Here is a 94,286-nt window from a genome sequence, read left to right as displayed (position 1 = left end):
TGAGCAGGCGTAGTCGGGCTCTGGGATTGCGCTCAGTCTTTGAGTGTTTGCCAAAGTCATGGTCTTCTAGGTTATGTATTGGTATAGTCATAAGTGGATGATACTATATATTTTGGGTTTGGTATAATAAAGGAAATCATCATGCGTAGCCTAAAGCCGTTTATATCACTAAGCCTAGTAAAGGTAAGTCATTACAGCAATTACGAGAAATTGCCTTAAGTTCAACACCAATCCACGCAAGCACTCAAGAAAAAATTCAGTCTATTCAAAACCGTAGTACAGCAATTAAGCTGTATGCTAAAAAAAGAGCTAATGGTTTATGCGAGGGATGTAATGGGACAGCGCCATTTGAAACTAAATCTGGACCTTATCTGGAAGTTCATCATCTAACTAGATTGGCAGATGGTGGTGCGGACTTACCTCAAAACGTTATTGCGTTATGTCCTACCTGTCATCGAAAAGCTCACTACTCTTTAGGCCATTTAGAATTTAATAATAAGTTAATAAACAAAGTTGCTGCTATCGAAGCAAAACTTATCGAGTAAAACTTTTATGTTTAAAACAAAAAACACCCAACCAAGTTGAGTGTTTTAACTAAAGAGAAGTGCCGCTAAATCAAATTATTTTTTCTTCTTTTTCTCAGCACGTTTTTTCTCAATCAGGGTTTGAGCGGTAGTATTTTCTTCCCACCAATCGCCCATATCTTGCCAGTAGAGATAAGCCTGCTCTTTACCACCAATTTCGATACCATAACTATTGATACCCATACCGCGTGGTCTAGGATGACGCTTTTTAAGAATTTCATGCGCCACTTCAGGCAAGTTATCTTTTGCGATATCCCACTCTTTTTCAGCCTTATCTAATTTATCTTGATAACAGTAAGCCAGCACCTTACCGAAAGCGATATTTGCAAGCATATCCTCTGGATAGTTGCCGCAAATTCGAATTATTTTCTGATACTCTTCGGTAAACATGTACCATTCTATCAGCGCTTCACGCATACCTAGGTTATCATTAGGGCAAACTTGTAGCAGCCTTTCTCCTTGCTCGCAGGCTTCATCAAAGCTCATATTGTCAGCATAGACATTTGCCAGCTGAAACAGCGCTCGCAAAAAGGGACGGTTCTCCATGATGCCCCATGGCAGCTTACTTTTTTGCCAATTAAAGTTTTTGGGGAAATACTCTAAGTATAGGCGCATACATTCGCGGCTACTCAATAGTGCTAAAAAGCTGTCATCATGCTGCTCACACAAAAATGCTAAGTTAAAGTAAGCATCAGGGTCATTCATATTCTCTAATACTAAAAACTGAGCAATATCACGAGCCACTTCATAACCTTCTTTCTCCAGCGTCATCTGTATCACTTGGAATGAGGTTGGCGGCTGCTCATCAAAGTCTTGCACAATTTCATGCTGAAATTTGGTCATGACTTCATTCATAATATCGTTGATATCACGACCTCTTTTTACCTCGGCATCTACAAAGGCTTTTATTTTAAGATTAAGCGCTCTACCAGCGCCAAGCGCATTTGATCTATTGTCAGCCAACTTATCGCTAACGTCATCTTCAAACATCCACTCGTTTTGTCCCACATGAACCAGTTTCATAGTCCATCACTCCTTTGCGTTGATATTACAATCATAGCATATGAATAATTATTCCCACTCAATCGTCGCCGGCGGCTTACTCGACACATCATAAGTCACGCGAGATACTTCCGCGATTTCATTCATGATGCGGTTCGATACCGTTTCAATCAAATCATACGGCAGATGCGCAAAGCGAGCCGTCATAAAGTCTACGGTCTCAACGGCACGTAGCGCGATCACCCACGCATAGCGGCGACCATCACCGACCACACCGACAGATTTGATTGGTTGGAATACCGCAAATGCTTGCGCCGTCTTGTCATACCAGCCTGAACGCTCAAGCTCTTGCATAAAGATGGCATCTGCCAAACGCAAGATATCCGCGTATTCTTTTTTGACTTCGCCAAGAATACGCACGCCTAAGCCTGGACCTGGGAATGGATGACGATAGATCATTTTCTCTGGTAGGCCAAGGGTGATACCAAGTTTACGCACTTCATCTTTAAACAAATCGCGTAATGGCTCGACCAACTCAAACGCTAAATCATCTGGCAGACCGCCAACGTTATGATGGCTCTTAATAACGTGCGCTTTGCCTTGGTGCGATTTTGCTGATTCGATGACATCAGGGTAAATCGTCCCTTGTGCCAAAAACTCAATGACTTTGCCATCGCTTTGCGCGCTGATTTCACGGGCGCTATTGGCGAACACATCGATAAAGGTTTTGCCGATGATTTTACGTTTGGCTTCGGGATCAGACTCGCCTGCTAAGGCGTTTAAGAATAAATCTTCGGCATCGACACGGATGACTTTGACACCCATGTTTTCAGCGAACACTTGCATCACCTGATCGCCTTCGTGCAAACGCAAGAGACCATTATCAACGAACACACAGGTCAGCTGATCGCCAATGGCTTTATGCAATAGCGCGGCAACCACTGAGCTATCGACACCGCCGGATAAACCGAGCAATACTTGTTTGTCACCGATTTGCTCTTTGAGCTGCGCCACGCGCATATCGATAATATTGTCAGGCGTCCAATCGCCGGCGCAGTCGCAAATCTGATGGACAAAACGACCCAATAACGCTTGACCTTGTAGGGTATGCGTCACTTCAGGATGGAACTGTAGACCATAGTACTGTTTGGCATCATCGGCCATAATCGCAATCGGACAGCTTGGCGTACTGGCGATAATATCGAAACCTTGTGGCGCTTCAATGACCTTATCGCCATGACTCATCCACACATCTAGCTTGGCGGTGTTGCTGTCCGTCACGCTATCTTCAATACCATCAGTGAGCTGCGACTGACCATTAACTTCAATCGTCGCGGCACCAAATTCATGGATATCACTGGCATGAACTTTACCACCGAAACGATCCGCCATCGCCTGCATGCCGTAGCAAATGCCCAATACTGGCACACCAAGCTCAAACACGGCGTCATTGATACGCGGGCTATTTTCCGCATGCACGCTCTCAGGGCCGCCCGATAGGATGACACCTTTGGCGCCAAAGTCCGTGATGCGCTGGGTGTCGATATCATAAGGGAACATCTCACAAAAAACGCCAGAGTCGCGTACACGGCGAGCAATCAGTTGGCTATATTGCGAGCCAAAATCAAGAATAAGAATACGATCTTCTTTGATAGTAGGGATAGCAGCGGCAGTGGTCATAAATCGATGTCCATCAAGAAAAAATTAGTGCCCTATTTTAACAAGTTTGCGCCTATTAATGGCTATTAGATGGTGAATTATTGACGATTTTTGCGAGATATTACGCCTTGATAAGAATAATACGCCAGCGCGAACCCCAATAATGCCGCTACTAAATAAAAGTCATAAATTTTTATTATACAAAAGCCGAGTATATATGAAATATTTGTTTATATTGTGCTATGCTCAAACGATAAATATGTTTGCTTTAGGATTGGTGATTGGCATCAGCGCTTAATATCGTATGATTTTTACGATAACCCTGAGCCTAATCATTCATCTATGCTGAGTAGAAAAACTGAATCAGCTTTAACCGAATTCTTTAGTATAAAACTGTGATAACGAATCGACAGGTATGTCCCTATGAGCAAAATCAAATCTCTTATTCGTAAAACCACCAACTTTCCTGCTACCAAAAACACTGATAATAATTTAGAACCTATCCAAAAAAATAATACGGCTACTAATTCGACTGCCAATACGCCTATTGAGCAGACGCGCTGGAACGGTTGGGGCAATGTCAGTATCAATAAAACTGTCTCGCCGCATGGTGCAAAATTAATAAAATCACATATCGGTAAAACCAAAAAACTGTCCTCTGTGAGCTTACAACAGGTACTCAAAACCGTACCAAAATCACGCCTGCCTGCTGCGCTCACCGACCTTGATATCGTCTCAACTGATAAAGAAGTGCGGCTCAGACATGCGCGCGGTCAAAGCTTCCCTGATTGGATAGCGATGCATGGCGGCGACTTTGAAGTATTTCCTGATGGAGTCGCTTTTCCTGAATCGACCGCTGATGTCGAGACTTTATTAACGCTCGCAAATGAGCATGACTTAATTGTCATTCCTTTTGGTGGCGGCACCTCCGTGGTCGGTCATATCAACCCACAAAAGGGTTCACGTCCAGTCCTTACCATCGCCATGAGCAAGATGGATCAGCTGCTTGACTTAGATTTTGAGAGCCAAATTGCAACCTTTGGCGCGGGTACACAAGGACCAACTGTCGAAGCGCAATTGGACGCGCACGGTTACCGCCTAGGACATTATCCGCAGTCTTGGGAGCTATCAACGCTTGGTGGTTGGATTGCCGCGCGCTCTAGCGGTCAGCAGTCATTGGGCTACGGACGCATCGAGCAGCTATTTGCCGGTGGTACATTAGTCACTCCGCAAGGTGTGCTCAATATCGCCGATATTCCAGCGTCATCAGCAGGACCTGATTTGCGTGAGATAATGATGGGCACTGAGGGTCGTGCTGGTATTTTTACGACAGTCAAAATGCGTGTACAACCGCAGCCTGAGGAAGAACTGTTTAAAGTGGCTTTCCTGCCTAATTGGGAAGCAGGTAAAGAAGTCCTTAGACAAGCGGTGCAAAAAAATGTTCGTTTATCTATGTTACGTCTCAGTAATGCCGTCGAAACTGATGCGCATCTGCATTTAGGCACGTCACCGAGCCAATTTTTAGCCATTAGCACCTATCTAAAAGCCCGTGGACTAAGCTCAGATAAGGTTATGCTCACTTACGGCGTATCAGGCGATAAAGCGCAGAATAAATTGGCGCTGACACAGTTTAATAAGCTGTTAAAGCAGCACGGTAGTGTCACGGGTAAAATCACTGATATCATGGGCAGTGTTTGGGCGCATGGGCGCTTTAAATTCCCTTATTTGCGTGGCACTTTATGGGACAAAGGCATCATGGTCGATACCTTTGAAACTGCTACTAATTGGAATAATATCGACGAGCAGATGCAGCAGATGCAAGAAGCGGTGAGAACCTCTTTAACAGAGGAAAGCGAGGAGGTCATGGCCTTTACCCATATCTCACACGTCTATAAGCAAGGTGCGAGCCTTTATACCACCTACTTTTTCCGCGCGGCAAAAGACCATGCGACTACCTTACAGCGCTGGCAAAAAATTAAACAGGCCGCGAGTACTAGTTTAGCTAATGGTAAAGCGACCATCTCGCATCAACACGGCGTTGGCCGTGATCATGCGCCGTACCTTGCCGCTGAAAAAGGTAGGCTTGGCATGCAAGTAACCCATGATATGCTCAAAAGCTTAGACCCTGAACAGCGTATGAACCCAGGTGTATTGCTTGAGAAGTAATAAACCAATTAAGAAGAGTGAGATATGACTCAAACCAAGCAACGCCAACAAGCATTAGCGCCTTTATCTTGTGGCTCGTCTCAAGTAAAACCTTGGGACATGCTTATCATCGGTGGCGGCATTACTGGCGCTGGGATTGCGCGCGAAGCGGCACGGCGCGGCTTAGCAGTATTGTTAATCGAACAAAAAGACTTTGCTTGGGGCACCTCCAGCCGTTCAAGCAAGATGGTACATGGCGGATTGCGCTACATTGCCTCGGGTGATTATAAAACCACCTTGCTGAGCGTGCGCGAGCGTGAGCGTATGCTCAGTGAAGCAAGCGGCCTTGTGAATGAAATGCACTACATCATGCCGCATTATAAAGGCAAGTTTCCGCCGCCATGGATATTTAAAATTTTATTACGCGTTTACGATGGACTGGCGGGCAAGCGCTACTCTAAGTACTTTAAAAAAGATGCCTTTCTTAGCCTGAACCCAAATATCAAACAAGACAAATTTTTGGGTGCCAGTCAATTTAGCGATGCGGTGACCGATGACTCGCGGCTGGTGATGCGCGTCCTTGCTGAGGCGATTCACGACGGCGCGCAGGCGATTAATTACCTAAAGGCCGAAACGTTGATTACCAATGAACAAGGCTCGGTGGTTGGTGCAACGCTCAAAGACACTTCTTCTGAGGACAGTGCTCAAAACAATGTTCAAAGCAATGTTGAAAGTTACGATGTTTACGCAAAAGTGGTGGTCAGTGCCACAGGCGCCTGGGCGGATACCTTAAGGATGCAAGCCAGTAAGCAGACTGAGCATAGTTTTCATAAGCAAATCCGTCCGTCACGCGGCAGTCATTTGGTCGTGAGCAAAGAGCGTTTGCCGATCGAGCAAGCCTATACCTTTTTGCATCCTGTCGATAAAAGAGCGGTATTTGTCTTTCCGTGGGAAAATCGTACGGTACTTGGCACCACTGATTTGGATCATCCACCTTTGGACGATAGCGAGGTCGGCATCACGAATGAAGAGGTCGATTATCTATTAACGGCGACTAACGAGCTGTTTAATGATGCCAAGCTTAACCGAAAAGATGTCATCAGTACGTGGGCAGGCGTGCGTCCGCTGATATCAGAAGGCGGTGATGGTAAGCGCGTAAGCCCCAGTAAAGAAAAGCGCGACCACAGCGTGTGGCTCGACAATAACCTCGTCACCGTTAGCGGCGGCAAGCTAACAACCTTTCGCCTTATTGCTTTAGATGTCCTTGAAAAGTGTCAAGAAGTGCTCACCCTTGATAAGTCTGTCATTCAAAAGCAAACCTTAAATGATGATCACGTTTTTAGCAATACCGCGCCAACCAATCCTAAATTTTTTACTTTACCAAAAGCTCTACAACAACGCTTACAAGGGTTTTACGGTCGCCAGCTTGATACTTTACTTGAGCTTGCGCATGAAGATGATTTGGCTTATGTCACCAACAGCAATACCATTTGGGCAGAGATCCGTTTTGCCGCGCGCCATGAGCAAGTCATGCATTTAGATGATTTATTACTGCGGCGTACGCGCTTGGGTTTAATCCTACCGAATGGGGCAATGACGCCGTTAATTAGCGCTAGACTGAAGCAGATATGTCAGCAAGAGCTCGGCTGGAATGAGCAAAAATGGCAGCAAGAAGCCCAGCGCTATCAAAATTTATGGCAACGCTATTATCATTTGCCTGCGGCTTAGCGCTTTTCTATTATATTAATAGCCATTGCTACTGGTATAACTTTTTCTTGCTCGCTGTGCCTACGCAGACAGAGGCTGCGGAAAATTTACACCAGTAGCAAGCGATAATCATAGTGTGTTTTTATTTTGCGCTACCTATCTATTTTTACATAGTTAAGGACGACTATGGCCACTACCTTTGATGCACCTATTTATTTCTTAGCCATCGATAATGGCACCCAAAGTGTCAGAGCACTTATCTTTGATCAGTTTGGCACTGAGATTGCTAAAGCGCGCGTTCCTATCGAGCCTTATTTTTCTACTGAGCCTAATTTTGCTGAGCAGCATGCCAACTATTATTGGCAAAAGCTAAGCAAGGCTTGTCAGCAATTGTGGCAAAGCTGCGATATTAAACCTGAGCAAATCGTAGGCGTCAGTCTCGCCACCCAGCGCTATACCATGATTTGCCTCGATAAAGATAAGCAGCCACTGCGCCCCGCTATTGTATGGATGGATTTGCGCCGCGGCGAAACCAACGATATTGGTTTTTTAAGCCCACTAACCAAAATTATTGGCATGGGCGAACTGGTACAAGAGGCACAGCAAAAAGCCCGCTGTAATTGGCTTGCATACCATGAGCCAGAGATGTGGGCAAAGACCGCCCATTACGTCAATCTATCTGCGTATCTTACCTATCAGCTGACAGGCGAATTAGCCGATTCCACTGGTCATGCCCTAGGTTATCTGCCTTATGACTATAAAGCGCAAACATGGCTAAAACCCAAAGATCTTAAATGGCGTTTATTTAGCTGTCGACCTGAGCAAATGCCTAAGATTGTCGCGCCAGGTCAGCCACTTGGCCGTATCAGCGCCAAAGCGGCTAAAGCCACAGGGATTTTAGAAGGCACGCCGATGATTGCTGCCGCTAGCGATAAAGCGTGCGAAGCGTTGGGGTCGGCAGGTCTCGCTGCTGACACTGCCTGTTTAAGCTTTGGTACTACTGCGACTATCAATACCACGTCGAGCAATTACGTCGAAATCCTTAAACACATGCCCGCCTACACCGCAGCCGCGCCAAACTACTACAATCATGAGTACATGATTTATCGCGGCTTTTGGATGGTCAGCTGGTTTAAAGAACAATTTGCCCACTATGAAGAGCAGCTAGCAAAGACGCAAGGCATCGATACCGAAAAGCTCCTCGATCAAGCAGTTAAAGATATTCCAGCCGGTTGTATGGGGCTGATGATGCAGCCGTATTGGTCACCTGGCGTCCGTCATCCGGGACTTGAGGGCAAAGGTGCGCTCATTGGTTTTGGTGATGTGCATACGCGGGCGCACGTTTACCGCGCTATCTTGGAAGGACTGGCTTATGAGCTTAAGCTTGGCTTTGATACCATTGAAAAGCGCACAGGCAAAACTATCAAGCACCTGCGTGTCTCAGGCGGCGGCTCTCAAAGTGACTCAGCGATGCAGCTTACTGCCGATATCTTTGGTATGCCCGCTTATCGACCGCACACTTACGAAGCGTCAGGCTTAGGTGCTGCCATCAACTGCGCAGTCGGACTCGGCGTCTATCCTAATCATGCGGTTGCAAGTGAGGCAATGACTCATTTGGGCGATGAGTTCATCCCTATTGAGGCCAACATCCAACTCTACAAACGCCTCTATAATGAGGTTTATCTTAAAATGTATGAGCGCTTAAAACCGTTATATCAAAGCATACAAGATATTACTGGGTATCCTGCCAGATAATATGAAACGTCTGCGTCAGCCTAGTTTTAATATAAATAAGGCATTTTGACTTTCGTAACTGGTTAACCGTCCTTATTGTTTAAGGAGTGCTATGTAAAGCGCTATGAATACGATTTAATCCCTCTATCAATAGCGATTTAGGACAAGCAACATTCAGGCGCATTTTAAGGTGCCCTTCATTGCCATATTTAATCCCTGCATTAAGCTCAACTTTCGCCTCTCGCAGCTTATCATAAAGCGCCTGATCATCATCACCGTAAGCCGAACAATCAAGCCAGATCAAATACGACGCCTCAGGACGCATGACCTTAATATCAGGTAGATGCCCTGCTAAAAAGTCTAACGTAATCTCGATATTGTTCTCAATATAAGCCAGTACTTGTTCCAGCCACTCGCCGCCCTCCTCATAAGCGCTTTGCATCACCGTATAAGCAAATAAATTCAGCTCGTATTCATCGTTTAAATGCTGCTGCTGACTGATTTTTTTGATCAGCGTTTCATCTTTAGCAAAGATCATCGAGCCTTTGATACCCGCCACGTTAAAGGTTTTGGTCATGGAGGTCAGGCTGACCACTTTGTGCTCGTAACCTGCTGCTTCTGCTAACTTTAAGAAAGGCGTAAACGTATGACCAGTCAAGGTTAAATCTTGATGAATCTCATCACTGACGATGGCGACATTGTGCTTTTTACACAGCGCCAGTAGTGCTTTAAGCTCATCAGCAGTCCAGACGCGCCCGCCCGGATTGTGCGGATTGCATAATAGATATAGCTTAACCTTATGCTCCACTATTTTGGCTTCGATATCGGTTAGATCGAGCTGATACTTGCCATCGACTTCTTTTAACGCAGACATCACAAGCGTGCGCTTATTTTGCTGCACCTTAGTCATAAACGGTGTATAAATGGGATCATTGACCAGTACCGCGTCGCCTACCTCGGTGAATATCTGCATCATCAGCGCAAGACTTGGCACCACCCCTGGCGAAAATAGGATATTATCCCTCGCCAACTGCAAATCATAACGACTGCCATGCCAGTTAATAATCGCCTCATACAAAGCTCTGGTCGGTTTGGTATAGCCCAAGATGCCGTGATCAATAACACGCTGCACACTATCTAAGATAGGCTGGGCTGCTTTAAAGTCCATATCGGCGACCCATAGCGGAATGGTATCGTCACTATAGTGCCACTTAAGTGATCCCGTACCGCGTCTATCGATGATTTCGTCGAAGTTATATTGCACTGGTATTGTCCTTGGTCATACGGTTAAAGAAAGCTTTACATCATGCGTTCGGTAGCATTACGAGTCTCTACCTACCCTTAAACACAGGCTCGCGGCGCTCAACCATCGCCATCGCACCCTCGCGGGCATCTTCTGAATGAAATAAATGCGGTAGATAACCATGAATATTAGCCAGCGCTGAATTTGCGCCATTACGGCTGGCATCTTGCGCCGAGGATAGCAGCCCTTTTACCCCAAGTGGCGCAGCGGTGCAAATCTCTTTGGCAATCGTTAGCGCGCGCTCGTACTCCTCACCATTGGGTACGACTTCACTGACTAGGTTTAGTCTATCGGCGGTTTGCGCGTCAAAGTTTTTACCGGTTAATAGATATGGCATGGCTTTTTGCCAGCCTGCCGCCGCGACAAAGCGTACCGTCGCCCCGCCAAACGGCATGATACCGCGCTGCACTTCCATTTGGGCAAAGTTGCAATTATCGCTTGCGATAACCACGTCACTGTTAAGCATTAGCTCAATCCCCGCGGTAAAGCAGGTTCCTTGTACCGCGACGACCACAGGTTTGCTGCGTAATTTGCCACCGATTCCCCATGGGTCAATCTCATTATCATTAAACTCAAACGCGCCTTTATCCCACTTATCTTGCAACTCCATTAGATCAAGTCCGGCGGTAAAGTGCTCACCATGGGCAAATATGAGCGCACAGCGTAAGTTCTCGTCGTTTTCATAACGCGTCAGTGCTTCGGATAATTGCTTAATCATATGGCTATCAAAGGCGTTGCGTTTATCGGCACGATTGAGCCCGATTAGGCAGATATAGCCGTCAGTTTCATAGGTGATGCGGTTATCGGTACTGGGTTTATTACTTTCCGTTGTCATATTTTTATCCTTTTAAATGCATTTTTGTCATCTGCTGCGCTTATAAAATAGCCGCTTTATGCTCATTTGGCTTAGTTTCAATATAGACACCCCCATGCGATAACGCAAGGACAGATATACGCACTCAGGCAGATTGCGATTCTTATTTGCTATAGGCAAATCAGTAGCCATGGATAAACAGATAGACGGGCGTGAAATCTGCTAAACTGGGTGATTATATTCAAACATCGCAGTCCGAAACTATGACCAGTAAGCCCAGCACCAATACATCAAACGCCCGTAGAGTAAATGCTAACACTCATCGCAATCGCTCACCTGAGACCGCCAAAAAGCTCGGCAAGCTACACCCGCACAATCCGCACCAAGGGCGCTATGACTTTGCGCTATTGACCCGTGCCCTGCCTGAATTGGCTAAGCACACCATCACTAACCCGAAAGGTGAGCCGACGATTAACTTCTCTGATAGTGAGGCGGTACGCGTCCTCAATCAGGCGTTACTCGCGCATTATTATGGCGTGAAATTTTGGGATATTCCAGAAGGCTATCTCTGCCCACCGATACCGGGTCGCGCCGATTACATCCATTATATTGCTGATTTACTGGCGCAAACCACGCACGTTAATGACGACAACACACCGCCGACGGGTAAAGAAATTCACGCCCTTGATATTGGTACCGGGGCCAGTGCGATTTATCCGATTATCGGTAGCCAAAGCTATGGTTGGCGCTTTACCGCGAGCGACATTGACCCTATTTCAGTCAATACCGCCGCGCTGATTTGCGAAGCCAACCCAAAGCTAAAAAGTGCCGTTAAAGTAAAACTACAGCCTGAGCCTAAGTTTATTTTTAAAAACATCATCGGTCGTCAAGATTACTTCGATGTGGTCGTTTGCAACCCACCGTTTCATGCGTCATTAGAAGAAGCGATGCAAGCCAATACCCGCAAGCAGCATAATCTGCAACGCCATCGTGGTAAGAATGAAAACGAGCAAATCAGCCGCCATTCAACCAAGGCTGGAAATGCTGCGCAAAATCTCAACTTTGGTGGTCAGCATAAAGAGTTGTGGAGTGAGGGCGGCGAAATTGCCTTTTTGACCAAAATGATAAAAGAAAGTCAAGATTTTGCCGAGCACGTTGGCTGGTTTACCAGCTTGGTGTCAAAGTCAGAGAACGTGAAACCATTACAACTGTTATTAAAACAGCTTGATGTTGCCCAAATGCGCATCATCGAGATGAGCCAAGGGCAAAAGAACACCCGTGTTCTAGCGTGGCGCTTTAATATTGACGAAGCGTAATTAATAAAAAATGACTATCTAAAAAATATTTATTCAAAGTTTCACGTGAAACAAGAAAAACCGCTTTAATCATTAAGGCGGTTTTTTTATAGAGTAAGAGCTTAAGATTAATAAACTAGCTAAAAAACATTACTTTTAAGCCAATGAGTATAAGTACTAGCCCACCAAGCGCTTCCGCCTTATCTTCAAGATACGTCCCTGATTTCTTACCCAAATAAACACCAAAAACGCTAAAAATAGCCGTGATAATAGCGATAATCAAACAGGCTAGCCACGCATTAAGCGCCAACAAATTAAGCGTAAAACCAGCTGCCATCGCATCAATACTGGTGGCAATAGCAAGGGTAAACATGGTGCGATGATTGATATTTTTCTTTAGGTTGTCATTTACAGAAACTGTCTCACTATTTATATGCAGGGCTTTATCTACAACCTCTTCTCCATCTCCAAAAAACACTTCATAAAGCATTTTTCCGCCAAGACCGATAAGGATAAAGCCACCAATCCAAGGTGCAGCCGCAGCCAACCAGCCTAATAAAGCGGCGCCCAATAAATAACCAATCAACGGCATCACGCCCTGCGCAATGCCAAAATACAAGCCCGCATAAATTGCCAAATGCAACACATAACGATGATGTTGTTTTTGTGATTTAGCTCCTAACCCAATCGCAACAGCAAACGCATCCATCGCAAGAGCAATAGCAAGTAATACAACTTCAATCATTTTATTCTTCGCTTATTTCTGCTTATTGCCATAAGTTTCACGTGAAACACTATATCAATCTAATCGTTTACCTTTTCCCAAAAACTACGCTTTTTACCATGCTTGTCTTTAAGGGTAATGACATATTCTTTATGGGTCGCAAGTTCACTGTAAGGCTTAGACGATTTACTAATAACCGTATCAAGTTTGGTTAGACGATCGAAGTAGCGAGCGGCGTGACCATAAGCTTTGCTGCGAGAGCTGTCTAGAATATCGTTAAGTAAAGTGCGGTAAATAATAACTTGAAGTAAATCTGTCTTAGTTGGCAAATCTTTTAACATGCTTGTGAGATCTGTGTAATGCACATCAGCAAACTGGGAATGACGGGCAACTGCAACCTCATTAGCAAGCTCAATCTCTCCTATTTCTAGCAGTAGCGATGTGGCCATAAATACATTTTCTTGTTGTTCTGCCAGCTCATAAGCTCTTTTTCGCCACTTAGATTGCTGAGCAGGACTGGCCACAGCCATGATAGCTTTTAACCGCGAAGGGGTTGATTGTAGCTCAAACGCCTCGCCTAGCACCTCCATGAGCGCGTCGGTATCTTTTTGCATGTGATATATGTGACTCAGCCAATCCAAACGTCTGATCTTATCTAACAGACCATCGCTTTGCCACTCTTCATTTAAGTAGTGTAATGCCTTATCAAAAGCTCTTTGATTTAGCAGAAATGTTAGCAACTCTTCTAATCTTCGAGGATGAACCGGTCTAGTCTCTTGCATCTCAAAGAATATGGTTTCAAAAAAACCCACATCACCTAGCGCCCTTGTTAGGTTTTTTATGGCGATCTCAATTACCATTTTTTCATAGTTAATTGAAAAAGCATCATCACTTAAAGGGCTGTTTTGCCTTTCATTGAGCGTATCTTTAATTGCTTTTTTTGTTTGGATATTCTCACGCTCTTGTTGATAATCACCGATCAATCCACGTATCTCAGTCTCAGATAACAGTTGATCAATATTTTCTAATAAACTATCTTTGGTACCATAATCATTATCGTCAGCCAGCACTTTTACTTTCTTTATCCAAGCTTGACTGAGTATATCGCGCTCATCAACAGGTATGTCTCGCTTTTCTTGCTCATAGCAAGTGCTAGCCACTGCTAGCCAAAATGACGTCAAACTCCTATAAATATCACCGATATAACCGTTGGAATCATCAGCACGTTCTAGGCTAGCATTAGTAGACTCTATAAATAACTCAAGTAACGTCAAGCACTCTTTTGGTTGCTCAGGATAAAGGCTCATTATATCGCTGGCTAAGTGCTGAAGCTCAGTAGCAAATTCACTAGATTCCCAGTAATCTACAAACTTCCTTCGTCTTCTAAGTCCTTTTAGTGTAGTGGTTAACTTTTTTATAAGTTTAGGTTTATCTGATTGTAATAGCAGACGCTCAATTTTTTTATCGAGCATTTTATCTATACCATACACCTCAGAGACAAAATCAATCAAGGTCTTTTTTGATAGTTGTGACAAATACTTCTTTTGTTCTGCGTTTAGCATAGTATTCCCTTCACTACTTTATTGATAATATTTCACATGAAAAAAGCCACCTTGCGAGCAAGATGACTTTATACCAATAAACAATTATATTCAAACTTCAAAACTATAACTTCAAGGTCTATAAACTAAAAGCTTAAAAGCTAAATATCCAAATTAGACACGGTCAGCGCATTCTCTTCAATGAAAATACGACGTGGCTCGACATGGTCACCCATTAGGCAGGTAAACATATGGTCAGCGGCAATCGCATCTTCAATTGTCACGCGTAACATACGGCGGTTTTCAGGATCCATGGTGGTATCCCAAAGCTGATCAGCGTTCATCTCGCCCAGCCCTTTATAACGCTGAATCGCCAAACCACGACGCGCCTCAAGCATCATTTGTTGCCAGAGATAATCAAAATCGCGTACTGGGATATCTTTGGTCGTACCTGCGCTTGCTTCACGGCGGATAAAGGCATCTTCTGCAAGCAAGGTATTCCATTCAGCGGATAAGCGCAGCAGCTTGGTATACTCACCTGAATTGATAAAGCTGGCATCTAACAAATAATGATGCGCCAATTGATGCACATAAACAGTGATACGCGGTAACCATTGAGCTTTGGCAGATAAAGAATCACTGTCATCAGCAGATGTTTCACTTTCATCAAGTTCTACCACTGCGGTCATACCCAATAAATCAGCAGCGGCAGCATCCATATTTTTTGGTTGCGGCGCATGGATATTGACCAGTTCAATCTCAGGATTTAAATCACTACCAAAGTGCTCAAGCTGTGTTTGTAATGACGCTTTCCACGCTTCCATTACTGACTTATCATAAGTCATATCGGTGCTAAGCTTCGGCGTATGCGTCAATGCATCCAATAATACTGCAGGATAACGAATCTGCAAACGCGCTTTGATAAGCTGGGTTTGGTTATAGTCATTGAGCAAGGTCTCAAGCGCTTGACCAGTAATAGCCGGCGCATCAGCACTGATATGCAACTTAGTATTATCGATTGTCGAGGATAATAAATACGCTTTTAAGGCTTCATCGTCTTTTAAATACAGCTCTTGACGACCTTTTTTTACTTTATAAAGTGGTGGCTGGGCGATATAAATATAACCGCGCTCAATCAATTCTGGCGTTTGACGGAAGAAAAAGGTCAACAGCAGCGTACGAATATGCGAACCATCGACGTCCGCATCGGTCATGATGATGATTTTATGATAGCGTACTTTGTCCGGATTATATTCATCCGGGCCAATGCCGCAACCAAGCGCGGTAATCAAGTTACCGACTTCAGCAGATGACAGCATTTTGTCAAAACGAGCACGCTCAACGTTAAGAATCTTACCTTTTAGGGGCAAAATTGCTTGGGTCTTACGGCTACGACCTTGCTTAGCTGAACCACCAGCAGAATCCCCTTCCACAATATAAAGCTCTGACAATGCCGGATCTTTTTCTTGACAATCTGCCAATTTACCCGGTAAACCTGCGATATCTAGCGTGGTTTTACGGCGAGTCATCTCGCGGGCTTTACGCGCCGCATCACGCGCACGCGCCGCATCGATAATCTTATTGGCAATTGCTTTACCGGCACTTGGGTTTTCAAGCAAATAGTCGTTAAACTTATCATGCATGGCCGATTCAACGGCAGATTTCACTTCGCTCGACACCAGCTTATCTTTGGTCTGACTGGAAAACTTAGGATCAGGTACTTTTACCGAGACAATCGCTGTCAAACCTTCACGCGCATCATCACCCGTGGCGACGATTTTCTCTTTTTTGAATAAGTTTTCGCGATCCATATAGCTGTTAAGACCGCGCGTCAAAGCTGAGCGGAAGCCAGATAAATGCGTCCCACCATCACGCTGTGGGATATTATTGGTAAAACACAATACTTTTTCGTTATAGGTGTCCGTCCACTGTAGCGCCACTTCGACACTGATGCCATCGTCTTGCTCGCTGGTGAAATGAAAGACTTCATTGATACCGTCTTTGCCCGCATTGATGTAGCTGACAAATTCTGACAAGCCGCCCTTGTGCTCAAACTCATGACGTTTATCGATGCGCTCATCGGTTAGGACAATGCGCACACCAGAGTTTAAGAATGATAGCTCACGTAAGCGTTTGGCTAAAATATCGTACTCAAAAATGGTACCAGTAAAGACATCGTTACTTGGATAAAAACGGATTTGCGTACCAGTTTTATTGGTCGCCTCCATCTGCTGAATATCGGCATCAGGAACGCCATCGGTATAGGTTTGATGATAATGATAGCCTTCGCGCCAAATATTCATCTCAAGCTTTTTAGACAAGGCGTTTACAACTGAAACACCGACGCCGTGTAGGCCGCCCGATACTTTATAGCTGTTGTCATCAAATTTACCGCCAGCATGCAGTACGGTCATAATAACCTGTGCTGCCGATACGCCCTCTTCTGGATGGATATCCACAGGGACGCCGCGACCGTTATCCATGACACTGACCGACTCGTCTTCATGGATAATGATATCAATTTGGTCGCAATGACCAGCCAGCGCCTCATCGATAGAGTTATCCACCACCTCAAAGACCATATGATGCAAGCCGGTACCATCATCGGTATCACCAATATACATACCCGGACGTACGCGCACCGCTTCTAGTCCGCGCAATACACGAATATCTTTGGAGCTATAATCAGAGGGCATTCCTTCAGGGGCTGCAGCAGGCGCAGTAATCTCTACAGCGCTGTCGCTCATCAATTGTTCGTGGTCGGTAGGTAATGAATCACTCATGTGTATTCCTTAATCTAGCCATTATCAGCTATATGTCATCTGCTCACCACAATGGCAACGCTCGACGACGTTATCTTAAATTTAACGTTTCATGGTCAAAATATGTAGTTATAGAGTTAGCAAAAGTTTTATCAGAAGTCGCCTAAAAGAAGATAAAACAGTAATAAAAAAGTGGACTTAAATACAGCCAATTTCTCAAAGACTGTTTTTAATATACGCTGTCATTTCTTTTACGTTTCATTAAAACAGCTTAGAAATAAGCATATATCTATCAAGCACTTAGAAGCTGAATATTATCAAAAACCCTTAAACAATACTGATAAAAATTTATAAGATAACTTGCTGAGAACAGGGCAAAAATAAAGCTCTATTTTAACATTTTTCTGGCGCTAAGTCACTGTTTACTGACAGTTTTCTCGGTATCAAGCAAGTATTTTAGCAAGATCACTTTTCTACTACACCCACAAGCATAACAATGAAATTTTTCGGAAGATATGAAGTATGGTTGATAAAAATGAAGCCCAAACTTAGCTGATATTCACCATCAAAACCAGTTTATAAAAGCGTTTTTTATAAACGTATTAGGCTTCCTTGTTTCACGTGAAACACGTTAGGTTCTGACCAATACTCATGCACCAACGGTAAGATATCTTCGGTTAAGCTGGTCATAAATACCTGACATGGCAGCTGCGCCAATGTCGACAACAGAATCCCTATCGCCCTAGCATCAAGTTCAGCGGTAATATCGTCTAGTAGCACTATTGGCGTAGCTCGCGCTTTGTTATGGTCATTTGGCAAAATAACACTGCTATTGTCTTGCTCTATGGTATAGGTAGAAGTGTTTTCATTAAGCAATAACGGTAATTGTGATAAGCGTAGAGCGGTAATTAACAGTTTTTTCTCGCCGCGAGAGAGAACGTTAGCGGCCTGTTCTTTTATAGTCGGTAGTTTGGCCGCAGTGTCTGCTTTTTCTATAGTTGTCGGTGCTGCGATTACACTACTGTCTGCCTCGTTGTTAGCAAGCTCTGATAAATCACTAGAGCGCCAATGCACATGAATATCGGCGCGGTGATTACCTATCCGCGTATAACCTAGCTGCAAATCCTGCTCCAAACGCTCGTTAAGCTGGATATCTAGCGGGATATTGGTGTCGTAGCCAGCGTTATAGCTTAAACTTAGTTGCTCAGCGTAGGTAGGCAATAACTGCGTGATACTCTTCGCAAAGTAAGGCTGCCAATCGCTAAAGACTCGCTCACGATAATGATGAATAAGAGCCGCATGACTAGCAAGCCCTTTGTCCCATGATTTTAACTCAGTAAGCTGCACTGGCGTTAAGTGACGGCTCTTTTTTAGTAAACTATTGCGCTGTTTTAGCAAACGCTGATAAGCGACCCATTGCGGATGAAAACCCTGTTTCATGTGAAACACTAGCCAATCTAATAGCTGCCGGCGACTGGCACTGCCCTGCTCTAACATATCCATCGATGACGGATCTATCAGTAATGTGGGTAGTTGCTCTGTTAAAATGCTTTGGTTATAAACTGTGGTTTGATTCAGCCGTAGAACCGTCGTTGCATCCGCTTGTTTTTGAATAGCTAAGGTACTGCCATCATTGAGCTTAGCGTGTACCGTTGCCGCATTTTGATGGTGCTGAATATAACGTTTAGGCTGATGATGGCGGAAGCTTTTACCTCTTGAAAGCAAGAATATCGCTTCAAGTAATGAGGTTTTGCCACTGCCATTTGCACCGATAATAACGTTGCAAGCAGCAGTGCTTAAACTGATCTGGGTCAGATTACGCAGGTGTGAAATTTGTAGACGTTCAATCATAAGGGTGACAGCCGCCTATATTACGCCCACTATTTAGTAAGCAAAAGTTTATTACTGTTATTTTTCATAAGGTTACCAAGTTATATACGCATAGGCATAATAACATACTGATGAAAGTCATCATTGAGCTGATTGACCAATACCGAGGCATTGGATTGGCTCATATGCATTTGCAAATCACCTTGAATCACGCCCAAAACGTCTTGTAGATACGCCGCATTAAATGACAACTCCATCGGCTCGCCTTGGTACTTTGCTTGTATCATCTCGACTGCCTCGTCTTGCTCAGCATTATTAGCACGAACTTCTACCATGCCATCACTGGCAAAATTAAACACCACACCGCGCGATTTCTCATTACTTAAAATTGCCACACGGCGCAGCACATCAGTCATTTTTTCTTGGTTAAATAGTGCCAATTTATCGGTATTGCTTGGCATGACGCGGCGATAATCAGGGAATTTACCATCGATAAGACGCGCGGTAAAAGTCACCATTAAATCATCACTCACCTGCCCTGTACTATCCACATCACCAAAGGGTAAGCTTACTTGTAAGAATTCACGGCCAAAGCTCAATGTCACAGCATTGTCTTTATCGCCCAGCATCTTGCCAAGCTCAGAAGCCAAACGCTCAAGCTCAATCACCGCTTTACGCGGCAAAATCGCTTGCATATTTAAGTCGCTACTGACATCAATAGCACTACGCGCTAACGCCAATCTATGGCCGTCAGTCGCAACCGTAGTCAGTTGCTGCTGTGACACATCAAATAGCATACCGGTCAGATAGTAGCGTACATCTTGGATAGCCATTGCAAATTGGGTTTTATGAATTAAGTCGGTCAAACGACTACGACTGATAGTCAAAGGTGTGATATTTTCAGGATTACCAAGACTTGGATAGTCTTCGCTTGGTAATGTGCCTAAAGTAAAACGACTTTTACCACTGGTCAGCAGGCAACGCTCATTTTCTTGAGTGGTCAGATTGACCTGCGCTTGCGACGGCAATGATTTACAGATGTCTCTGAGCTTTGTGGCAGGTAATGTGGTGGTACCTGCTTCGATACAGGCACCAGCAGGCAATTTTAATGTCGATGTCAGCTCTACTTCTAAGTCAGAAGCAGTTAAAATAAGCGCCCCCTCAGACAATTGCAGCTTAATATTGCCCAAGATAACCATGTTGTGGCGCTTATCGGCGGCCTTGGCAATCAAGTTAATGGCTTTCAGTAACGACTCTCGATTAATCGATAATTGCATGCTTAGTTACTCTTGTTTATTAGTTGCTCTTATTAAAAGAATTTTTATACGTTTTTAAATCATAGGGTTTTAAAATAATGGCTTAATAATACCTTGTCTACTGATGATAATCCATACAGCGTCTGTCCGCTAATCATTAAAATATTATAAATCATATCGACTCGTGACAACATTATGACGCCATAAGCTTCTAACCCGCTTGCAACATCAAGGCAAGCGTTTTGTAATCCTTATCAAACGCGGGGTCAGCGGCGCGTAGCTCATTGACCTTATCACAAGCATGCATCACTGTCGTGTGGTCGCGTCCACCAAATGACTGACCAATCTCAGGAAAGCTATCACTGGTTAATTCGCGTGATAACGCCATCGCTATTTGTCGTGGTCTAGCAATGCTGCGCGTACGTTTACGACCCATGATATCTTTTACGCTCACATCATAGTATTCGGCGACCACTTTACGAATATTATCCATATTTACCGCTTGCACACGCATCGCAACGATATCTTTTAGGGCGTATTGCACCATCTCAAGTGTAATGGGCGCTCCCGTCAAGTTGGCATTGGCAAACACCTGATTGAGAGCACCTTCTAATCGCCTGACATTAGAAACCACGTTTTGAGCGATGAATAGGGCACACTCTTTAGGCAGGCTCATGCCGTACGATGCCGCCTTTCTTTGTAAAATTTGTACTCGAGTGTCAATCTCAGGTGGATCTACTGCAACCGTCAAACCCCAAGAAAAGCGCGACCTGAAACGCTCGTCAAACTCCGTCATTTGTGATGGATGACGATCTGATGCCAGAATCAGTTGCTTATCACCGCTGGTAAAATCTGCAAATAAGGTTAAAAACTCATTACTACTTTTTGTTTTACCCGCTAATACATGAATATCATCTACAATTAATAAATCTACTTTTTTTATTTTCTTTTTAAAATCTTCTATTTTATTATTTCTTAATGAATAAACTAATTGATTAATAAATTTTTCGGAAGTGAAATAGTAGAAAGTTAGATTATTTTTTAAATAGCGATGCGCTACAGAATGCATTAAATGCGTTTTTCCCAAACCAGAAGGTCCGTATATAAATAAAGGATTGTGACGATTTTTTGATTGGCGTTTTCCAAGCTCGTAACAGGCCTTATAAGCTAAGTTATTAGACTTACCAGTGACAAAGGTTTCAAAGGTGAAGTCAGGATTCAGATAGCTTAATGATTTGGCATCGGCAGACTCAATCAGTTCTGCATGACGCATATTGGCATCGATATCCGCTCTAGCAATATCATTATGCGTACTTTGAAAATTATAATCAGTAGGGGGAGGGGAGGGCTGGTCTTCTTCAAACAATGAGCCTGACTGGGCCAGATTACTATCAACCATCTCACGGCCAGCATTATCAACACGTACAATAACGGCTTCAATACTACCTTGGCTATGTTTAGCAACCAACTGCTCGATGTCGTGTAAATGATTCTTTTTGATATAGGTTACAAAGTAATCATTAGGAGCAAGAATAATCAAGCTATTGGCTTCTTGATGTGCAGATAACGGTCTCAACCACATCGTAAAGACATTATCTTTAACATGATAACGTAAGTCGTTTAGGCATTTATCCCAAATAGTTGCTGTATCAATCATGAAAAATACTAACCCCATAGTCCAAGGTGATCGGTCAAAAGAACGTCATTTTTATAGTGTAAATTTATCAGCTTTAAGCCCCAGAAAGCCTCTTTTCTTAACAAAGATATCTTATGATCACATAACTTAAAATCATACATCTAGTAGGGCGCCAATCTAACACAAACAGCCTGTGGATAATACCTCGTTTTTTGTGGATAAGACTGTGGATAGTTTTGTGGATAAGTATATATCATGAGTTATCCATATTCCACCCACAGGTTATCCACAACCTTACCCATAGTCTATCCTATTGATAAAAAAGTAAAAAATCGAGTTAACCACAGATAATACGACCCCCAATAACAACAATACTTATATATATTAATAGCTAATTATTATAGAGTTCGACACAAACTGTGGATAAGTTTCAAAAATCGATTATCAAAATAGTTTTTCTAAGAAGATAATTTGGGTCTACTGATATGAGTTTATTTAACTAAATCTCTTAGCTGTAAATATCTCATTACCGATAAATATAAGAAAACTCACTCTGTTGTAAAATCATCTGTATGAAAACAGAGCAAATTAGTTCGTTGACCAAAATACTATGCGGTGGTATAATCCTCCGCTATTACGAATTTAGTCCATTATTTTGATAGGTGAGTTATGAAACGTACATTCCAACCAAGCGTGATCAAGCGTAAACGTACTCACGGTTTCCGTGCACGTATGGCAACCAAAAAAGGCCGCCAAGTCTTAGCTCGTCGCCGCGCTAAAGGACGTCATCGCCTTACTGTATAATTAATCAGTAGATTGCGATAAGCATGGCCGATAGTGCTTGTTGTGTTTCTATTATTTTATAGATTGCGATCGTCAAGCATCACAACTGTCACTCAGCCATATATTAAAAGCGCCCACATAGGCGCTTTTTTTGTCTCTATACTTTGTTATTCTTTCTACGCTATTATCTCTGCTAGTGTTACTAGCTCTTATATTAGGTTGTATTATGTCCAATACCGTTTCAGCGCCCCCTAATGCTCGATTTACCAAAGCACAGCGTCTACTCACGCCTTCGTCCTTTCGCGAGGTATTTGACGCGCCTGAGCGTAAGCTGCATCAGAGTCATTTAATGGCGTTTGTACGTAGCAATCATTGTGAACAGCCTCGAGTCGGTATGGCCATTACCAAACGTAAAGTACCGACGGCTGTCACACGAAATTTAATCAAACGCCATGTTCGTGAACAATTTCGTATAAAGGCAAGTCACTTAGAAAACAAAGATATTGTATTTATTGTCAAAAAGTCTATGAAGCAATTAAATAATAAAGAAATAATAAATGAAATTAATAATATCTTTAAAAAGATAGAAAAAAAATAAAATGAATTTTTTATTAAAAGTAGTAAATAATTTTTTATATAAGTTGTTTTATTATTTTATTGTTTTTTATCAAAAAGTAATCAGTCCTATTTTACCTGCGCGCTGTCGTTATTATCCAACTTGCTCAAATTACGGTAAACAAGCTTTAGCATGGCATGGCGTTTGGTCAGGTAGTTGGCTATTATTAAAACGTATTAGTAGCTGTCATCCGTTAGGCGGACATGGCATTGATTTTGTGCCACTACCTTTGTCTTCTTATCATTATCAATATATATCGCCTACGACACCAGTTCATGGCAAAGCGCATAGCTGGTATGTTTATAAAGATACTAAGAGCTATGTGGCTCGCCTAAATCATCTAATGAAGTCGATATAAACTTTATTATCGACTGAGAAGTTGTGGATATCTTTTAAGTTACCCACAACTTATCCACACGCTTGTATCATTTAGAGCGGTTTTTTAGTAAAATGATGAACATTTTATGTGATTGACTGCTGGTATGACTGCTAGGAAAGGGGTTTGATACTGTGTGGTGGTCATGACACATGCCTGATTTTTCATTCCCTAATTTTTTAATCTAGGAAAGGTTTATGCAAAAGATATTTCGGGTGATGATCATCATTGCGATGCTAATCACCGCTTATCTGCTGATTTTAGCATGGCGAGATGATTATGCCGATGCACCAGCTGTAGACGCGGTACCAGAAACGTCAACATCGGTAGGGGCTGATATTCCTGCTACCACTGGCGCAGCAGGTGATATTCCAGCACAAATGCTACCAGTTGATGCGAGCGCTGTTGCGGCGGCACCTGAGACCAATACGGGTCTCATCACGGTCACAACCGATCGCTATGACATTAAAATCAATCCAGAAGGCGGGGATATCGTTTATGCGGCATTAAAGCAATATGATGCCACGCTCAATAGCGAAAAACCTTTTGTGTTGTTAGAAAATAATAGCGCTCGCGTTTACGTGGCACAATCTGGTCTTATCGGTCCAAACGGTATTGATACCGCCGAAGGTCGCGCCAAATATAGCCACGCTGCCAATAATTATGTGATGGAGAAAGGTCAGCAAACCTTATCAGTACCGCTTACCTATCAAAAAGATGGTGTAACAGTTACTAAGACCTTTACTTTTACCCAAGATAAATATCCGATTGATATCAGCTATCAAATCCAAAATGCTTCTGCCAAAGCTTGGCAAGGTCAGATGTTTGCGCAGTTAAAGCGTGACGATAGTAAAGACCCTGGTATGTCTGATAAAGGCGCGCTAAGCATGGCGACGTATTTGGGCGGCGCTTGGGGCACACCTGAAGATCCTTATAATAAATTAAAATTCGGTAAATTTAACGATGGTGAGTTGACCACGACCAGTGATGAAGGTTGGGTTGGCATCGTTCAGCATTACTTTGTTTCTGCTTGGACGCCTGAAAACTTTACGGGTAAGTTCTTTAGCCGTGAAACGGGTAATGATTACTTTATTGGTTTTAACAGCCAGCCTGTTAATGTGGCACCGAACAAGCAAATTACCTTAAATGCAACTCTCTATGCTGGTCCAAAAGTACAGTCTGAGCTAAAAGAAGTGGCAGTAGGTCTGAATCAAACCGTCGATTATGGCTTGCTCTGGCCAATATCAAAAATATTATTTGCGATTTTGGATGGTATTCATAAAGTCATCGGTAACTGGGGCTGGTCAATTATTCTGTTGACGCTGCTGGTTAAAATCGCCCTGATGTGGGTTTCTAATAAAAGCTACTACTCAATGGCGAAGATGCGTGCTATCGCCCCAAGACTGGCTGCATTAAAAGAAGAGCACGGCGACGATCGTATGAAAATGTCGCAAGAAATGATGGCAATTTATAAAGAAGAGAAAGTCAATCCGATGGCGGGTTGTTTACCTATTCTGATGCAAATGCCTATTTTCTTAGCACTGTACTGGGTATTGGTTGAAAGTGTTGAGCTGCGTCATGCGCCTTGGATACTGTGGATTCAAGATTTATCAGCGATGGATCCATGGTTCATTTTACCGCTCTTAATGGGTGCGTCGATGTTTATCCAGCAGCAACTAAATCCGCAGCCCGCTGATCCAATGCAAGCTAAAGTGATGAAGTTTTTACCGATTATTTTCACCGCATTCATGCTGTTCTTCCCAGCAGGTTTGGTACTATATTGGACGGTGAACAACTTATTTAGTATGACCCAGCAGTACATCATCAACCGTAAAGTTGAAGAAGAACAGAAACGTCGTACCGTGAAAGTTCTGGATTAAATAAAGTTCAAGTCTAAAATACCATCGCTACGGCGGTGGTTTTTTTATGTGTTAAGCTTTATTGTTTCTATCCAATATAGTGAGTGAAAAGTAAAATCGATACATCACGCACTGCTGATATCAATTTTTTTTGCTTGCTGTGCCTACGCAGACAGAGGCTACAAAAAATTAATATCAGCAATACCGTAGCGTTTTTAGGATATTTTGACTATAGCTACCGACTAAGATAGCTATATAAGCATACTTTAGGATTTTAATAATCTACTCGTTGAAGTTTGCTTTGTCAGTGCCTGCTAAGCCGTCTATAATGGGGTTTTTGCTTATTGAGAGTGATTGTGGATTCTTTAGAGATGGCACTAGCCGCCGATAATTTAGATGAGTCACCTAAAAATTCTAATGTATCTAGCCTGCCGACCATTGCGGCGATTGCTACACCGCTTGGGCGTGGTGGCGTCGGCGTTATTCGTCTGTCAGGCGCGCGTGCTTACGATATCGCTTGTCAGCTTACTGGTAAGTCGACTTTCACGCCGCGTATGGCCAGTTTTTGCCGTTTCTATCAGGCTGATGGCACGATTATTGATGAAGGTTTGGTGCTGTACTTTAAAGGCCCGCACTCGTTTACTGGCGAAGATGTAATTGAGCTGCAAGGTCATGGTGGCATGATTTTGCAAAATCAGCTGTTAGCGCGAGTGTTTGAGTTGGGCGCAAAACAAGCGGGCGCAGGGGAGTTTTCTTACCGTGCTTTTGATAATGATAAATTGGATTTGGTACAAGCAGAAGCCATTGCTGATGCGATTGATGCCACCAGCGCCGCTGCTGCCAGTAGTGCAATTCGCTCGCTTAGCGGTGAGTTTTCCCAAAAAATTAATCAGTTACTTGAGCAATTGATTCATCTGCGCTTGCACGTCGAAGCGGCGATTGATTTCCCTGATGAAGAAGACGTTGATTTCTTATCTGATGGGGTTATTCAAGATAAGCTTGAACAAACACAATCCAAAATACAGCAAGTGCTAGCGACCGCCAAGCAAGGTCAGCTATTACGTGACGGTATTCATGTGGTGCTTGCTGGCAGACCAAATGCGGGTAAATCAAGCTTGCTGAATCGTTTGGCAGGGCAAGAGCGTGCTATCGTGACCGATGTCGCTGGGACAACGCGCGATACCTTACAAGAGACCGTCGTGCTTAACGGCTTAACCTTGCATCTAACCGATACCGCAGGTCTGCGCGAGACTGAAGATACGGTCGAGCGTATCGGTATTGAGCGTGCGCGTACGGCAATTACGCAGGCTGATATGCTTCTGATGGTCTATGATGTGACTCGTGACCTTGCAAGTGACAGCACACCATTACAGCTGGCTGAGCAGCTATTTGGCGAGTTACCAGAAGCCAAGCGCTTACTAATTATTGCCAATAAAAGCGATTTATTGAACGATAACAGCAGTGAAGAAAGAATCGCTACTTCACAAGCAGAAATAAAAAATCGTGGCTATGAGCAGGTGAATGTTTCATGTGAAACAGGTGCAGGAATTGATGATTTGGTCGAAACCTTATGTGCTAAAGTAGGTTTTCATCCGCCAGAAAACAGCTTAATCGCCCGTACACGTCATATTGATGCGCTAAGACGTACCGCTGATTCCTTAGCAGAAGCACATGAGCAGCTGACAGTGTTTAAAGCAGGTGAGTTGGTGGCAGAAAGCCTACGCCAAGCGCAGCAAAGTTTGGGAGAAATTACTGGTGAATTTAGCGCTGACGATTTATTAGGAAAAATTTTTGGTAGCTTTTGTATTGGCAAATAACGAGTAAAAGTCTGCTTCTTTATCTGCATAGTAAAATTATCATTTTTTAGAAAATTTAGTTTTATCAATAATTATATTCGCCCTCACTATTAACCTAAGGAAAAGCGTATGCATTGCCCATATTGTAATGCGTCAGATACCAAAGTTATCGACTCACGGCTAGCAGCTGATGGCGCGCAAGTACGCCGCCGCCGTTCATGTAATAGCTGTCAGGAACGATTTACGACCTTTGAAGTGGTAGAAGTGGTAATGCCGCGTATTATCAAATCAAGTGGCAAAATCGAACCTTACGATAATGACAAATTGCGCCGCTCGATTTTATTACCGCTACAAAAACGTCCGATTACCATCGATGAGCAAGAAGCGATGATTAGTCGTATCGAGAAGCGCGTACGCCAAATGGGCGAGCGCGAGGTGAGCAGTAAGGTCTTGGGTGAGATTATTATGAGTGAGCTTAAAACGCTCGATGATGTCGCTTATGTGCGTTTTGCCAGTGTTTATCGTGATTTTCAAGATATCGACGCCTTTCATCAAGAAATTGCCAATATCCGTCCTAATGAAAAATAAGCATCACTCATGCTAAGTATTTAGCCTGCTTTCAAGTTTATATTGCTTACTCACTCTACTCTATAAAATCTTTAATAATAATTATCAGTTGTTGATTAAGTCCACCTTTATGTCAAACTCAAAACACTCTCAAGACGCCAAAGATCGCTATTTTATGATGCTTGCCATTGAGCAGGCCAAGCGTGGTTTGTATACGACGCGTCCCAATCCCGCTGTCGGCTGTGTGATTGTGCAAGCGGATAAAGTGGTTGGCCAAGGCTTTCATCCAAAAGCAGGGCAGCCGCATGCTGAGGTTTTCGCCTTAAAAGATGCTGGCATGCAAGCGATGGGCGCGACCGCTTATGTGACATTAGAGCCTTGTAGTCATACCGGACGTACACCGCCTTGTGCCCTAGGTCTTATTGAGGCTGGCATAAAACGTGTTGTCATTGCCGGTCTCGATCCCAATCCACAAGTGGCTGGGCGCGGAGTAAAACTGTTAGAAGAAGCGGGAATCGCCGTAACCGTCGGCGTGCTGACAGCGCAAGCAGAAGCTTTAAATAAGGGCTTTTTAAAGGCGATGCGTAGCCAAATGCCTTATGTTAGGCTTAAAATTGCCACCAGTCTTGACGGTCGTACGGCGATGGCGTCTGGAGAGTCGAAGTGGATTACCGGCACGGCGGCGCGCGAAGATGTACAGAAACTGCGTGCGCAAAGTGGCGTTATTATCACAGGCAGTGAAACGGTCATCGTTGATAATCCGCAATTAAACGTGCGCTCTAATCAACTAGGTATTAATCCTGAACAAGTACCACAACCTAAAATAGTGATACTCGATAGACGAGGGCGATTAGAACACGATTTACAGTCTGACTATCAGCTATGCCAGAGTCCAGAAACTCTTTATTGGCATGAAGAAAACTTAATTGAGTTATTAAAGAACTTAGTGAGTGACCATCACTGTTATGACGTCTTAGTAGAGGCGGGCGCAAGCGTTGCAGGAAGCTTTTTACAACTGCAACTGGTGGATGAGCTCATTGTTTATCAAGCACCTTGCTTATTAGGCACACAAGCACGGCCTATGGTCGCTATCAATCCATTAGCGTTAGCGCAGCAGCTACGTTTTGATATCCATAGTCATGAGCAGCTTGGTACTGATCTTAAGCTTACCTTATTACCTGTATAGTCGGCGTTATAAAAGCCTTGTCTTTCAATATTTTACCCACAAGATTAAACTTACATACAATGTATGTGGATAAGTGGAATAGTTTTATAAAGGTTTCACATGAAACTGTGTATAACTTTGTTTCACATGAAACTTACTAGTAATTGTTAATAATGTTTTAAAGTTATAATTTATTTAAAATCAGTTACTTATGTATATAGATCAAGTGTAGTGAATAATTATTAAAAAGCAGACTTATTGTGGATAACTCTTTAAAAACCAAGTTTCTCATACTACTACTCCTTATGTCAGCGCTAGTTATCCACAGTTTATCCGCTGAGCCTTTTTATTCTCGCTAATTTTATAGTAAGCGCTATAAACAGCTTAAAGACTAATAGCGATTATCGTTATTGATTTTGAATGAAATAATAGGTTTAAATAATATATGCTGCCTTTAACGGCCATAAAAAATACCAAGAGGTTAATATGTTTACTGGAATTATAGAAAGCGTTGGCAAAGTAAAGTCCATGCAGCCAACGGGCGGTGATATCCGCTTGACCATAGAATCTGCTGGCTTAGATTTTAGCGATGTGAAACTAGGCGACTCGATTGCTTCAAATGGCATTTGCTTAACGGTGGTGGAGTTTGGTAGTAATTATTACTCTGTCGACGTTTCACGTGAAACTATTGCTCGTACAGCGCTGGCAGATTTAAAGCCCGGTTATGCGGTGAACTTAGAAAAAGCCATGCTACCAACTACCCGTTTTGGTGGGCATATCGTTGCCGGTCACGTTGATGGGGTAGGCGTGGTTAGTAAATTGCAAAAAGATGCGCGCTCACTTTATATTGAAATTGAGATACCGCACGAGTTGGCACATTATACGGCTACCAAAGGCTCTATTACCCTTGATGGTATCAGTCTCACTACCAACTTAGTCCGCGATAATATCGTTTCGCTCAATATCATTCCGCATACCGCGCAAGTCACCAATATTGCCCAGCATTGGCTGGTAGGTAGTAAAGTTAATGTTGAGGTCGATATTGTGGCGCGCTATTTAGAGCGGTTATTAAACAAATCGCAAGCGGATAATGCACATATTAGCAGCCCGCAAAGTACGATTACTGAGGCGTTTTTAGCTGAGAATGGTTTTATGAAATAAGGGTTAAATAGCCAAAATCATAACCAAGCTGTTATAAAAGACAGATCTTGCAAACGCTTATTGGTTTTTAATCAGCGTTTGCAAAACAGTTTTTAGCTTTTGTTTGTTAATAGGCTTGGCCAAAAACTCATCCATGCCCACTTGTAAACAGGCAATTTTATCTTCTTCGCTGTTATTTGCGGTTAGCGCAACGATTGGAATATCATCGCCTTGCGCGCGAATCGCTTGGGTCGCTTGCAGTCCATCCATCACGGGCATCCGGCAGTCCATCAAAATAAGCGCAATTTCCTGACGCTGCGCTTGCAATTTGTCCAACGCCTGCTGCCCATCTTCCGCCACGATACTGCGATAGCCAATCTTTTCCAGTATCTTACAAGCTATTTTTTGATTGGTTGGACTATCTTCTACCACTAAAATCAGTGGCGCTAATGTTTCATGAGCGGCGTTATCTGCGCCTAACGGGCTACTGCTTTGCTGTTTGTTTTCTTGGCTAGTTATTTGCGGTAACAGTGTTTGTCTAACGGGTAGGGTTAATCGCAGTAATTCAGAGAGTGATAATGCCACATCGAGTGGTTTGTTTAAAAAACCGTCACATTGATCCAGTAACATAGAAGGAATGCGGCGCTCAGCTTTCATACTGACCAATATTTTTGGCAGCGCAGTATTAGACAGTAAGCTATTTAGAGCCTGCTGTTTATCGATATCTATACGTGCTTTATCTTCTGATTTCTCCAATTTATTTTCAGCGTCTATATTTTTATCATCAATGTTTATTTGATGTGATAACGCGAGCGTGATGTCTTCATAATATTCGTAATCTAAGAGCAAAATAGGTGCAAGTTTTTGCGCATCTTGCGCCAGTTTATTATTTATTTGCTCAAGCGCCACTCTATCTATAGAAGTGGAAATAGTGGCTGGGATAGATAAATAAGCGCACAAATCGCGTAAATGCTTGGCTCGCAGCGGTTGTTTAATGACGGCAATAAGATGAATATAAGTCAATTGCGGATTAAAGTGGTAAATAGGCTGATAGGCTGGTCGTCTACAAGGCAAATACAGCTTAAAAGTACTGCCTTTATTAAGCGTGCTTTTCATCTCAATAAAACCGCCTAATAGTTTAGCGAAGCTATTAACGTCGTTTAATCCGAGCCCTTTTATGGCGCTGTTTTTGTGCGCGTAGTTAATAGGGTGGTTTTTGATGTGAACACTGTTTTGGCTGTTGCTTTCATTAAAATACGTCAGCAGTTGGTGCTGCTTTGCGATATCGATGCCTGTGCCGCTGTCTTTTATACTAAACCGAATCCAGTCGTGCGATGGATGAATGGTAGTGTTTGATTTATCTAGATTGCCGTGATTCGTATCATGGCTGTTATTAGAAATGTGCTCTTTATCTACCTCGCCTATACTGGTACTTTTGATATCAGCTATGTCCGCATTGGTCACCGCATCGATGGTAAGTGACACATAGCCAGAATTGGTAAATTTAATCGCATTATCTAATAAATTACGTAGGATTTGCCGCAAGCGCCTATAATCGGTATCGATACAGCGCGGGCTGTCAGGTGCAAAAAAATACAAGAGCTCAAGTCCTTGCTGCCTTAAGCTTTCTACCATCGATTGACTGACTTGTTGACCAAGCTTATAAATATCCACCGCTTCAATAGATAGACGGGATGTACGAACCTCTATCTCTCCTATATCTAACATATCGTTTAGCATCGTCAGCATAGAATGGCTGGTTTGAGTCAAAGTCGTAACGATTTGATGTTGCTTAGCGCTCAGATTATCGGGATTGATAGGTTCTAACGTGTCAATCATGGCTTCTAACGGCAGGCGTAAATTATGCCCCATCGTTGATTTAAGTGCTTCAAACTCATCAAGCTGACGTTGTAGTTGACGGTTTTGCTGCTCCAAATGCGCGGTCTGTTCGACAAGTTCGTGAATATTATTTAGGAGAACGGTAAAACCATGCACCTGCCCGTGTTCGCCAAACCAAGGCGTGATATGCAACTGATAAGCTTTTTTATTGTGCAAACCGTAAACCAATAGCGTGCGCGTGACTCGCAAATCCGCCAGCTTTTGTAGCAGGGCTTGGGTTGATTCGTCTTTAGCAAAGAAAAAATCGGTCAGTTGATAGTTGCTATCGCTGTGAAAGGTGGTGTCAAATACTTGCTCAAAGCGATGATTAAAAAAGCTGATTTGGCCATGTCTCATAATCATCAGCATCGGCAGCGGCGCATGATCGACCAATCGCTCTAAACGATGCTTTAGGGTGGTAATGCGCCGATGGTTGCTGTGCAGCTGATAACTGATACGGCTCAGCGCGTGACCTAAACGCAAAAATTCATCTGTGGTTTTCTTTTCGATAAACGGCGGCGTGATATAACCATCCTTGGTATGGCTACTTAGCTCATCGGTATAAATGAGCAGCTGTTCCCAGTTGGCACGCCGTTTTAGGGTATAGAGTAAGGCCATGGCAAAAAGTAAGATGGCTGTCATCAGTGGCAGCCAATAGCGATACGACATCCAATTGATATCAAGCGCTTCATGCCGCAGTATCAGGTACACCTTGTGACCATTTTCAAGTCCAATGGTGCCAACCAAATTGCGATTATTTAGCTCGTAGGCACTATGATGATTGCTAGCAGAGGGCAAGGAAGTGATAACGTTGGGGAAGGTGATACCGGCAAATTCCCGTTCATTAGGACGGGTATGACGATGAATATAAGTCTGTCCAGACGGCATCATAAAAATCAGCTGATAGCTGATGTCTTTTAGAAAAGGTTTTTTTAAGACCTTTTTAATGTCAGTATTGTCAGGGTTGGCAAGCTCAGAAATCTCATACTGCAATGCATAAAAGCTCTCTATGCTGTCTTGCTTACTATCCTGCCTTATCTCATAAAACATGGTGAAGTAATACACTGACAACATCGCCAATAATGTCAGCGTATAAAAAATCAGCAAGCGTTGTAGAGACTGGAACTGTTGCATAAAAGCATGACCCTAAATCGACCGTAAGTCGGTGTGATGGCGCATCGTAAAATAATGATAAATCTGACAGATTTGCTTGCTGTGGCTTATTTGAGGAATAAGTAGCTGAGCCTGCTTACTATTATAGAGATAAATAGCACCATTAATAGCGCTGGATGGCTGCTATTACAATCATGGCACAACACCACAAACTCACCTATAATAGACAAATTAACCATAAATACTGCCTGACTATGACCACACTTGCTGCACAATCTGATATATCTATTGACGCCAATCAAGCTGAGCAAAGCGCCGTAACCGAAATACCAACAGTCGCTAAGCCGCTAAGAGTGATATTTGCCGGTACACCTGAGTTTGCTGCTGTCAGCCTTGAAGCGCTTATCAAGCAGCAAGATGCGTTGAATATAGATATCGTTGCGGTCTATACCCAGCCTGATCGCAAAGCAGGGCGCGGGCAAAAGTTATCAGCATCTGCCGTCAAGCAAGTGGCATTGGCAAATGACATCGCGGTTGAGCAGCCTCTCACCTTTAAAAAATCTAGCACAGAAGGTATGGCTGCACGTGAGACTTTACGTACTTATCAGCCAGATGTCATGATTGTCGCGGCTTATGGTCTGATTTTACCGATTGGCGTATTGTCCACGCCTACTTATGGCTGTCTAAATATTCATGCTTCGCTGTTGCCACGTTGGCGCGGTGCCGCCCCGATTCATCGGGCATTACTAGCGGGTGATAGCGAAACTGGTATTACCATTATGCAAATGGATAAGGGGCTTGATACTGGTGATATGCTTTACAAGGTCAGCGCACCTATCGAAGCTGATGATACGGCCGCCAGCTTGCATGATAAGATGGCAGCACTTGGCGCGGCGGCTATTACTACCGTATTAAAAGACTTGGCGCATTACCAAGCACAAGCGGTTGCTCAAGATAATAGCAAAGCCAATTATGCGGAAAAATTGGTCAAAACCGAAGGCGAAATCGACTGGACGCAGTCTGCTACACAGATTGAACGTCAGATTCGTGGGTTGACTCCTTGGCCTGGTGCCTACACCTTTTTAGCAGGGCAGCGCGTCAAAATTTTGGCCAGTCTGCCGGTAAATACATCACAGCAAACCATTAAGCCTGCGGGCACTGTTATCAGCGTTGGGCGAAAAGCCATACTGGTCGCTTGCGGCAAAGACACTACTAGCGAACCACAAAGTAATGAATACTCAGCGACGACTTTGGCGATTACCAGCTTACAATTTGCAGGTGGTAAGCCAGTGACTGCTGAGCAAATTTGCCATGGTAATCAATTAAACGATGGCGATCAGTTTATGGCAGAAGTAAAGTAACTTACTTACGCTTAATGTATTTAATAACAAGCACTCTAACTTTTATCAGACGCTGTCGATCAGACGTCAAGGAAATTCAATTTAATGAGACAAACCAGCACTGCACCAAGAAATAATAAGCTCAAACCGTCAAGCAACCTTATTATGAATGGTAGCGTCCGTGTCCGGGTGATTCGCACTTTATTGGCCATTCAAAATGGCCAATCACTTGCCAGCGTCCTTGACCCGTTACTCAACAGTCTGCACGACGGCGATAAAGGCTTTGCACATGCCTTACTACTGGCGACACTGCGTCAGTGGTACGCGCTGGCGCGTTTGCTCGATACGCTAGCAGACAATCCTATCGATGAGGTCGAAGTTCGTACGACTATTCAAGTGGGCTTAGCGCAATTGCTGTATTTAGAAGTGGCGGACCATGCAGCGATTCATGAAACGGTTGAAGCGGCAAAAGAGATTGATTTTGCCCATGCAACAGGTTTGATTAACGCTATCTTGCGTAAAGTCGCTAAGAATCCTAGCAAATTTCGTAAAAAATGTGATAAAAAGCACAGTCTGCCGAACTGGCTTGCTTATCAGCTTAAGCAGGACTGGGGCGAGCAGTATGACGAGCTGATGCAAGGTTTGCGCCATGCAGCACCGATGTTTTTACGCGTAAACTCAGCGGTTAGCTCAGTAGAGGATTATCAGAAAACACTTGATGGGGCAGAAATTGATGCAGACATCGTTGAGCTAACGACTGGTTTTAATTTACCGAACTCATCAGATACAGCTATAGCAACAACGCTATCCACCAAAGGTCTCCGGCTACATCAAAGCACAGCCGTAAACGCTTTGCCTGATTTTGCTTTTGGAGTTGCCAGCGTACAAGACATGCATGCTCAACTTGCTGCTCCGATTATTAATAAAGCGTTAATGGCTAAAATAAGCACTGATAAATCTAATACAGACATTGATTCAGAAGCCAATAATAATGAGCTGCATATCTTAGATGCTTGCGCGGCACCCGGTGGTAAATTGGCTCACTGGTTAGAGCTCATAAGCGCTAATAACGAATCATCGTTGTTTCACGTGAAACAAGATGATGCTAAATCGACACCAGTAATAACTGATATCAAGGTAACAGCTATCGATAATGAAGCGCCGCGTATTGAGCGTATTCGTGAGAACTTACAGCGCTTAAATTTAAGTCAGTACGATTTGCAGCAAGCAGAGAAAAGTGTCGCACTGAATATTGTCTGTGCTGATGCCACCAGATGGCAGCATGGGAAAAATAAAAAAGCGGCTACCAATGAGCCGGTATTTGATGCAATATTACTCGATTCTCCTTGTACTGCGACAGGCGTGATTCGCCGTCATCCTGATATCAGTATTTTGCGTACCGAAGAAGACGTTGAGCAAACTGCATTATTACAAGCGGATATTTTGCATAATTTATGGCCACAATTGAAAGCGGGTGGTTATCTATTGTATGTGACCTGCTCTATCTTAAAGCAAGAAAACGTCGAGCAAATGCAGGATTTTATCAGTCATCATAATGATGCGGTAGCGATTGAGTTTACCGAATATTGCAGTTGGGGCATCGCGCAAGCAATCGGTCGTCAGTGCTTGCCCATTGATAGCGAGAGTGGTGATGGGTTTTATTATGCGTTGCTTCATAAGACAATGGCATAAAACTGCTGAATAAACCGTTTTAAATATTGAATAACCTCATTATAGACAGGACAATCTAATGAAATATATCAGTACCCGTGGTCAGACAGCGCCGATGGATTTTAGTGATGTGCTATTGATGGGTCTTGCGCCAGATGGCGGTTTAATGCTGCCTGAGCACTATCCAAACATTGATAGCAGGACTCTTGATGAGTGGCGCACGCTCAGCTATCCACAGCTTGCCATGGCGATTATGCAGCGCTTTGCCACTGATATTCCTGCCGCTGATTTGCAAGATATCATCGAGCGTACTTATACCACCGAGGTATTTGGTTCTGATGAGATTGTTCCTGTCCGTAAGCTTGAAGATAATTTATATATTTTAGGACTATCAAACGGTCCAACATTGGCATTTAAAGACGTTGCCATGCAGTTCTTGGGCAATGCCTTTGAATACGTACTGAAAAGAAAAGACGCGCGTATTACCATCATTGGTGCAACCAGCGGTGACACCGGCAGTGCAGCAGAATATGCCCTACGTGGTAAAGAAAATATCGAAGTCTTTATGCTGTCACCGCACGGCAAAATGAGCGAATTCCAGCGTGCGCAAATGTATAGTCTGACCGATGATAATATCCATAATATCGCCATCGACGGTATGTTTGATGATTGCCAAGATATTGTCAAAGCGCTGCAACAAGATGCCGAATTTAAAGCGGCTTATAACCTCGGTACAGTCAACTCTATCAACTGGGGTCGTATCCTTGCGCAAATCGTTTATTACTTTAAAGCCTATTTTGCCGTTACGACGAGCAACGATGAAAAAGTCAGCTTTAGCGTCCCATCAGGTAACTTTGGTAATATTTGCGCCGGTCATATTGCCCGCGAAATGGGACTGCCAGTTGACCGTTTAATCGTCGCGACCAATGAAAACGATGTACTAAACGACTTCTTTAATCAAGGTGCTTATCAGCCGCGTCCGACCGATAAAACTTACGTAACGTCCAGCCCGTCAATGGATATCTCTAAAGCCTCTAACTTTGAGCGCTTTGTCTATCTACTACTCGACAAAGACAGCGCCCGTGTCAGCGAGTTATTTGAAGGGGTGAAATCCGGTCAAGGTTTTGATTTGTCTGACTTGATGGAGGCGGTCAATACGCGTTATGGCTTTGCTGCGGGCAAATCGACCCATAGCGACCGCTTGCAAACCATTAAAGCGCTTTATGAGCAGCATGGTGAGCTAGTCGATCCACACACAGCCGACGGTATTAAAGTTGCTAAAGAATTACAGCGCGAAGGTGAAGTGATAGTTTGTGCCGAAACAGCATTACCAGTTAAGTTTGCCGATACAATTGTCGAAGCTATTGGTCACATAGAGATTACTCGCCCTGCTCATACCGAAGGCTTAGAGGACTTACCGCAGCATGTGGTGGTGCTAGATAACAAAGCTGAGCTGGTCGCTGAGCAAATCCGTCAGCACGTGACGCCAAATCTTACCTAGGCAGCTTATTTATATAAAGTATTCATTGAAATTAATATCCAATTAAAGGTTACGCTATTGTAATAAAGTGTTTATGATTGTGTTATGGTAGATATAATTGTAATATTAGAAACAGCGTCGGCGAGTCATCATTATGCTCGGCGCTTTTTTAGCAATCAAACCCGTCAATCATATCAGTCGACAACACTGAACAGCTGCTCTAGAGGCTTTATGATGGTGATACTTAAGCCTTTTATACTTTTATTTTCTAATCGTTACTTAATGACTAGAATGGAATTTTGAACCTAAGTAATAGACTTAAGTAGACCAGATTCGACGCTAATAGCGCTACATATTGTGGATATAAAAATGAAGATGAGCTTAAAGAAGATAGCAAAAGCACTATTACTGACGACATTTAGTGGTGCAATGCTGCTGACCACTGACCACTGACCACTGACCACTGACCACTGACCACTGACCACTGACCACTGACCACTGCCCACGCTAATAATCCACCGCCTACTATTAAGGCTGATGCGCCCAATCGCTATATCGTCAAAAAAGGCGATACCTTATGGGATATCTCAGGGCGTTATCTCGATAGTCCTTGGCGCTGGAAAGAGATTTGGGCGACCAATAAGCAAATCAAAAACCCCAACCTTATTTATCCTAACGACGTTCTTATTCTATGCGTGATTCAAGGTAAAACCTTGGTCGGGGTCGATACCGGCGAAGGTTGCGCAGGAGTTGAAAAACAATTGACTGGTAATGTGGTTGCCAGCTCAGTCACGGTGACCTCTACTGCTAATAGTATTCCCCCTATTCCGTGGTCTGCTATTCAGCATTGGCTCGACAAGACCATCATTGTTAATCCAGCAGATTTTAATACCACCCCATACATTTTAGCCTCAAAAAAAGGCAATTTAATTACCGCTAGTGGCGATAAAGTCTATGCCAAAGGCGTACCACTTATCGTTGGCCAGCGTTACGGTATTTACCGTGAAGGCGAAAAATATGTCGAGCCTAAAACACAAAAAGTTATCGGTTTAGAAGTCACGCAAGTCGCAACTGGGTTAGTGACGTCTACCGAAACCAATGGCGTGACCAGCTTGCAGCTTATCGACAGCTATGGCAAAGAAGTCCGTGAAGGCGACCGCGTTTTTGTGGAGCTAAATAATTCAATACCGCCAGTATTTTATCCAACGCCAGCAACCGTTAATCGCGGCGGTATGATTGTTCGCGTGATGGATTCTATTAGCTCAGCGGCTAAGGGCAGCGTCGTTGCTATCAATTTGGGCAGCGCACACGGTGCCAAACCTGGAGATGTATTGACCGTTTTTCAAAAAGGCGCGGTCATACGCGATATCAAGGATAATGACACGCCAGTCCGTTTACCAAGCGAGCCTACTGGTATGGTAATGGTGTTTAATACCTTTGATAATATCAGCTATGCGTATGTGCTTGATTCTGAGCTACCGCTTAATGTCGGTGATCAGCTGTTACCACCGCCGTATCTATAATAAGTTCAATATCTCTAATAAGTACAATACTTATTCTTTGAGCTAAAAGTTTAACTTAAACTAAATGAGCTAGATGATTATGACCGCAGTCACTTCTCTTTTATCCGCCGAGCAGCGTGCCGTTTTGGCGCTGTGGACTGAAGTGAATGCGTCATTATCAGCATACCATAAACTCATCTCTAACTTTGGCACGGCAGGGCTTGCTTGGAATGCTAAAGTAGAGGCATGGCGTCAATTGGGCATTCATAGTACCCATCTTAAGCGTCATGAGCAGCCAGAACAAACGCTCACTACTATCGATAAAATCCAGCAAGCATTGTTAGACGGAAAATACGGTCTTTTATTTGCTGACCAGCCTGACTATCCAGCGCAGCTGCTAGAAATATACGACCCACCACCATTGTTATTTTACCGCGGTGATAAAGCGCGTTTGCAGCAAGCGCAAATCGCCATCGTTGGTAGTCGCAAACCCACCGCCCACGCGCAAAAAATCACCTTTGATATGGCGCAATACTTAGCGCAAGCTGGTTATATTATCACTAGCGGTCTTGCGCTGGGTGTCGATAAGCGCGCCCATTTAGGTGCTTTAGCTCAGTCTGATGCCGAATATCAAGGCCGTACGGTTGGCGTGATGGGGACGGGGATTGATGTCAATTACCCCAATCATCATGATAAATTATTTAGTCAGATTATTGATCAAGGCGGCTGTATCGTCAGTGAGTTACTACCGCACACGCAGCCGCACAAACACACTTTTCCGCGCCGTAATCGTCTAGTTGCAGGACTTAGCCTCGCGACCATTGTCACTGAAGCGACCATTCAAAGCGGCTCACTGATTACTGCGCGCCTAACCTCCGAGCAAGGTAAACAAGTTTTTGCCATTCCAAGCCATATTGATAATAGTAATGCCGAAGGCTGCCATCATTTAATACGTGAAGGTGCAACGTTGATTTATCATCCGCAGCACGTCCTTGAAGATATTAATAATCAGTTGGACTATAGAGCGCATACCTATCAGCCGTCATCTAATGCAGAGTCTAGTATTGAGCGGGCAACTCTTAGCCAAAGTACCAATTCTCTAAATACAGAGAAGCTCTCTACCAAAAGTATTAATCAATCGCCACAATCTAACCTCAAACCTTCTTCCCATACTAGTGTTATTCCTGAGCATTTAGCGCTCATTTATGAGCCACTTGATTGGCATGGGCAGGATTTAGATGCGTTGTTAAATACTACTGATATGTCGGCCGCGCAATTGATTGGGCAACTTATGGAGCTGGAGTTATTAGGGGTCATTAGTGTACAAGGTGGGCGTTATTTGCGCGTGTAGTTTTATTATTAATCAAAACGCGATTTTAAGAAATCTTTAAACCTGCTGTTTTACCCATCGTTTAAGTTGTATTATACCCCTTCATACTTTTTTTCTTATTCCGCTATGTCTACATCTAAAGCTCTTATCACCGATTCTGTCATCGAAGCTGCGCATTGGCTACAACAAGGTCAGCTGCTTGCATATCCGACCGAAAGCGTTTGGGGTATCGGCTGTGATGCTTATGATAAAGCTGCCGTACAGCATATTTTGACCATCAAGCAGCGACCACAAGCCAAAGGTATGATTGTCATTACGGATAGTGCGGAACGTTTAACGCCCTTACTAGACGCTTTAGATGGAAGTCAGCGCCAACAAATCATCGAGAGCTGGCAGACAGATAATGCTGATGATAATTTGCAAGGTAAGCAAGCGCATACCTGGCTACTGCCTATTCCGCAGCCGCTTGCTAATACCCTTCCTTCTTGGATAACAGGGCAACACCAGACAGTAGCAGTGAGAGTCATTGCTCATCCTGTTATCGCTCAGCTATGCGAACAATTGGTTAGTGCTCATAACCCATTTGGGCTGCTGGTTTCCACTAGCTGTAACCCATCAGGTGAGCCGCCTGCCATGAATTTTTCTGAAGCCTATGATTATTTTGGTGAGCGTATTAAATATTTGCAGGCTGAGACATTAGGTTATACCTTACCCAGCCAAATTCGCGATGCAACCACTGGTTTAATCGTTCGTTAAGTAAAATAACTAATTAAATAGTAAAGTATATTCTTTAATTTCACTATTGACAGAAATTAAAGAATAGCGCAGTATGAGTTATTAAGATAACCGAATTATTCAAGATAGTGAGTAGATAGTCATTATGAAACTAAATCCTGTGACCGAAAAGTTTATCTTACATTGGGGCGAAATGGGCTCGCAGTGGGGCGTTAATCGCACCATGTCACAGATACACGCGTTGTTATTTATCATCGGTAAACCGCTTAATGCTGAAGAAATTACAGACACACTTGGAGTCGCACGCTCTAACGTCTCAAACAGTATCAAAGAGCTACAGCACTGGGGTCTAGTACAAAAGGTCTCGATATTAGGGGATCGTCGTGATCATTTCACTACCAATACCGACGTTTGGGAGCTGGCACGTATCATTGTCGTTGAACGTCAAAAACGCGAATTGGAACCAACGGTACAGTTTTTACAACAGCTGATGGACAGCCCTGAATTTGAACATGAGAATAGTGAGGTAAAAGCTCGTATCCGTGAAACCCAAGAATTTGTTGATACCGTAACCACTTGGTCTTCAGAGATGCTTAGATTGCCGACGAGTGCGCTTAAAAAAATATTGAAATTGGGCGCTAGTATTAAAAAGGTCTTACGCTAGGAGTAAGAAGTATTATTTAAAATAAAAAATTTACCTCATTATTTCTGTTTAGACAGAAATTAATGTAATGTCTCTAACTAGCTATTCTCATTAACTATTATCACTAGCTCATTTCATATTAACAATAAATGGATGTGTCATATGAAAGCGAATAACGCACAGGCTAATAAAAATACAGCCATCAAAAATGCTATCAATGTAGTGAAGTGGCAGGATTTGCGTTCGTTAACTCGAGGTCAAATTGCTTACAACGTTATTTTGCCTTATCCATTTTTATTACTGTCATGGTGGTTTGCCAGCCAATCATGGTATGTCTTAGCGTGCGGCGCGTCTTATTTGTTTTTTGCGGCGGCGTTCCGTCAAGCTCACGATGGTTATCATCATAGTTTGGGTACAGGCAAACGCACGACCACCGGCATATTATTATTGCTTAGCGTGCTCTTGATCACCAGTTTGCATAGCATTCGCGCCACTCACATGGAGCATCATCGTAACCCGTTGGGCGATAGTGACATTGAGGGCAGTCTGGCAAAAGTGTCATGGTGGCAAGCGATGCTCGGCGGTGTCACGTATCGGTTAAGTATTTATCGTCAAGGCTTACGTCTGAGCAGTCGTCGTAATCAGCGTATCGCGTATTTAGAGTTTGGTTTGATTGCTTTGGTTATTGCGACTGCGCTCGTGCTGAGTGTATTTCCTATCGCCGTTCCTGCCATTGCAATGTCAGCGCAAGTATTTATGTATCACATACTGACCATGATGTTGGCCAATGCCAGCGTCGGTATTATTGCGGTGTGGGGCGTGCACCATGATTGTGATGAGACGGTTGCTCGCACCGAGCGTAATCTATTGGTCAATTTTCTGACCTTTAATCTACTTTATCACGTCGAGCATCATTTATTTCCTGCTGTGCCGTCTAATCATTTACCACAGCTCTCCAAGCGTTTAGATGCAGAAGTACCTCATCTAACCGAAGCGCGCGTATTGCCAACGATGGCTAACGTCGTAGATTTTATTAATCATCACTGGCATAAAATAAAAGCAAAATACCAAAGTAATAATGATAGTGACTGTCCTATTCGTAAGCGTTTTGCTTAGGATAATTATCGGATAAGTTGGCTTTTCTAAGGGTATCGTTATGAGTTTAGACGCTAATGAAAGTAGTGAAAACTATTCAAAATCAAGTGTTATAGGAGCATATTTATTCTTCGGTGGAGCTATCGGTGGCGGCTTAATAGGATTGGTAGTCGCTATGTTTATTGTTCTGCAAGCTGTCTTACAAAATGCTGTTTTGCAAAATATAGTGCGTTCAATAGTGCTAGCTCTATTAACAATATCTAGCTTTGCATTTTTTGGTTTTATTGTCGGCCTAATTCCTGCAACATTGACTGGTTGTTTAGTTGCGCATTTTAAGCTATACCGTAACCATAAAGGTTTATCACAGTCAGCTATCATCGGTGCAATATCGACGGTTATTTGTACTTTATTGATCATAGGGTTTAGCGACATCAATTTTTCACTCGCTGCTTGTATCTTTGCTACATTAATTGAAAGTGCGAGCGGATATTTAATAGGATTATTTACCTTACCAAGAGCATAAATTAAAACCATATTTTTAAATAAACATCCACTAATTTTCTATAGTACCTTCACTGGCTTTGCGAGCCTCCTATTTATACTCAATGAACGACTTATATAAATAGGAGAAATATAATGAATAATAATTTGAGAACTTACCCTCATTTAACCGTGATTACTTTGTTTGCAGGTATTGGTAGCGTGGTTGGCGGATTGATTGCCGAGCTGGCTCTATTGTTTATCTTCCAAGAGGCCAATTTTGTCCAAATTGGGTATCAGCCATTGCTATACGTCAGCTTATTGGGTTTTATCCCTGCCTTACTAACGGGTATTATCATCGCCAGCCAAAAGCTATGGCGCAAGGATAATAAAAGTATACGCACAACATTTTTAGTAGGGTTCATAACCTCAGATATTTATATGGGTGCAATCGTCTTATATTTAGGCATCAACTCATGGATAGAAGTTAGCGTGTTATTGGCTTTTATGGGTATCGTTGGGCTGTTTGGCGGCATTAACTCAGCCATTGCGGGCTGCATTGCTTTACCAAAAGCATGTAAAAGTCATTTTGATATCAGCGCTAAAAAAGTAGACGATGGTTACAATAGATTAAGTTTTACTAAATAATAGCAACGAAAATAATGTATACAGGGAGTAGGGTATGAATATTCTAATCAGTGGCGGCTCGGGATTTTTAGGTAGCGCGTTTAGTGAAGCAATCATTAAGCGCTATCAAAAAGATGATAAAAAAGTGCAGATTACGTGGCTGACGCGCGATAGTAAGCAGGCGCATCCTAATGATATTAAAATGATGACCTATGATGAGCTGGTGAAGTCAGATAAAAGCTTTGATGTTATTTTGAATCTAGCAGGCGCAGGGATTGCTGATAAACGTTGGAGTGACGCGCGTAAAGAGCAGTTGCTTGCCAGCCGTATCAAACCTACTGAGGCGATACTGGATTTTATTGCGCGTAGTAGTAGCAAACCTAAGCTATTGGTTAGCGGTTCAGCGATTGGCTGGTATGGTCCTCAAGGTGATAAGTCTTTGACAGAAAGCAGTGGTTTTAACGCTGAGTTTTCGCATAAACTCTGTGACGACTGGGAACAGTTGGCGCTAAAGGCTACCGATCACGGTGTCCCTGTGGCTATCGTACGCACTGGCGTGGTTATCCATCCTAAGGGCGGTATGGTCAGTAAATTATTAACGCCGTTTAAAATGGGTGTCGGTGGTCAATTGGGTGACGGTAAGCAAATTATGAGCTGGATCAGTCGTACCGATTGGGTAAGAGCGGTGATATTTATCATTGAGCAACATCTTAGTAGTCAGAGACAGCAAGTGAATAGTATTGATAATACTCTAACAACAGCAAACGCTACGCCAGCGCTGGTTTATAACTTGACCGAACCCAATCCTGTGACCAATCATACTTTTACTAAAACGCTTGGCGCATGGCTACATCGTCCGACATTTTTTACTTTACCAGCATTTTTATTAAAGCTGATGTTTGGTGAGATGTCGACCTTGTTGATTGATGGGCAAAAGGTGCTGCCACAAGCGCTACTGGACGCAGGTTTTGAATTTGAACACACAGCTTTAGAGCATGCACTGGAGCAGCAAGGGTGAGTTTTTAGAGGTATGTTTCATGTGAAACAATGGATTTAAAACAACGTTTTTGAAGCATTGATTTAAAAATAACGTTAAATTACTAAGTGCTTTATATTTCTAGTTCTATAAAGTTTCAATAAACCATCATGCTGTCTACAACAGGTAAGAATATTGGCGTACTATAAGCCCGTCTTTGTCTGATTCAATTTTATCATGTGGCCTTTTATCATTCTTACCCAGCTGCTCGCCCTGATGAGTAGCGTGATATTTTACTGGTTCTTTCAACCAAAACAGCGCTTAGCTAAAGCCGGTTTGTTTTTAAGTATTTTTATTATCAACAATGTTTTTCTGCTCTACGGCTTGAGTGAATTTTGGCGCGAGCGCTTTCATGTCTATCTGGTTGTCGGCATTTTACAAGGCTTTATGTTTTATGCCGCATTAATAACTGCGGTTATTGCCTTGGTCTATGTTTATATTCTTAAACAAAAACTCCGGCCAAAACTTATACGTGCCGTTGCAGCGATAACTTATATTGGCATTGTGGGCTTGGCGGTATTTAATGCCTACTCACCAGTCGTCCATCGTCTAAACGTCACGACAGATAAGCCACTTAAGCGGCCGCTGCAAATTGCTTTGGTGTCTGATACGCATTTGGGTAGATGGTTTGGCAATCGGCAGATTGATAAGCTGGTCAAGCTGATTGATGCCCAGAATCCTGATGTCGTGGTCATCGCAGGCGACGTCATGAATGATTCTACTGACGCTTATGATAAAACCAATATGCATGCGCACTTATCAAAATTGACAGCGCCGCTCGGTGTCTATGCCACTTTAGGCAATCACGATTATTCTGGTAACGAAGTGGCAATTGCCAAGGCCGTTGAACGCGCGGGGATACAGGTAATTGACAATAAAAGCATTTGGTTAGACGATTCAGTCTTGCTGATAGGGCGTTCAGATGAGACAGATCCCGCACGTCCGGCTGCGATAGAGTTGCTTAGTGAAGTGAGGGCGGATAAGCCGGTGGTATTTTTAGAGCACAGCCCTGCTGACTTAGAACAAATAAAGGGTTTGCCAATCGATTTGCACCTGTCAGGGCATACGCATGGCGGGCAGATATTTCCTTTAACGATATTACTAAAGTGGTTTACGCCGCTGGTTTATGGGGCAAAGTACAGTGAGGGCACGCAGTTTTTGGTGACTTCTGGCTATGGTATTGGCGCAGTACCCTTTAGGCTTGGCACGCGCTCTGAGATATGGATGATTACCTTGCAGTCGGCGCAATAGTAGTCATCCCAGCGCTCACAAGTATTGAAAAAGCAGTCGCTATAATCCGCTAATTTATAAATACCGCCACAACCCAGCAAACGCTTTATCAAAATATTATCTCGCTAGGAATTTTCATGCGCTACGCATTTATTATCACTATTATTGTCCTGCTGCAGCTGTTTAGTTTTGGCGCAGCGTGCAGTCTAGAATGGTGGCTACAGCCTTGGAGCACGCCTTTATTAATACAAAACACTTGGATTGCTGTCTTTGCGGCTACCAATGTTCTTTTGCTGCTTAGCGTCACAAAATCATTTGCCAATAGCTATCGCTGGATAAGTGCTTGGATGATGGTGATGCATTTTATGCTACTAACGGCGCTATTGAGCAGTCTATTATATGGTGGTTTTTGGCTTTTACATGCTTTGGGTATTCCTACTTTTTATGATACAGACGTAATTAGTATTGGCTTACGCATTTTCGCCCTAGTTTTCTTTATAGGCCTATTTAGCTATACGCTGTATAACGCTTACGTGCCGGCGGTGCGCGAGTTGTCTATTAAGATTAATAAGCCGCTAAATTACTCGCTGCGTATTGCAGTAGCCAGTGATTTGCATTTGGGCCGTTTATTTGGCAATAAATCTATCGAACGGCTCAATGACATTGTGCAGAGCTATCAAGCAGACATATTGTTGATGCCAGGCGATATTATGGATGACAACACTGAGGCGTTTGCTCAATACCATATGGCAGAAGATTTGGCAAAGCTGGTGAATAGTCTGCGCTACGGTGTCTATGCGACGTTAGGTAATCACGATTTGTACGGTCACGAGCAGCCAATTAGTGAAGCTTTACAAGCTGCTGGCGTGCAGTTACTCAACGATGAAGCGACTTGTCTGTCGCATCAAGGCCAGCCGATTTGGCTTGTTGGACGTTTTGATAATCATAAACGGCAGAGGGTAGCGACGGCCGAATTGCTCAAACAAGTGAATACTACTGAGCCAGTAATTTTATTAGATCACCGACCGAGCGATATTATGGCGCATAGTCAGTTGTCGATTGATTTACAGGTTTCAGGACACACCCATAATGGGCAAATATTTCCAGCCAATTTTATTGTAAAGGCGATTAATCGCTTGGGCTACGGCTACGAAAAAATCGGTAAAGGTCACTTTGTGGTATCGTCAGGTTATGGATTTTGGGGCATACCTTTTCGTTTAGGCTCACGTTCTGAAGTTTGGCTCATTACGTTAAACAGTCAGCCGAATTCATAAAAACTATCTTTATCATATTAATGTCCTTGACGATTTAGTTGCAATAAATCTCGAACTGCCTATTAAACGCTAACCTCACTTTTTAGTGATAACGGCTATTCTATTTCTTAGGCTGCTAATAAATTTTGTGTACTGATGACGTCACGTACAAAGCCAGCAAAGCCATGGATAATATGATTGGTTTGCTGCTCAAGTCCTTGGTGCACGCTCATAAAATGAATAAAGCCATGCGGCGCACCATAGACCGTATAAGTTTGGACAGCTCTACCATAATCCTCTAACTGCTTGGCATACGCAAACGCCTCATCACGTAAAACGTCCAATTCTGCTGCAACGACATAGGTCGGGCAAATGTGGCGATTGTCACCGAGCATAGGCGACGTCAAGATATGTTGACGTGGCAGCGGACTATTTTCTAAACAAGCCGCATCAAAAACCGCCACATCGGCGTGATCGAGCAATAACCCTTCGCCGTATAGCTCCCAGCTTGGATAATCATTTTCGATATCCGTTACGGGATATAAAGGCATTTGTGCCAGTGGCTGCGGCAGGCGCTGCAATATCTCAAACGTTTTTTGCCCATCAACGCCTAAATCTTGCCATGCTTTTGCAGACGGCGTGATGACTTGTTGCGCAATCATGGTTGATAAGCCGCCGCCTGCACTATCTCCTGCCAAAACAATACGCGATGCTAATGCCCCGAATTTATAGCAATTATCCGCCAACCAAGCATAAGCGGCAATACAATCTCTTAACCCCGTAGGCGCAGGATGTTCAGGCGCTAGGCGATAATCGACACTAACCACTGGCCATCCTGTTCGTTCACAGACGGCATGACAAAACTCGTGATGGGTGTTGATGTCGCCAATACAAAAGCCACCGCCATGGAAAAATAGCATAACGGTTTCATCAGGATTGATTTTGGTTTTCTTTTTAAAACTAAAGCCTGCTGCGTTTACTTGCTTTTGATAACAACGAATCAGCATATCACCATCATCCGCGTTGGCAATCGTCTTATCTTCCCAATTGACGCTAGGCTCATTTTTCTTGGTAAAAGGTTTTATCGTGTCAAATAACGAAGAGCTTGCCTGTTGCCACACTCTAGGCGTTTGCATAGCAACAGCATCAGTAGCAAAGCGTTTCCGCAGCTCGCCCATCTCTGAGAGCTGTAAAGGAGTTTTAAGCTTACTATTCACCGCCAGAATCAAGCGCAGGTGCGCATCAACATGTTCATATTGCTTAGCCGTTGGTCCATCTAGATAACCAACCAAGCTGTCTAATACTGTTTCTGGCAAGAGACCGATACTTTTCATTGCATAGTGCAGCAAATGGGGCTGATAAGTCGTCAGCAAATTGTGATGCAGTACTTTATCTCTAATAGATAGGGGCTCGCTATCAATGCAGGATTGCCTATCGTCAGTGCTTATTTGCAAAGTATTTATCTGTAATGGCTCTTTTTCAACATTCTCTAAGGAGTTATTTGATGAGTTAACAGATGAATGCTGACGTTTTTCTTGAGCTAAAGACGTAAGGTTTAGTGTCCTTACTGCTTTATTAAGTAAGGTGTTGACTGATAATGTCGCTGAATAAGGCATAACACCTCCCATAAATGATAAATTATATTTGTAGTTATCATAAGATAGGCAAAAATAAAGTTGAGTATTCTTTAGTAATAGTGTGCAGGCTAATAGTAATTTATCTGGCGTAAATGACGCTTTTTTGTAGGTTTTGTTAGTGAAATGAATTACTTATTGACGACAATAGTAAAGAGAGTAAGGTTGTTTTAAAAGGGCAAACCTCTTAAATATAACCATACCGTTATCATGGATCAAGACGGTATTTATAACCAGCGATAAAAATTCTACACAGTAGGCTTGAAATTTACTCGCCTCACCTTTATTAATCAGCTATCAGAAGGTAGTTAAAAGTTATTGCTAACCATAGGTGATTTATAAAATCACGGTTTGGCTAATGGTCGATTATTTCATTATCTGGCCAATTTATGGTGTTGTTTTCTAATCCATCATTATTCAGTTAATAACCTTATTCATAATTATATAAAGGAGCCATCATGAGCGAGCAGAATAATAACCACGAAAATATTGATCAAAATGTCTCACACGACAATGTTTCGCACGACAATGTCGAGCACGACGACAGTATCTTAAAAGAAACGCTAGAAGAGTTTAATCCCCAGCAAAATTCAGGGGAAGAAAGCACTATCGAAAACGATATCGATTTAGATACGTTTAAAGCGCGTATCGCCGAGTTAGAAGGCGAGGTCAAGCAAGCGAAAGAAGGTACAGCGCGTGCCAATGCTGAAGCTTACAATGCACAAAAACGTATGGAGCAAGAAGCCGATAAGAGCAAGAAGTTCGCCTTGCAAAAATTTGCCAAAGAGCTATTAGAAGTGGTCGATAATTTAGAGCGCGCTATCGAAAATGCTCAAGCAGATGACCCTGTCACCGAAGGTGTCAGATTGACGCATAAAGCATTATTAGATGTCTTAAACAAAAACGGCGTAGAAGTGGTTGAGCCACAAGGCGAGAAATTCAACGCTGATTTGCATGAAGCGGTTGGCATTGACCCAGAAGCCGAAGCTGATACTGTGGGTACGGTACTGCAAAAGGGCTATAGTCTGAACGGTCGTTTGCTGCGCCCAGCAATGGTTCGCGTCGGACAGTAGATTTTGAAAAACTAATAATCTAAAGGTTAATATTTTACATAATAAGTCTTTAACCAAGTTAAACCTTACTATTAATAAGGGTTTACACAAAAAATCACATAAAAGATATTTTTTGCCGGTTAAATGACTTGAAATAATACAGCGCCAAACCTATATAGAACAACAAGTGACCGTCTGGTATCTGCTGGATTAGGTCTGATGAGATAAATAGCTTATTTAAAAAATAAATTAGGAGCAATTAATTATGGGTAAAGTAATTGGTATTGACTTGGGTACAACGAACTCATGTGTCGCAGTGATGGAAGGTGATAAAGTTAAAATCATCGAAAATGCTGAAGGTACACGTACCACACCATCGATTGTCGCTTACAAAGATGACGAAATCTTGGTTGGTCAGTCAGCGAAGCGTCAAGCGGTGACCAACCCAAACAACACTTTATTTGCCATTAAACGTCTGATTGGACGTCGTTTTGATGACAAAGTGGTGCAAAAAGACATCGGTATGGTGCCTTATAAAATCGCTAAAGCCGATAACGGTGATGCGTGGGTTGAAATTAACGGTAAAAAATTAGCGCCACCACAGGTTTCTGCTGAAATCTTGAAAAAAATGAAAAAAACAGCAGAAGATTATCTTGGTGAAAGCGTTACCGAAGCTGTTGTAACAGTGCCTGCGTACTTTAATGACTCGCAGCGTCAAGCAACCAAAGATGCCGGTAAAATCGCCGGTCTTGATGTAAAACGTATTATTAACGAGCCAACCGCTGCCGCACTTGCTTACGGTATGGATAAAAAACAAGGCGATAGCACCGTTGCCGTTTATGACTTGGGTGGTGGTACTTTTGACGTATCAATCATTGAAATCGCTGACGTTGATGGTGAGCAGCAATTTGAAGTACTGGCGACCAATGGTGATACCTTCCTTGGCGGTGAAGACTTTGACTCAGCGTTGATTGATTATCTGGTTGATGAATTTAAAAAAGACCAAGACGTCAACCTAAAAGGTGATTCGCTTGCGATGCAGCGCCTAAAAGAAGCCGCTGAAAAAGCAAAAATCGAGCTATCAAGTGCCCAAAGCACTGAAGTCAACCTACCATATATCACTGCCGATAGCAGTGGTCCTAAGCATTTGGTTGTCACTATCAGCCGCTCAAAACTTGAGAGCTTAACGGAAGAATTGGTACAACGCACGATGGGTCCTTGTAAAACTGCCCTTGAAGATGCTGGTCTAAAAGTTGGCGATGTTGATGACGTCATCTTAGTTGGTGGTCAGACTCGTATGCCATTAGTACAGCAAAAAGTACAAGAATTCTTCGGTCAAGAGCCACGTAAAGATGTGAACCCTGACGAAGCGGTTGCCGCTGGTGCTGCGATTCAAGGAGCGGTATTGTCTGGTGACAAAACTGACGTCCTATTGCTTGACGTAACACCATTGACGCTTGGTATTGAAACCATGGGTGGGGTAATGACGCCAATTATTGAGAAAAATACCATGATTCCGACTAAGAAATCACAGGTGTTCTCAACGGCTGAAGACAACCAGCCAGCCGTAACGATTCAGGTGTATCAAGGTGAGCGTAAAATCGCCAACCAAAACAAACAACTTGGTCGTTTTGACTTGACGGATATTCCACCAGCGCCACGTGGTTTGCCGCAAATCGAAGTTACCTTTGACATTAACGCTGACGGTATCATGAACATCTCAGCGAAAGACAAAGGTACTGGTAAAGCGCAAAGCATTCAGATTAAAGCGGATTCTGGTTTGTCGGATGAAGAAGTCGAACAAATGGTGCATGATGCGGAAGCGAACGCTGCTGAAGATGAGAAATTTGCTAACCTTGCGCAGGTACGTAACGAAGCAGATGGTCGTATTCATGCGGTACAAAAAGCGCTAAAAGAAGCTGGCGATAAAGTCACTGAAGATGAAAAATCAACAGTAGAAACTGCCATCTCTGAGCTTGAAGCGGCTGCTAAAGAAGATGATCATGATGACATCAAAGCCAAACTTGAAGCGCTAGACAATGCTTTCTTACCAATCAGCCAGAAGATTTATGCTGACAGCGGTGCTGGTCCAGAAGGTATGGATCCAAGCCAGTTCCAACAAGGCGCTGAAAATGCTGGTAACAATAACCAAGCGGATGACGATGTCGTCGATGCTGAGTTTACTGAAGTTGACGAAGATAAAAAATAAGCTTAATTAAAGCTTAAATCGACGTTGATTTCATAATAAAAGGCGTATCTTTCGGGATACGCCTTTTTAATGTTGAATCTCAGTCGTTGTTAATGAGTAGGGAATATTACTCAAAATAGGTGATTGTAACAAAAGATTTCATATCTAGCCCTTTGTAACCCAAGGGCCGACAAACACTTGCAAAAGTTAACTTTCTTACCATTAAACACTGACAGAGTTTTTGACACGGTTTGTTACTATGTATACATCGTTAGCAAACAAGGCGATATGGCTAAAAAGCCCACATAAATAAATAACTTGTTTGTCCAAATTGATTTTAAGGAGCTACATATGAAAACTCTACAAAAAACTCTACTAGCCCTAGCTGCAGGTTCTTTACTAAGCGTAGGTGCACAAGCAGCCGTAGCATATGGTAATGGTTATACTGGTCAGCCATACGTTGGTGTAAAAGTCGGTCAGTTTGACGTAGACGTAGATGGTGCTGATGATCCAACTGCTTATGGCGTATACGGTGGTTACAACTTTGATCCTAACTTCGGTATTGAAGCTGAATATGTAGGTTCAGATGATGCTGATTATCGTGGCGGCGATATCGATGCCAAGACTTACGGCGCTTACGGTACTTACCGTTATGCATTCCCTAACACTGGTTTATATGCTAAAGGTAAACTAGGTGTTGCAAAAACTAAAGTAGAAGGTGACTTCACTCGTAACATCGGTGGTACTGAGATAAGAACTGAAACTTACTCAGATAGTGATACTAGTCTAGCTGGTGGTGTTGGTCTTGGTTACTCAGTCAATCCTGACTTCAGCGTTGAAGCAGAATATGACAAACTAGGTAGCGATGCGGATCTTATGACTATCGGCGCTCATCTTAAATTCTAATTAATTGAACATTAAGTTCTATATTAATGAAAGAGTTAGATGATAAGCAAAATAAAAAACGATCACTTAGGTGGTCGTTTTTTTATGCCTATAACTTTTAAGGCGCTGTTTGATAACAAAATGTGCTACATTGAAAGCTAGAATGATAAAGATAGGGAATGAGCAATTATGGAGATGCTTTGGATGCTTGAACCGTGGCACTGGCTGGTATTAGGCTTTGTATTGCTAATCATTGAGATGTTTGTACCGACGTTTGCCAGCCTGTGGTTTGGCGGAGCGGCTATCATCGTGGCTGCTCTTTCGTGGTTGCTACCCATTTCTGTATCGTTGCAAATCATTATTTGGTTGGTACTTTCGGCTATCTTTTTATTGGCTTGGTTTAAATTTATCAAACCATTATCTGTCGATCGCACCAAAGCAGGGTTGGGCGGTAGTGTCATCATCGGTGAAACTGGTATGATTATCGTCGCGCCGCAGTTAGAGCGCGCAGGCGTTGTACGCTTTAGTGTACCTATTGTTGGGGCAGCTGAATGGATGTGCCGTACGAGCGGTGAGCAAGTTGCCGTCGGGGATCGCGTGATAGTGACGGATATCGTAGGTAATGAGCTGATTGTCAGTAGTATGCAAGCGCAAGCAGTTATTAATAAAAATAGTTAGGCATAATAATAGAGGTGCAACATGGAAAGTTTTAGTATTGTCATGATCGTTTTGATTGCATTGGTCGTGTTTACGGTGTTCAAAGGCGTGCGCATTGTTCCTCAAGGGTATAAATGGGTAGTGCAGAGACTTGGTAAATATAGCCAAACCCTAGAGCCGGGATTAAATTTAATCATTCCTTATGTCGACGACGTGGCTTATAAAGTCACAACCAAAGACATCGTGCTTGATATTCCCTCTCAAGAGGTTATTACCCGAGATAACGTGGTGATTATCGCCAACGCCGTTGCTTATATTAATATTGTCCGTCCTGATAAAGCCGTTTATGGTATCGAAGATTATGAATACGGTATTCGAAATTTGGTACAGACGTCTTTGCGTTCAATTATTGGTGAGATGGATTTAGACAGCGCCTTGTCAAGCCGTGATGAAATCAAAACCAAGCTCAAATATGCTATCTCAGAGGATATTGCCGATTGGGGTATTACCCTAAAAACGGTAGAAATCCAAGATATCAATCCCTCGCAAACCATGCAAGCCTCGATGGAAGAGCAGGCGGCGGCAGAGCGCTTACGCCGTGCTACCGTCACCCGTGCTGACGGGCAAAAGCAAGCGGCTATCTTAGAGGCAGATGGTCGCCTAGAAGCGTCACGCCGTGATGCTGAAGCGCAAGTGGTATTGGCGAAAGGCTCAGAAGAATCTATTCGTTTGATTACTGCCGCAATGGGCGACGAAGAAATGCCGATTGTCTATTTACTTGGCGAGCAATATATCAAATCGATTCGTCAGTTAGCCGAATCTGATAACGCAAAAATGGTGGTATTACCGGCTGACATTCTAAGTACCATAAAAGGTATGGTAGGTGATAAGCTTAAGGTTTAACTAAGTATGCTTTAGGCGTATTTAAATTTGTTAGAAAAATAGTCAGTGAGCGTTTTACGTGCTGACTATTTTTTTAACTTTTAATTGATAGCTAATCAACTTTTTAGCGTGCATTACTCTATTTTTAATAACAATAATAATTCAAGGAGAATAATAATGACCAAGCAAGATATCAATACTGCAATTATTACTATAAATGAATTTGTGCAAGGTAGCCCGTTGCCTTATAGCGTGCTTGATGCGACGCATATCAATGCCGCTTATCCTGAGCAGAAATTAGAGATTCGAGGCGGCGGTTACGGCTCAGGTGCAGCTGCACATCCAACCAATGCCAAGCAGTTTTATGTCCTTACCGACCGTGGGCCTAATGCCGATTTTGACGGAATTGCCGGTAAAGGTAAGCAGTTTCTTGTGCCAAATTATACGCCGTCTATTGGGTTGTTTGAATTGCAAGCTGACAGCAAAATTATCAAAGTAAAAGAAATAATTCTAAAAGATAACAATGGCAATCCTATCTCAGGACTACCAAACCCCAAGGCTTTTGGCGGCACCAATGAAGTACCTTACGATGTCCATGGTCAACCGATGACAGTCAACCCGCAATTGCCTTTTGATGCGGTAAGTAATCCGATCAAAACTGATATCAATGGTTTAGACCCTGAAGGGCTCGCAGCGCTGCAAGATGGCAGCTTTTGGGTCAGTGATGAGTACGGTCCGCACCTTGTGCATTACGATGCCAATGGCGTAGAGATTGCGCGTATCAATGCGTTTGCCAATGATGAGCGTAATAATGTGATGGTTGATGCTAAGCCAATCTTGTTACCGACGGAATTTAGCAAACGTCGTGCCAATCGTGGCATGGAGGCGTTAACCATTACGCCTGACCAAACGACGCTGGTCGGTATCATGGAGTCCTCTATGGACAATCCTGATAAGTCAGGGCGACTGTCTTCTTTAGTACGTATGGTAACGATTAACTTAGTTTCAGGACAAATAGCGCAGTATTTATATCGATTGGATAACGCAGCGCATGTGACCTCTGGTATTGTGGCGCTTAATGACCATGAGTTTTATCTCATTGAGCATGATCGCAAATTCCCGCTCCAAGATAAGTCAGCACAAAAACTCATTTATAAAATTAATATCGCGCGAGCAACAGATATTGCAACCATTGCAAATGATAAAAGTGTTAAACAGAATGATAGACTGGGTTTGACAGTGAATGGGCAAACACTTGAGCAGCTGATTGCCGCTGACGAAGAAAATTGGCAAATCCTTGAAAATATAAACATCACGCCTGTTAAAAAGACCTTGGTCGTCGATGTGCTGGCGAGCTTAGATTACCCGCATGATAAGCTTGAGGGCTTATGGTTACGGCAAGATGGTTCTCTGGGTTTACTCAATGATGATGATTTTGCGATGACAGATACCGATATAATCAATCCAAAAAGCAGCGTCGAGCAAAAGTATCTCGATAAACAAAAAACCATTGAAGATGCCAATCGCCTATATATTGTTATGCCGACTGAATAGAGTAGATTGGTTTTTTTATCAATACTTATCGTATTACAGCCAATAAAAAGACCTCGCATTAGCGAAGTCTTTTTTATTAATAACGTATAAAAAAGTTTTAAATTACTTTAGAGAAGCGATTTTTATGTTTTTTATCTAAATACTCATCGAACACCATGGCGACATTACGCCCTAATAGACGACCTTTTGGCAGGACGCGAATACCAGCGGCATCCATGTCAATCAAGCGATCCTCTTGCATCGCGCCCAATTGCTGAATTTCATCGATAAAATAAGTAATGGCATCGATACCGAATTTCTGATTAACGTCTCTAAAATCGATATAATCATGACAGAGTAAATTCATAATCACGTATTCACGCAGACGATCTTTAATCGAGGTTTTAATCACATTGACCGCTGGCATGATCGCTGGATTATCACGCGCCGCATCGATATTTTCTTTATATACCTGCAAATCCGTATGGTTTTGCAAAATATAGCTGCTATTGGCGTTAGAGATTTGGCTGATTGACGACACGCCAAAGCCTAATAAATCGCAATCGCCCATGATGGTATAACCTTGAAAATTACGATGTAACTTGCCTTCGCGCTGGGCGATAGCAAGCTCATCGTCAGGTTTGGCAAAATGGTCGATACCGATATATTGATAACCGGCCTCGCTCAAGGTATTGATAGTGTTACCAAGCATGGTAAGCTTGGCAGCTGGCGTCGGTAAATCTTCCTCTTTAATTTGGCGTTGCGATTTAAAGCGCTCAGGCAAATGGGCGTAATTGAATACCGATAAACGATCGGGTGACATCTCGATAACACGGCGTACGGTCTTGTCTAGAGTCGTTGGCGTTTGATGCGGTAAGCCGTAAATCAAATCGACGTTGGTAGAATGGAAGCCCAATCTACGCGCTTCAGCAAGCACATTCTCAATCAGTTCAGCAGAGTTGATACGGTTGACGGCGATTTGTACTTTTTCGTCTAAGTCTTGTACGCCTAGACTGACGCGGTTAAAACCAAGGTTACGCAGTACCGTTAGTGTCTCGTCGCCAAGCTCACGCGGATCGATTTCAATAGAGTAATCGCCTTGATCTTCTGGCAAAAATTCAAACTGGGTTTGCAAAAACTCCCAAAGTTTTATCAACTCATTATCTTGTAAAAACGTTGGTGTACCGCCACCGAAATGCAGCTGCTTAACCAGTGGTTTTTCACGATCGGCTGGCGTCTTTAATAAGCTACGTTTGTGCTTAATTTCTGCCATTAAATATTCTAAATAATCGCCAGCGTCGCTGTTCTTTTTGGTGATAATTTTATTACAAGCACAGTAGTAGCAAAGGTGACGACAAAACGGAATATGGAAATACAGCGATAAGGGCGCATCGGCTTCGCGCTCTTGCAAAATCTTAGTCTCCAGCCCCTCAGGCATAGGTGAGAATTCTAACGCGGTCGGGTAGGAGGTGTAACGCGGTCCAGAGCGATTGTATTTATTGATAATCTCTTCATCGAATGCCGGCAGCTGCTTACTGGTAATGCTGCCACGAGTACTGGCATAGGGATTGGGCATCTCAACCACAGGACGTGCAGTAGTAGGCTGCTCGTCGGCATGAGCGAAAGATTTTTGGTCGCTATTGATATCGGCTGGTTCTGACATGCGAGATTCCTCGGTTTAACTGTATAAATCGCCACTTAAGTAATAAGTAGTATAACAAATCAATAGTTATAGTGGCATGGACGGTAAGTTTTCGTATATACCCATAAAGTTGTATTGCTATCTGCAATAAAAAAAACTTCAGGATTGCCCTAAAGTCTTTTTATTATAATCAATAATTTAGCTAGAATTATTCTCTCAATTTGATCACTTCACCAACCGCTTGTTTAGATATTTCGCTCTTACTAAATGGCAGACGAATCCACTCTTTATCTGAATAACGGCGCGTCTGATCACGATGATAAGGGCGCGTTGTATCTCCTGCTTGTGAGTAGGCAAGCAGCGCCTCTACAACAGGACCTTTACTATCAAAGGTCACTGACTGCATATAGGTTGGGCCATTGGTCACTGGACCATAAGTGCCATCGCTGTTTTGACTTGAGCTTGCGACATTGAAGACGCCTTCACCACCAAAACCACCATGCATAGGAATCTTTTCATTGTTCTTGCCTGCATCAATAACGAACTGCAAGCTTCCTAATGGCGCATCAAGCGCAATAGTTCTATCATTAAAATATTTGATTGAGTCGCCAAGCGCTGTACGTGTCTTATCATTGATGATTAAGTCACGAGGGGTGTTAATGGGATCTGCCTTATTAAATGGAACACCAAAACCTGCATAATCACTTACACCAAGATTGGTCCAAAACTTTCTAAAGACATGAGCGCCTTTACTATCGAGATTATCGCGGCGATCCCAATTGCTTAGTACGTTACAAGCCTGTGTTGCGTCAATGCTGTCACCGTCTTTTAAAGGCAATAGAGGGTTAGCGGTACAATCTGCTAAGACATCATCGAGCACTAATTCGGCGGCATAACTGCGGTTGAGCTATGCTGAAGAAACCGTACACCTAAACTTGGTAAACTAAGCGTATTAATCGGAGTTTATCATGACTAAGAAAGTAAGAACCTACAGTAACAAATTCAAAGCCGAAGCCGTTAAGAAGATAGCGGATAACAATGGCAATATTTCAGCCACGGCCAAGCAGCTTGGTATCGCCATGCAGACGCTATCAAACTGGCATAACAAAGCCAATCAAGGCAAGCTTGTCGGCAAGAGCAATATGATCCTGACCTTATGAGTGCTCTTCAAGAAATAAAGCAGCTCAAGCGTCAGCTCAAAGTGGCTGAAGAGGAGCGCGAGATCTTAAAAAAGGCGACGGCGTACTTCGCGAAAAACAGCCCGTAAAGTACGCCTTTATCAAAGACAATCAGCAGATATTTAGCACCACTACTATGTGCCGTGTATTAAGGATTAAGCCATCGAGCTACTATGACTGGCTGGGTCGTGATATCAGCGATCAATAGATATACCGTAACCACTCTGAGCCGCTAATCAAAGCCGCACACAGTGAAACATTAGAGCGTTATGGTATAGATCGTTTGCATGCGCATCTGAGCGATCAAGGACATACTATCAGCCCCTACATGATTAGAAGCATTAAAGAAGAGTTTGGCATTAAATGTCGTCGTCACAAGCGTTTCAAAGTCACCACTGACTCTAATCACAATAAGCTTGTCTATGACAATGTTTTAGATCAGAGGTTTGAGCTATGCTGAAGAAACCGTAAAAGTAAACTTGGTAAACTAAGCGTATTAATCGGAGTTTACCATGAATAAGAAAATCAGAACTTACAGCACAGAATTTAAAACTGAAGCGGTTAAGAAGATAGCAGAGAACAATGGGAATATCTCAGCTACTGCAGAGTAGCGAGGCATAGTCATGCAGACATTATCTAACTGGAAAAACAAAGCTGAGTTTATCTCTATGGTTTCTTCAGCATAGCTCAGCTTGTATCTATAAGCTTTTATTATATGGCTGAACCACCCCGGGATTATCGGAGACTTAACCTGTTAAGCCAAGCAGCTTAACTTATATAAACAGTCTCCGATATAGTCGGGGCGGTTGCGTTATCCCTGCTGTCACTCTTCTTTAATGTTTCCGCATACTTTTGGAACACCACCCCTTAAATTTACCAATCCTCTATTAACCACTGTTGAGTTAGTGCATATGCGCGCAGATAATCATCTGGGGTCACGCAGATAGAAACATCCGCCCATTCAAGTAAAGGAATATCGTTCTTTGAATCCGAGTAGAAGTAAGTTTTATCAAAACTAATATTTGCTAATTTCTTTTTATCTAGCCATTTATCAATATGATATATCTTATCTTCTTTAAAGTTTGGTCTGTCAGTTAGTTTACCAGTATAGCATTGGTTCTTAAGTTCAAGTGGAGTAGCGATTATATTGGCTTCTAAAAGGCCAAAATGCTGAGCAATGGAAGATACTAAAAAATCATTAGTAGCGGAAGTAATGACCACCTCGCGACCCAACTCAAGATGCTCATGCAATACGCGTAAAGCTTTTGGGCGGATGTGGGGAATAATCTCACTTTCAACATAGTCCTTACGCATCTCATAAAGGCGCTTAATAGGTAAGGTACTTAAAAACTGAGCGACAAACTCATTATATTTAATAGCATCCAGCGTACCAGCGATATATTCTTGATAGAACTTTTGGTTAGTACGGCCGTAGTTCTCTTCATTAACGTAGCCATGTTTTACCAGATATTTACCCCATAAATCATCGCTATCAACATCTAGTAAGGTATGATCTAAATCAAAGAGCACCAGCACAGTGTCTTTTTTTTGCAGACGAGGTGTATTCATACTAATATTCCTATAGCTAATAATTGAACCTTAAAGCGTATGCATAAATAAATTGATTTTCCATAATAAATATGAATTATTAATGAGGATATTAAACATATGAAATTCTCTCTATGCCATGGTTATGACCTCATCTTCAGGAATCGTTAAATAGACGCTATCATTAATAATGAGTTTGCTGGCTTCACCATAGTTAAGAACATCTACATCTAATATTTCACCTTCGTCAGTCTTTACTTGATAACGCACTACGCCGCCAGTTAATGTACGATCGATAATTTTTCCTGCGACATCTCCATTAGTAGAATCTATCTGAATTGCTTCAGGGCGAATTGCCATGTCTAATTGTCCAATGGGTAATTTATTTAAACAATTAAAGCGCCCAATATTGTAATTCCCAATGAAGCCAGCAGTGAATTTACTATTTGGCTGGCTATAAATCTTCTCTGGTGTTGAATGTTGTGCAATACGACCTTTATTGAGTAAAACTACTTTATCAGACAAAGCAAGTGCCTCTTCTTGATCATGTGTGACAAAGATGGTTGTCAGTCCTAGCTCTTTATGTATATGTTTTATCTGTTGACGTAGACTTTTACGCAACTTAGCATCTAAGGCAGATAGCGGCTCATCAAGTAATAATAAGTCTGGTTCCATGACAAGAGCACGAGCGAGAGCAACACGTTGCTTTTGTCCGCCAGATAAAAAAGCAGGCTTTTGCTGAGAAAATTCGGTTAATTCCACCAGCTCTAAAGCTTCTTTAACCTTACGCAAACGACTCTCAATGGGTAGCTTTCTAATTTTAAGTCCAAAGCCTACATTGTCAGCCACGGTCATATTCGGAAACAAAGCATAATGCTGGAAAACCATGGCAATATTGCGTTTTTGCGGTCTGGCATGGGTAATGTCTCGACCGTTCAAAATGATTGACCCAGAATCCAAGAATTCAAGACCAGCTATGCTGCGCAATAAAGTGGATTTTCCGCAACCTGAAGGTCCAAGCAGAGTGATTAACTGACCTTTTTCTATATTCAAATCTAAATCATCAACTACAGTAAGCGCACCAAAAGACTTTCGTGCATTCTTCAATCGTAAATAGCTCATGTTAGCCCCTTCTTTTTGAGCCACTAAACATATTAATAATGGCAGTAATAATAAGTAGAATAAAAAAGTATGAGATAACTACCGCACTGCTTAAATGTCCAGAGAGATTTTTTAAGCTGTATAAGTAAATTTGAATAGTCTCGAATTGTCCACCTATCAAAATATTTACATAAACGAACTCGCCAATTAAAAAAGAAACGGATATAAAGAATGCAACAATAAAACCTGTTTTGAGATTGGGCATAACCACGTAAAAAACAGTCTTTAAAGAGGTCGCTCCCATTAGATTAGATGATTCAATCAAATCTTTGACTCCAATAGCTAAAAAATTACTATCCAAAGCTCGGTAGACAAAAGGTAATACAATGGTGAAATAACAACCAATAAGAATAAGAATGGCACCAATTTTGTTATTTAGGAAATCAGAATATAGGTTTAATACACCTATAGAACTAACGATAGGAGGTACTGCAAAAGGGAGCACCAAAACAAAATTAATCCAGCGCTGCCAATGTGGTTTTTTAGTGTGTACGATTAGTAGCACAGGAAATATTAAAGTAATACTTAATAATGCGCCACTAATACATAATAAGAAGGAATAGAAACAGGCCCATAGAAATCTTTCATCTGTCCAGATCTGTAACAACCACTGAAATGTCCAAGACTCAGGTAATATAGATTGTGACCAATTACCCGAAATAGCATAGATACCTGTTGAAGCAATAGGTATTGTTATTATAGTTAATAATATTAAAATATATAATGAATGATAAATCTTATTAACTTCAGATTTGGTTCGTTGTTTGCCCCCCATCGGGGAGTTAATGGTATTAGCTGGCTGATTTGACATAGCTGTTTTTCCACTTTATTACGTATGATATCGACCAAGCAAATATTGATGAACAATCGTAACGATAAACATCAAAGAAACCAATATTAACGCTAACGCCGCTGCCATATTTGGTTGTAATGTCAAATTACCTGCAATTAATGCTGCTATACGAATTGGTAATATGTTGAAACTGCCTGATGTGAGAGCATAAGCAGTAGCATAAGCACCCAAAGCATTAGCAAACAAAATGATAAAAGTACCCAAAATGGCAGGTGAAAGTACGGGTAAGCCTACTTTAAAGAAATATTGAAAAGCACTGGCACCTAATAGATAGGCGTTTTCTTGCCAATGTTTTTGTAATCCAGAAATAGCAGGGAATAATAATAAAGTTGCTAGAGGGATTTGAAAGTAGATATAACTTAGCAGTATTCCATTAAAAGAGTAGATATCAATAATATTGGTTAAGCCGAGTTTTGCGAGTACTAGGGTCATTACACCACTAGAGCCAAAAACGATAATCATAGCAAAAGCTAATGGAACGCCGCTAAAGTTACTCAATACTGTATTGATAGCAATGAGTATTCGACCTAGGGTAGAATCTTTTATCACTTCAAGCGAGTAAGCGCCTTGAAAACCTATTAGTAAGCTAATTACGCTACTGTATAAACTAATTTTTAGAGACAAACCTATTGCTTGTAAGTAGAATTTACTACTAAAGATATCTTTAATATTTCCTAAAGTTAGTTCACCTAAATCATTATAAAAGGCATTGATTATAATCCAGCCAAGCGGCGCAAGAATAAATAAGATAACTAAAGTAATAAAAGGGAGAATGAGAATATATATTTCGACATTTTGTAGTAATCTTCTTGTAGAGGTGAGCGAGTCGATATTTTTACTATAGTCAGATTTAGTGGTTTGAGGCTCAAAAATTTGAGTGGTCATATTAATAACTCTCTACAGATAGGTTTATCATGCTCAATACCTAGTAGGTTACAGACTGTACCGCAAAGCTCGGTTTGGTTAATGCCATTAGTCATATCATTATAGGAAAATTGATCACCAAATACATACAAAGGTACTTCGCGCTCTTCCAGTAAAGTCCCACCATGCGATAAGTCATTGTTCATACCATGATCGGCGGTAACAATAATCTGGTAGCCATCCTCTCGCCAAATATTTATATAGTTTGATAAATGCACATCGGCGTTACGAGCGGCATTACGATATTGCATACTATCAACTCCAAACTTATGCCCCATATCATCAATATTCATTGGATGTACTAGCATGAAGTCTGGTTGATAATTTTGCCTAAGGTTTTCAGCATCATCAAACAGGTGTGAGTCAGGATAAGTGTCATCGTAATAAAAATGGCCATGCTGAATAGGTAGCCTTGAGTCTGCAATATGACGGTCGGTTGCCGCATTGAAAGGGCTGTGGTTATACAGCTCGCTTATCCAGTGATAAGCGGCGGCCGCAGTAGATTTGCCTGCTTGTTGGCAATAATGAAAAATACTTTTCTCATCAGATAGCCGCTGAATTTTGTTATGATATATACCACTGTCAATAGGACGAATACCGGTGAGGATGCACTCATATAATGGGCGAGACAAAGACGGCAACTCACATTGTAATACGTATGATTTACCTCGTTTTTGTTCACATAATGCCTGCATAAATCCCATACAGTCAATACCAACTTTAGCGTTCAAACCATCCAATATAACTAAAATTACCTTATTACTCATCAAATAAATCCTTAGATATCATGAATCTGTAAAATAGTGTTATAAATACATATTACTGTTGATAAATAAGAACATTCTCTTGCCATAGCTGTGGTAGCTTAGCTGATGTTTCTTCCCAAACCTTAGCATCAGCAATAGGTCTGGCATTAGTATATTGAGATTCAGGTAACAACTTGGCTTGAACATCTTCTGGAATCGTTAAATTAGCAATACGGATAGGGCGAGCGTAACCACGAGCAAGATTCAACTGTCCTTTGTCTGACAAAATATGTTCACGTACGAGCTTAGCAGCATAAGGGTGCTTAGCGTATTTATTGATAATTGTGGCGTAACCTGATTTTACTGATCCATCACTTGGAATAACGACGTCAAAACGAGAGCGGTCAATTTGATCACGATAATTTAACCCATTAAAGTCCCATACTACTGCTACTTCTATCTCACCTTTTTCGAGGTTTGCGACTGAAGGGTCAACCATGCCAAGACGCCCTTTTTTAGCTAGATCAGCAAAATATTCCAACGCAGGTTCTAGGTTAGCCTCTGTACCCCCTAAAGCATAATTAGCCGCTAAGACACCATTAACGGCCTGACTAGCAGAAGATATATCACCAATCGTCACTTTATATTTAGAGTTTTTTAGATCGCCCCAGCTTGTAGGGATTTGATCAACCTTTTGTTTGTCCACTATAAAGGCGATAGTTCCCGTATAAGCAATTACCCAATGTCCATCTTCATCTTTTGCCCAAGCAGGAATTTGCTCCCATTTACTAGTCTTATAAGGCAGGCTTACACCTTTTTCTACAGCAACTGGTGCAAAAGATGCACCTACGTCGCCGATATCAGATGTAGCGTTATCTTTTTCAGCGATAAATTTTGCAATCTCTTGAGCAGAGCTCATATCGACATCTGTGTGTTTGATGCCATACTTAGACTCTAAATCTTCCCATGTTTCTTTCCAGTTTGCCCAAGTATCCGGCATACCAACACTATTTACCTCACCTTCAGCTTTAGCTTTAGCGGCTAAATCATCAAGTGAGAGCTCCGATGCTTGTTCATACTCTGTATTAGAAATAGGTGCACTCTTCACATTACTGGAGTTATTACAGCCACTTATTAGAAAGGTGGAGAAAGATAATCCGAAAAATATATAAGACGAAATACGCATGAAGCTATTTTCCATATTTTTAGTTAGGTTAAGAGGTTATTTAAAGATATACAGCTACTTTTAATATGTATGTTGCAATAAAATTACACCACTCCAAATGTAGCTTATCGATTTTAAATAGATACTCTAACGATTTAATATGACAGTATTAAGTCAAACCCTGATATCAATCAAGCCACCTGAGTATTTCTAACAATAGTAAGCATCCACTAGGACGTGTCATCAATTGGCTGACCCCTGCCGTCAATCCCGTATATATAAACTTGGGAGATTTTGATTACGCAGCCTGACGATAATAATCAAACCACACCTGTCTTGGCGATTTATAGCCTAAACCCTTTTGAATCCTAGTCTGATTATAATATAACTCAATATATCCAATGATATCTCTGATAGCTGCAAACCTTGTTTTATAGTCTTGGTGATATACTAGCTCGTTCTTCAATATGCCCCAGAAGCTTTCTATGGGTGCGTTGTCAAAGCAGTTGCCTTTACCGCTCATTGAACCTGTAAACTGATGCTGCTTGATGATCTTGTGGTAAGCATGGCTACAGTACTGACTGCCTCTGTCAGAGTGAACGACTAGCCCTTTGCTTGGTTGTTTATTCTTGATGGCCATGTTCAATGCTTTGCATACTAGATCTGCGGTCATTCGCTTATTGATCGCATAGCCGACCAGCTCTTTGGTATATAAATCTTTGACTCCCGCTAAATACAACCAGCCCTCAAGCGTCCAAATATAGGTGATGTCACTGGCCCACGCTTGGTTAGGGCGACTGGCATCAAACTCTTGATCCAACACGTTTGGATAGACCAGTTTGTTGTGATTGGAGTCGGTGGTGACTTTAAAGCGTTTGTGGCGACGGCATTTGATGCTGTATTCCTCTTTGATGCTTCTGACCATGTAGGGACTGATGTTATGACCTTGCTCACTTAGATGCGCATGCAGACGCTCAACACCATAGCGCTCATGAGTTTCACTGTGAGCGGCTTTAACGAGTAGCTCACAATGGTTGCGATGTATCTGCTGCTCGCTGATATCGCGACTCAGCCAGTCGTAGTAACTTGAATGCTTAACCCTTAGCACGCGGCACATAGTGGTGATGGTAAAGAAGTACTGGTTATCTTTGATGAAGGCGTACCTGACTAGCTGTTTTTCGCGAAGTACGCCGTCGCCTCACTCGAGCATAGCTCTCCCCTTGCGTCGGGGCGAAGCAGTGCTTCGCTTTATCCCTCCTCATTTAGTATCTCGCGCTCCTCTTCGGCAACTTTGAGCTGTCGTTTGAGCTGCTTTATTTCTTGAAGAGCTGTCATAAGATCAGGGTCGTATTGCTCTGTGCCTTTGAGCTTGCCTTGGTTGGCTTTGTTATGCCAATTCGATAGCGTTTGCATGGCAATGCCAAGCTGCTTTGCGGTTGCTGAGATATTGCCATTATTGTCTGATATCTTCTTAACGGCTTCAGCTTTAAATTCTGTGCTATAGGTTCTTATTTTCTTGACCATGATAAACTCCGATTAATATGCTTAGTTTACCAAGTTTACTTGTACGGTTTCTTCAGCATAGCTCATTCCGCTTGCTGCGCTGTATTCCGCTTTAACGCTACCTTTATCAGTGGGAGGTCAGCTCGGCTGGTTTACTGTCCCTGCAGGCTTGCAGTACGCCTGGGGTCACGGTCATGAAATGATTTTTGGTTTTGCTTTACTGGTGATTGCAGGTTACCTTGCTGGCCCGCAACCAAAAACCTATATCTTTACTGTGATGGGGTTATGGCTAGTGGCTAGGCTGAGCTTTTGGGTTGCGCCGATTAGTATGGTTACAGCGATAATTAATAACGTTTTTGTTGCGACGTTAGTATGGAAGCTTGCGCCTATTTTTTTGCGAACGGCTAAGAAATGGCGAAAAAAATCGGCAGGCTTTGTGCTGGTAGGCTTAGGTATTTCTGCGCTTGGTTTTCATATGGTTATGCAAAGCGATTAGCCAGATGGCTTGAGTCTGAAATTCTTATTAGAAGCGGTGTTGTTGTTAAGCGTATTGATGTTTTATATGCGCGGTCGAATAATAGCGCCAGCATTAGCAGGGCATTTTCAGAGTCAAAATCGGTTCTTAAAAGATCGTGTGCAGCCCAGGTTTGAAGGCAGTATTTTAATTCTGCTATTTTCAGTATTGGTGTTAAATCTACTGACCTTTACTTGGATTAAGCCCGTGATGGCAGCTCTTTTACTGTTCGGTGCGCTGCTCTGTATGATTCGAGTACTGCGCTGGCGACCGTGGTGGAGCTATGGGCGTGCCGATTTATTGGCTATGCTTTTGGGATACAGCTGGATTGTCGTGGGCTGGGTAGGTATTGCTTTGAGCTTAATAACAGCCAATTTTCCGATTACCAAAGCGTTGCACGCCATTACTATAGGAGCACTGGGAACGCTCACCTTCACAGTGATGTCGCGAACTCGATCACACCGAGTATTGCGTGACACGAACGCCAAGCCTTTTGTCTTTATCTTAGTGTTATTGATAACCGCTGCGGCATTATTGAGGCTTAATCCCATTTGGCTAGGGTATTCTCAAAGCATGGTGTTAGCCGCTTGCTGCTGGAGTTTTGCTTTTATAGGGTTATTTGCTTGGTTAATGCGTCTTAATAAAATAGAGAAAAAAGTGAAACGGCAACGACAATTAATGCAGGATAAGTAGGCGCTTAGATAAAGTGTTAATTATCATATTAGTCTATTTATCAATATCGATGAAGAGAATTACAGCGTCACTTTAACTACAATATCAAATCCCTATTAAAAACGTTATACGCCCAATAGTTCTAATAAGCCAGCAAACTCATCAAACGCAAAGTTTGGCTTACTATCACGAATATCGACACCATAATTATAACCATATGAGAGCCCAATGGTATCCACGCCCGCATTTTTCCCTGCTAAAATATCATTGATCGAATCACCAATCATAAAAGCGTCAATAGGCGCAAACCCAAGCGACTCGCAAACATGTAATAACGGCGCAGGATCTGGCTTTTTAGTCGGTAAGCTATCGCCGCCAATCACTTCGCTAAATAGCGGCGTCCAGCCCATATGATCTAGTATTTTAGGGACAAAACGAATCGGCTTATTGGTCACCAGTGCCAAGGTATAGCCTGCGTTTTTAAGCTGATGCAAACCAGCGCTCACGTCAGGATAAGCCGTGGTTTTTTGACAATCAAGGGCGCCATAAGCGGCAAAAAAAATACGAAGCGCTTCCTCTACCGCCTCGTTGTCTAGGCTGTCATCAACAATCACCTGACCTAATAGCGCCCGCTCAACCAATACACGCGCGCCATTACCAATCCAGCCTTTAATGGTATCAAGCGGGAAGGGAGATCGACCTAGTTGCTCAAGCATCAGATTGGTGGCATCCGCCAAATCAGGTACGCTGTCAATCAGCGTGCCATCAAAATCAAAAATGAGAAGTGGTTTTTGTTGTGAAGTAAGTTGCGCTGTAATGGGCGCTGGGGCAGGGTTGTTGGACATCATAAAAGCTCTTATTGTTAAGTTCAGATAAAGCGTAGCACAATCAAGCGCCTGAGGTCATTGTGATTCATGGTTGTCATTTTTATAACCGATTATTTGACGTCTTTATAGCGTGCGCGATGTTCTGCTTTCATTTTGAGATACACGTCATTTTCGCGGCATTTATCCCAAGTTTGCTTAAAAATACGCGCTGATTCTGCTTTTATAGGGTCTTCAACCTGCCGTGGTAATTCTTCACGGCCATGAGCGCCGCTTTGGCCTTTTTTATCGTCAAGGACGGGTCCTTTATATTTCTTGCCACCTTTGTGGTTGGCGTAGCGGCGGGCGCGAGTATAGCCCATTTGGATAAATTTGCGCGCCATATCGGCACCAACAAAGTCATCGGCAGCGAGATAATCTAAAAACATCTGATAAATGGTCTCGCTACTCTCTTTTGCTATATCAGGTGTCGCAAAGCGCCAATGTGGCAATATCTCCGACTTATAAGGTTCGACCAATAATACGCCTTGCTCACCGCGACCGACGCGATAAAGCTCAGGCTGCGCGCGCAAGTCTAGGTTTTTATAATCCAAGTCATAATCAAACTCTCTCATGGTTTTACCCTTTTACTTTGCATCCATCGTTTTAGTATAGAGAGAGTTTACCCTTTAAAAACAGCCTAAAAGTGTTATGAATTAGTGCGACTATCAGTTGTAGTAGATAGCTATCCTTGTAATTTTTATTAAATTTTAACCATAAAAAAAGCCCCAAACTGTAATGTTTGGGGCTTTTTGGAATGCTTAAACGAATGGTGGCTCGAGGCAGGTTCGAACTGCCGACACACGGATTTTCAATCCGTTGCTCTACCGACTGAGCTATCGAGCCGTCTTCGTTGAGGCGCTATTAAACTAAATATAGGCGTTACTGTCAAGTGATTTTTGCATAATAAGTGAGAAAAGCCTATAAATAATCGAATATCAGCCAAAACTAAGCTTTTAACCTCGTATTTAATCCTTAGCGCGCAGGAGCTCATACTCGCTCATAATACGGTGAATATCGGCATCGACTGGCACGAACTCGCGCACGCCTTTTTTCACTTCGGCATCATAGACCAGTTTGATAAATTTCGCATCGATAGCGCGCCCACGATTTTGGCTATGAACAGTAAGATATTGCAAGCGCTTGGCATCGGTTTGCCCGTCATCAAAGCAAGCAACCGCGGCGATAGGCTTATCATTAAACATGCCAACATACAAAGTCTGACCACGCTTAAAACCTTGCTCAACGAGGTTTAATACCTCTGCGCCACTTGGCTGATTGTCATCGCTGTCATATAAGGCATGCAGACGCTCTGATAACTCGTTCTCGCGGGCAGGGTTTTTAATTAGGGGCGCATCTAAGCTATTGATGGCGATCGCTTCTAAAGGCATAATCGGTTCCTATAAGTGTTTACCGCGTCGTAACATCGAATGTAGCGTTGAGGGATCAGCGCGGGTGATGATTGATAATACTGAACGCACTATTTTAGCAGAATAGGGCGATTTTGTGCGTGGATTACTGCTTGGTCGTGGCAGTAAATGCTAGGGTTTGCTATGATGAAGATAGACAATGGTTTATACGCCAAAAACCCAATATTCTACCTTTTTAAATAAGCTTTTTAGTAAACATTGACCTCACTTTCAGCTTAACTTTTATATTTCTTAGACGCTAGTAAGAATGCTTTGGGCGCTTTTTCGCCCTATTTTATTGACCGCTTTTCATTTATAGAGAGTAGCCATGACAGCCAATTCTACCGAACAAAATCAAAATTCTGCTCAAAATCTTTTCGGTCATGCCGCACGTACGGCGACCGTTACGCGTAATACTGCTGAAACGCAAGTCACTTGTACGGTAAACCTTGATGGTACCGGTCAAGGCACTGTCGATACTGGCGTACCATTTCTAGACCATATGATTGACCAAATCAAGCGTCATGGTCTGTTTGACTTAGATATCAAATGTACTGGCGATACCTTTATCGATGATCACCACAGTGTTGAAGATACGGGTATCACGCTTGGACAAGCGTTCAATAAAGCATTGGGCGATAAAAAAGGCATTCGTCGTTACGGGCATTTTTATGCGCCACTCGATGAGTCACTGACGCGCGCGGTGGTTGATTTGTCTGGTCGTCCAGGACTTCATATGGACATTCCGTTTACCCGCTCGCATGTTGGTAACTTCGATGTCGATTTGTTTAGCGAATTTTTCTACGGCTTCGTCAATCATTCATGGATGACGGTGCACTTGGACAACCTCAAAGGTAAAAACAGCCATCACCAAATCGAGTCAACCTTTAAAGCGTTTGCTCGTGCGCTACGTATGGCTTGCGAATATGATGAGCGTGCGCTGAATACCTTGCCATCGACCAAAGAGGCTTTTTAGATGAGTCGAACCACAAAGATTGCATTATTAGATTATGGCATGGGTAATTTGCACTCGGCCAGCAAGGCGTTAGCAGCGGTCGGGGCAGAGGTTTCTATTACCAATGACCCAAAAGTGGTCGCGGCGGCTGATAAGATTTTCTTCCCCGGTGTCGGTGCGATGCGCGATTGTATCGCTGGCATGCATGAGGCAGGGATTGATGAGGTCATACGTCAAGCAGTATTCAATAAGCCTGTTATGGCCATCTGTGTGGGCATGCAGGCGTTGTTTGAGCAGTCCGCTGAGAATGGTGGTACAACATGCTTGGGCATCCTAGATGGCAGCGTAGAAGCGTTTGACCCTACTTGGAAAGATGAGCAGGGGGTTACCATTAAGGTGCCGCACATGGGCTGGAATACCATCAGCGGCATGGATTTTGCTCATCCGCTGTGGAATGGCATCGAAGACAATGCGCATTTTTACTTTGTACATAGCTATTACTGCGCGCCTAGCGACGATGCACAAGTGGCGGCCGTTTGTGATTACGGTCAGCCGTTTTGTGCCAGTATTTTGCAAGATAATTTATTTGCGACCCAGTTCCATCCAGAAAAAAGCCACACCGCGGGTCTGCAGCTATTAAAAAATTTTGTCGATTGGGATATTTAACAACTATACTTTAAATATTTCTTCAATAAGAAGGTAGATTAGCAAATGCTTAATCTACCTTTTTTATTCTCAATGTATAATTGGCTGTTTTTCATTTATACTCAGTTACTTTTTACTTCTTTTACGCGGAATAAAATCGTGGACTTTTATCTCTTTAAAAACGGTGTCGTCGATGCTACTGGCTTAGACAAAGACGCCTTACATATTTATGTGGGCATTGGCGTCTACCTATTAAGTTTACTTTTGCTGCGTCCAATTTTTAAAAAATACAGCGCCAGAGCTTTTGCCGCTTTGATTTTGGTGACTGCCATTGCTCTACTGGGTGAGTATTTGGACAATCGCCAGACGCTTACCGAATTGGGTGTGGCAGGGTTAAAAGCGGCAGAAATCAAAGCCAGTATCCATGATATCGTGAATACCTGTCTGCTGTCTTACATAATCTACGGCTTGACCGTATGGACAAAGACGTTTCAATCAATCAATACCGTCAAACCTATGATTAAACGGCAGAAAAAAATGGACTATCGCTAAGTCCGTTTTTTATTGTTGATAAGCTCATTGCTTTGCGCTTTTTTACTCTGTTACTTTTTTAAAGCGCCAAATTTAAGCAACTCACCATTTACAAAGCTTACGAAAGTCAAAAAACTCTGGTCTATTTAATGTGTTATGAGTTTGCTACCTTACAATCAGAAAGGTAGCGACAGGCAATTATTCTATCTTTCCTAATTATCAATCTAATATAAGCAATAATAAAATAGGAAAATAGGAAAAGTTATGAATATCTCAGACCTTAATATCAGTGAAATAGTAGACAAAGCCAAAGACACCTTAGGTTTAGAGCCGCAAGAAGCCGAAGATGGCGCTTATACCCCTTCTAAAGCTTCGCTTAAATTGGCAGCGCCTAACAAAACCAACTACGATCATAGCGAGTACGAAGCGCCATATCGGGGCAACAAAAAAATCCTGATGGTCTGCACCGAGCGGCAGTACATGACCATGGCAAATGATAAGAAGTTTAAGACTGGCAATCATCCGGTTGAGATGATGGTGCCGTTGCTGCATTTTAAAAAAGCAGGGTTTACGGTAGATGTTTTTACCCCAACCGGGGAGGCTGTAAAAGTCGAGCAGTGGGCAATGCCAGAGGACGATGACGACGTCAAAAAAATCTACGCTGAATATGAGTCTAAGCTTAACAGTCCAAAAAGTATCGCCGATTTTGTCAAAAATGATATGGAAAATAGCGAGGATTACGCAGCAATCTTTATCCCCGGTGGGCATGGGGCAATGCTGGGCTTGCCTGAAGATTATAACCTTGGCGAGTTGCTACGTTGGGGTTATGACAAGGATTTATTTACCTTAGCGATTTGTCATGGACCAGCGGCTTTATTGGCAGCCAATTTAGTAAGTCCTGATCGCTCTGATAAGCCTGATAGCGCTGACAATACTAATAGCGCCGATAAAGATGATAACGCCAATCGCGACTTTATTTTTAAAGGTTATGAGATGGTAGCGTTCCCGACAGCTATGGACAAGCAAATGCCAAAAATTGGTTATTTGCCCGGTACGATGCCTTGGTATTTTGGCGAAAAGCTTAAGGCGTTGGGCGTTACCATTGATAATAAATTGGCGACGGGGCAGACACATCAAGATAGAAAGCTAATCTCAGGCGATGGACCCTTGGCGGCCAATGACTTTGGTAAGATGAGTGCTGAAGCTTTATTAAAGGAGCTTAGCTAAACCGTTTGGATTCAGTCATAGCACAAAAAAACGGACTATTAATCAGTCCGTTTTTTGTTTTTATGGTTCAATATTTTTATAATAAAAGATTTAGTCGTTCTGACTGCTAGCCCCATCATAGAGCTCACGCACCACTTCACCAATCACTGCAATACCATCGGTCAAAGTCTGCTCATTAGCAGCGATACTCATTCGGATACACTCATGGGCATGTTTATAATCGCTGACATCGACACCGGGGAAGAAATACTCACTTGGTACGATAATCGTGCCTTTGTCTTTGAGAATCTCATACAGCTCAGTGGTACTAATCGGCAAGTCTTTAAACCATAACCATAAAAATATCGCACCTTCAGGCTTGTGAATCATTAGCGGATAATCACCCAGCGCTTCTTTTAACAGCTTCACAGCGAGGGTCGCTTGCTGTTGATAAAAGGGTTTAATCTCATTATCCGCCAACTGCTTGATACGGTCATCGTTCACTAATGGTGTCGCAATCGCTGCCCCAAAACGTGTCGGTGCCAGATTGACCACTGCATTCATAGCGCTGACCGCTTCGATGACTTTCGTATCGGCAACGATAATGCCGGTACGCATACCGGGCAGACCAATTTTAGACAGGCTAAAGCACAAAATCGTATTATTATCCCAGTTCAAATGCGCGTTAGAGTAGATGATATTCGGGAAGGGCATACCGTAGGCGTTATCGATAATCAGCGGTATCTCATAACGTTTGGCAAGCTCGGATAAATGCGCCATTTCCTCATCGGTCAACACATTGCCCGTTGGATTGGTCGGACGTGAGCAGCAAATCGCGCCAATGCGACCTTCCGTCAATGCTGACAAGTTTTCTAACGCGTCAAAATCTACCCGATATTTAAAGAAACCTTCCTCGCCATCATGCGTCACTTCATCGATATGCGGTAATACCGCGGCGAAATGCTGACCTTCGACATGCACATCGCTATAGCCAATATACTCAGGGGTTAATGGTAGCAAAATAGATTTATCTACCAATTTGCTCTGTTCGTCAACGAACGCACCACCAAATAAATTAAACAAGTAGAAAAAAGCATTCTGTGAGCCATTGGTCAAAGCGATATTTTCTGCGGTTAGATTCCAATCATAATGACGATTAAAGAAGCCAACCAAGGCATCGATAAAACCCGCATCACCCTGCGGATTGGAGTAATTTGCCATGCTAATAATCGCGCTACTATTCGCCTCACCGGTATCGTTATCATTACCTAGCGCTTTATAAGTCTCTAAAAACAGCTCATTAACCGCATCAATCTTAGCAGGGTTTCCACCGCCCAGCATATTAATAGGCTGATCGCTTTTTAGCGCATCGCCCAAATCATCCATCAATTGTGAGATGCCAGTTGGCTGGGTAAATTTTTGACCGAACTTTGAGAATTTCATAAGGCTACCATGCTGTTTTTGAGGATTTTATAAGGTAAGATTTAATCGATAAAGTGGGGCTAGTATAGCAAAGGGTTGCGATAAAATAAGCAAAGTGCATGGTTGATACTGACTTATATGTCTATATAGGTTGTGAAGCAAAAAAACGCCTTCTAGGTGAGTAGAAAGCATTTAGGTTAAGTTGAGTACGTACGGCAACAGGTGACGTATTAGATATACATATTCTTGCTTGCCAGCACCAACATGTTCATAATAAAAAATATGAAGTTATTTTTAAAACACTTAGAAAAGTTGGTGGTGTTCTAAAAAGTATGCTGACATCAGACATAGCCATAATTGATATAAAAGAATACCAAATCAAACACTTTTAAGTGATTATCGAGCTTCTTAGAGAAACAACAGGTTTTTCTAACGGCTCGTTTTAGTCGGTGTCTAAGACGGCAGTTATTGCCTTCAATACCTATCGTATGCTGTTTGCCAACTTGTTTGTTATCTGGTTTAAAGGCCGTTATGAAACTGTCCCAATTGTCCATACTGATTGAGCCATAGCTGACTTTGAGCTGCTTTAGACGCGCTCTTAGTTTCTGAGCCGTTTTTAAGTCGCGTTTGCCCCAGACATAAGCGACAATCTCATTGGTAGCACGGTCATAAGCGTAGATGAGCCAGACTTTACGCTTCTTGCGATACACGTAAGTCCAGAACTCATCAACCTCTAAGCGTTCATAGTAGCGCTTCTTAGGCGCAATCTTATAAACAGATGAGCCTATGGTGCTAAGCACTTTACCAATGCTAACTGAGGCTATAATAGCAATGTCTCTAATGCCACAGCCTCTCACTGTCATTAGCCGTATTTTATCTTCTATTCTAGAGTGACAGCCGTTATAAGTTAGGGCATGATCGCCAATAAACTGGCGTTTGCAGTCCTTACATTGATAGTTCTGCTTGCCATAGCTTTTTTTGCCGTGTATCGAAAAACTGGGACTGTGACAGTCGGGGCAATCGATCTGTATTTGTGTCTTCATAACCTCAAATATATCATCTTGCCTCGGCTGTCACTCTCCTTTATTAACTCAGCATACTTTCTGATACACCACCGAATCTCTTAAAACAAATATATTGCAGGATGCCATGTCAAAAAAGTGGTAGGGTCCTGAGGCGCAGAGCCTTAGTTTGTTACTATATTAAAGAGCATGACATCAGTATCTGCAGAGCTTATTTGATCTTTAACATCAGTGTCACCTGTTATTATCACAAGTCTGTGGCTACTGACGAGAATAAGCAGATAGCGGACTTGCTAATAGATCTGACTCAGCAGAATAAGAATTGGGGCTTTGGATTGTGCTTTTTAAGCCTACGTAACGTGCTGGGACTGCCATAATAGTAAATAAAAAACATGAAATAAGTCCATTTATCGTTTCTAGCTATTTGATCCGTTTAAAGTATACAAACCGTGACGAATAATAATTATTCAAGATTATCTTTCACTTTGAAAGGTTCCGAGAATTGTAGGATTAAGAAATTGACCACCGACAATATGATCGCAATCTCATAACGCCCATAAGCAACAGAGATGCCAATAGCAGCAGTATTCCATAGACTCGCAGCTGTCGCAGTGCCTCTTACCGTATTATCGCCTTTAAAAATCGCCCCGCCACCAATGAAACCCATACCTGTAATAATGGCGTACATGATTCTCGCTTCGGGTTCTACTGCACCTCCATGATAGATATCGACAGCCACTAGCATGAAAGCACAGGATGCAATACTGACTAATGGGAAAGTTCTGAGTCCTGCACCCTTATCTTTCATCTCACGATTAAGCGCAATCGGTAGGGAAAGCACGAAAGCAATTGCTAATTGAATTAGGTGATACACCATTAATTTTAAGTTTAAATCAAATTCAAACATGGTTTATTGCACTCTTTAAAAGAAGGTTAAATGAACAAGGGTGATTATCGTTATTTTTAATGCGTCGAAGATGACTTATTACTGCGTAATTTACCAATCATGGTGACAATGGCCACGACAATAACACCGACGGCTAAGCCTACTAACGCATTTAATAGCATCGTTGTTATGCTTTCAAATATGCCAGTTAGATGCGCTAAGTCTTCCACTTCATGATGCAAAAAACTGATCCCGTGCACTAAGATACCGCCGCCCACTAGAAACATTGCTAATGTCCCAGCAATGGATAAAAACTTCATCAGCTTTGGTGCCGCAGACAATAAAATCCCACCTATTTTCTGCTTTGCACCGTTCGTCTGTTTCATTAGGTAAAGACCTAAATCATCCATTTTAACGATACCCGCTACTAAGCCATAAACGCCTACTGTAATGCCAATAGCAATAATAGACAGCATCACGCTCTTCTCTAAAAGCGTCGCTCCAACTGCTGAGCCGAGTGCAATTACGATAATTTCAGCCGATAGAATAAAGTCGGTGCGCACCGCACCTTTGATTTTGTCCTTTTCAAAAGCAACCAAATCAATCGTCTCATCAGCATTGGCACGTAGACGGGCTATTTGTTCTTCATCGTGAGGTAAGATATGTGGCCAGAACTTATGAATGATTTTTTCAGCACCCTCATAAGCCAAATAGACACCTCCGCACATCAATAAAAACGTGACTAATGGCGGGTAGATGGCACTAATCAGCAACGCTAATGGTACTAATATAAGCTTGTTAACGAATGAGCCTTTGGCAACGGCCCAAACTACTGGCAGCTCACGGTCGGCTTTAACGCCTGAAACTTGCTCAGCATTAAGGGCCAAATCATCACCCAATACTCCTGCCGTTTTTTTAACGGCAACCTTGGTCATGATCGACACATCATCTAATATCACACTGATGTCATCAAGCAAGGTTAATAAACTGGCTCCTGCCATGTGCGCTCCTTTGCGTCTATTTATATAAATTAATTGATAGGTTTTTTATTAAAGTCTTTCTAATGTTTTTTGGTATCACCGACAATCTTATCCATCAAAGCAAATAACAGGCCTGACAGTACAAACGTCATATGGATAATCACTTTCCACATCAATCTATCAGCATCACCTTCGCTCATCTCTTTAGGTATATCCATAAATGATTTAAGAAGATCAATCGCAGAAATGGCAACGATGGCACCAATCACTTTGAGTTTTAGCCCAGAGAAATTGATTTTTCCCATCCATTCAGGACGGTCCTCATGATCTCCGGTATCAATTTTTGAGACAAAAATCTCATAACCACTAAATATGATGATAAGCAATAAACTTGCGACCAATGACATGTCGATAAGCGCCAACGCACCAACGATGACATCGGCTTCAGATGCACTGAACACATGAGTCGTCATATGCCATAGCTCTTGAAAAAACTTAATAAATAACAAAATGATACCGAGCACCAATCCTAAATAGAACGGGGCTAGCAGCCAACGACTATTAAATATGGTTTTTTCTAATCTTTGTTCAGCTTTCTTCAGCATTTGTGTCTCTTGTTGTTGGCAATATAAATTTTTAAATATAATACCCCACTCTCAACTTGTTTTTCTAAGGTATTGGTTTACTTAGTTTTTAAAATTTCAGTTAAAACAATTAGAATTTTAAATTCTATAAAAACCAAAAGCCTACGATAAGTTGAGATTGGCGTATATAATGTCTATTATTAGGTAATAAAAAGCAATGCATATTAGAAAAAAGGTTATACCAATTGTTTGGTATAACCTGTTATTAACGATATTCTAAGATAATGATTTTTTGCTTTACATTGTATACACTCTAAGCAGTGAGTTTATCCTGTTGCTTACGGTGTTTCAGCGAAGCCAGCAGGGCCCAACCAATGAAGGCAATACCAATCAAACCTGTGATAAGCTCTGGCACATGGAATTTCACCGACAATAGCATAATGATGGCTAGAGCGCCGATGGCATAATGCGCGCCATGCTCAAGATAGACAAACTCATCAAGCGTGCCTTTATCGACTAAGAAAATAGTCATCGAACGCACGAACATCGCACCGATTGCTAGACCGAGCATAATCACGATAACGTCATTGGTAATCGCAAAGGCGCCAATCACACCATCGAAACTGAATGACGCATCAAGGACTTCTAGATATAAAAAGCCGATGATTCCGCCTTTCATAATCGCACTGGTCGCTGCTGCACCTGAGCCAGCTTCAGCGTTTTCTAAGTCTTCTTCAAGGTCGCCTTCTAGCATACCCGAGACCACTTGTACGCCAAGATATACCAAGATACCCCAAACGCCAGCGATTAGGACAGCGGCGGATTGCTCAGGGTCAGCAAATGATACGGCAATCATCAACACGATAAGCGCGACAAAGACGCTCATGGCATCTACTTTGCCAAGCTTTGCCAAACGGCTTTCAAGCCAGTTAAACCAGTGCACTTCTTTTTCATCAAAAATGAAGTTTAAGAAGACGAGCAATAAGAAAATACCACCAAAGGCTGAGATTTCAGCATGGTGTGCCATTAAACGGGCAGAGTATTCTTCTGGTTGATACAAAGCCAGTTTGATGACCTCTACCATAGCGAGCTCAGCAGTTACCGCGACAATGACAATAGGAAATACCAAGCGCATCCCAAATACAGCAATCAAAATACCAACGGTTAAGAATATCTTTTTCCAAAACTCATCCCAGCCTTTGAGGACTGAGGCATTAACCACCGCATTATCGAATGATAATGAGATTTCCATGACGGCCAAAATAGCGGTAATAGATAAGGTTGCGATCAAACCACCCATCCCGCCATGTGAATATCCCCACCATGCCGCGATCGCTAATGCAATGGCGGTAAAGATAAAGTCTAAATAAAAATGTCTCATGACACATCCTGTCTGGTTGCGTAACGCTAAGTGTATCTACTAAAAGTATGAGGCATAAAAAAAGTGGCTATCGTGAGCCACTTTCCTATGTGATTTTTAATAGAATATAAAGTATTTTTGAAAAATCTTCTATGTAGAATTGTCACTGTATTTTTTATGCTTTGGCGATTAAAAACACCTTATATATTGATAATAATTCTAAGCGTAAGACACTGATTAAATAGAATTATGCTATTTTGGGTATACCCTAGCGAGACCAGTAAAACAGACCATAATTTGAGCTAATAAGTTACCTAAAATGGACAATGTTAGCAGGACTATTAATTGTCTTAAATGGTTGCCTTTCAGCTAATAGTCCATGTTATGTCTAATAATGATAGATACTATGCCACTGCTGGCTTTTCTAGTTGTTTTAGTCCAATCGTTTTCAGTCTTCCTTGGCCGTCAACTTCTTTAATGACTAATAACCACTCCTTATTAATCACAACCGTATCGCCTGCTACGGGTGCCATCTTTAAGCTATCCTTAATATATTCAGCAACCGTTTGTTCCCACATATTATTCGTGTTCAGGGTATCTTCTAGAGATTCGAATTTCATCCTATTGGTAAAGAAAGGCACATCTTTAAGTTTGACACTCGGCGATAGCATCCAATCGCCATAAAAATCATCGATGGCTCTGCGGTCTAACGTAGTGTCATTAAAAACAGTCGCAATCTGATCGGCATAATCGCCACTCATGGCATACCATACGCTATCGCCAAATTTGAGCTTAGTCTGTTCATTAATTGCCAAGATTTGCTGACCACGCACCAAGGCAAAAACATGGATTCCTTCAGGGCTGATACGCGTAGATATATCCTTCGGATGACGACCAATTGCAAACGCGCCTAACTTTACTTCAAATTCATACAACGTAATACTTGCTCTATCTGACACCCACACTTCATGCTCTTCTTTTGGGCCCTTATTGTTAGGAATACGCACCTTAAACAGATTGGCCATAAAAGGAATGGTCGTCCCTTGTAACACCAACGATAAGACCACCACCCCAAAAGCGATATCAAACAGCATAAAGGCATTGTCTACCCCTGCAATCACTGGCAACATGGCAAGGGTAATGGGCACTGCACCACGTAAGCCGACCCAAGAGATAAAGCCGATCTCTCTATTTTTAAATTTAAACGGTAAAACACTGGTATAGACTGCAATAGGACGAGCCACTAAAATCATAAAGGCAGCAATGGCCACTGAATAAGGCCAAACTTCAAGAACGTTCGATGGCGTGACCAATAGGCCCAATACCACAAATAACACCGCTTGCGACAACCACGCAAAGCTGTCCATCACGCGCATGACATGCTCAGTTGAGCGTACCTTATGGTTGCCAATCATAATACCAGCGATAAAGACTGCGAGAAACCCACTACCGCCCAGTAAGTTAGTGGCAGAAAACACTGCTAAACCCGCCGACATTATTAAAATGGCATACATACCTTCTGCCAAATGTATCTTAGGTAATAATCGAGATAGGAAATAACCAAAGAACAAGCCCATTCCTAAACCAAAACTAAGCTGTTGTAATAGTAGGCCTAAGAAGCCTAGCGCTGTCTGTCCGGCAGGATCAACATTTAGAGCAATCAATCCAGTGACTAACAGAATCGCTAAAGGGTCGTTGGCGCCCGACTCTAATTCAAGCGTGGCTTGGACACGATCATTTAATTTAACACCGCCATTACGCAACAGTGAAAATACCGCTGCCGCATCGGTTGAACCCACGATTGCTGCCAGTAATAAGCCAAAGCGCCAATCGACATCCAGCAGCCATGTGACGAATACACCCAGTATCATGACTGTCGCAAGTACGCCCCAAGTAGCCAGTGTGATGGCTGGTTTTAAGCCAACTCGGAATGATTTAACAGAGGTGCGCAACCCGCCATCTAACAAAATACAGGCTAAGGCTGCTTGTCCGACAAAATTGGCTATCGCATATTGAGAAAATTCAATACCCAAGATACCTTCTTCACCAGCAAGCATCCCGACGACTAAAAACAATAGCAAAAGTGGAACACCCAAACGCGCCGATAACGTACTTGCCATGATACTGGCGAAAATTAATACTGCTCCTACGAGATACACGATATTTAAGGTATCCATGTTTCATTAAGCCTTATTTTATAATATTAAGCTGAACTAACCAGAACGGGAGTAACATTTACCCATTGTTTTCAACAGTTAATTATTATTTTAACATGCTCCTTAAGAATAACTGAGCTATGCTTGTATGTTGGTAAATATCTTATTCTACTATTGCTAAACGAGTCATATTATGAAAAAAGAGACATTGACAGGACTATCTATTATTACATTTGCAGCATTTTATATTTGGATTCAAAATGGCAGTAACCCATTTGATAAAAAAAGAAATACTGAACTCGAACAAGCTCAAAAAACATCAAAGATTGCATTGCTAACGAAGTGCCAGAAAGCAGTACAGCCCATGCTTAAAGGCTTTAAGTCTATGGACATTAAACGAAAAAACACAGACTACAGACGATTAAATAATGGTAACTTTGAAGTCATAACACATTACTACGCTGAAGATAGTTTGGATGCGGCTCCGCTCATTATCGTCGACTGCTTATTCGATAAAGATGGCAGTTTATTAGAAACAGCGCAGGTTAAATAACTTCCAGTATAGCTATGGAGCTGTAGTAGATAAGACTTTAAATAACACACCTTTTTCTCAAACTTTTAAGCTGGTCATGCTGCTAGCCATTTGCTCGAGCCTTTCCTAAAAAGTGTGTAACTGCTTATAATCCACTAACAGGAGAATAAGCAATGACTACTCAATCTGACATTAAAAAACTGGCCGAGCAAATGGCTGGTAGTATGAAAAGCTTCGATGACATCAAAGACTTTCAGAAGCAACTCATGCAGTCCTTTATCGACACTGCCCTTGAAGCTGAGATGGAAGATCATCTCGGCTACCCCAAGCATGAGAAAGCAGATAAACCAAACAAGCGCAACGGACACACTAAAAATACCGTCCGCAGTGATACAGGCGATCTTGAGATCTCCACCCCAAGAGACCGTCATGGTGACTTTGAACCTACACTCGTGCGCAAGCATCAAACCCGTATTAGCGGCCTTGATGATAAAATCATATTCCTTTACGCCAAGGGTCAAACCACCACCGAGATTGTAGAGAGCATTAAAGAGCTCTATGACGTCGACATCTCAAGCTCTCTTGTCTCAAGAGTCACCGATAACATATTAGAGGACATCACCGCTTGGCAGAACCGGCCGCTGAGCAGTGTTTATCCTATCGTCTACTTAGACTGCATTGTCGTCAAAGTTCGTCAGGACAAGCAGATCATCAACAAAGCTATCTATCTGGCCTTAGGCGTTGCTCTTGATGGTAAAAAAGAGCTGCTTGGCATGTGGCTATCAGAGAACGAGGGCGCTAAATTCTGGCTTGGTGTTCTCACTGAACTACAAAACCGCGGCGTTCAGGACATTCTTATTGCTTGTGTCGATGGTTTAAAGGGCTTCCCCGATGCCATTAACACCGTCTATCCTCACGCTCAGGTCCAGCTTTGCATTGTTCATATGGTGCGCTATTCGATGAAGTTCGTACCTTGGACAGATAAGAAGGCAATAGCGGCTGATTTAAAGGCCATCTACGGCGCTGATACCCTTGAGATAGCAGAGGCCAATCTTGAACACTTTGATGAGACTTGGGGGGATAAGTATCCGCACGTGGTCAAGTCTTGGCGTAATAACTGGGAGGGCTTAACGGTGTTCTTTGGCTACCCTAAAGACATTAGAAAAGTGATTTATACCACCAATGCTATTGAGTCTTTAAACAGCGTGATTCGGACAGCGGTGAATAAGCGTAAGGTGTTCCCGTCTGATCAGGCAGCGTTTAAAGTGGTGTACTTAGCCACCCAGCAGGCATCCAAAAAGTGGTCGATGCCTATTCGTAACTGGACGTCTGCTCTGAATCGCTTTATGATTATGTTTGATGATCGTATCAGTAAGCATTTAATCTAAAGGGCAGTTACACAGAATTCGGGATGGGCTCATTTGCTCAGCCAGTTTTTTAATGTCAGATTGAGTGGTCATTGCTTATTCTCCTGTTATTGAATTATAAGCAGTTGCACAATTTTTAGGAAAAGCTTCTCAATCTGGCATTAAGTTACTGATTCATTTCGGCTATACCCGAGCGGAAACAGCTATATCACCCTTTAAGCCCATTGATAGACTGTTTAAAATAGACTAATGCAGTAAAACCACTTCAAGCGTACTATTATTAGCATATTTTTAATAAAAAAAAGCCAACCATAAGAGGGTGGCTTATTAGCGTTTGAATCACTCGAATTCATTATTACACATTAAAACCTATGTGCTTCCCTGTTGGCAGCTCAACATCGATACGAAGCTTACCACCCATAGCTTCAACATATTTTTTCATGGTCGATATTTTAAGATCATTGCCGCGATTTTCTATAGCAGACAATGAAGGTTGTTTAATACCCATGGTTTGAGCCAGCTCTTTTTGAGAGATCTCTAACTCTTCACGGATACGAGACAGCTGGTTTTCTAAAAGCAGTTGCTCTGCCAGTTGTTTAATACGCGCTCGGCTGTCTAAAGAGCGCTCAGCTAACATCTCTTGTAATGTCTTAGTCATATCATGAATCTCCTAAAGTTCTGAGGTGACACTCATACTGTTGGTCTGCAGTGTCTAGCATTTCTTTATAAAAACGCTTTTTATTACCCTTATCACCAATACAAAGCACAATAGCTTGCCGCTTTGGGTCAAAGGCAAAAAAGGCTCTGAGTGGCTTGCCTCTGTGCTGAACACGTAACTATTTCATGTTGGTAAACTTTGAATCATACACCGTATCTACTAAAGGGCGACCTAAGCTTGGGCCTTGTTGTTCTAAAACCATCAAAGCTGCCAGTACTTTTTCTTACGTTGATTCATCTTGCTGATCAAAGCATTGGTTGAACAGCTCTGTTGTGATGACAGTCCACATATAAAAACCAATATATAGATTACAGTCTATATAATATAACTAATCGAGACAGTCTGCAATTAGAACGAGCAGCTTTAGCGCGTCTTATTACTGGCTTACGACATTATGATCAGCTCTTAACAACCTATTCTTAGTTGTGATAGTATTTTCTATCGTATAACGATACTGGTTTTTAGTTATTTTCGGACAACTTAGAACCTGATATTCAAACCAAGATAGCAATACGCAAATGATGTTAAAATACAATCAGAGAAGTCTATAGACCACTAAAACACTTGGGAAACGACTAAGAGTTCAACGCCCTTACAACGCACTAATCACGATTTAAGGGAAAAATAACTTTGTATAAATCAGAGCAAGCAAGACAAGTAATTTATCATCAAGACCCTACTGTTAACACTGACTGGTTAGACGCGGTTACGATTGATACCGACAGCAAGAAAACAACCAAAGCAGAGAACGAGCAGCTGACAAAAGGATTTGTTAGGGAATTGATAGCAGGTAAAGTCATTGGCATTGAGTCGCTCGATGATTTAAATTTTTGATGGTCTGCTAAAAATCAGCACACCTTCATCATAATGACGAACCCTAAAAAGACATCAGTTAGGCGGAATAAAAACTGATTGTTGGTGCGGGTGTTGATATTGAGAAAAATACATAATAAGAAAGCCCGTAAAAACTGGACGTACAACCGACAGTTTGTGTTCTAGGATAGAAGTCAAACTAGAGCATGTTTAAAAAAATCTAGCGGCAACCATCGCAGACAACATAAAAATTTAACCAGCAGTTTCAATTGCTCGTATGAGAAATCTATTATTATCCAATCCTGCGCCCTTAGTTTTTATAGTTAATCAGTCAATATACACACTAATCTTTCTCAAATGCTGGCTAATTGTCTTTTTTCAATTCTTACAGTGGGACTGAACCAGTGAAAGGACCTGATAAGCTATCATTAGCCTATACCTCTCAGCAAATCGTCAAGGACTTTAAAACTAGTGCTCTGAACTAAAACGGTTCTATAACTTTTTATCGTAGTAAGGTGGAAAGTTAGGATAGAATAGAGGTACCAATAACAGTTAGATTAAAGGAAGCCCTATGTCAGCAACCAAGGAAGAGATAGCTGAGTTCATGAAGTCTGAGTTCCCTCAAGCAAAGTACAAGATTGAGGCAGTAAATAGCAGTGGGTCAATTTTATCCCATGATATCAGTTTAGATGATTTGAGACCTGGAGGTACTGTATCGGGACCTGTAATGATGGGAATTGCTGATGTGGCTCTTTATGTGGCTATCTTAGGTAGAATTGGCATAGTACCATTAGCAGTAACCACGAGTCTAACTATCAACTTTTTACGTAAACCAACTGCAAAATCACTCATTATTGCTGAGTGCAAACTGCTAAAAGTTGGAAGAAGTCTAGTCGTAGGTGAGGTTTCTTTATACTCAGATGGATCTGACGAATTAGTTGCCCATGTTGTGGGAACCTACTCAGTACCACCAACCAAGAACAAGTCTGAAAATATGTAAAAGATATCAACTTAAAGCCCTTTGCTCAAATCCTAGTGAAATAGATCAGGCGTTTTTACTGGTATAGTTCTCTAGTGAGGACTTGAATCTTTGGCTGTGGGCTAAGAAATAGTCCCAGTGTACTTACCATACAAATTTTATTTGTGATCGGTGCGCTACACAGACTGTAATACTCAGCATGAGTATTACAGTCTGTGTATGTGATAGCGTAGGTCAGCATTATAATATTAAGCTTATATAACTATAAAATAGATACTTCTAGCCAATACGCAGGTGTTTTCCCTCTAGAAGCTTGGAGAGTTTCCTAAAAACTGTGTAACTGCTTATAATCCACTAACCGGAGAATAAGCAATGACTACTCAATCTGACATTAAAAAGCTGGCTGAGCAAATGGCTGGTAGCATGAACAGCTTTGATGACATCAAAGACTTCCAAAAGCAGCTCATGCAATCCTTTATCGATACTGCCTTAGAGGCTGAGATGGAAGACCATCTCGGCTATCCCAAGCATGAAAAGGCGGATAAACCTAATAAGCGTAACGGGCACACTAAAAAGACCGTCCGCAGTGACACAGGCGATCTTGAGATATCCACCCCAAGAGACCGTGATGGTGACTTTGAACTTGCGTTAGTGCGTAAGCATCAAACCCGTATTAGTGGCCTTGATGATAAAATCATATTTCACTACAGGCATAGCCTTACGTCTTGCGCTTCGGGCAAGTGTCTCCCAGACACTTGCTGATCCTCGCTCATACGCCAAAGGTCAAACCACCACTGAGATCGTAGAGAGCATTAAAGAGCTCTACGATGTCGACATCTCAAGCTCTCTTGTCTCAAGAGTCACTGACAACATCTTGGATGACATCACCGCTTGGCAGAACCGGCCACTGAGCAGCGTCTATCCTATCGTCTATTTAGACTGCATCGTCGTTAAGGTACGCCAAGACAAGCAGATCATCAACAAGGCGATCTATCTGGCCTTAGGAGTGGGACTTGATGGTAGAAAAGAGCTGCTTGGCATGTGGCTGTCAGAGAATGAAGGCGCTAAGTTCTGGCTAGGCGTTCTCACTGAACTACAAAACCGCGGAGTGCAAGATATCCTCATTGCCTGTGTTGATGGTTTAAAGGGCTTCCCTGATTCCATCAATACCGTTTACCCCAACGCTCAGGTTCAGCTGTTACGGTGATATAAGCTGCCATAGTATCGTCCTAAATATCGCTAAGACATAGATTTTAACATAATAAACGAACATAAGTTTACAAAAGCCATAAGATAGTTACCACCATTCAAGTCTTCACTAGAAAACCAAACAGACTTATATGGCCTAATATTCAAGGTACTCTTTGATAGGACGTTTATTAAACTGTGTAGGGTCTTTTTTAAGACGGTTAATCATTTCAAACTCCCACATCTTAGGGTCTTGAGCTGCTGGACTGGTAGAGCTAACCAAATGGTTGTAATCGGCAACAAAGCTGAGCCTTTCCTAAATTTCGTGTGAGTATTTCTACAATCTAAATGATAGTTACACAGTTTTTAGGAAAGGCTCAAGAATTAAGAAATTCTCTCTTATGTTATACCGAAACAGTGCTTTGTTTAATTTATCTTCAAACTTAGACTTGCAAATAATATCGAATCAAAAAGCCCCTGTTTAGGGACTTTGCAATGCTAGAAATTTTTTCACCCCTAAATCATTGCCCGAACCCGCGCCATAATCCCGCGCCCAATCACCAACCTCACATAAATAATGGCAATGGCAAACAGCAATACGACTAATGCCACACCGCCAATAGCCAAACTTGTCCACGGCACACTAAAGCGCAGATTAAACCATTGGGTAATAGCGGCCCAAGCACCGATATTAGCGATAATGACCGCAAATAAGGCGGCACTAATGCCAAGTATGCCAAGCTCTAAGATATTGAGCATATAGAGGTCGCGCTTTTGCATACCGAGCAGCCTAAATGAGGCGCTGTCTTTCATGCGGTCTTGCGAAGTAGACAGTAGCGAGCTAATCAAAACCATGATGCCTGTTAACAATGCCAGTAAGGTGAAGACGTAAACCAAGCGGCTCATTTGTACGACCAATTCTTGGACTTGCTGCGCGATTGCTGTGCCGTCGATGGTCGTTACCGCAGGAAACTCGCGTACTAACTGACCTTGGAGCTTTGGAATATCATCCGCTGCGACATGGGCGGTGGCAAATTGGATTTGCGGCGCAGCTGCTAACACTTCAGGCTCAAATAAGAAGTAAAAATAGGGACTGGGTCCTTTCTCATAGCGCGAGCGGATACTGGTGATTTGCCCGACAATCTCAATCCCTTGGATATTAAAGCGCACCTGATCACCCATACCGACGTTTAGCAAGCTGGCTGCCGTATCCAAAATCGATAAGGGCGCAACGGTTTGTGCTGGGTCGTTATCTGAAGTCTTAATAGGGGTATAAAGCTTGTCGTTTTCTACCGCATCAGTGATGAATTCAGTGTCCATCACCGTATCGGCGTAGCTCAAATTAAAGACCCGCGCCGGGTCATCAAAGCCGTCAGCAGGCTCGATATCTTGTACGGGTATATTATTAGCCGTGACGACACGCGCACGAATGACAGGATAATAGCTGACAGGGGCAGCAATAATATTATTAATCTCGTCATGCTGGTCGCTTTGAATATCGAGTAAAAATAAATTGGGCGCATCTTCAGGATAGGCATTAATAAACTGGGCATTGATACTATGATTGAGCGTGGTAATCAAAGTTAAAACCGCCACTGACAGCGATAAAGTGACAAAAAATAATGCTGACTGATTGCCTTTACGGGCAAGGTTATGGATAGCAATACGCTGCATCCAGCTGATATTAGAATGCTTGGCAAACTTAGTCAGCAGCCATAACCAACCGCGAGCCAATAGCCAAAATATCGCTACGAAGGCAGTTAAGCCTATTAACAGCTGCGCACCTAGTAACAGAGAATTGACTTCATAAGCGAAAAACACATAGAGACCAACTAGCATCAATCCATACCAAAGTAACGGCAGACTCCGATACCAAGGCAGATTTTGCGAGTTTGTGCTTGCACCTTGATTAAGCAAAGTCGCAGGCTTGGTGCTACTTAACGTGCTTAAACCACGCTGAGCGATAAGCAAGGTCAGCACTAGCGCGATAATAATGGTTTTAATGGCGCTAATTGGGTTAATAGCTAAACCAACATCCGCTGGCAAGATAGCAATCAGATACGGCTGGCCGACTTTAAGTAAGCCAAAACTCACGATAACCGCGGCCACACAGGCGATGATAGTAGTAACAATCAATAGCTGATAGTAGCTGCGTTTTAAGGATTTAAGCGGCTCACCTAATGCCAAGCGAATGGCATTACTAGACTGCTGCTTGGTCACAAAAGCGGTAATGACACCGTACATCGCAACGGCTGATAATAACAATACGGCAATGACGAGCAGCTTTAAAAACATTAAAACGTTGTCAGAGATACGCGAGACAGAGGTATCTGCTGACTTGGCATCAGAGAGCTCAATATCAGGATAATTATTGAGTATTTGCGTCAGCTTATCTCGCTGCACGGCCATTAATTCAGGCGCGCCGGCCAACTCAATACGATAGTTAATACGGCTACGCTGTCCTAATAAATTGGTCGCCGCGAGCGCATCCTGATGCATCAAAACCCGCCCACCAAAACCAAAGGCAGTCAGTGGACGGTCAGGCTCTTTGGTCAGCACGTCGCTAATAATAAACTCAGCATCACCAATGGTGATTTGGTCACCGACACTGGCGTTTAAGCTGTTTAGTACTTCAGGCGCGACGACGACATTAGCAGCGCTTAATTGCTGCCATAATGGTTGCCCCGAAGCAAGCTCGGCTTCTCCATATAATGGATAAGCTGGCGAAACCGCTTTAACGCTGGCAAGTAAAGTTTGCTCATCGGTCACCACCATCGCACTAAACTGATAGTCATAAACGATTTGCGTATCAGCGACCGTCTCTACTTGTGCTAATATCTCGCTTGGCCAATCTTGCTTACTGTTTAAAATCAAATCGCCGCCAACGAGCGCGCGCTGATTATCATTGATATAAGTATCAACCGATTGCTGGATAGAATCTAAAGTCAGGTAAGTGGCAAGCGAAAGAACTAGCGTGATTAAGAATAAGACGGGGTATATCCAGCGCTGCCACCAGCTACGACTTAAGGCTTGCGCGCCCAAGTTTTTTGAAATTAATAGACGATTAAATAGTTGGCTTATGATGCCACGCGAATCAGTCGACTCATTATCCATGTTATCCATTGATTTTTGATCCATCTATCATACCGTCATGCATGGTAATGACACGATCTGCCATCTCCGCTAGTGCGGCATCGTGGGTGACGACCACCAGTGCAGAGCCAACTTGCTGGCGTAAATCTAATAACAGCTGCATCACTTGCTTGGCATTTTGTTCATCTAAGTTACCGGTTGGTTCATCGGCAAAGACGATTTTTGGCTGCGATACCAACGCACGGGCAACTGCTGTTCGTTGCTGTTCTCCACCTGATAATTGGTTAGGTAAGCTATCACGCCGATGCCCTAAATCAACCGCTGCAATCAATTCATTGACGCGTGCTTTATTCGGACGGCGGGCAATATCAAGCGGAAAGGCAATATTTTCAGCAACAGTTAATGTCGGTAATAGATGAAACGATTGAAAGACAAATCCCATCTCACGTTGGCGAATGACCGCCAGCGTATCTTCATTAAGGCTGCTTAAGGTTTGTCCCGCTAACTCAACCGAGCCACTATCAGGATAATCTAACGCTGCTAGTAATCCGAGCAAAGTCGATTTGCCCGAGCCGGATTTACCCATGATGACCACAAACTCGCCCGCATCGACATGAATATCGACGTCTTTAATAATGGCTAATGATTGCTCACCGACTTGAACGGTTTTATTTAGCTTGGAGGCGGTAAGTAGCGCTTTGTTATTGGCTGTAGCAGTCATTGGCTAGTCTCAGTAGGTGTGCTAGGTTTCGTTGCCGTAACAGTATGGTTTGCTTCTAGCTTTTCGATTTCAGGTTGCAGAATTGGCAAAATATTGTCGTTAACGATAATAGTATAGCCTTTCTTGGTTGGATGAATGGCATCGGCTTGGTTTAATTCTGCATCACCGCCCACACCGTCTAAAAAGAATGGAATCAGCGTCACATTCATATCTTTCGCCACCCTTGGGTATATCGCGGCGAACGACTCTACATAGTCAGCGCCAAGATTGTCATAAATCTGCATACCACCCAAAATGACTTCGCTACCGCCATCTTGAAGGCGTTTAATAGCGGTACGAATATTGGCTTCGACCGTTGCCACATCAATACCACGGATGGCATCATTGGCACCGATGGTCAAAATGGTAATATCAGGTTTGGTTTGCAATACCCAGTCCAGTCGATTGACCAATCCAGTACTGGTTTCACCGCTTAATCCTGAATTGATTACTTTAACATCCTTGTAGCCCATTTCTTTTAAGCGAGCTTCTAGCTGCGCAGGATAATTGGCATCATTGTCAACGCCAAGCCCTTCAGTTAACGAATCGCCCAATGCCAAGATGGTTAAAGGTGCTTGCTGCTCAGCTGAATTCGTTGACTCATTAGATTGCGTAGATTCTGGTGTTTGAGGTTCAGCCATTGTCGTATTGACGGCCGGATTATTATTTTGAGTGTTATCAGCCGTTTTAGTGTCAGGCTGCTGTTGACAACCGCTAATAGCGATTGCGAGGCTCAAGGCGGCGACCGTGAGCAAACGCTGCGGTAGGTGAGAGGGTGCGTTTATCATGTTTCTGCTGTCCTAAATACAATAAAGTCAGTCTAGCAGAATCAGGTAAGCCGCAATATGGTACAAAAGTTAATTGATTGACGCCGAAGGTTAATTGCTTGAAGATAAAAATTAAATCTTTTTACCATCAACCATTAGCGGGCGGCTAACCAGCCAAGCAAACCCCACGTTGATAATCATCAATACCAGCATAATGAATAACGGTAAATCCCAGTTGTTCGTTGCTTCGTGCAACCAACCGGTGCCAAGTGGACCAAAAAACGCAATCAAATAACCAATAGCTTGCGCCATGCCGGACAGCTCGCTTGATTGATTGGCGGTATAAGTACGCATCGAAAACAGCATCATACTTAAAGTGAAAATCGCCGAGCAGCCCATGCCCATTAGTCCTGACCATAGCCAAGCATAATCGGCAGACAGATAAGTGAGACCCAAGACGCCGAGCACGTTTAGTGACGCAGCAAAGATGGCCAGCGCTTGTATAGGACGGCCGCGGTTGACGAGCCACGTTAAGCTTAAAATAGCGACCGGTGCCATAAATTGAAAGACGGAAGCCATTTGCCCCGCGCTCACCGCTGACAACCCTTTACTTAGCCATATCGACGGTAAGAAACTGGCAACGGTATAAAAAAGCAAGGACTGTAAGCCCATAAATACCGCAATTTGCCAAGCAAACGGCGTACGCCACATCGAAATGTGCGATGGCGCTTTCTCGCCTGCCGCAAGCGGTTTGATGGGCTGATGATTTGATGAACCCAAACGCAGCCGTAGCACTACCCAAATGATTAAGGCAAACAAGCCTAAAATCGACCAGCCACCCAGCGCCCATTGCCAGCCAAATTGCTCAGATAACGGCAAAACCACGCCTGCGACAATCCCTGCCGAGACGGTCATGGTAAGACTAAAGAAACCAGTAATCAGCGGAATATGGTTCGGTGTGCGCTGCTTAATCACCGGAGCAGCAAGGGTATTGGCAAAGCCAATTGCCAATGTCAATAGTAAGGTGCCGCTTAAAAAGCCTATCCAAGTCGGAATGACGCTACGAATAACCATACCTGCGGTTAATAACGCAATCATCGTGATCAGCGTATTTTCAAGCCCAAAACGCTTCCCAATCGTAGGCGAAATAAAAGCCCCAAGCGCAAAGGTCAGCATCGGCACCGCACCAAGCCAACCAATTTGGGTTTCGGAGATATCAAGCGCCCCTTGTACCACCGGTGCAATAGAACCCAGCGCCACAATCGGCGCGCGCATATTGGACGCCAATAAAACCATAGCACATAGCACCAGCCAAAAAATAAAGCGCGATGAGGGCAGCTTTAGGTTTGCTGGCGCATCTGGTTGAGACTGGGACGGTATATCAGATTGCAAATTAGGAGAGGTAGACATAGCAGCACGACTATTAAAATAAAAAAAGGACACGTCATTTATAAGCACTGACTCAGCAGCACTTATAAATAACCCCAAGGCCCGTCGATAAGACGGCGCTCAAGACCACATATTAGAATTTGACATACTCCCACCACTTTCGCTAAGCTCAAGTGGGGGATTCTAAAAGCGTTAGCGCTTAGGCGACTTTCTCACG

The 94,286-nt window shown here is 42.7% G+C and carries 75 protein-coding genes, 1 tRNA gene and 7 pseudogenes; 44 read left to right on the top strand and 39 right to left on the bottom strand.

Annotated features, from left to right (window positions below; translation table 11 throughout):
• Positions 1 to 164 precede the first annotated feature (164 nt).
• Positions 165 to 545 carry an HNH endonuclease gene (locus H9653_RS12610; protein ID WP_318242149.1) on the top strand — a complete coding sequence of 127 codons (381 nt, stop codon included), beginning with the start codon at positions 165 to 167 and terminating at the stop codon, positions 543 to 545.
• A gap of 75 nt (positions 546 to 620) precedes the next feature.
• Here H9653_RS12610 and H9653_RS04880 read toward each other — a convergent pair whose 3' ends face one another.
• Together H9653_RS04880 and guaA are read right to left on the bottom strand one after the other, a co-directional pair.
• Positions 621 to 1,607: a tetratricopeptide repeat protein gene (locus tag H9653_RS04880; RefSeq protein WP_068405737.1), complete on the bottom strand. Its 987-nt coding sequence runs from the start codon at positions 1,605 to 1,607 to the stop codon at positions 621 to 623.
• A gap of 48 nt (positions 1,608 to 1,655) precedes the next feature.
• Positions 1,656 to 3,266: a glutamine-hydrolyzing GMP synthase gene (gene guaA, locus H9653_RS04875; RefSeq protein ID WP_191690874.1), complete on the bottom strand. Its 1,611-nt coding sequence runs from the start codon at positions 3,264 to 3,266 to the stop codon at positions 1,656 to 1,658.
• Positions 3,267 to 3,668: 402 nt separating this feature from the next.
• On the opposite strand from guaA, the gene H9653_RS04870 reads away from it, so the two are divergent.
• The 3 genes from H9653_RS04870 to H9653_RS04860 all read left to right on the top strand — a co-directional run bounded on the left by H9653_RS04870 (position 3,669) and on the right by H9653_RS04860 (position 8,852).
• Positions 3,669 to 5,411 (top strand): FAD-binding oxidoreductase, encoded by a 1,743-nt coding sequence (locus H9653_RS04870; RefSeq protein WP_191690872.1) that lies wholly within the window; start codon positions 3,669 to 3,671, stop codon positions 5,409 to 5,411.
• A gap of 24 nt (positions 5,412 to 5,435) precedes the next feature.
• The gene (locus tag H9653_RS04865; RefSeq protein ID WP_191690870.1) at positions 5,436 to 7,118 is read left to right on the top strand and encodes a glycerol-3-phosphate dehydrogenase/oxidase; all 1,683 of its coding nucleotides are present in this window, start codon (positions 5,436 to 5,438) and stop codon (positions 7,116 to 7,118) included.
• Positions 7,119 to 7,283: 165 nt separating this feature from the next.
• The gene (locus tag H9653_RS04860; RefSeq protein ID WP_191690868.1) at positions 7,284 to 8,852 is read left to right on the top strand and encodes an FGGY-family carbohydrate kinase; all 1,569 of its coding nucleotides are present in this window, start codon (positions 7,284 to 7,286) and stop codon (positions 8,850 to 8,852) included.
• 79 nt (positions 8,853 to 8,931) lie between these two features.
• On the opposite strand, the gene H9653_RS04855 is transcribed toward H9653_RS04860, so the two are convergent.
• Together H9653_RS04855 and H9653_RS04850 are read right to left on the bottom strand one after the other, a co-directional pair.
• A complete protein-coding gene (locus H9653_RS04855; protein WP_191690866.1) occupies positions 8,932 to 10,095 on the bottom strand; it encodes a MalY/PatB family protein in 1,164 nt (387 codons plus the stop codon).
• A 67-nt stretch (positions 10,096 to 10,162) separates the two neighbouring features.
• A complete protein-coding gene (locus tag H9653_RS04850) occupies positions 10,163 to 10,969 on the bottom strand; it encodes a crotonase/enoyl-CoA hydratase family protein (RefSeq protein ID WP_191690864.1) in 807 nt (268 codons plus the stop codon).
• Between the two features lie 242 nt (positions 10,970 to 11,211).
• Here H9653_RS04850 and rlmF point away from each other — a divergent pair, with 242 nt between their 5' ends.
• Positions 11,212 to 12,264 (top strand): 23S rRNA (adenine(1618)-N(6))-methyltransferase RlmF, encoded by a 1,053-nt coding sequence (gene rlmF / locus H9653_RS04845; RefSeq protein WP_068405776.1) that lies wholly within the window; start codon positions 11,212 to 11,214, stop codon positions 12,262 to 12,264.
• Between the two features lie 115 nt (positions 12,265 to 12,379).
• On the opposite strand, the gene H9653_RS04840 is transcribed toward rlmF, so the two are convergent.
• The 6 genes from H9653_RS04840 to dnaA form a co-directional block, all read right to left on the bottom strand.
• Positions 12,380 to 12,988: a manganese efflux pump MntP gene (locus H9653_RS04840; protein WP_191690862.1), complete on the bottom strand. Its 609-nt coding sequence runs from the start codon at positions 12,986 to 12,988 to the stop codon at positions 12,380 to 12,382.
• A 59-nt stretch (positions 12,989 to 13,047) separates the two neighbouring features.
• Positions 13,048 to 14,529, bottom strand: a complete 1,482-nt coding sequence (locus H9653_RS04835) for a DUF6880 family protein (RefSeq protein WP_068405054.1) — start codon at positions 14,527 to 14,529, stop codon at positions 13,048 to 13,050.
• 140 nt (positions 14,530 to 14,669) lie between these two features.
• On the bottom strand, positions 14,670 to 17,204 hold the full coding sequence (gene gyrB / locus H9653_RS04830) for a DNA topoisomerase (ATP-hydrolyzing) subunit B (protein WP_225211616.1): 2,535 nt from the start codon (positions 17,202 to 17,204) through the stop codon (positions 14,670 to 14,672).
• 657 nt (positions 17,205 to 17,861) lie between these two features.
• Entirely contained in the window at positions 17,862 to 19,121 is a 1,260-nt protein-coding gene (gene recF / locus H9653_RS04825) for a DNA replication/repair protein RecF (RefSeq protein ID WP_191690860.1), read from the bottom strand.
• Between the two features lie 80 nt (positions 19,122 to 19,201).
• Entirely contained in the window at positions 19,202 to 20,377 is a 1,176-nt protein-coding gene (gene dnaN / locus H9653_RS04820; protein ID WP_191690858.1) for a DNA polymerase III subunit beta, read from the bottom strand.
• A 190-nt stretch (positions 20,378 to 20,567) separates the two neighbouring features.
• Positions 20,568 to 22,013, bottom strand: a complete 1,446-nt coding sequence (gene dnaA, locus H9653_RS04815) for a chromosomal replication initiator protein DnaA (protein ID WP_191690856.1) — start codon at positions 22,011 to 22,013, stop codon at positions 20,568 to 20,570.
• 648 nt (positions 22,014 to 22,661) lie between these two features.
• On the opposite strand from dnaA, the gene rpmH reads away from it, so the two are divergent.
• From rpmH to H9653_RS04775, 8 genes are all read left to right on the top strand, one after another.
• Entirely contained in the window at positions 22,662 to 22,796 is a 135-nt protein-coding gene (rpmH, locus tag H9653_RS04810) for a 50S ribosomal protein L34 (RefSeq protein ID WP_007394757.1), read from the top strand.
• A 205-nt stretch (positions 22,797 to 23,001) separates the two neighbouring features.
• Complete coding sequence (gene rnpA, locus H9653_RS04805) at positions 23,002 to 23,373, top strand: ribonuclease P protein component (RefSeq protein WP_144297362.1); 372 nt, start codon at positions 23,002 to 23,004, stop codon at positions 23,371 to 23,373.
• A gap of 1 nt (position 23,374) precedes the next feature.
• On the top strand, positions 23,375 to 23,749 hold the full coding sequence (gene yidD / locus H9653_RS04800) for a membrane protein insertion efficiency factor YidD (protein ID WP_191690854.1): 375 nt from the start codon (positions 23,375 to 23,377) through the stop codon (positions 23,747 to 23,749).
• Between the two features lie 215 nt (positions 23,750 to 23,964).
• Positions 23,965 to 25,647: a membrane protein insertase YidC gene (gene yidC, locus H9653_RS04795; RefSeq protein ID WP_191690852.1), complete on the top strand. Its 1,683-nt coding sequence runs from the start codon at positions 23,965 to 23,967 to the stop codon at positions 25,645 to 25,647.
• Positions 25,648 to 25,997: 350 nt separating this feature from the next.
• The gene (gene mnmE, locus H9653_RS04790) at positions 25,998 to 27,443 is read left to right on the top strand and encodes a tRNA uridine-5-carboxymethylaminomethyl(34) synthesis GTPase MnmE (protein ID WP_191690884.1); all 1,446 of its coding nucleotides are present in this window, start codon (positions 25,998 to 26,000) and stop codon (positions 27,441 to 27,443) included.
• Positions 27,444 to 27,551: 108 nt separating this feature from the next.
• Positions 27,552 to 28,010 (top strand): transcriptional regulator NrdR, encoded by a 459-nt coding sequence (gene nrdR, locus H9653_RS04785; RefSeq protein WP_068405041.1) that lies wholly within the window; start codon positions 27,552 to 27,554, stop codon positions 28,008 to 28,010.
• Positions 28,011 to 28,119: 109 nt separating this feature from the next.
• Positions 28,120 to 29,175, top strand: coding sequence for a bifunctional diaminohydroxyphosphoribosylaminopyrimidine deaminase/5-amino-6-(5-phosphoribosylamino)uracil reductase RibD (gene ribD, locus H9653_RS04780; protein WP_191690851.1), 1,056 nt, complete (start codon positions 28,120 to 28,122; stop codon positions 29,173 to 29,175).
• Positions 29,176 to 29,640: 465 nt separating this feature from the next.
• A complete protein-coding gene (locus H9653_RS04775; protein WP_191690849.1) occupies positions 29,641 to 30,315 on the top strand; it encodes a riboflavin synthase in 675 nt (224 codons plus the stop codon).
• Positions 30,316 to 30,372: 57 nt separating this feature from the next.
• On the opposite strand, the gene H9653_RS04770 is transcribed toward H9653_RS04775, so the two are convergent.
• A complete protein-coding gene (locus H9653_RS04770; protein WP_191690847.1) occupies positions 30,373 to 33,306 on the bottom strand; it encodes a response regulator in 2,934 nt (977 codons plus the stop codon).
• A gap of 233 nt (positions 33,307 to 33,539) precedes the next feature.
• Here H9653_RS04770 and fmt point away from each other — a divergent pair, with 233 nt between their 5' ends.
• The 3 genes from fmt (at position 33,540) to thrC (ending at position 37,797) form a co-directional block, all read left to right on the top strand.
• Positions 33,540 to 34,646, top strand: coding sequence for a methionyl-tRNA formyltransferase (gene fmt / locus H9653_RS04765; protein ID WP_191690845.1), 1,107 nt, complete (start codon positions 33,540 to 33,542; stop codon positions 34,644 to 34,646).
• A gap of 84 nt (positions 34,647 to 34,730) precedes the next feature.
• Positions 34,731 to 36,317 (top strand): transcription antitermination factor NusB, encoded by a 1,587-nt coding sequence (locus H9653_RS04760; protein WP_191690842.1) that lies wholly within the window; start codon positions 34,731 to 34,733, stop codon positions 36,315 to 36,317.
• A gap of 58 nt (positions 36,318 to 36,375) precedes the next feature.
• A complete protein-coding gene (thrC, locus tag H9653_RS04755) occupies positions 36,376 to 37,797 on the top strand; it encodes a threonine synthase (RefSeq protein WP_191690841.1) in 1,422 nt (473 codons plus the stop codon).
• Positions 37,798 to 38,194: 397 nt separating this feature from the next.
• Here thrC and H9653_RS12605 read toward each other — a convergent pair whose 3' ends face one another.
• Positions 38,195 to 38,323 (bottom strand): hypothetical protein, encoded by a 129-nt coding sequence (locus H9653_RS12605; protein ID WP_263612365.1) that lies wholly within the window; start codon positions 38,321 to 38,323, stop codon positions 38,195 to 38,197.
• Between H9653_RS12605 and H9653_RS04750 the strand changes: the two genes are divergently transcribed.
• The 10 genes from H9653_RS04750 to H9653_RS04705 all read left to right on the top strand — a co-directional run bounded on the left by H9653_RS04750 (position 38,268) and on the right by H9653_RS04705 (position 47,728).
• Positions 38,268 to 39,299 carry a LysM peptidoglycan-binding domain-containing protein gene (locus H9653_RS04750; protein ID WP_225211615.1) on the top strand — a complete coding sequence of 344 codons (1,032 nt, stop codon included), beginning with the start codon at positions 38,268 to 38,270 and terminating at the stop codon, positions 39,297 to 39,299. The two genes, H9653_RS12605 and H9653_RS04750, sit on opposite strands and share 56 nt — an antisense overlap.
• A gap of 79 nt (positions 39,300 to 39,378) precedes the next feature.
• Complete coding sequence (dprA, locus tag H9653_RS04745) at positions 39,379 to 40,629, top strand: DNA-processing protein DprA (RefSeq protein ID WP_191690839.1); 1,251 nt, start codon at positions 39,379 to 39,381, stop codon at positions 40,627 to 40,629.
• Positions 40,630 to 40,734: 105 nt separating this feature from the next.
• On the top strand, positions 40,735 to 41,364 hold the full coding sequence (locus tag H9653_RS04740) for an L-threonylcarbamoyladenylate synthase (RefSeq protein ID WP_191690837.1): 630 nt from the start codon (positions 40,735 to 40,737) through the stop codon (positions 41,362 to 41,364).
• Between the two features lie 124 nt (positions 41,365 to 41,488).
• Complete coding sequence (locus H9653_RS04735) at positions 41,489 to 42,007, top strand: GbsR/MarR family transcriptional regulator (protein WP_191690835.1); 519 nt, start codon at positions 41,489 to 41,491, stop codon at positions 42,005 to 42,007.
• A 141-nt stretch (positions 42,008 to 42,148) separates the two neighbouring features.
• A complete protein-coding gene (locus H9653_RS04730) occupies positions 42,149 to 43,102 on the top strand; it encodes a fatty acid desaturase family protein (RefSeq protein ID WP_191690833.1) in 954 nt (317 codons plus the stop codon).
• A 40-nt stretch (positions 43,103 to 43,142) separates the two neighbouring features.
• Positions 43,143 to 43,604, top strand: coding sequence for a hypothetical protein (locus H9653_RS04725; RefSeq protein ID WP_191690831.1), 462 nt, complete (start codon positions 43,143 to 43,145; stop codon positions 43,602 to 43,604).
• A 113-nt stretch (positions 43,605 to 43,717) separates the two neighbouring features.
• Positions 43,718 to 44,209 carry a hypothetical protein gene (locus H9653_RS04720; RefSeq protein ID WP_191690829.1) on the top strand — a complete coding sequence of 164 codons (492 nt, stop codon included), beginning with the start codon at positions 43,718 to 43,720 and terminating at the stop codon, positions 44,207 to 44,209.
• Positions 44,210 to 44,243: 34 nt separating this feature from the next.
• Complete coding sequence (locus tag H9653_RS04715; protein WP_191690827.1) at positions 44,244 to 45,206, top strand: TIGR01777 family oxidoreductase; 963 nt, start codon at positions 44,244 to 44,246, stop codon at positions 45,204 to 45,206.
• Between the two features lie 195 nt (positions 45,207 to 45,401).
• A complete protein-coding gene (locus tag H9653_RS04710; protein WP_191690825.1) occupies positions 45,402 to 46,475 on the top strand; it encodes a metallophosphoesterase in 1,074 nt (357 codons plus the stop codon).
• A gap of 116 nt (positions 46,476 to 46,591) precedes the next feature.
• Complete coding sequence (locus tag H9653_RS04705; protein WP_191690823.1) at positions 46,592 to 47,728, top strand: metallophosphoesterase; 1,137 nt, start codon at positions 46,592 to 46,594, stop codon at positions 47,726 to 47,728.
• A gap of 107 nt (positions 47,729 to 47,835) precedes the next feature.
• Here H9653_RS04705 and H9653_RS04700 read toward each other — a convergent pair whose 3' ends face one another.
• Positions 47,836 to 49,323 carry an alpha/beta hydrolase gene (locus tag H9653_RS04700; RefSeq protein ID WP_191690821.1) on the bottom strand — a complete coding sequence of 496 codons (1,488 nt, stop codon included), beginning with the start codon at positions 49,321 to 49,323 and terminating at the stop codon, positions 47,836 to 47,838.
• A gap of 476 nt (positions 49,324 to 49,799) precedes the next feature.
• Between H9653_RS04700 and grpE the strand changes: the two genes are divergently transcribed.
• From grpE to H9653_RS04670, 6 genes are all read left to right on the top strand, one after another.
• The gene (grpE, locus tag H9653_RS04695; RefSeq protein WP_191690819.1) at positions 49,800 to 50,414 is read left to right on the top strand and encodes a nucleotide exchange factor GrpE; all 615 of its coding nucleotides are present in this window, start codon (positions 49,800 to 49,802) and stop codon (positions 50,412 to 50,414) included.
• 244 nt (positions 50,415 to 50,658) lie between these two features.
• Entirely contained in the window at positions 50,659 to 52,602 is a 1,944-nt protein-coding gene (gene dnaK / locus H9653_RS04690) for a molecular chaperone DnaK (protein ID WP_191690816.1), read from the top strand.
• A 330-nt stretch (positions 52,603 to 52,932) separates the two neighbouring features.
• The gene (locus tag H9653_RS04685; RefSeq protein ID WP_102076986.1) at positions 52,933 to 53,487 is read left to right on the top strand and encodes a porin family protein; all 555 of its coding nucleotides are present in this window, start codon (positions 52,933 to 52,935) and stop codon (positions 53,485 to 53,487) included.
• Between the two features lie 168 nt (positions 53,488 to 53,655).
• Entirely contained in the window at positions 53,656 to 54,144 is a 489-nt protein-coding gene (locus tag H9653_RS04680) for an NfeD family protein (RefSeq protein ID WP_225211613.1), read from the top strand.
• A 21-nt stretch (positions 54,145 to 54,165) separates the two neighbouring features.
• The gene (locus H9653_RS04675) at positions 54,166 to 55,026 is read left to right on the top strand and encodes an SPFH domain-containing protein (RefSeq protein WP_068405008.1); all 861 of its coding nucleotides are present in this window, start codon (positions 54,166 to 54,168) and stop codon (positions 55,024 to 55,026) included.
• Positions 55,027 to 55,182: 156 nt separating this feature from the next.
• Entirely contained in the window at positions 55,183 to 56,559 is a 1,377-nt protein-coding gene (locus H9653_RS04670) for an esterase-like activity of phytase family protein (protein ID WP_191690814.1), read from the top strand.
• 97 nt (positions 56,560 to 56,656) lie between these two features.
• On the opposite strand, the gene hemN is transcribed toward H9653_RS04670, so the two are convergent.
• Both hemN and H9653_RS04660 read right to left on the bottom strand, forming a co-directional pair.
• The gene (gene hemN / locus H9653_RS04665) at positions 56,657 to 58,201 is read right to left on the bottom strand and encodes an oxygen-independent coproporphyrinogen III oxidase (RefSeq protein ID WP_102076988.1); all 1,545 of its coding nucleotides are present in this window, start codon (positions 58,199 to 58,201) and stop codon (positions 56,657 to 56,659) included.
• Positions 58,202 to 58,388: 187 nt separating this feature from the next.
• Positions 58,389 to 59,072 (bottom strand): annotated as a pseudogene (locus H9653_RS04660) (penicillin acylase family protein); the annotation flags it as partial.
• Positions 59,073 to 59,148: 76 nt separating this feature from the next.
• Here H9653_RS04660 and H9653_RS04655 point away from each other — a divergent pair.
• A pseudogene (locus tag H9653_RS04655) lies at positions 59,149 to 59,809 on the top strand (transposase); the annotation flags it as partial.
• A gap of 422 nt (positions 59,810 to 60,231) precedes the next feature.
• Here the strand turns inward: H9653_RS04655 and H9653_RS04645 are convergent.
• The 7 genes and pseudogenes from H9653_RS04645 to H9653_RS04615 all read right to left on the bottom strand — a co-directional run bounded on the left by H9653_RS04645 (position 60,232) and on the right by H9653_RS04615 (position 67,279).
• Entirely contained in the window at positions 60,232 to 60,927 is a 696-nt protein-coding gene (locus H9653_RS04645) for an HAD family hydrolase (protein ID WP_191690812.1), read from the bottom strand.
• Between the two features lie 111 nt (positions 60,928 to 61,038).
• Positions 61,039 to 62,028 (bottom strand): ABC transporter ATP-binding protein, encoded by a 990-nt coding sequence (locus H9653_RS04640; RefSeq protein ID WP_191690810.1) that lies wholly within the window; start codon positions 62,026 to 62,028, stop codon positions 61,039 to 61,041.
• Between the two features lies 1 nt (position 62,029).
• Positions 62,030 to 62,878, bottom strand: coding sequence for an ABC transporter permease (locus H9653_RS04635; protein WP_225211612.1), 849 nt, complete (start codon positions 62,876 to 62,878; stop codon positions 62,030 to 62,032).
• 18 nt (positions 62,879 to 62,896) lie between these two features.
• A complete protein-coding gene (locus tag H9653_RS04630; protein ID WP_225211611.1) occupies positions 62,897 to 63,805 on the bottom strand; it encodes an ABC transporter permease in 909 nt (302 codons plus the stop codon).
• On the bottom strand, positions 63,802 to 64,611 hold the full coding sequence (locus H9653_RS04625) for an alkaline phosphatase family protein (RefSeq protein ID WP_191690808.1): 810 nt from the start codon (positions 64,609 to 64,611) through the stop codon (positions 63,802 to 63,804). Before H9653_RS04625 ends, H9653_RS04630 begins: the two co-directional genes overlap by 4 nt.
• A gap of 52 nt (positions 64,612 to 64,663) precedes the next feature.
• Positions 64,664 to 65,776, bottom strand: coding sequence for an ABC transporter substrate-binding protein (locus H9653_RS04620; protein ID WP_191690806.1), 1,113 nt, complete (start codon positions 65,774 to 65,776; stop codon positions 64,664 to 64,666).
• 277 nt (positions 65,777 to 66,053) lie between these two features.
• Positions 66,054 to 67,279 (bottom strand): annotated as a pseudogene (locus H9653_RS04615) (IS3 family transposase).
• Between the two features lie 64 nt (positions 67,280 to 67,343).
• Here H9653_RS04615 and H9653_RS12470 point away from each other — a divergent pair.
• Positions 67,344 to 68,465, top strand: a pseudogene (locus H9653_RS12470) (NnrS family protein).
• A 104-nt stretch (positions 68,466 to 68,569) separates the two neighbouring features.
• On the opposite strand, the gene H9653_RS04600 reads toward H9653_RS12470, so the two are convergent.
• From H9653_RS04600 to H9653_RS04585, 4 genes are all read right to left on the bottom strand, one after another.
• Positions 68,570 to 69,289, bottom strand: coding sequence for a phosphoglycolate phosphatase (locus tag H9653_RS04600; protein ID WP_191690878.1), 720 nt, complete (start codon positions 69,287 to 69,289; stop codon positions 68,570 to 68,572).
• Positions 69,290 to 69,381: 92 nt separating this feature from the next.
• Positions 69,382 to 69,882, bottom strand: coding sequence for a DUF4385 domain-containing protein (locus H9653_RS04595; RefSeq protein ID WP_191690800.1), 501 nt, complete (start codon positions 69,880 to 69,882; stop codon positions 69,382 to 69,384).
• 195 nt (positions 69,883 to 70,077) lie between these two features.
• Positions 70,078 to 70,153 (bottom strand) — tRNA-Phe (locus H9653_RS04590).
• 122 nt (positions 70,154 to 70,275) lie between these two features.
• The gene (locus H9653_RS04585) at positions 70,276 to 70,698 is read right to left on the bottom strand and encodes a hypothetical protein (RefSeq protein WP_191690798.1); all 423 of its coding nucleotides are present in this window, start codon (positions 70,696 to 70,698) and stop codon (positions 70,276 to 70,278) included.
• A gap of 346 nt (positions 70,699 to 71,044) precedes the next feature.
• Here H9653_RS04585 and hisB point away from each other — a divergent pair, with 346 nt between their 5' ends.
• The 4 genes from hisB (at position 71,045) to H9653_RS04565 (ending at position 74,074) form a co-directional block, all read left to right on the top strand.
• The gene (gene hisB, locus H9653_RS04580) at positions 71,045 to 71,692 is read left to right on the top strand and encodes an imidazoleglycerol-phosphate dehydratase HisB (protein WP_068404355.1); all 648 of its coding nucleotides are present in this window, start codon (positions 71,045 to 71,047) and stop codon (positions 71,690 to 71,692) included.
• A complete protein-coding gene (gene hisH / locus H9653_RS04575) occupies positions 71,693 to 72,337 on the top strand; it encodes an imidazole glycerol phosphate synthase subunit HisH (protein WP_191690796.1) in 645 nt (214 codons plus the stop codon). It begins immediately after the preceding gene.
• 138 nt (positions 72,338 to 72,475) lie between these two features.
• Positions 72,476 to 72,868: a hypothetical protein gene (locus H9653_RS04570; RefSeq protein WP_191690794.1), complete on the top strand. Its 393-nt coding sequence runs from the start codon at positions 72,476 to 72,478 to the stop codon at positions 72,866 to 72,868.
• A 243-nt stretch (positions 72,869 to 73,111) separates the two neighbouring features.
• Entirely contained in the window at positions 73,112 to 74,074 is a 963-nt protein-coding gene (locus tag H9653_RS04565; RefSeq protein WP_191690792.1) for a DJ-1/PfpI family protein, read from the top strand.
• A 90-nt stretch (positions 74,075 to 74,164) separates the two neighbouring features.
• Here the strand turns inward: H9653_RS04565 and H9653_RS04560 are convergent, their stop codons facing one another.
• Positions 74,165 to 75,496 carry a valine--pyruvate transaminase gene (locus H9653_RS04560; protein ID WP_191690790.1) on the bottom strand — a complete coding sequence of 444 codons (1,332 nt, stop codon included), beginning with the start codon at positions 75,494 to 75,496 and terminating at the stop codon, positions 74,165 to 74,167.
• Between the two features lie 320 nt (positions 75,497 to 75,816).
• Positions 75,817 to 76,518, bottom strand: coding sequence for an IS1 family transposase (locus H9653_RS04555; protein ID WP_191690788.1), 702 nt, complete (start codon positions 76,516 to 76,518; stop codon positions 75,817 to 75,819).
• Positions 76,519 to 76,582: 64 nt separating this feature from the next.
• Here H9653_RS04555 and H9653_RS04550 point away from each other — a divergent pair.
• Positions 76,583 to 76,871, top strand: a pseudogene (locus tag H9653_RS04550) (IS3-like element ISPar2 family transposase); the annotation flags it as partial.
• 89 nt (positions 76,872 to 76,960) lie between these two features.
• Here H9653_RS04550 and H9653_RS04545 read toward each other — a convergent pair.
• The 5 genes from H9653_RS04545 to H9653_RS04525 all read right to left on the bottom strand — a co-directional run bounded on the left by H9653_RS04545 (position 76,961) and on the right by H9653_RS04525 (position 82,484).
• Positions 76,961 to 77,404 (bottom strand): MgtC/SapB family protein, encoded by a 444-nt coding sequence (locus H9653_RS04545; RefSeq protein ID WP_191690786.1) that lies wholly within the window; start codon positions 77,402 to 77,404, stop codon positions 76,961 to 76,963.
• Positions 77,405 to 77,460: 56 nt separating this feature from the next.
• On the bottom strand, positions 77,461 to 78,384 hold the full coding sequence (locus H9653_RS04540) for a DUF808 domain-containing protein (protein WP_191690784.1): 924 nt from the start codon (positions 78,382 to 78,384) through the stop codon (positions 77,461 to 77,463).
• 59 nt (positions 78,385 to 78,443) lie between these two features.
• The gene (locus H9653_RS04535) at positions 78,444 to 78,968 is read right to left on the bottom strand and encodes a TIGR00645 family protein (protein WP_191690782.1); all 525 of its coding nucleotides are present in this window, start codon (positions 78,966 to 78,968) and stop codon (positions 78,444 to 78,446) included.
• A gap of 292 nt (positions 78,969 to 79,260) precedes the next feature.
• Positions 79,261 to 80,328: a DUF475 domain-containing protein gene (locus H9653_RS04530; protein WP_191690780.1), complete on the bottom strand. Its 1,068-nt coding sequence runs from the start codon at positions 80,326 to 80,328 to the stop codon at positions 79,261 to 79,263.
• Positions 80,329 to 80,711: 383 nt separating this feature from the next.
• Positions 80,712 to 82,484, bottom strand: coding sequence for a potassium/proton antiporter (locus H9653_RS04525; RefSeq protein WP_191690778.1), 1,773 nt, complete (start codon positions 82,482 to 82,484; stop codon positions 80,712 to 80,714).
• A 172-nt stretch (positions 82,485 to 82,656) separates the two neighbouring features.
• Here H9653_RS04525 and H9653_RS04520 point away from each other — a divergent pair, with 172 nt between their 5' ends.
• Positions 82,657 to 83,016 (top strand): hypothetical protein, encoded by a 360-nt coding sequence (locus tag H9653_RS04520; protein ID WP_144297953.1) that lies wholly within the window; start codon positions 82,657 to 82,659, stop codon positions 83,014 to 83,016.
• Between the two features lie 152 nt (positions 83,017 to 83,168).
• Positions 83,169 to 84,383: an IS256 family transposase gene (locus tag H9653_RS04515; RefSeq protein WP_191690776.1), complete on the top strand. Its 1,215-nt coding sequence runs from the start codon at positions 83,169 to 83,171 to the stop codon at positions 84,381 to 84,383.
• A 334-nt stretch (positions 84,384 to 84,717) separates the two neighbouring features.
• Here the strand turns inward: H9653_RS04515 and H9653_RS04510 are convergent, their stop codons facing one another.
• Both H9653_RS04510 and H9653_RS04505 read right to left on the bottom strand, forming a co-directional pair.
• Complete coding sequence (locus tag H9653_RS04510) at positions 84,718 to 85,020, bottom strand: helix-turn-helix domain-containing protein (RefSeq protein WP_068408813.1); 303 nt, start codon at positions 85,018 to 85,020, stop codon at positions 84,718 to 84,720.
• A 1-nt stretch (position 85,021) separates the two neighbouring features.
• Positions 85,022 to 85,369, bottom strand: a pseudogene (locus H9653_RS04505) (type II toxin-antitoxin system RelE/ParE family toxin).
• 341 nt (positions 85,370 to 85,710) lie between these two features.
• Here H9653_RS04505 and H9653_RS04500 point away from each other — a divergent pair.
• From H9653_RS04500 to H9653_RS12755, 3 genes and pseudogenes are all read left to right on the top strand, one after another.
• Positions 85,711 to 85,914 (top strand): hypothetical protein, encoded by a 204-nt coding sequence (locus H9653_RS04500; protein ID WP_191690774.1) that lies wholly within the window; start codon positions 85,711 to 85,713, stop codon positions 85,912 to 85,914.
• Positions 85,915 to 86,464: 550 nt separating this feature from the next.
• Positions 86,465 to 86,893 (top strand): PaaI family thioesterase, encoded by a 429-nt coding sequence (locus tag H9653_RS04495; protein WP_191690772.1) that lies wholly within the window; start codon positions 86,465 to 86,467, stop codon positions 86,891 to 86,893.
• Positions 86,894 to 87,244: 351 nt separating this feature from the next.
• Positions 87,245 to 88,070, top strand: a pseudogene (locus tag H9653_RS12755) (IS256 family transposase); the annotation flags it as partial.
• Between the two features lie 506 nt (positions 88,071 to 88,576).
• Here the strand turns inward: H9653_RS12755 and H9653_RS04480 are convergent.
• The 4 genes from H9653_RS04480 to H9653_RS04465 form a co-directional block, all read right to left on the bottom strand.
• Positions 88,577 to 91,198, bottom strand: coding sequence for an ABC transporter permease (locus H9653_RS04480; protein ID WP_225211610.1), 2,622 nt, complete (start codon positions 91,196 to 91,198; stop codon positions 88,577 to 88,579).
• Entirely contained in the window at positions 91,176 to 91,874 is a 699-nt protein-coding gene (locus tag H9653_RS04475) for an ABC transporter ATP-binding protein (RefSeq protein WP_191690766.1), read from the bottom strand. The genes H9653_RS04480 and H9653_RS04475 overlap by 23 nt, the downstream gene beginning before the upstream one ends.
• Complete coding sequence (locus H9653_RS04470; RefSeq protein ID WP_191690765.1) at positions 91,871 to 92,701, bottom strand: arylesterase; 831 nt, start codon at positions 92,699 to 92,701, stop codon at positions 91,871 to 91,873. The genes H9653_RS04475 and H9653_RS04470 overlap by 4 nt, the downstream gene beginning before the upstream one ends.
• A 111-nt stretch (positions 92,702 to 92,812) precedes the next feature.
• Entirely contained in the window at positions 92,813 to 94,090 is a 1,278-nt protein-coding gene (locus tag H9653_RS04465) for an MFS transporter (protein WP_191690764.1), read from the bottom strand.
• Positions 94,091 to 94,286: the final 196 nt, after the last annotated feature.

The sequence above is a fragment of the Psychrobacter communis genome (assembly GCF_014836505.1).
GTDB lineage: Bacteria > Pseudomonadota > Gammaproteobacteria > Pseudomonadales > Moraxellaceae > Psychrobacter > Psychrobacter faecalis.
The sequence above is the reverse complement of the archived record's forward strand: the minus strand, read 5'-3'. Positions and strand labels throughout refer to the sequence as shown.

Bases quoted from the DNA above. Each gene is read 5' to 3' on its own strand.
- dnaA (WP_191690856.1), bottom strand. From the start codon at position 22,013: ATGATTGATACAGCAACTATTTGGGATAAATGCCTAAACGACTTACGT.
- hemN (WP_102076988.1), bottom strand. From the start codon at position 58,201: ATGTCAGAACCAGCCGATATCAATAGCGACCAAAAATCTTTCGCTCAT.
- H9653_RS04530 (WP_191690780.1), bottom strand. From the start codon at position 80,328: ATGAGACATTTTTATTTAGACTTTATCTTTACCGCCATTGCATTAGCG.
- dnaK (WP_191690816.1), top strand. From the start codon at position 50,659: ATGGGTAAAGTAATTGGTATTGACTTGGGTACAACGAACTCATGTGTC.
- H9653_RS04700 (WP_191690821.1), bottom strand. From the start codon at position 49,323: ATGCCTTATTCAGCGACATTATCAGTCAACACCTTACTTAATAAAGCA.
- H9653_RS04465 (WP_191690764.1), bottom strand. From the start codon at position 94,090: ATGTCTACCTCTCCTAATTTGCAATCTGATATACCGTCCCAGTCTCAA.
- H9653_RS04475 (WP_191690766.1), bottom strand. From the start codon at position 91,874: ATGACTGCTACAGCCAATAACAAAGCGCTACTTACCGCCTCCAAGCTA.
- H9653_RS04870 (WP_191690872.1), top strand. From the start codon at position 3,669: ATGAGCAAAATCAAATCTCTTATTCGTAAAACCACCAACTTTCCTGCT.
- H9653_RS04835 (WP_068405054.1), bottom strand. From the start codon at position 14,529: ATGCTAAACGCAGAACAAAAGAAGTATTTGTCACAACTATCAAAAAAG.
- H9653_RS04535 (WP_191690782.1), bottom strand. From the start codon at position 78,968: ATGCTGAAGAAAGCTGAACAAAGATTAGAAAAAACCATATTTAATAGT.
- rpmH (WP_007394757.1), top strand. From the start codon at position 22,662: ATGAAACGTACATTCCAACCAAGCGTGATCAAGCGTAAACGTACTCAC.
- H9653_RS04850 (WP_191690864.1), bottom strand. From the start codon at position 10,969: ATGACAACGGAAAGTAATAAACCCAGTACCGATAACCGCATCACCTAT.
- hisH (WP_191690796.1), top strand. From the start codon at position 71,693: ATGAGTCGAACCACAAAGATTGCATTATTAGATTATGGCATGGGTAAT.
- H9653_RS04555 (WP_191690788.1), bottom strand. From the start codon at position 76,518: ATGAAGACACAAATACAGATCGATTGCCCCGACTGTCACAGTCCCAGT.
- H9653_RS04585 (WP_191690798.1), bottom strand. From the start codon at position 70,698: ATGCCTTTAGAAGCGATCGCCATCAATAGCTTAGATGCGCCCCTAATT.
- H9653_RS04735 (WP_191690835.1), top strand. From the start codon at position 41,489: ATGAAACTAAATCCTGTGACCGAAAAGTTTATCTTACATTGGGGCGAA.
- H9653_RS04715 (WP_191690827.1), top strand. From the start codon at position 44,244: ATGAATATTCTAATCAGTGGCGGCTCGGGATTTTTAGGTAGCGCGTTT.
- H9653_RS04685 (WP_102076986.1), top strand. From the start codon at position 52,933: ATGAAAACTCTACAAAAAACTCTACTAGCCCTAGCTGCAGGTTCTTTA.
- H9653_RS04620 (WP_191690806.1), bottom strand. From the start codon at position 65,776: ATGCGTATTTCGTCTTATATATTTTTCGGATTATCTTTCTCCACCTTT.
- nrdR (WP_068405041.1), top strand. From the start codon at position 27,552: ATGCATTGCCCATATTGTAATGCGTCAGATACCAAAGTTATCGACTCA.
- H9653_RS04730 (WP_191690833.1), top strand. From the start codon at position 42,149: ATGAAAGCGAATAACGCACAGGCTAATAAAAATACAGCCATCAAAAAT.
- dnaN (WP_191690858.1), bottom strand. From the start codon at position 20,377: ATGCAATTATCGATTAATCGAGAGTCGTTACTGAAAGCCATTAACTTG.
- fmt (WP_191690845.1), top strand. From the start codon at position 33,540: ATGACCACACTTGCTGCACAATCTGATATATCTATTGACGCCAATCAA.
- H9653_RS04640 (WP_191690810.1), bottom strand. From the start codon at position 62,028: ATGAGCTATTTACGATTGAAGAATGCACGAAAGTCTTTTGGTGCGCTT.
- H9653_RS04625 (WP_191690808.1), bottom strand. From the start codon at position 64,611: ATGAGTAATAAGGTAATTTTAGTTATATTGGATGGTTTGAACGCTAAA.
- H9653_RS04480 (WP_225211610.1), bottom strand. From the start codon at position 91,198: ATGGATCAAAAATCAATGGATAACATGGATAATGAGTCGACTGATTCG.
- H9653_RS04760 (WP_191690842.1), top strand. From the start codon at position 34,731: ATGAGACAAACCAGCACTGCACCAAGAAATAATAAGCTCAAACCGTCA.
- H9653_RS04560 (WP_191690790.1), bottom strand. From the start codon at position 75,496: ATGAAATTCTCAAAGTTCGGTCAAAAATTTACCCAGCCAACTGGCATC.
- yidC (WP_191690852.1), top strand. From the start codon at position 23,965: ATGCAAAAGATATTTCGGGTGATGATCATCATTGCGATGCTAATCACC.
- H9653_RS04600 (WP_191690878.1), bottom strand. From the start codon at position 69,289: ATGTCCAACAACCCTGCCCCAGCGCCCATTACAGCGCAACTTACTTCA.
- H9653_RS04545 (WP_191690786.1), bottom strand. From the start codon at position 77,404: ATGTTTGAATTTGATTTAAACTTAAAATTAATGGTGTATCACCTAATT.
- H9653_RS04515 (WP_191690776.1), top strand. From the start codon at position 83,169: ATGACTACTCAATCTGACATTAAAAAACTGGCCGAGCAAATGGCTGGT.
- H9653_RS04565 (WP_191690792.1), top strand. From the start codon at position 73,112: ATGAATATCTCAGACCTTAATATCAGTGAAATAGTAGACAAAGCCAAA.
- H9653_RS04675 (WP_068405008.1), top strand. From the start codon at position 54,166: ATGGAAAGTTTTAGTATTGTCATGATCGTTTTGATTGCATTGGTCGTG.
- H9653_RS04770 (WP_191690847.1), bottom strand. From the start codon at position 33,306: ATGCAACAGTTCCAGTCTCTACAACGCTTGCTGATTTTTTATACGCTG.
- H9653_RS04635 (WP_225211612.1), bottom strand. From the start codon at position 62,878: ATGTCAAATCAGCCAGCTAATACCATTAACTCCCCGATGGGGGGCAAA.
- rlmF (WP_068405776.1), top strand. From the start codon at position 11,212: ATGACCAGTAAGCCCAGCACCAATACATCAAACGCCCGTAGAGTAAAT.
- H9653_RS04710 (WP_191690825.1), top strand. From the start codon at position 45,402: ATGTGGCCTTTTATCATTCTTACCCAGCTGCTCGCCCTGATGAGTAGC.
- rnpA (WP_144297362.1), top strand. From the start codon at position 23,002: ATGTCCAATACCGTTTCAGCGCCCCCTAATGCTCGATTTACCAAAGCA.
- H9653_RS04740 (WP_191690837.1), top strand. From the start codon at position 40,735: ATGTCTACATCTAAAGCTCTTATCACCGATTCTGTCATCGAAGCTGCG.
- H9653_RS04840 (WP_191690862.1), bottom strand. From the start codon at position 12,988: ATGATTGAAGTTGTATTACTTGCTATTGCTCTTGCGATGGATGCGTTT.
- H9653_RS04525 (WP_191690778.1), bottom strand. From the start codon at position 82,484: ATGGATACCTTAAATATCGTGTATCTCGTAGGAGCAGTATTAATTTTC.
- H9653_RS04720 (WP_191690829.1), top strand. From the start codon at position 43,718: ATGAATAATAATTTGAGAACTTACCCTCATTTAACCGTGATTACTTTG.
- recF (WP_191690860.1), bottom strand. From the start codon at position 19,121: ATGATTGAACGTCTACAAATTTCACACCTGCGTAATCTGACCCAGATC.
- gyrB (WP_225211616.1), bottom strand. From the start codon at position 17,204: ATGCCCTCTGATTATAGCTCCAAAGATATTCGTGTATTGCGCGGACTA.
- H9653_RS04595 (WP_191690800.1), bottom strand. From the start codon at position 69,882: ATGAGAGAGTTTGATTATGACTTGGATTATAAAAACCTAGACTTGCGC.
- H9653_RS04775 (WP_191690849.1), top strand. From the start codon at position 29,641: ATGTTTACTGGAATTATAGAAAGCGTTGGCAAAGTAAAGTCCATGCAG.
- H9653_RS04705 (WP_191690823.1), top strand. From the start codon at position 46,592: ATGCGCTACGCATTTATTATCACTATTATTGTCCTGCTGCAGCTGTTT.
- H9653_RS04680 (WP_225211613.1), top strand. From the start codon at position 53,656: ATGGAGATGCTTTGGATGCTTGAACCGTGGCACTGGCTGGTATTAGGC.
- H9653_RS04470 (WP_191690765.1), bottom strand. From the start codon at position 92,701: ATGATAAACGCACCCTCTCACCTACCGCAGCGTTTGCTCACGGTCGCC.
- guaA (WP_191690874.1), bottom strand. From the start codon at position 3,266: ATGACCACTGCCGCTGCTATCCCTACTATCAAAGAAGATCGTATTCTT.
- hisB (WP_068404355.1), top strand. From the start codon at position 71,045: ATGACAGCCAATTCTACCGAACAAAATCAAAATTCTGCTCAAAATCTT.
- H9653_RS04510 (WP_068408813.1), bottom strand. From the start codon at position 85,020: ATGACTAAGACATTACAAGAGATGTTAGCTGAGCGCTCTTTAGACAGC.
- dprA (WP_191690839.1), top strand. From the start codon at position 39,379: ATGACCGCAGTCACTTCTCTTTTATCCGCCGAGCAGCGTGCCGTTTTG.
- yidD (WP_191690854.1), top strand. From the start codon at position 23,375: ATGAATTTTTTATTAAAAGTAGTAAATAATTTTTTATATAAGTTGTTT.
- H9653_RS04495 (WP_191690772.1), top strand. From the start codon at position 86,465: ATGTCAGCAACCAAGGAAGAGATAGCTGAGTTCATGAAGTCTGAGTTC.
- ribD (WP_191690851.1), top strand. From the start codon at position 28,120: ATGTCAAACTCAAAACACTCTCAAGACGCCAAAGATCGCTATTTTATG.
- H9653_RS04865 (WP_191690870.1), top strand. From the start codon at position 5,436: ATGACTCAAACCAAGCAACGCCAACAAGCATTAGCGCCTTTATCTTGT.
- thrC (WP_191690841.1), top strand. From the start codon at position 36,376: ATGAAATATATCAGTACCCGTGGTCAGACAGCGCCGATGGATTTTAGT.
- grpE (WP_191690819.1), top strand. From the start codon at position 49,800: ATGAGCGAGCAGAATAATAACCACGAAAATATTGATCAAAATGTCTCA.
- H9653_RS04645 (WP_191690812.1), bottom strand. From the start codon at position 60,927: ATGAATACACCTCGTCTGCAAAAAAAAGACACTGTGCTGGTGCTCTTT.
- mnmE (WP_191690884.1), top strand. From the start codon at position 25,998: ATGGCACTAGCCGCCGATAATTTAGATGAGTCACCTAAAAATTCTAAT.
- H9653_RS04520 (WP_144297953.1), top strand. From the start codon at position 82,657: ATGAAAAAAGAGACATTGACAGGACTATCTATTATTACATTTGCAGCA.
- H9653_RS04670 (WP_191690814.1), top strand. From the start codon at position 55,183: ATGACCAAGCAAGATATCAATACTGCAATTATTACTATAAATGAATTT.
- H9653_RS04540 (WP_191690784.1), bottom strand. From the start codon at position 78,384: ATGGCAGGAGCCAGTTTATTAACCTTGCTTGATGACATCAGTGTGATA.
- H9653_RS04880 (WP_068405737.1), bottom strand. From the start codon at position 1,607: ATGAAACTGGTTCATGTGGGACAAAACGAGTGGATGTTTGAAGATGAC.
- H9653_RS04630 (WP_225211611.1), bottom strand. From the start codon at position 63,805: ATGACCACTCAAATTTTTGAGCCTCAAACCACTAAATCTGACTATAGT.
- H9653_RS04860 (WP_191690868.1), top strand. From the start codon at position 7,284: ATGGCCACTACCTTTGATGCACCTATTTATTTCTTAGCCATCGATAAT.
- H9653_RS04725 (WP_191690831.1), top strand. From the start codon at position 43,143: ATGAGTTTAGACGCTAATGAAAGTAGTGAAAACTATTCAAAATCAAGT.